Below are 106,767 nucleotides of genomic sequence, written 5' to 3'. Positions count from 1 at the left end.
AACACTGTGCAGGCGAAGGAGTTGTGGTCGCTGTCGTGGATTGTGGATGTCAATTAGATCATCCATGTCTTATAAACAATTTAGTGCCAGGAAAAAATTTCATTTGTCCTGGTAAAGAACCTTGGGATGATAGCGTTCTTGGTCACGGCACCCATGTGGCGGGTATTATTTGCGGACAATGTGGAATAGGTGTGGCGGAAAAAGCAAAAGTAATGCCCATAAAGGTGTTGGACAAATATGGTTCTGGTAGTTATGGAATAGTAGCCGATGGTATTCGGTGGGCTGTTGATAATGGTGCAGATATTATTTGTTTGTCTTTAGGCTCTCCTAACCCTATTCAGCAAGTTCGCAAAGCTATTCAATATGCACACAAAAGAAATATTCCAGTATTTGTGGCTGCTGGAAATTCTGGATTTACATCGGATGTGTTTTATCCTGCCGCTTATCCTGAAACTATTGCTATTGGATCAATTGATGAAAACCTTGACAGATCACAATTTAGTTGTACTGGTAAGAATTTAGATTTTATGGCCCCAGGCGAAAAAATTCTTTCTACGGTCCCCAAAAACTGGTACGCTATGCTTTCTGGCACTTCGATGGCCACTCCGTGGGTAGCCGGTATTGCAGCACTATTGTTATCGGCTCATAAGCAAAAAAAATTAAACTTTCCGCTAACAACAGTAAGAGATTATTATAAGGCTTTTAAGAATCATACCACCCCCATCAAAGATCAATTAAAAGATAAAAGTTTTTACCAAGGGTTTGGAATAATTGATCCTCAGCAACTTTTGGAACATTTGCACTAAATTGGACTACAAGTAACTTGTAAATTTAAACCATCATTATATTTTGCCGCTGTCCCCGCTAATAGATGTCTTTTGATCCATACAGGAAATCCTTCACCTGGGCCTAATGTCCCTATGTCCAAAATAGTGCCCGTGCCCACAAAAGTAATGCCAGCAGGTGTTATGGTTTCATGGGATATTGTTGAAGCAATATTATTAATTGGCCCACCGTTTGTAACCTTAGATACAGTCGTTGTTATGCCAGCAGGCGTTAAATTATTAGTTGCCACTAACAACGGATGTTGTTTGTGATCGCCATATCCTTGGAAAAGAAGTATAAATCGTGTCAATCCAGGGCTCGCAGAATAGGAAACCACAACCCCAGATAAAACTGGCAAATTGTTTAATGCACTTTGTATGCTGGCGGCCCAAGTGTTGGTAAAAGGACTCCAAGGAATTGCCGATGTGGTGTAAGCATCATAAGAAAGCGTGAATGAGCCTCCGGTAACGTTTCCCGAGATTACTATTTGCTGCTGCTCCGTGGTTATCGGGGTGCCAAAATATTCTACGGCACCACCGCTAACTGCGACAATTCCGGCTGTTACTCCATACATGGAATCGAGAGCATGATTATTAAACACATAAATACATCGATAGTCTATGTAGCCGCTATTTGTCTGGGCTAAGGTGTAGTTAGGAAACAAATTATTCATGCCAGATGTTATTGGATAGGCAGACGGATGCCCCCCCAAAGATTGAGTTGGGTTGGTGTTCATGGTGCCGCCCGACAAAGCAAAAGAAATGTCGTTTCCACTAATCATGTAAATTCTTTCTTAGAATATATTTAACGTTTTGTGTGCTATACTTAGTAGCTCGGGCAATTTGATCCAGGGGCATGCCCTGATCGGCCAGGGAGATTACGTTGTGGTGATTGGTGCGTAAACGGTTTGGTACACCAAAGTTATGCACAATTGCGTAAAACTCTCTTTTGGAAAGCCCGGTTAGGTCTAGTATCTCTTGCACAGATGTCTTGGGATTGCCAAAATATATGTTGGCAATCTCAACATTTGATAAAACAGGACGACCCAGGAATTCTCTAAAAGTACCCATCAAGATATTTACGCCGCCAATTCGGAATTCCGTGTTGACAGATGTGCCTATTTTGTTTATTATTCAGATGTTGTTATCCTACAATTTTGGAGCCAAACTGTGAGAAATTACAAAAAAAGGATAGTGTGGTATCAAAAAAAAGCCTCTTTGAATCAGGCTATTTGGTCGGGACTAGAGTTCTCTTTTGTTTCCGAAAATTACTGCCAAATATGCCCTTTTGTGCTGTGTAAAGACTATTTGCAGGATGCTATCTACAATCAGCTTTACAGAACAAAGAAAAAAATCTACGGCTTTCAGTTTATTTCCCAAAAGGGACAAGAAATCTGCTTGTCCAAAACTAAAATTATCATAGCAAATTCTCAAGACAAAATTCTTAGAAAAAAAATTCCTGCCTGCCTAGATTTTTTGCATCAAATAGAGTCACAACTCAAAATTGTAAAAACAAAAGTCCGAGAATGTGCCTCGCCACCCATAAAATATGCGGCTGGTGGGGTTTGGTTATTAGAGGGCAGCAAACGTTGGATGAGAAGCCCGCCTATGATTTCGCTCTACACCATGCTCATTCGAGTTGGTTTTTCGCATACGCTGGGCAAAGATTTCTGGGATACGATTAATGGCATCTGCAATTGTTCAGTCACCCCTTATCAAGCGGAGGATCGTGACCGACTCACCAATAGTCTTAAAGGAATCAAGCGTATTTTGGCAGAAGGTGACCGAAAAATATTTCCCGAAGATATCAAAAAAAATTATCCTAAAGGATTGAGAATACAAGACATGCACGATAATTTGGGTATTTGTTCTTTCTCAAGTGGTGATACAAGATCGCTTGTGCCAATTTGGCATAAATGACAAACAAAAATGGAGAGGAAAATATGAATTTTTCTTTTGGAAGTGACCCTGAGTTTATGCTTTGCAAAGATGGCAAATTTTTTAGTGCCATTGGTATTGTTCCTGGGGATAAGTACAAACGACATGAAATTGGGAAACATCAATATTTTTATGACAACGTAATGGCTGAATGTGCTGTTTCTCCAGCCAGTGATAAAAATGATGTTATCAAAAACTTTAGAGATTGCTTTAAAAAATATGCCAAATTGGTATCGCCATATAAATTGATGGTAAAAGCTTCTCAAAATTATCCAGTATCTGAACTACAACATCCTGAGGCGAAGAAAATAGGTTGTGATCCCGAAGTTTGTGTTTATCGACTTGAAGTAGTAAAGCCACCCAAAAATGAGTTTCTTTCCAATTGTTTAAGAACAGCGGGTGGACATGTGCATTTGGGTAATAAGTTTTTGCAAGATGATATGTCCTGCTACTTTGTGGTGCGTATGTTAGATTTATTTTTGGGATTGCCTTCAGTTTTCCTTGATACGGACAAATCTTCTGTTGCTCGACGTAAATTATATGGCAAAGCTGGTCGGTTTAGAAAGCCAGACCACGGAGTAGAATATCGATCCTTGGGCAATTTCTGGGTGGCGAGTCCCAAGTTGGTGGGCTTGATATATGACATTTGTGAGTTTACAATAGATTTCGTCAAAAATGGCAATCATCTAAAATATTGGACAGTAGACGAAAAACGACTAAATGATGAAAAGGCATGGGCTGAAGAGGATTTTACTCCAGCAAGTTGTTATCATTGTCATGGATATGATGTAGAACAGTTGCAGGAAGCAATTAATACCTCCAACAAAACTAAATCAAAAAAGTTTCTCAAGTTGCTTCAACAAGAAATGCCCCGCCAATTATTTAATCGCCTTCAGACAGAAGATACGCAATTTGACTTCTACCGAGAATGGAATTTGTAAATGACAAGATATCACTATTATGCCAGTCAATGGCTGGGACGAGGGCAGCCATTTGACAGCATGCCTAATGACATGGGATTCCACAATCTGTGGCGTCCGCAAAGCCGTGCTGAATTTTATCCACCCACCTTGGAAAAACGCTGGATTAAATACAATAAGTGGAATCATGACTCTTGTGTGCTTTGTTTGCCTGGGCGTGGCAATCATGGGCAGGAATTAGCTTCTGCGTACAAACGACAAGGAGTAAAATCTTTTATCGTTGGAATAACACCCACAATTCGTTCTTGGTATCCTATGCCCAATGGCATCAACGACCAAGAAGAGGCAGTCAAAGGCGTAATGCCAGCAATGGCTGTGATAGAAGAAGTGTTGAAACTCATTGAAAACAAACGTGGTATTCCACGGAATAGAATTGTGCTGGTAGGGCACTCAGCAGGGGCAGTTATGGCTATTATGACTGCTGTAATGAGCCCAACTCCCTTTGCTGGTGTGATTTCTCACAACGGGGCTATTTTGGACCCAGAAGCTGTGCCGCAATGTAATTGTCCTGACACCCCATTCTTTCTGGCACACAGTAGGGATGATCTTATTTTTGAGTGGCAAGAACGTTTCATCCCTATGTTTACTGCCCTGAAAAACAAAGGGTACAAAATCTACACAGATATTGAAAAAGATGCTGGGCATTGCGTGACTAGGCGACAATTTCAAATTGGCAAATATTTAATAGAGGCTTGTTTAAAACAACCGACTAGTCCCTAAATATCTTTATGGAATTTAGACTGTGGTTGTTGGAAGATATTCAAAAATATTTTCCTTTTATGTTGCCGAAGTACGTAAGCCCAGAAGATGCAGAGAAATTGCAGTTCTTTGGGCCAGTCTATCATGGCACTACAGATGAAAAAAGACAACTGATTCAACATCAGGGTTTTCAATTCTTCAAATCCCCTCCCCGCTCTGGGGACGTTAGACACGGATTCAATCCTGGGGATTTTGGTGCTAGAGATACATTGCCTCCGATTCATTTTCTTGGCTGGGGCACTTACTTCACTAAATCGCTTGGTATAGCCAAGAACTTCAATGTAGGCACTGGCAAAGGCTTAAAGGCTTATTACATCGGTGGTGCCGATCATACCCCGCCTCGTATTGAAGAAATAAACTTTGGTTCTAATAATACCATGATGAAATGGTGGAGGCAATATGGATATGACATGCCGCCCAAAGGAGACTTTAAGAATCAAGAAGAATTAGAAAAAAGATGGATGCAAGAAACAGAGGACTTGACCAATGCTTTAAAATCACAATTTGATGCTGTGCATTTTAAGGGCAAAAGCATGCGTGGCTCATTGTTGGATGGCAATCAAATCTGTGTCTATCGTCCAGAACAATGTGTTTATACCCTGGATTCAAGCATGTCCCCTGGCTACACCACGGAAAATGGCATTATCTTACGTCCAGGGGATCGTGTCCAAATTCAGGGCACAAAAGCCACTGCTTATATGGTGAAAGTCAGTAAGCCGAGAAAAGATGATCCTTGGCAATGGGCTTATCCATCTAAATTTGAAGTAATGGTAGGCAGTCTCAAAGGCATGGAAGAAGTGATAAAAGTGCATGGCCCAGCCCTCAGGAAAGCAATTGAACAGGCAGAAAAAAGCAACAAATCAATAATGGTCACACGCAGGCAGAATATGACATCTGAGGAAAGTGTTCAGAGATGGTATGAATACAATATAATGAAATCCACCTTTGAATACAAAGTTCCCTCTGCGTTGGTAGCCAAGGTATTGAAATCTGGGGAGCGGGTAAAATGAATTTCAAGGAATGGATGATTAATGAAGCAAAAGTGGTGGAAATTCCAAACTACGTCTTGCTGTCTGTCCAACACCTAGTGGGTGGTGACTGGGCTTGGAAAATGGGATCGTCCGGTCGTAGCGAAGTCCCTGCATTGCGTTATCAATGGCGGCTCGTTTGCGAAATGACCGGGCGTAATGTTCGTATGGAGGGGGATAAGTATTACCTCAAATTCTTCGTTCAATGCTTTAAAAAGACAGAATGGGCAGGAAAACCACCAGAGGCACCTGAAGGATATTTTGGTGGTCCGAAATATTGGGGTCCATCAAATAGTTGGGAAAGACATCAAAAAGAGCTAGAATATGAGCGTAGTATATCATTTGAAAAAGTAACTGAATTTGACCCCAAAAAAGGACATCCTTTAGTTCGCTTTATGGGATTCCTCGAAGGTTGGCGTCCTGGTATGATGCCTGCACCTGAAATGGATTATAAAACATCTGCTGAGATCAAAGGCTTTCCCATTGCGGTAAGTAGCCCCGGTGATCCTCGTCATGACATGGAGCGTATAGGCGAATTCACAGACGGTCCAGATGAGCAAGGACAAGGTTGGTCGGATACTCGTCTCAACACGCCCTATGAAATAGCTAAATTCGTAAAAGAATCAATAGATCGTTTTTATCAACCAAGGGGCGATGATGACGACGAGCCAGAACCAGAACCAATGCCATCAAGCCCACAGATGGTCAAAGCAGAAGCACTGGATAGAGAAAAAAGCCGAAGGCTAAGAAAAAGATCAATGTCGCCATTAGTGCGACAAACGGCTGTTTATACTTAGTTTGGTTCCAGCAAACCACGTTCTGAGAATTTTGGCATATGTCCGAAAAATTGGCTTAAATTACTGGTTTCTTTTTCTGTCTCTTCCTTGGCTTTGAACCAACATTCAACATCAGTGGCACCAATCTTTTCCCAAATATAGTAAGCCTTTTCTTCCAGTCTTCCCCGAGGGCCTGGAAGCCATTCGTCTAATTCTGGATTGTAATATCTTAGAATTTGGCCATTTGAATCAATTAATCGCATTGGCCAAATCATTCTTGCCATATTTGCGTTTCTTTCGAACGTTTTGATGGCAATTGCTAACTCATCGTCATCAAATTCTTGATGTCCAGCCCGACTGGAACTTATTGTATTCCAGTCCCTTTCTGATATATTTTCGCCGTGGAAATTATGATTGGTTTGAATTCGGTATGTCATGCTCTTGATCTTATTGCTTCTCTTAAATCTGCTTTTGTCAGGTATTGAACTTTTTTCTTGTGTTTGTGAGCCCAGTCAATAATTTTACTTATTAGAGGCAAATATTCTTTAATGTTTTTCATAATATTTGTTTCAGTAATATAATATTAAATTATATCACATAACAAAAAAAAAGCAAAGCCCATTTGAGCTTTGCTTTTTAATTTAATTTATACAATTAATTTAGCCGCCGAACCAACCACCAACTCGTTGAACTGGTGCCGATCCTACGCTGCCAGGGGCAGGTTCACCATCTACTAAACCGGCATTTTGATCTGCTGGGGCCAGTAAAGCATCTTCTTCAATTGTTGAAAAACCGTCCCAGAATTTTGCGTTGGGATCAGAGTTAAGTTGGTTGATTACAGAACCATACCACTCCTTGTTTTCTTTGGCCATTTTCTTGTCGGATTTGCAATTACAACCTTTGCATTTCTTTTTTGACATTAGAAATGCTGGCTTGTCGTCTTTGTCGCCATCGGGTTCTTTATCGACTTTTTCCTCGCCCTTGTCTTCGCCTTTTTCCTCACCCTTGTCTTCGTCGTCATCCTTGTCATCATCCTTTTTGCCTTTAACGACTATTTTTACTTCTTTGTCTTCGTCGTCATCTTTCTCGGGCTCTTCGTCTCCGAACATTTTCTTTTTGCCCTTTTTGGCTTCTTCTAATTGAGCTTCATCTCCAAATTGAGCACCGACCACACCCACGACTGCACTGGGCTGACCGAGGCCAATGGGAATCGCCCCGCCAAAATTTTCATTTAATGTTTTCCACTCTTTGAATGTAAGCACGGTGCTCTCCTTTTTTATATGGTGCCCCTAATATGCGGGGATATGATATATACACCTAAAAAACTATTTTTTAACAAAATTCATTTACCCTGAGCTTTTAAAATGGCCAAACGTCGCTTTCTTTCCACTTCCCTTCTTTGAAGAGAATAATTTGGCGGTGTTTGTGCTTCCTGCATTGCCTTCATTTGAGCCTGTCGAACCATAGTGGGCGGCATGGTGCGAGGCGTAACAATACGCCCTTGTCTTGGAGTATGGTTAGGATTTGTTCCAACTCCCCTTAATCCAGTGACTCTCATTCCAGTAGCACTAGTTTTTCTACCACATCCACAACCCATAATAACCCTCCATTTATATAAATATTTTTTTTTGTTTTCGAGCTTCCATTAAAGCCTGTCGTCTTCTAATAGAGGCTTCTTCTTCCTTGGTTATTTTTCGTAATGCTGGCTTGTTTTTACCGCATCCACAACCCATAAATTATCCCCTGTTATATTGAGACTAGCATTACTCATATTATTTATATACTAAAATGAATTCCATAAAATTACCAGATATAGACGAATTGATAGAAAAGTCTTTAGACAAAGCACTTTTTTTAATGCAAAACAATTATTTGCACGATGCAGATATTTTACTTCAACAATTATTAAAGGTAGACAAACTCAATGCTCGTGGAATGCAGTTATTGGGATTGATTAAACACAAACAAAAAGAATATGGAGATGCCATTGCTTTGTTTGTCAAAATTCTGCAAATTGATCCTAGTAATGCAGAAAATCACAACAATATATCACTTGCTTATGCTTGCATGGGATTTATAGACAAGGCCATCGATCATGCCAATAAAGCGACAGAACTAAATCCTAACAACAGTTATTATTACAGCAATTTGGGATTACATTATCGTCAAAAGAACAACATCCCCAAAGCGATAGAATGTTTTGAGAAGTCCATAGCTATAGAGCCAAATTATTATGCCTGGACTAATATTGGTTCAATTTATGGATTTTTAAAGGATTTATCAAAAGCCGAAAGTTGTTTTAAAGAAGCTATTGCTCTAAATCCTGAGCACCACCCATCTTATGTGGATTTGGCACACGTTTATTTTTTACAAGGCAAATATAATGACGCATGGCCATTGTATGAACATCGATTAGAGTTTTTTCCGCCAGCCTTAGCCTTTAGAAAAGTCTATCCAGATGCCAAAAGATGGGATTTCGTTTGCAAATTTGATGACAATTTGTATAAAAAACAAAACCTAAAGAATAAGAAGCTGGCATTGTATTGTGAGCAAGGCATTGGAGATTTTATTCAATTTTTTAGATTCGCCTCTCTCTTGAAAGATGTTTCCCTTTGTATTCATACGCCCGCTGGTTTGCAATCCTTGATTCGACAGAACACAACAGCAGAAATAAAGGATGTGTTTAAACCAGAAGAATATGATTATCATTGCTCAATGATAAGCTTGCCGCATCTCTTTGGTGGCGGCAGCCTTGATTACCTTTTTGGCAACAGCACACCTCCTTATCTTCGTTGTGAAAAGAAAGCAAACCTAAGCAATTATTCAGAATTAAAAATAGGCATCGCCTGGGCAGGCAACCCGCAACACCCTGGTGATCGAGCACGTTCCTGTAATTTGGAACATTTTAAAAAAATTCAAGCAATTCCAAATGTCAAGTTATTTGGACTGCAAAAAGAAACGGGGCCAAGAAAATATGCCGGGGACAATCAAGCAACTGACCTCACAATAAATTGCGAAGGCATGGGAATTATAGATTTATCCCAGCATATTGAAAGTTTCGAGGACACAGCGGCCTTCATTGATGCAATGGATTTAATCATATCGGTAGATACAGCAATTCTTCATTTAGCTGGGGCTATGGGCAAAAAAACATGGGCTGTTTTGCCCTATAGTCCAGATTGGCGATGGGGAACAGATGGAGATACAACACGTTGGTATCCCAGCATGAGGCTTTATAGACAAACAAATCCATCAAACTGGGGTGAGGTATTTGATCGAATGGCTCAAGATTTATGTTAATCATCTACCGCATTTCTAATACCAATAGTCGAGGCAAGCCCAAGGTGCCTGGAGCCACAAAAGCATTTTGTTTACAAAATGCTTGGTCTATGTTTCCAAATGCTGATTGGCTATTTATAGCAGACAATTGTGATGAAGAAACAATTCAGCTTTGCGAAAAAAAAGATTTTACATTTGTGACTAATCTTGGCAATTGTGGAGCATTTCGCTTGGCCCTAAATCTCGCTTGTAATTCTTTAGATGATGATGATTTAATTTATTTAATGGAAGATGACTATTTGCACAATGAAAACTCAGAAGCAATGCTGCAACAAGGGTTGCAAAAGGCGGATTATGTTACTCTGTACAATCATCCTGATAAATTCGAAAAGCGATATGATTTTGGGGAAATTGCTAAAGTTATACGCATTGGGCAAACATATTGGAAGCATACCATTAGCACAACTATGACTTTTGCTGCCCGAGCAAAGACGCTTAAAGAAGACCGAGATACTTGGATAAAATTTACCCAAGGTGCTGTCCCTCACGATCACAAAGCATTTTGTTCCTTAGACAGAGCATTAATTTGCCCTATCCCTGGCTTATCTTGTCATATGGACTTAAGTGATTCGAATGAGGAATATTTGCCCAATTGGGTTGTGGAAAAATTGAGCATCCCTTTTAAAGAATTATTGGGGGAACAATTCCCAGAATTCTCCTATGCAGAAACACCACTTAGACAGCTAAAAATAATGCAAGCATTAGTAGATATTGGGCGTAAATAATTCGGGTGAAAAGGGTCCATAATCGTGCTGGTTAGTCGTAATAACGCTTGGAGATAGAATTCTTTTATCCGCAGGTCGATAACGAGTGGCATAAAATTTTCTAATGGCGGTTTCGTATTTCTCATAAAAAGTACAGATCGAAAAGCTTGTGATATTATTCTTTAAATTAAAACAAGCCAAGATATTGACGACAGTTTTGAGCACATCATTTACTTTGAGTTTCTTGTTTCCTCTGCCGACTCTTGAAAAATCAACAAACCATAAAAAACTGCTTGGGTCATAATAAAAAACAGGGTTTAGCAATCCAGTTTGAATATGTGCGGTTACATATTCTTTAATTTCTGCAAGGTACATCTTCTTTGTTACAACGATTGGATTTACATAGCGTTCTTGGTAATAATGATTAAAAACATTACGAAACGTCAGCAACAACACATTTTTATTATTTCGTGTGTTAAAGCCATGTCGTAAGCAAAATCCACAATAATAATTTTCACCAGATAGTTTATCGCAGAGATTGCCAGAAAAAGTAGGAACAGCCATACGTTTGCCGCAAAAAGCACACTCATAATAAATTTCTTTGCCCAATTCCCCTGCTAAATTTTCTTGGATGGGGATAATTTCTACTTCTTTTGCTAGAATTGTCATTATTACTTCCTATATACATTATAGGCTTTGGCTTAAAAAAACCCAAATTTTTTATTTGTAGAAGCTTATATATTGTACCGCTGAATCAAGAGGGAAAAACATGAAAACATTTATTAAATGGTGCGAAGAGTCCAAGCGTGACTTGCCTGCAATTGATGAAAATAGAGTTAGAACTGGTGTAACACAAAATTATCCCGACGCTTATGTGCGATCTCAGTATCCTCATAAGTGGTTCAATCCAGCTAAGGCAACGACTGATTTGGATATGCAAAATAAGCCAGCTAAATATGCTGGTCCAAAAGCTGCCAACTAGCTAGTCGCACAAAAAAAACAACAAGCACAGAAACCCCAGCTTCTGTGCTTGTTTGTTTTGCTGAACTAAGCAGCATCCTCACAACGTTTATCCTGATCTGCTTCTGCTATGGACTTTATGTTTCCCGGCAATAATTCTGGGCATCGCTCCCAATAAGCCCATTGATCTTCTTGCTTAGGATTGGGAAATACCATTCCTTTTTTGTAATATTTTTGCAGAATTTGCTCTACTCTCTCTTTTGTTAAATTGGCCTCTTTAGACAAGTGTGTAACACTTCTAAATTTCCATTTAGGGTTACGAGCCAAGGCAATAAATAGTTTTTGTTCTTCATTCCCAGCTTTTGAGCCTTGTGGATAAACATCAGTCCACTTGGGCGGATCGACAGCTTTACTCGATGAAGTTGTGCTTGTTGATGAGCTTGAGCAGCCAGCCCCACCTTTGCCACACCCACAACTCTGCATGGCGGGAATGCCTGCAACGCCAAGGGCACCCAGGGGGCCAACCGGACCCTTGCATGGTCCTTGTGGATGTGAATCAATTTGAAATCCCTGCCAAAACATATTGTGAGCCTTCTCGAAGGAGGCTCGATTTTCTCCAGACATAATTATCTCCATTATTTTTTAAATATTGTTTCTCTGTTATATTTAGGCAGGTAATTCAGTTCTGCCGTATAATACTATAGTGGATTCGCTATAAAAAGTCAACGAAAGGTTGTTATGAATTATAGACCGAAAAAAAGGAAAACGACGGCAATTGAAAGACAAGAGGAAAGAAGACAACATATAGCCCGTACTCTTGAGGGTAAAGGACTATATATATTTGAGAATATTACCAAAGGTGATCTCTGGCTGCCCAAAAAGAGTGCAGATGGATCAAAGGGTCCAATTCCCCCCGGAGGGCAATGGAAAGGCGATGATTATTTCGTAGGATTGGTCAAAAACAGAGATGCCAAAATGGTTAAAGTTTTAGTTTCACCACAGGAGCAAATTATGCCACAAAAGTTATTGGTAGATCAACCAGATCGTGTAACTGTTGAGGGAGTAGTTGAACAAATAGTTGCGGGAGATATGCAACCCCTAAATGAAGGGGAGCCAGTTATTGACTCCCCCAAAAGCACTGTTCTTATTACTGAAGACCCCTTACAAGGTGTAGAAATTTTGATGGACTGAGTTTACAACAGCACTTTCTGAAGTATAATGCTGACGGAGGTGCTATGAAAGGTCCAATCTACCTAGTTACCCTGACCAAGGAAACTCGCAAAAAGCCTAATCCCCAAAGGATCAAGGCAGAGGTTGATGAGCTTATAGGATTGGGATTAGGCACCAAAACCCGCAAAAGGGATTGGTCCACCCAAATCCATGATTCTACTTGTGTTAAAGAACTGGGCACCTATACCATTGTTCGCAAGGTGGCATTCCAACGAGTGCGAGGACAAAGAAGAAGCGAAGCATCCCAATGGACTATCGTCTATAATAAATTGGCGAAAGCTTGTCATACTTCTGGTCGCAGGTGGTCTATTACGTCGCCACACGCTCCAAAAGAAGCCCCGCCAGCAGTTCATATTCATGTCAAAGATGATGTGAAGGATTACGCTCCCATTAATTTGGATATGGGAAAGCACTTTAGCCACATTTTTGATCGAGAGCGGCAAATCCGTCGAATCATGGCAGCATTGCGACTGGCTCAGCAAACCAACATGCAAAAACGATTGCATTGTGTGTTATTTGGCGAACCAGGATGCGGCAAAAGCGAAATTATTGCTGCTCTTGGCAAAATGTTGGGAGAAGAAAGAAAGCATTATATTCAGTTTGATGCAACCTCTACTACGCAGGCGGGGGCAATCAATATCTTTTTAAGTTCACCCAATATTCCCCCGGTTTTGTTGGTGGAGGAAATCGAGAAAACCCACCAAAACGATCAACGTTGGATGTTGGGACTGCTTGACCAAAGAGCCGAAATTCGCCAAGTCAATTTTAGAGTTGGCAATCGTGCTAAAAATGTGAAGGTTTTGTGCATCGCCACCTGCAATGATTTGCAATTGTTTAAATCCGTTATGAGCGGTGCTTTAGCATCCAGGTTTACGCACAAGATTATGTGTCCACGTCCCACACGAGAGATATTGCAAAAAATTCTTACAAGGGAAGTGTCTCACATTCCGGGGGGCAAAACAGCGTGGATTACTCCCGCCTTGGATTTTGCTGATGAGTTGCACATTACCGATCCTCGTGAAGTCATCTCTATTTGTCTCTCTGGACAGGATGATTTACTAACTAAACAATACCAATCAGACTATCGAGCTACTACCGAACAATGAAAACACTTGAATTGAGCGATGAAGAATTCTTCGAATTGGCCGACTTGTTACAGCTTATGATTGTGTTGAATGTTAAGCTTTACATTCAAGGACAACAACCCAATCGCCAGCTTCTATCTGGCATTTGGGACAAGATTTGCAAAAAAACTATTGAAGATATCAAAAAGACTTGACGCCCATGTTTTTTTGCAATAAGATGATAGATAGGTATTCGGAAACTTTTTTAAGGAGAATTTGTATGAAGTATTTACTAGCGTTGATTTTGTGTTTGTGTTGCACAGCGGCATTTGGGCAGTATTATGTGCCAGCCGCCCCGGTATATTACACTGCACCGCCTATGTATTATGCCCCAGCACCCGCACCTGTGTATTATGATTTGCCGACCTATTACTACAGAGTGCCAGTGTATGCTCCACCTGTTTACAGGTATTATCCCTATGTTTACAGGACACCAGTATACGCTCCACCTGTTGTATATGGTCCTCGGGTATGGGTGAGTCCCAAAGTTTATGTGGAAGGACAGCCTGTACGGAATTTTATCCGTGCCTTCACGCCTTGAAAACAAGAAATCAAAAAACACCCCACTCAGACTTCTGGGTGGGGTGTTTTTTTTTATAAAAAAACTTTATTTGAATTAGGAACACCCATGATATGTTCTGTTATCACGCCCGCAGTATCGCCTGATTCTACGCAAACAGAATAATAATTAATGCTTTCAAAGAAATTGTGTGTTGATTGAATTCTATCAAGGTTTATTGCTTCGCAAATTATCTTAGGTCTAAATTCATTAATTGTTTTCTTTCCCGCCTCTAAAACTTGCAAGTCCGCTCCTTGACAATCTGTTTTGATAAAATCTAATCGTGAAAATTTTCTTTTTTTCACAAACACATCCAATGTTGTTAGGTTAACTTGTCCTTGTGGAGCACGATTTAAATTTGGAGCATAATATCCTTCGCCAGCCACACACGCACACAAATCACCAATTCCGTTATATATTAATTTGCCAACACCCACTTTATTGCTCATTGCCATTTGAAAAGTTTCTATGTTTGTTGAGTGAGTAGTTTGCACAACTTGCTGAAGGTAATTAAAAGTTTCAGGAACGGGTTCAAAAGCATATACTAGACCGCTCCGACCCACTGCTTTTGACATCATAAGTGTATAAAATCCAATGTTTGCTCCAACATCTATGCAGACATCTCCTGGTCGTAGGATTGCAATAGTGATTGAATTTTGATTTCTCTTAAAATTCCCACCAATCCATAGTCCAGCCCCTCCTGCATTTGGTACTTTATATCCCTTTAAAAAATCTTGGTATTCTATCAAATTATCCATTGTTAATATATAGAACTTATGATATTATAAAGCTCATGCTTACAAAATCACAAAAATTAGACATGATTGCTGAAAAGATCAAGAAGTGCCAGAAGTGTCCAGACCTTCTGTGCAGAACCAACACCGTGCCTGGGTGCGGTGATCCTGATGCTAAAATCGTTTGCTTGGGTGAGGCACCCGGCAAAGATGAAGACCAGCAAGGAATTCCCTTTGTTGGCAAAGCTGGCAAATTACTCAACAATATGTTGAGTGCTTGTGGCATAATCCGAGAAAGTGTTTTTGTTTTAAATATTTTGAAATGTCGCCCACCCGCAAATCGTACCCCCACGCCAGAGGAATCTAAAAATTGCAAAAATTTCCTTGATTTGCAATTAAAAGTCATTGCTCCCCAATACATTCTTTGTTTGGGAGCCTGTGCTGCTCAAAATCTTTTGGGGGAAGACACTCCAATAAGCCAAATGAGGGGCAAGTGGTATAACTACAATGGTATAAAGGTCTTGTGTACCTTCCATCCTGCCTATCTTCTCAGGCAGCCTGACCGAAAAAAGGATGCCTGGGCGGATTTGCAAATGTTGATACAGGATGTGTAGTTTACAACTGTCCTTTCTGAAGTATAATACTGTTGGACAATCCAGTATTCTCAATCCTTTAGGAGACGTAAGATGCCTCGTCGCATTCATTTGGTCATCATCGATCCGCAGAATTCCTTCTGTAAGGTCGTTGATGCCGCCCAACAGCAGTTGATCCATGATGGTGAGTTGTGTGTTCCTGGTGCTTGGGATGATATGGTTCGTGTGGGAAAAATGGTTCACCGCCTCGGTCGGAAAATCGACCAAATCTCTGGCACAATGGATTCCCACCAATGGAATCACGTAGCCCACCCCAATTGGTTCAAAGATCAATATGGGAATCCCCCGTCTCCCTTTACCATCATGCGTCCCGAAAATGGAATGATTATCGGCACCATGTTTGGCACCAGCGGTCCTAGTGTTGTGGGTCATTATACTACGACCAAGCCGGGTTATTTCGACAGGACTTACAAGTATTTGGAAGCTCTGGAAACCGGCAAGCGTTATCCCCATTGCATTTGGCCTCCTCACTGTCTCATCGGCACCCCTGGGCACAATATTGTCGCCCCTCTGATGGAAAATCTTTTGGATTGGTGTCGTGACGGATTTAGAACCATTGATTTTGTTACCAAGGGCTCCAATCCGTTCGTGGAACATTTTTCTGCCGTTCGTGCTGAAGTTCCCGATCCCGATGATCCTTTCACCCAAATGAATTCCCAATTCATCCAAGGTGTCATGGAGGCAGACGAAATCTTGGCATGCGGTGAAGCAAGCACACATTGTTTGCCCAACACTTTCCGAGACATGGCAAATTCTTTTGGCGATGATTCGTTTATCGCCAAATGCGTTTTGCTCACTGATGGCACTTCGCCTGTTCCTGGCTTTGAGCAATATCAGGCCGATTTCATTTCCGAAATGACAAAACGGGGAATGAAAACGACAACTACCGTGGATTACTTGGCATAAAGAAACAACTATCACTAATCCTTGGGTTGACCTCTCATGCGTCCCCTTGGATTGGCGATGAACACTGGTAACAAATTTGGACTGCCGGTGGGTAGGATGTTACTATTGAACCGGATTTTTTACAAAGGAGAATTCAATGGGAGAGAGTAAACAATTAGTTCCTGTTTCGCATAAGGCGGGACACTTCGGCTTTTCTGCCGTAGGTCTAAATGATCTGGGTGCCAGTGAATACACCCTGGTCACTGTGGTAGCTGACCGTAGTGGCAGCACCGCAGATTTTCAAGTAGCAATGGAACAGGTATTGAAAGAAGTTTTCAAGGGCTGCCACAAAAGCGACCGTTGCGATAATTTGATGATTCGCTTGGTGGCTTTTGAGGATTTTGCCGAAGAAGTTCACGGCTTCAAAATGCTGTCACAAATCAATGAGGGTGATTATGATGGCGTGCTTCATCCTGGTGGTATGACGGCGTTATATGATGCTGTGGTGGATGCCATTGAGGCCACTACCAATTATGCCCAATATTTGGGCGAGCAGGATTATAACACCAATGCGTTTGTGGTTGTTGTCACGGATGGGATGGACAATCGATCCAAGACAACTCCTCTATCCTGCAAAACTGCTTTCGGTAATGCGGTCAAATCCGAGTATTTGGAATCAATGATGTCAGCTTTGGTGGCGGTCAATGTCGCAGACCCCACGGCTCTCAAGATGCTGCAAGAATTCCACAAGGAAGCAGGATTCAGCGAAGAAATGAAGGAAATGAAAGACTTCAACGAAAAAACTTTTGCAAAACTGGCTAATTGGATTTCCAAGTCCGTATCCAGCACAAGTCAGGCTCTTGGTACTGGCGGGCCTAGCCAGAGTGTGGCGTTTTAACCCTTGGATTGGGGTGGTGTTGACGAACCTATCGGAGATGCACGCATAAAATCGATGATGATAGCCTGATTGACTTGCAAGGCCCTTTGCTAAGGCTAATCCCACCAATACGATGACGGTAAAGGGTGGTAACAATAATATGGGATAGCAACCCACAGGAAAAAATCAGGACCACCCCTATTTTTTTGGAGAAAACCATGTACGCAACAATTTTGCTTAGCTTGACATTGATGGGAGGAACCCCCAATCATGTCAATACACCGAGCAGATATCATTCAGCCGTACAATACGGCTACAACTGGGGCTATTATCGCCCATATTATTACTATTATTACAACCCCTTCCTGTACAATTACTACAGAGCAAATTTGCCATATTTTTATCACTCAGCCGTACAAAATGGCTATAGTTACGGATATGGCAATCGTTCTCGACGCACACAATCATTTACCAACAGTTTTCACGAAGATACACAAAGGGGTTATGCCCAAGGATATAAGGGATCGGCACCAGCACCTGTGCCTAAAAAGCCCAAAACTCGCCAATCTCCGAAAAAGCAAGCAGCTTCGGATTTTCATTCAAGCATACAATATGGATATAGTCACGGATACCAATTCTGTCATGTGTGAGCCAAAAAATAGTCATGGTGTCCATGACACAAAAAAGGAATGATAATGAATTTGCCATCTATCTTAGACACCGATCTCTATAAACTGACAATGCAGCAGGCGATACTGGAATTGTATCCTTCTGCACGGGCTGAATATAGATTTTTCAATCGTCGTCCCAGCGATACTTTTGATGAAGCATTTGCTGAAACATTACGACGATCCATTCAATATATGCCCGCACTGTCTTTGTCTGGTCAGGAAGCCACTTGGTTGCAACAGTCCTGTCCTTTTGTCAAGCCAGCCTACATTGAATATTTGCGAAATTATCGCTACAACCCCCAAGAAGTAGAAATTTGGCAAGAATCAGGACAACTCCACATTCATATTAAAGGTTCTTGGCACCGTACTGTGATGTGGGAAGTGCCTTTGATGGCACTGATAAGTGAATTGTATTTCCATAATAAAAATTGGGATTACAATGGACAACGAGAAAGAGCCCAAAATAAATTGGCTATTTTGGAATCTGAGCGGTGTCATTTTGCTGATTTTGGCACCCGTCGAAGACGAAGTGCTGATGCCCAGGGTTTGGTGGTTGAAGAATTTTGCAAAAACACCAAAGGCTTTTTTGTCGGCACCAGTAATCCCTATTTTGCGATGAAATACAAAACAAAGCCAATAGGCACTCAGGCTCATGAGTGGGTTCAAGCCCACAGTGTTTTGGGCAGCTTGCGTCATGCTAATCTGGCAGCGATGGATGCTTGGGTGAAAGTATACAATGCTCAGCTTGGGATTGTGCTTACCGACACCTATGGGCTGAAGTCTTTTTTGGAAGATTTCGGACCATTTCATGCACGCCTGTGGGATGGAGCACGGCATGATAGTGGTTGTCCATTCAAGTTTACCGATCAATTGGTTGCACATTACCAAGGTCTGAAAATCGATCCAGCCACCAAGACGCTGATTTTTTCAGATAATTTAAATGCTGATAAAGCAGTAGAAATCAAGCATTATTGTGATGAATTGGGCATCCGATGCAGCTTTGGCATTGGCACTCATTTCACCAATGATTTTGATGGCGATTTAAAACCATTGAATATGGTTATCAAAATGTGGGCTCTAAACGGCATTCCCGTAGTGAAACTGAGCGAAGACGGCGGAAAAGCTGTTGGTGACAAAGACGCTTTGCGAGTGGCCCGATGGACACATTATGGAACACCTTTGGATGCTTAGATTATGGCACATAAACTTGTTGGCAGAACCATCGTTGCAGTTCGCAAAATGAACAAAAAAGAATTGCAACAAGAAGGATGGGAAAGGTGCGGTGATCCGCCCAAAGTCTTGGTTTTAGATGATGGTAGTCGAATTTATCCATCCCAAGATGAAGAGGGCAATGGCCCAGGGATATTGTTCGGGATGACAAATTGTGTTAACGATGATTGTTTCTTTGTATAAGGAAAGTAATTGTGCCACAAACAGAACAAGCTGCCCCGGATGTAAAGTCATATGCAGAAATGTGGGATGGCATTTGTATGATCCCAACCCCGGTATTGGAAACAATATTGGAAATTATCAACACCAATGCGTCTTGCTCAATTACAAAAGATTCGGAAGTTGTGCAAAAACTTCGGGACGCATTGATTCAACAAGAACTTTTAGAAAGGACGGACCAGCCATATGTTGGCTGTGTTCAAATCATACCATGAGCATTGATTACAGAACTGGCAATTTGTTTGAATTGTTTCCCAGCACACTTAGCCCAGTGGTTATCCCTCACATTGTAAATTCAATAGGGGCTTGGGGATCGGGTTTTGTAGTTCCTCTAGAGCAAAAATGGCCCAGCACTGCTCAGTTGTATCGAAGGTGGTATCGGGAAGGATGGGATTACGAACGTGGCATCCCATTTGAATTGGGAGAGGCCCAAATAGTTTGTGTGGAACCAGCCCTGCCAGATATACACGGGCCAATCTTTGTGGTCAACATGATTGGACAAGAGGGGCTGATTGGCAGAGAAAACCCACGCCCAATCAAATATGGTCCTTTGGGTCGGGCCATGCACACAGTAGAGCAATTGTGTCTAAAGCTATGGGATGAAAATAATCCAGTTGAGATTCACGCCCCAGCTTTTGGTTCTATGAGAGCAGGTGGCGACTGGAAAGTTATTGAAAATCTAATTCAAGAACTTTGGAAGCGGGGAGAGTATATCAAGACCTTCATTTATACTCTCAACGAACAAGAGCAAAAAGCACTTCTTGATTCACTTGCATAAATGACTAAACAGCAAATTTTACTAAATGCAAAACAAAAATTTCCCGGTAAAAATGTACGAGTTTGCACTATTGGCGGGATAACTGAATTGCTTGTTGGTGAGCCAAGGAAGCCAAAAGAATCTTTTGCGATACCGAAGGCAAGAGAGCATTATTCGATTCAATGCAATCAAGACGATTGCATTTTCACGAAAAAGGAATAACGATGCCCACTGACAGCTTTTTCTCACAGGGATCAGCCCATAGAATTTGTCAAGATTACGCCACACATGGGGCAAATTACGCCATTGTGTCAGATGGGTGTTCCTCGGCATTGGACAGCGATTTTGGAGCGAGACTACTAACAAGATCGGCAATTCAAACACTTGCGGCAGATTATGAGCTTGGCAGCGAAGCATTTTACAATTGTGTTTTGAGACAAGCTGCCAATTATGCCCAAGCAATGGGGCTGCATGAAGATTGCTTGTTTGCCACTCTCACAATTGCACAACAAATAGGAAAAGAATTTGTGGTGGCAATGAAGGGCGATGGTGTGATTGTTGCTCAATATCCGAATTATTTTTATGTTTGCTCTCTGGAATTTGAGAATTGTGCCCCATTTTTTCTGAGATATCATTTGAATGAAGAGTCGCTTAAAAATTATGAAACTCATGTGGGCACGAAATACAACAGACATGAATACATTGTTACGCCCACTCTTGTGACCAAAGCAGAAACGGAGTGTCAAGTAAATTTATCAAATGCCAGTGTAGAACTTCACAGATTTAACACTGATGAGGTTCAATCAGTGGCAATTATGTCGGATGGGGTATCGGCTTTCTTTCGCACAGATCAATCAGACACACATAAACAATCTGTAAAGGTTGACTTCATTGAGGTTATTAGGGAATTGATAGCGTTTAAAAATTTCAATGAAGGATTTGTAGAACGTCGTTGTCAAATGGCATTTAGGAAGTTTGATAAACTGGGATGGAAACCATTTGATGATTTTTCGATTGGAGTAGTGACAAATGGCTAAAGCCCCATGCATTCATGATTACGGTGGAGACCGCACACACAAGACGCCCATTCATTCGGATTTTACAAGAAGCTTTCGCTGTGATTCTTGTGATACACTTCGATATGTGACAGCCAGAGAGTTGCGTAGGGCTGCCAAGCCTCGTTGTCTGAAATGTGGCGGAATGTTGATGGAAACAAAAACAGAGGAAAAAAAGCACAAAGCAGAGAGACAACGAATAGTGCCGGATGCAGCATATCGTTGTGCCAATTGTGGACAAGCCTTGCATTTTACGGCTCGGGCTTTAACTCAACATCTTTTGCTCAAATTAGATTGCTTTCAATATTATCGATTGAACAAACCAACCACGCCTGCGGGGGCTCTTTTTGGCACTCTTTGGATAGAAAAGCAAACCTTTCCACGTAATGCTTGGGTTGTTTACGGCTTGTTAGTTACGGGAAAATGTGAAGAAATTCAAAGCTTTAACAAACAATATTTAGCACAAGATTTCGTTCACAACGAAAACGAGAACAGGGAATGAACAAGGATTTGAGTGTATAATGAAAATTTTTGTCAAAGGAGTTGGTGCAGAAGAGCTTGTCCAACGGCAATTCGTTGCTGCCGGTGGAGAAAAGCAAATCTACGCAAAAGCCAATACTGCCTACAATATTTTCATAGACCCAGCCAATTGCATCCCTGAGGCAAAAATCAAAGAGTTGTCGGTCCTTCAACTGCCCAACATTATTCGACCACAACATCTCATTCTCGATGCCAAAAACAGACTTATTGGCTACACCAGTCGGTGGGTTGCTAATGCTGAAGCTCTGTGTAAGTTTTTTACCAAAACTTACAAGATGGCCAATAAAATAACTCAAGATCATACTACCCTCTTGCTTCAGCGTTTGCAGGAAATTATTAAACATGTTCATAGCAAGAATATAGTTATTGTTGATCTCAATGAGTTAAACTTCCTGGTCAACAAGCTTCTAGAAGTATTTGCCATTGATACCAACAGCTATCAGACTCCATCCTTCCCCGCTACTGTCATTATGCCAAACATCAGGGATTGGCATACGCACGGATTTAATGCTGGTTCTGATTGGTTTTCATTTGCTATTCAAGCATTTAATTTAAAGATAGGCATTCATCCCTACAAGGGAAGTCATCCTGATTTTGTGCATCTTCCAGTAGCAGAAAGAATGACGGCAAGGATGAAGGATAATGTTTCGGCATTTCATCCTAAGGCCACATTGCCGGGGGTATGCGAACCATTGGATTCTATTCCTGTAGGGCTCAAACGATGGCTCTATGCCACATTAGAAAAAGGCGAAAGATTTCCGCCACCTGATGATTACGAAACTGTTGCAGTTGTAGTACAAGTAAAACAAATTGCTGGCAGCAATCTTTTCGAAATCAAAATGCTGGAAACCTACAGCGATTATATTTCTGGTTGCTATACTGCTGGACCTGTTCGAGTGACAGTGACCGAAAAAGGCTTTTATCTCAATAAAGAATTTAAGCCTTATGACAAAAAATTGTGTGTGGGCTTTACACCAAAAATGGATTGGCCTGTTGGGCTTTATTTGGAGAAAAACACCCTTCATATTGTTGATTTGCGAGACCCAAGTCGAGATACGGAAGTAGGACACGCATCCTCAATATTCCGCTGTGAAAACCGTTTGTATGCTGTGGTGGGGAATGATGTAATAGAAATCACTTTTGCAGAATTGTCTACAAAAAATACATCATTGCCTGGAAATCATTTCCTTCCTGCCCTTAAGATTGTAGGCAGGGTGTTGGATATGCCTGATGCTACAAAGGTCTATGATGGGGTTGTGGTTCAACAAGTGTTGGATAGGTATGTGGTGTCTTTATTTCCAGCAAGTGGCAAAAGCTATCAAGTTAATTTGCCTGAATTGGATGGCTACCGTGTGTTGGATGGCAAATATGAAAATAATGTGTTAATGCTCATTGCAGAAAAGAAGGGTAAGTACAATCGTTTTGTGATGCGATTCGCCCCAGATTTTTCCAGTCATGACATGCGGGTGGTGGAAGACGTAGATTATACGGACCTGAACTTTACGGTGACAGATGCCGGAATCTGCACAATGATAAACGAAGAGGAAAAACTAGAGGCTTTTTCCAACAAAAAAGATGCCGGAACGATCAAAATTATGGAAGACCCGGCTATTGACGGAACCATGCGTTTGTGGCATGATGGTGCGAGAGTAATGTTCTCAAAAGAGGACAAGCTATACTCTATTAAAATGAAATGAGAAAGTTTGGATTTTTTTGCGGATTTTTACTTTGGTTGATGCTTTCAGCAACTTTAGCATGTATTCCGGCTGTACCTTTTTGGATTATAGGATATAGTTTAACGGGATGTTTTGTGTGGTTGTTGGTTGGAATGCCGGTTGGCATGATAATTTCATTTCTGGTGTTGGCGGCGATTTTTGGTAAAAATGATGACCGGGGAGATGATGACAAGAAACCTATCCCTGATCCTGATCCTTCCTCTGGAAAGAAAAAAGAACAACCCAATCCTTCTATTCCTGTGAATAGAATCAAGGACTGGATGCCCTCTAAAAACTAGGGTGCGATCATGGCTTACGCAATTACGGGTGCCCGAATCATCAGTGAAGGCAACAGAAATTATTACACTTATGTTCGTGTCTGTGAAGCTTGTGGAAAACAACAGCCAGGAACAAATACCGGACAAGGCAATTCCGGCACCGTGAATGGTTCTTTTCGATGCTGTTATTGCAGCAACAATCAACAAATAAGAATTCAATTAGGCTAGTTTCTATCCCCCAGTCTTTAAACAAGGAGTGTTGCTATGGCTAATCCCGGTGCAGAAAACCGAGAACTGCCCTTGGCCCCTGGTTCCTTTGCTTATATGCAAGATACCACCAAGGGTTCCGTCAAGACCTATGTTGGTCCGACTGTCATTAACCAAACAGGCCAAGAGAGACCTGTGACGTATAATGGCAATGCATTTGTTCCTTGCTCTTTGGAGCAAGCGGTAAAACCAATCATCGTCGCTGGCGAGGGTGATTATGTGGTGTTGGATAATCCGTCCAAAAAAGCCAATGAACAATTCCCGCCCCGTGGTGGCGTAGCCCAGGATATGGAATTGCAATATGGCACTTGCGTCAACCTTCCAGGCCCGACTTCCTTTGCTCTTTGGCCTGGACAAACCGCTCGTGTTATTCCTGGGCATAATCTCCGTAGTAACCAATATGTACAGGTGCGAGTTTATAACGAAGCTCAAGCCAAAGCCAATTGGTCCAAGGCAGTTATTAAAACTGCCGAGACTCCCGCCGATGAAGAAGTGGCCACAAAAGCTGCCGATCAACTCGGCTTGACAATGGGCAAACTGCTCATCATCAAGGGCACGGAAGTTAGTTTCTATATTCCGCCAACCGGGGTTGAAGTTGTTCCCGATTCCAACCGTAAAATGGTGCAGGAAGCGGTAACACTGGAGCGGCTGGAATATTCTATCTTGATCGATGAAAACGGCAACAAACGATACGCCCGTGGTCCTGATGTGGTGTTTCCGAAGCCCACCGAAACCTTCTTCACCGAAAACAGCAAACGCAAATTCCGTGCAGTCGATCTGAACGAAATTCAGGGTTTGCACATCAAGGTGATTGCCCCTTACGAAGAGGGTGGCAAAAAATACAAGGAAGGTGATGAAATTTTCATCACTGGCAAAGAATGTGCGATTTATTATCCCCGGCCTGAACACAGCATTGTGAAGTATGGGGATCGTGAGAAGCATTTCGCCACGGCAATCCCGCCCGGTGAAGGTCGATATCTCATGAATCGCAAAACTGGTGAAATTGATTTGGTTCGTGGTCCCACGATGAGCCTGCCAAATCCTGTGTTCCAGGTTTTCGTTCGCCGTATTTTGACAGAGAGCGAATGTGCTTTGCTTTATCCATCCAACGAAGAGGCAAAAGCGTACAACGAAAGTTTGCGTTTTACTAATGCCACTCAAGGCTATGTGGAAGAAGAAGTTTCCTGCCTGATGGCAGATACTTATGAACACACTGCCCGTGGTTTGGAAGGCATGGATTCGATCCGCCGTGGCACCAAATATACCCAACCACGCATGCTGACCCTTGACACCAAATATGAAGGTGTGCCAACCATCCAAGTATGGACTGGTTATGCCGTCATGGTAGTGGACAAGAGCAGCAAACGACGGGTAGAAATTGGCCCCACAACCATTCTGTTGAATTACGACGAATCACTGGAAGTTTTGCAGCTTTCCACTGGCAAGCCGAAGAATACGGATAAGGTTGAGCGAACCGTTTACCTTCGCACGAAAAACAATAAAGTTTCCGACATTATCGCTGTGGAAACAAAAGATCATGTGCCGATTGAAATCAAATTGTCCTTCCGTGTCAATTTCCTCGAAGAGCACAAAGACAAATGGTTTGAATGCGAAAACTACGTCAAGCTGTTGTGCGATCATGTTCGATCCATGCTGAAGGGCATGATTCGCAAGCTGGATGTGGAAACCTTCTACAGTGATGGAACCGCCATTATTCGTGATGGTATCCTTGGTCCATCGGTGGATGGCGTCAGAAAAGGACAGTCTTTTGAAGAAAACGGCATGATCGTCAATGATGTCGAAGTTTTGGCTATCGACATTAAAGACACTCAGGTAGCCCAAATGCTGCATGAGACACAACGTAAAATGGTGTCGTCCAATATTGCTGCCAACGAAGCAGAAAAAGATTTGGCAATTACCAAACGCACACAAGCGGTTGTTCGTGCCAAAGCCGAAGAGCAATGGAATACTGCCGATTTGCAGCTATCTCTGGCAATTGCCAAAACCAACAAGGATGCAGAAGTAGCGTTGACAAACATTACTTCTCAAATCAAGCAACGAGACCTGGAAAAAGCCAGGGTAGCTGTTGAACAAGCAACCAGAGATTTGCAAGCCAAGGCTGAGTTGGCTCGTGAAAAAGCCAAAGCTGACCAAGATATTCAAATTGAGGAAGCACATCAAACTCAATTCTTGGAGAAATTGGAAGCCGAAACCAAGGCTTGCGTGGATCGATTCGCCGCTGCTCAAACTGGCTTCTCGGAAGCATTGTTGGCATTGTCCAGCAATGAAACGATGGTCAAGATTGCGGAGGCTGGTTCGATTCAACGTTTTGTTGGTGGTGACAGCATTGTGGATGCTGTTGCGAAAATTTTCGCTGGCACTCCGCTGGCTGATTCGGTTGCCAAGCATACACGACGCATGGGAGTTTCAATTCCCAGCCCTCGTGAGTAAGTAGCCTCCTTTCGACCGCACCCGCTCAGAAGCAATTTTGGGCGGGTGCGGATTTTTATTATGTGGAAACCTAGTCCAAGTGATATTACCTGGGGTCGAAGAATAGTCTCTCTTTTGAAAGAGGGCGGCATCTGGAAGATTCCAGACACAGGTCAACGTTTTCAGTTTTTCCATACTAAAAAGGAAATCCTTTTTCTTGGCGGGGAAATGAAAGATCGATGGCTCTTTGATCGTACTGTTCTTTGCTTTAATGCCATCGGTTATAGAGTGGTAGAAAACAATCTCAGTGGTGATCGACAGGAAATTATCGTTGAAAGAGGTAGAGGGAAGACACGATGAGCTACCCCGATCTTAAACCTTGTCCATTTTGCGGTGGTGAAGCAGTTTTATGGGAAGCAAAATGGACAAGCATGCCTCGTGTGGGATGCAAAAATAAAAATTGCATAATTCACCCACAATCTCCTGTAGAGCCTCCACCGGAGGACGAAAAAACAAAATTTAGTGTGTTGGAAGAAAGAATTATAGAAGCCTGGAACACTAGAATTTAGGCAAAGTGTCTTTTCACAAATGCAATATATCTTTGCATTTGTTTTTTGAATTGGGGATGTAATTGCAAGTGTTTAAGTTCTTCAAATTTTACCCATTCCCAAGCGTCGTGTTCCTCGCTAATTTCACAACGAAAAGTCTTTGGCACTTGGTAAAAAAAACAAGTCCAAGCACCGCTGGTTAGCACACCGAATTTCTTGCCGGTCATTTTGCCGCATTCTTCTCGTGCTTCTCTTTGAGCGGCCATAAGTGGCGTTTCTTCGCCCTCTGAGTGACCGCCTGGAAGTCCCCATGTATTAGGATTGCTTCCTGGTGGTCGTCGCTTGAGCATTAGCACCGCTCTGCCGTCTGTGAAAAATATACCAGCGGCAGGTTTGGTTTTCTTTCTTTTCTTTACTGACTCATATATTGTCGATTCCATTTGTGGTCGCACTAGAACAAATTCAATGCCTGTGTCCATCAATTGAGCCCTCATCCGGGGATCGTCATCATAATGTTTAATTGCGTGTTGTTGTTTGAGTATAGAAACCTTTTGTCCACCATTTGTAAAGAAAAAAGCAGAGACGGGTAGATTATGCTTTCTAACAAACTGTCTGGCGGCATCGTCCATTATTCCATCTTGGTTTCGAGCGGTAACAACAATGATTTTGGCTTTTCTGGCATCGTCTCTGAGTTGTCGATGCATTGGTAAATTAGGGGTAAGATCAGCGGTATCAAAATCTACGGGGTGAATGGTTCCAGGGTAAACGTCCGTGTGTAAAACACCATCGAAGTCATAGGAAATGACTGGTTGTGCGGCTATCGGTTGTTGTTGGCGTTGTTCTGCCCATTCTAAAAATTTCATTTGCTTGATATATGCTTGAGATAAGCCTGTCCCTGGTGATTGATTTTAGCAAGAGCTTGTTGAATTCCCACCACATTGCTTTCATCCCAGTCCAAAGTGTCCAATAAATCTTGTAATTCTTTTACCAAAGAGGCATATAAATCACCTTGTGCCTTTTCTGCTTGGGGATCATATTCAGGCTCTGTATTACCAACTACTTTTAATTGTTTTTTTGGAGGCACAGATTTTAAGCCCAAGGTCTTTAATAAAGTTTCCTGATCTTTAAAATCACCAACTTGTTCCGCAAATTCCTTATATGTTTTCATTTCTTTGGTCCTCTTTTTAAAGGAATGGGCTTCAAGCTGGGCAAATGTCGATCTTTGCGTTCTTTTAATTCAAACATAACCGTTCTCATCTCGGCGGCTAGTTCAGCGGGGGAATCACCTTTGGCATCCTTCCAAGTTTGTAATGATACGCTTTTTTGTCCTCTGTTATAAAATCCATTAGCAATCACATATTTTCCGCCATCTTTAGAATAAAATATCAGGAAGCCAACCCATTCGCCTTCTTCAAAATTGCGAGTTGAAACAACAATGCGAATAGGTGTTTCGTCAAACAATTGTTTAACATGATATCCATTTTGTTTGAGAGCAGCACTAACATAGCCCAAGGTAATTTTGCCCGCCGCTTCTAAAACCTCTTGTTTTCTGGTGCGGTAATTTACCTCGACACTATACCTGGATGTCGTAGACTCAGTAATAAATTCTTTAAAATTCATGCTAAAGTATGTAGTTTTTGTAAAAGGATTTTAAGAAGCAATCCGCATAGTTTCGGGTCGTACTATTTTCATCAACAAATCAACTTTGTTTTCTAGTTGTTCAACCCGATCTTCTATGTCGTGAAAAGCTGGGGGTCCACCCGTAAATCCAAGTTCTGGAAGCCCTTTAATTGTTCCCTCTTGCCATTCTTTAAACGTAATCATAATGCTCCTTTGAGTCTTAGCCAAAACTCAAAATCCTGCTTATTGTATCTATTGTGCTTGATGTCATTTTCCTTTCCATTCATTGGGCGAAGGTTTTCAAGGCAATTGATGAGTTTTAAATCATTGATTTTATAGCGGATAAATGCCTGAATAGGGAAAATATGATCGAGATGCCAAACTTGATCTTTTACATTATGCCAGTCTGGGTGATTAGTAACTCTTGTTTGCAAGTCCTTTGGTCCATATCCCAAGAGATCGGCGGTGTGTCCTGCCTTAGTCTTGCCGATAGCTTGTAGACAAGTTCGCAAAGCTTTATGCATTTTTGCTTTGAATTTACGTTCGAATGAGCGATTGGGATTGCGTCTTTTCATACCCATAATTTTATGAGCACATTTATCACAATGTTTGCCATTATGTAAAAAATGATATAATGATTTTTCTCTATTTGCTCCACATTTACACTTGTATTTTAGTGGGTTTTTATAACCAGGATATTCATTTGATATAAGAACAAATCCATAATCTGTAAATATTTTATTTACATCTTCAAATGTATATCTTCTCCTATACTTGGAGCCACACCCACATCGTTTGCCCTTAGTAAAATTATTCCAAGTAATTGATGAAATGTTGCCACAAGAACATCGATATTTCATTTTATTCATACAACCAATATATTCATCAAGTAATTCGCATCTATTATCTGAAAAGTATTGTGCAACCTCTTTTGTCGTTCTTTGTAACATAAAAAATCTCCTTACATTATATAGTAAAGAAATTTTGATTTTCAATCAAGAGTTGGTCCCACTAATCGAGCGATGGACCCATAGGCTCACCGAATTTGTATATCAAATCTTCAAAAAGTTGCTTTCTATCTTCTCTTGCTTCTTGCAGAAGTGCTTGTCCATCTAATTGAATCCCGCCACCTGGGCCTGGGGCTGTTTGGAATTTGCTTCTAATTCTTCCCAACATTTCCTTGGCATAGGTAAGTGCGAGTTCTTGCATGGATTGTGTAACTTCGCCCCAGTCTTTCATTTTTTGTAAATACTGGACAATTACTTTTTGGGCCGCATAGGGGGTTGGATATAATTTGACGGCTCTCATATCATTAATAAATTCCCAACCACCAATATTAGAACTAATTCTAGAATAGGTTTGTTCGTATTGTTTATACAATGTCCACTCTCCCATTCTCCCCCAAATGGGTTGAATGGGGTCAATTAAACCTCCCTGAATGCTGGCATAGCTTCCGCCTGGGTAGAAATATTCTATAGGAATGGCTCCATCTAAGTCTGATGCTTGGAAGGCAAAAGTTCCATGTTTTTTATAATATACATTTCTAATAATGCCAACTTCGGGCGGCATTTCATAAACACTTTTACCTGGGGTGGCTATGAATGTGTAGTAATTGAAGTATTCCCTTGGGGCATAATCTTCAATAATTTTTAATGATTGATCTACGCAGAAGTCTAAATTTTGTTGATCCAATTCTATTTTATTTACAGGGGCTCCTAGCATTAGCAGAACGTAGTCTTTGATTTGCTCTCGGACTTGCTCTCTTTTTTTGCGTGGTCCCAATTGATTTTTGTATAGTGGGTCTGTTGGGCCGAGGTCGCTACAAGACGCATTACATGTAACGGATGCCATTGAAGTTTTGCTTGGCGTGGAAATGGCTAATGTGTTGTTCATACGGATATATAGAGCACGGAGGTGCAAATATGAAATTTTCTGAATGGATAAAAATGAGAGAAGCAGGTGCTGGTGTGCCTTATGTGGGGCAAGACCCTGGGGGAGCGTCTGGCGGTTGGCAGGGGGCTCCATCCGGTGGAAAACTCCGGTCAGTAGGAGATGTTAAGTTGAAGAAAAAAGAGAAAAAACAAAATGGCAAATGAAAATTGGGTCAATGCTCTTAGTCATCCACAACTTGTGATGATAAGAAAATATGTAAGTCAGATTTTGAAAGACAGATATGGGCAACACGATGAGCTAATGCAACGTATCTGTGGCGTGTTAGTTACGCAAAAGGATTTGGAGGATTTCGGTAGATTTGTAGTAGACATCTATGAGGTGGCTTATTTGAAATGTGTAGAAGACCATCATCAAGCATTAGAGTCGGCTGGTCATAAAGCAATTATTAAATCTGGGGAACTTACAAATCCAAAGCCTATATTTCAGGAAAAATCTGGTTGCAGTTCAGAGGGTGTGGATGTTACTAAATAACCTCCTGACTTTTCTTCCATTTCTACCACTTTCCACCAACGATAGTCGCCAAACTTTATTTCTCCCTTGACAAATACAGATGGGTAAATAATTGATTGTGTTGGTAAAATTTTGCGTGTCCATATTTTTATATACAAATCAGTTCGTTCCACCATAATAGCTTCAAAAGAGAATTTTTCCCCATATTTTACAACTTCTCTTTCTTCATCATATAGCTCATCTTTTTCCGTTTCAATTTTTGCTGGCAGACAATATACACTTACAATATTTTTAAGCACTCGTTCTGGAATTTCGCTTTTATCAAGTTCGGGCAAGGGCTGAACAGGCTCTGGTTTGGATAAGGGTTCCATTTCCTTTGCAGCAATTTTAGGTAACTCAAATTTCTTGGGGGGAAGTTTTACAGTTGTGTCGGGGACTGTTTCGCCTTCCCAATAACAATTGTAAAAAACCATATCCCGCCAAACCTGCCCATCGGTCAATGGATTTGGCTTATTAAGCTGATAAATACTGCCATCTTTGTTTTTAATTGCCATTACTCTATTAATGGAGTAAAGAAATCATTTTTGGTGCTTAAATATTTAAAAAGAGCGAGGTTAAATTATGGCTATAGTATGTCCTGATGTTGGTGAAGTTCTTTTACTTCAATATATTTTGAATATGTCCCCAGCCCCAGCGGACGACAAAGTAATGGTTCTCTATAAAAGTGATACTACTCCTGCTCATGGAGATACTTTGGGCACATTCACACCTGCAACTGATAATAATGGTCCCATTACACTAGATTCTGCACAGTGGACCGTTCAATCAGTTGGCGGTACAACTACTGGATTATATTCTCAGCAAACTTTTACTTTTACAACAGGGGCAACAGTGTACGGCTATTATGTAACTGATATTACTGGGCTTGAGTTATTATGGGCCGAGCGTTTTGCTGGTGCTCCATTTAATTTACCTGCTGGTGGTGGAACAATTGCTGTGAGTCCGAGAATTGAATTAGCAGGCGGTGGCTAAAAATATAACTTGTGGGGATAAATACCCATATGACTATCAGAAGAAGTGATGGGTTGCCCTATAACGTAGTTGGCTCTGCTCAACAATTTGATCCTAACAATCCTGAAATTAATACCTTTAATCTCTGGGATCAAGAACTTATCCAACGTACCGGGGCTCCTATTATCTATTATGAAGTTTATATTCAGACCAGCAATACAGTTGATGAGTTGTATTGGGAAGATAGGGGAAAATTATTTTCAAACGTTCCTATACAATTGTGGGCTCTGTATGAGCCAGTAACTCAACAAAATTATCAATCCTCATATGGAATTGATTCTAATGATGAGATGACCTTTGAATTAAATTATAGAGCGGTTCTTGATACTGTTGGACATCCTCCCAAGGTCGGGTCTAGAATTTACACTCCTCATAAGGGTGAAAACTGGGAAATTGTGCAAAGAAAATTAAGTGAATACAAAATGTGGGCAGAGATTCGCTTGCAATTAGTTTGTGTCAGATTCCAAGAAAGCACCACCACGGGCGAGGGAACAGTTACTCAAAAAAAACCAGACTTTAAAATAAACTGAGGTATTATGAAAACAACACCAATCGATCATGGGTTTCTTCAAATAAGCCAACAAGACGCTCTGGCACTTGCGAAAGGCAAACTACCAAGACATGGATACGAAACTTTGGTCAACCATGAAGGAGAAGAATATTGGCTTGCGAGAACCCCTTTAAGTGGCAAGCTTGTTTGGTCAATTCGACCATCCAAAAGAAACTTGCCACCAACCGCCCTGACCAGAGGATCAGCAACTCCTTACAGTCCTGATGTTACGCAACTAAGGGCAATGGCTGCTGCTTCGGGTGATCGTTCAGAACTTCCATACAGACACGAAGGAAACATTATGAAATTTGGCAAATGGGTAGAGTTAAGAGAGTGTGATGGTCGTCCTACTGCACCTCATGGCATGAAGAAATGTGCTTGTGATGAAAAGAAATCCAAAGGCACTCGTGATTTAACAAAAGATTTAAGTGCTGATTATAAAGGACATGTGGCTCAAAACGGAACAGTTGAACCATTTAAGGTTTTAGGAAACAAAGGTAAGTCCGTTGCCCCGGTCGGCAAGTGATGTGATTTTTGGAGTGTTTCTAAACCATCGTAAAGGTAATTGTGGTTTGGATAAATACTTCTGAGAAACAACCACTGAATAAGTTGGAATACGTTTTGTGGATTTTTGAATATTGAAGTATTTCATTTAGGAGTTTTTGTGGCAAATGTAAACCCTGGTAATCCCGATCAGCAATCCTTGAATCCTTGCAATGATATTGGTTTGCAAGGAGACATGAATAACGATATCACACCAAAATACTGTGAAGATGATCGAGATAGTTTAAATAGAGTAAAAACAGGGATAGATTATGGCTGGCTTGATGCTAATTGTGAAAATTCTCCACTTGGCAAGCATCGCAATTGCGATCCAATGCAAACAGGCCAAATTATCAATGATTTAGAGCACCCTACCAGAGAATATGTTTATCGATACACAAAAGCTAAAAGAGGGTGTGATGAAGCGGTAAGAGATTTGTTTACAGGACTTGTGACTATTGATACTCATGGAAAAGCACATCCGGTGCCTATTATTTGGGGAAGTCAAGAAAGGGCTGTGGCTGTTATTCTCCAGCATAATGTTCGCAAAGATAATTCTTTGGTAACAGATCGTCCTAAATTGCCAATGCTGGCTATCCGTGATACTAGTTTTGAATTATTTAGAGATCGATATATTTATCACAAGGCTGTAAATTACCTGAAGTATCGTCCCGATAATAAGCCTACTTTTACTGTAAAAGAACGCAAAGAAAGAGATACAGTTTTTGGCGTGGCATGGGGACTTCCCGTAAAAATTGGCTATACTTTATATGCTTGGACGCTTTATGTGGAAGATATGAACCAAATAGTGGAACAAATCCAATTAAAATTTAGCCCCATTGCATACATAGCTGTTAGGGGTGTGCAATGGGAATCAATTGTCACCTTGGACAGTGTGGCCAATAATTTAGATGTAGAACCGGGAGAAAAAAAAAGAGTAATAAAATACGAATTTAATTTAACAGCAGAAACATATATACCACAGCCAATCATTCGTAGAAAAGCTGTGTTGGATATGAAAACAGATGTTTACAATTCGGTGAAAGAAGAAGACATCACTGAAGTATTCAACAGAATAGAAGTTGCTGTAAATGATTTGGACAAATAGTGGAAAAAGACAATGATTGAAATTACCAACAAACAAAGAAGCCCCATACAACTGGTTATCAAGAATAGGAAACAGCCACACTCAATGACTTGTTTAAACATACCTGGATTGGGTAGTGGTCACAACGTTTATTATTTAGCCGATGAACTTACTACCGAATATGTTCAAAGGGCTGAAAAACAACTTAAACTTATAACCACGAAGTATATACCAAATAAAGAACTTAATAAGGGAGAATAACTATGCCGATTTTAAGGGGATTTCCGCCAAGCAATACAATTTCGCCAAGCGTGCGAATTACAGAGCAAGACCTTAGTTTTATCGCTACCGAGCAGACGTTTCATAGGGCTGCTTTGATAGGATTTGCTAGCAAAGGTCCAATCAACCAACCCACATTGGTAACAGACTACAATACGCTTCATAGAACTTTTGGTTACCCACATCCTGATGTGGGCGATCCTTACTTGATCTATGCTGCCGAACAATATTTAACCGTTGCTAACGAGCTTTATATTGTGCGTGTAGGAGATCAAGACCAAGTGAGTGATGAATATGCAGCAACCGCCGAAATAGGAGTTGATGCAGCAGGTACTCAGATTGTTATACAATCTAACACCGCTGGTGACTATGTTTTTGCTGGTCCGAATGACTATTTTTTCAAATGGTCGCTCAATGGTGTTGATGCATCCAAAACATTGTTTGTGTTGCACGGCACTTATACATGCACTGAATTGGTTGCATTGCTCAACGAACAATTAGATGCCACATATGATGGCATTGAATTCTTTGTCGGCACTGGCGACAAAATTGGACTAAGAACTATTTGGGCTTATGGTCCAGACTCTAGTTTAGAATTGTTATCTGTTCTGAATGATGCGTATACTGTGATGGGTATCGGCACAGATATGGTCGAAGCAACGCTAACAGGTTTGTTGGCCAAATATCCAGATGATGGATACACTGCTGCTGGCACATGGAATCTTACTGGCGTAACTAATCTTAATTTGCAAGTTGTCATCGATGGCACAGATAGTGTGCTAATTGATAATGTGGTGCAAACAATAGATTTATCGGCCTTAGAACTATTGTCACAGCCTATTACTACTGCTGACGTTGTAACTGAAATCAACGATCAAATTACAGCCGGTACAATTCCTGGCGGATTTGAAGCGTCTGCAAGCGGAAGCAATTTAACTTTAACTACTTTGCACAAAGGCATTGATGCCCGCTTGTTGGTCAAATCCGACAGCACTGCATCCATGTTTGGACTAGACAACAGCACCCATCGTGGTTGCTATGCAGTTGGCAATTGCGAACCAGAGGGTGTGAGTGGTGATGCCGCTGTTTATACCTATGGCAAGGTTGTTGGTGGAACAGCAACACCTGGAACTTATACTTTCACATTACAAGCCGATTCGCCGGGTATCGAAGGCAACGAAACCACAGTTGAAATTGTAAACGATATTCGAGAAGGCGTGTTCTCCATGATGGTTTACAACAATGGCGTCGAAGTAGAGGCATGGGGTAATCTTACCAAAGATCAAACCAGTCGTTTTTATGTAGAAAGCTATTTGTCACTGGTTTCAGATTTCGTTAGGGTTACAGATGACGCAACAAATCATGCATCGCCTTTAGATGGTGTGTATACCTTGTCTGGTGGCTCGGATGGTATTCCTGCCGATCCAGTAGATCAAGACACACTGTTGATTGGTAGTGCTTTGGGATACACGGGAATGTTCGCCGTATCCGAACCAGAACAAATTGACATTGATATGGTCGCTGTTCCTGGTCGTAGTTCCACAGATATCGTTGAAGCAATGATTGATTTGTGCCAAAACTATCGAATGGACTGCATGGGAATTGTAGACCCGCCATTTGGTCTCACTGTCAATGAAATCATTGCTTGGCAAAATGGTACACATCCATTGAACGGCACTCGTTTCAATTCAGACTTCTTGGCACTTTACTGGCCGTGGTTGAAACTGCGTGATACTTACAATCACGTAGACGTATGGATACCGCCATCTGGAAGCATCATGGCAGTTTATGCCAGGAACGATTTCTTGACAGAGCCGTGGTTTGCTCCCGCTGGTGCGACTCGTGGTATCGTTCCCAATATCACTGACGTATTCAGTCGTCCGACATTGGCGGAAAGAGATGCAATGTATGGAAACAGAAACTGCATCAATCCTGTCGTTCAATTCAACGACTTGCAGAACTTTGTGGTATGGGGACAAAAAACGATGCAACGTTCCCCAACAGCATTGGATCGGGTTAATGTTCGCCGCCTGATGTTTGTTATTGAAAAACAAATCAGATCACAGTCCAAACTTATGTTGTTCGATCCCCATGATGATGAATTCCACAAGAAATTCATCACCTTAGCTTCGGGTATCTTGGAACAAATTAAAATTGGCAGAGGTCTATATGATTATATCATAGAATGCGGCTGGGACATCAACACCCCAGATGTAGTTGACCGCAATGAATTCCGTGCGAAGATCGGTGTACAGCCGGTTAAGGCAGTCGAATTTATGTTTATTGAATTCAGCATCCATCGTACTGGTAGCTGGACCGAAAATACCGAACAACCCTATACATAATAGGGCCACACAAAATAAGCCGGTGGCGGTCTAAAAGACCGCCACAGGCTCTTGTTTAATAAATAAAAGGAGAAGATACTATGGGTATACCAATGGGTTTAGGTCCAATTGGCCTTGATACTAGAGTGTTTAAAAGGAAGTTTCGATGGACTTTTAAGCTAAAAACAGAGTGCGGCGATATCGACTATCACTTTGTTAAGACAGCAGCTAGACCTAATTTAGACATTGAAGAAACAGAAGTGAACTTCCTCAATGCTAAAACATGGATTCCTGGCAAGGGCACTTGGCAACCATTAGAAGTAACGTATTATGATTGCAACAGTACGGAAATTGGAACTTTGTTCCGATGGCTTACTGCAACTTACGACTTTACGAAACCAGTTGAGTTGCAACAAAACTCCAAGCTCCAAAAATACAAGGGTGTTGCTACACTAGTCTTGTATGATGGTTGCGGAAACGACATGGAAACATGGACACTGGATGCCGTTTGGCCCAAAGCTATCGATTTCGGGGATTTGGCAATGGATAGTAATGACATTTGCGAAGTGAAACTTACGCTTCGATATACAAACGTCAAATACGAAAGCCGTTGCCCAGTTCAACAGGGTAGCTGCGGTTGCTTGGATTGCCAAGAATAAAATCGCATGGTTATTGACTATTATACAATGGTACGTGAAAAATATGTTCACGTACCATTGTTTTTTGGAGAACAATAAATATGGGTTTAATGGGTCTTCAGTTTGGTCTTGAAAAGCCAACAACTTGTTATAAACAAAAATTCAGATGGCTTCTGAAAATTGAAAACATATCTGCTTCCGGCACTAATTGTTTGCCGCCATCTAAGGCATCACGTCCTGGTCTTAGTTTTAAGACAATGGAAATACAACATCTGAATGAGATAATTTATCGACCCACCAAACCAGACTGGAAGCCGATTACTCTAACATTATTTGATCTCAAAAAAAACAAACATCCAGTTTTCGAATGGCTTAAAAAACAATATGATCCACAAAATGATGCAACTTGGAAAGACCCATCAACTGCATTTGTAATTCCCAGAGTTACTTTAGAAATGTTAGATGGGTGCGGAAGCGTTGTAGAAGAATGGATACTAGAGAATGTATGGCCAGAATCTATAGAATTCGGAGATTTAGATATGGGTACATCAGAATATTGTACCTGCGATCTGTCGCTTCGATATGACAGGGCCTATATCAATAACTAATCAAATTCGTTGTGCAGTATTTGTTTACAGGCTGCAAGGGCATCTTCAAGTTGTTTGCTTTTCCAGTCCAAAACTCGGCAAGCACCTGATTTGTTCAATCTGCCCTTTTTAGTATAGACCTCTGCATCTTCTAAGAGAACTTTTATTAAGTCCCCATAACCCCAACTTTTTAACTTTTCTATTAACTCGGCTGTTTCTAATTGTTCTAATGGATTATACTTCATAACATTATTATATTACTTTTGCAACACCTTTTCTACTAAATTATGTAAAAAATGGTATTTCTTTTCCGTTTTTTATGATTGTTCGTTGTTCGCAGGTCTGTTTGAAGGTAAAAAACTTCTTTTTTAGCTCATTGTAATTCTTTGATGTCCTGTGTAGCTGTCGAAAATGGTTGGCACAGCAGGTGGTCATATAGTTGAAAGCTTTGCCCTTAATAGGATTAAATCTATCTATTTTCTCAAAGCAAATCATTACACCTTCTTGGATTGCGTCATCTGGTTCTATTAAGTGAAACTTAAAGTAACGAGTTAGATTTTCAGCCAAGAGAAAAAAATCAGAGGCCAGCTTTATTTCAGCATCTTTATAGTCATTTTCAGCAGATTGATAGGTCAACTGATATGATTTTAATACTTTTCGCTCGGAGGCACATATGACCTTCCTGATGCCTTTCCTTTTAATGGTATCTCTTAAATCTTCAATAACCAACAAACACCTTGCTTTCTTTTTCTTTGCATTCTGATACTGTGCTATATTTCGTTCAAATTGTTGATTGTTGATATATTCGCTGGCCATGAAACTCCTTTAATATAAAGTATTAAATATGTCTGCTTAATAAAATTAAATGTCAAATCCAATTAATCTCATTTTATCTATAATAGAGCAACCAACTGCTAAAAAACCATATGAGGATTTTGCAAAATACCTAAAATCTATAAATCGCACAGAAGAAGCAGATGCTATGTTGTTATTAGCGGAGAGGCGGGCAAAACATGAACCTGACAGTTCATCTTCTGGTTAGAAACAATGAACAGGATATTGAGCAATCGTTGCAATCACTTGTTGTTTTAGATTGCCCAATTCTAATAGGCGATCAGGGCTCAACAGATAATTCTCTCGCAATCTGTCGCAAGTTTAAAGCAAAAATTATCCCAGTTACAAACAACTGTTCGGTTGCCCGCAATGTTTTGATAGAAAACACCAAAACTCCCTGGGCTTTTTACATTCAGCCTTGGGAAGTGTTAGCACAAGGGCACAGACATTTAGAAAACCTACAAAGCAATTCTTGGTTATGTCAAATATTTCAAGAAAATATTGTTTCTAAGGAAATAAGATTGTGGAGCATGTCTAGTGGATTTAGATTTGTAAATCCAATATTTGAAACTTTATATGATCCAAACGCAAAACTACTTAAAGAAGTGATAATTTATAGTAAAAAACAACCACCCCTTCAAGGACAACTGGATGTTATAAGAAGTTGGAAAAAAGAACAACCTACGTCACCTAATCCGTATTATTACGAAGCTTGTATTTTGCTGCAACAAGCTAAGTATCGAGAATTTGTGGCTATATCAAATCATTACCTTTTTCTGGAAAAAGAAGGCATATCAGCCGTAATGCTCAAATATTATCTTGCTATGGTTTACTGCTATCAATTTAAAGATTTACACTCTGCTTTTAAACACATATTGCCTTGTCTGGCCGTTCGCCCCATCATGTCCGAATTTTGGTGCTTATTGGGAGATATTTACTACCAACAAGACAATTTCCAAAAGGCCATGATATTCTATGAAAATGCTTTGATTTTGGGGGGCCGTAGGGATTTGTCTGATGAGTGGCCAATAGAAATCAGTAAGTATAAATCATATCCTCAGAAAATGATAAACAGTTGTTCCAATATCAAAAAATCAAAACATTATTGTCATGAAAGCAAATCTATTTAATCCATGCTATTTGATATTCTTTGAAAAAAGGAATTATGCCAAGTTTGTTCATAAACTGTTCGACCATAATATGTTTGCCCATTGTCTCTGAGTGTCGATCATCTACAACAATAAGACATCCCTTTGGTAAGCTTGTCCAAACACATGCCAATTCGCACAGATGATGCAAGCTGGATTCGAGGGCTGCTTTTTCACTCCAATCCATGCTGTCTAAATACAAAAGTATTGTATCCTTTGTTATTGAACCACTCATTGTGTTCAGTGCATTCACAGAATCATCACAGACATATTCAACATGCTTGGTTTGCGATTTTGCGATATTGATACAGGACTGATCTTTGTCTATTGATATGATTTTAATGTCTGGCAATAGCGTCTTGACCCAATCCCAAATCAACGTGCTTTGTCCCTCGCTATACCAACCGCCTACCCCTCTTGTTGTTCCTGTTTCTATAATATACCCATGAGGATTGTTTTCAAGATGTTCTACAATTTTGTAGAATCCTTGAGCACGATGCCCAAGGAATGGATATATGTTCGTTTGCAAAAACAATTCTTTTACCATCAATAAATATAATCAATTTCGTTGACTACTACAGTGATTTGATCTTCCCAGCGAGCCATAGCAATTTGTTTTCTGCCCTTGGGCAAAGCTCGTAATTTACCTTCCAAATCATTGATGTGACAAGAAAACACAGACCAATGATTGGCGGCCAGTGTCTCTATTTCTTTTTCTTCATCAAAAAACTCTCTGCCCGGATAATAATCGCTGAGTTGCTTTTTGCAAGTTTTTAGAACGTTCCTGAAAAAATTTACATTAGAGGCACAACTGGGGCAATGTAGATATTTGGCGACATCATCCCTGATTTCTAAGGGCAACGCATCTCTAAAGCGTCCGTCTGCCAGGGCTTGTTTCACTTCCATCAGCCCCACGTTGTTTTTTAAGCTGTTCTCTCTCAAGTTGTTTCACCTTTTCTTTCTCGTCATTTTCCAATCGTTTCTGTATGCGTCTTTGCATATCCATGTTTTGTTCTACATTTTCTTGTGGGTTTTCTATTTTGCGAGGAATTATAACAAACCCACAATTTGGACATTTATACTTCTTGTTGCGTTTAAGCGGTTTGGGGATTATCATATCTCCGTTTACTGGGTCTATATGAGGAATGCCCTTGGGAACGTCAGTGGTTTTTACCTCGGTTAAATCCTTGGCTTCTAGATTTTCACTAATTCTTTTCCAGCAACAGTTATTACAAAATAATTGATATATTTCGCCCATTATTTAACCAAGGAGTTTGCTTCTAAATAAGTCAGTAAGATAGCCACTAGATTAGAAATAATACTGGCGGCAAAGCCCGCTGGTATTATTACTGCCAGATTTGTAAACAAGTTGTATATTATGGAGACATCAACATTCCAACTGGTCAAAATAAAACCAGCCATAATCCAGCCAGACCATACGCCACTACATTGGTAACAACCCAGTATATATGAAGTTTTGCCACACAACCACTTAAAGGATAGTGGCTTTGGACAAGGGTCGCCTTCTTTGGGAGACCTATCTTTAAACCATGTTCTCAAAGGATCACATATGGTGCTTTCCACCAAGATGTGAGAAAGCCCAACAGAAGCTAAGAGAAATAAAATTAAATTTGCCATAATTATCTCCAAGAAGATACATATAAATGATTATTTTTTCTGAACAATACTATATTAGAGAAAGCATCTTGCAAAACCTCGGTAGTATCAACGCTGTACTCTGAATTTTTAACTATATGATAATCAATCCTATCGATTTGTATTTTGTCCCCAAAGTATTTAGTCAAAACCTCGATATTATCCTCTGTTAAGTGATTGAGAAAATCGGCTATAGATCGTTTGCCAAGGCTTCGAAAAGATGGATTTTTTACAGCAAATTTCCAAGAATTAAATAAATGTATGAATTCAGGAAGTAACGCCTGAACCTTTTCGTTGTAAAAAACTAAATTTTCAACATTGTTAAAATTTATTATCAGCATTTATTTACTATCATAGTTAGAAAGCAATAATTAAACAGGAGCAAATATGCCAGAAGAAGCTTTTAGACCACAACGTAAACCAATAAGTCCAGATGAGATCAAATCAGATCAAAATGCACTGAATGAAATTTCCCAGGTGCGTAGAGCAGTTGAAGAAGAGTTGGAAACATCGCCAGCCAGTCCAGCACAATTGCCGATTACGGGGAAAATCCCTCCCTTTGCCCAGAAAATTCTGGACCAGCAACTAAAGGGTCCGCAAAGAAGGCCAGAAGCCATGTCTGAAGAGCCTCTTGATGGTGGTGACGCCTTTCAACAAATGCGGGCCAGAATCAAGCAATCCAAAGCAACCTTTGAAGAAATCGAACTTCCTTCAAAAGGCAAATTCTACGATGGTACAGATGGCCCAAGAAATGGAAAACTACACATTAGACCCATGACAGGACAAGAAGAAGAAATTCTGGCCACAAGCCGATTTGTCAAAAAGGGCAAAGCCATGAACATGATCTTCAATCACTGTATACAAGAGGATTATGATGCCGAGAAATTTTTGACTGAAGACCGCACCTATTTGCTCATTTACCTGCGTGGTATCTCTTATACGCCGCAATATGACGTAGAAGTAAAATGCCCCGGTTGTGATCGACGTTTTGGACATGTTATCGATCTAAATGGTTTGTACGTAGATGCCTGTCCAGCCGATTTTGATGCAAATTCACTCAAGGATCAAACGCCGCAAACAAGCATTCCTTTCACATATCGTTTGTCTAGAGGAGAAGATGAACAAAGAGTGCAGGACTACAGGGAACGCAAAGGAAAAAATACCACGGGCACAGACGATACATTGCTTTATCGTAGCTCTTTGTTGGTAGAGAATTTGGGCGGCTGCACAGAGAAAAGAGAAATCTTGCAGTTGTTAAAGGAAATGCATATCAATGATGTGGCTCATATCCGCAATACTATTGCCGAGCCGCCATTTGGTGTGGATACCAGTGTAGATATTTACTGTCCTGGGTGTTTGGAAGAATTCACCATTGATTTGCCACTTGAAGCAGATTTTTTCTTCCCACGCAAACGGAAGAAGGGGAACAAGATGGAGAACGAGGAGGAGTAAAACCCCCACCGTCCCTGCAATTGTGGGAAATGCTAATGGAGGAGAAGTTCTTTTTCATGTATCATTTACGTCAAAAACCAGAAGTGGCAATGTCATTTCCGATCTTTGAAAGAAAATGGTTTATTGAACGATTTATTCAACAAAAAGAAAAAGAAAATGAAGCAATAGAAGCTGCAAAACAAAAATCAAAAAGACACTAAATAAATCAGAGGAAAACAACTAATGGCTAAAGAAAGATATCAAAATCCAGTTATAGGCGATACTCTTGATTTAAGGTTCTTTACATATAATTCTAATAACAGAATGGATGTACATGAAGTACAAAAAGTAGAAATATGGTTTTTAGACCCTAGTGAAAAAACGACTGATAATCCCGATGGCAGACGATTGGTAGAAACAATCACCAATGTCACAAATACAGAAACAGGACAATATGTTGCGTCAACCACTGTGGCTGGAAATTTGTATGTTATTGGCGAATATCTAGATTTGTGGTATGTAGTTTTTCGAGAAGATGATGAGCCCATTGTCGAAGAAAAACAATTCCAAATATACCCCGATTTGTGGTATACTGGCACTACCCCGATTGTATATGATTTCAATTTTAGGTTTCAACCGAATCGTATTCGACAAGGTGGCAAACAATATTTAATAATTCAGGTCAAACCTAATGTAAGACAAATGTCCGAACTAGAGGAATATTATACAAACCTTGCAATAGCCGCTCCTCTTAGGATATACATCGAGCAGGAATGTGTTGAGTGTATGCCAGAAGAGCAAGACCTGCGTATGGTTGTAGAGGGTGAAGACATACAATATAGGGAAAAATGCCTCGGATATTATCTCTTAGATACATCAGAAAATGGATTGGATTTGGCAGTCGGAATCTATAATGTGTGGATCGAAATGGATTTTGGCGATTGTACTTATGTTTCTGAGAAAATGCAACTTCAAATATTTTAAGCTAAGTTCTTGGGGGGTTAATGGTATGATTTCTTGGCGGAAATCCCCGGCAACCCCTTTTTTTATACCCCCCTTTTGCAGCATGCAATGCAAGTGCAATACAAGTGCAATGCAAGTGCAGTGAGGATGCCTAAGGGCATCTGATCTTTTTCCAAAAATTTTCAAGTTGTAAGTCGTTACAAAACAAAGACTTGCAGCAAAGGTCTTCCTTTTTTTGAGCAAAAGCACTTTACAAGCTTAAAGCCTGGAGTATAATGCTTCACAGGTGTCCAAGATATTCCATCACACGGAGAACAAATGATGTCAGACGACGCAGCCATTCCGACACTTGGAAGCACTGTAGTGGAGCATTTTTATGACCGTCTCGCTCAAATAGGGGTGCTTGCTAAAACACCTCTTGTTGTTCCTGCTACACCGCTAAAGGTTCCTTTTCCCGTAAGAAACACAGGTCGGACACTGCCAGAGGAACTTCTGGCTCGTAATCGACATATGGATCGGGAAACTTTGCAGGAAGCTTTCGACAACCAGCGATACTACTTGGAGCAAGCCAAATTAACTGGCAAGCCGTGGTGTCACTGCCCCAAAAAGCCGCACCAATACTCAGAATATGTGCTGTTGAATCGTGCAATGTGTGAAGTGTTGGAAACCTTCAACCATGCAAATCGACCCCGTGACGGAGCATGGATTGAGTCCCTTTCAAGAGACATGCGTAACGGTAGTTATTTGCAAACAGAGGAAAGCCTTGGAATCGATATCAATGGCGACTTGTACCAAGGACAACATCGCATTGCGGCTGTTCGTGTGGCGGATATAGATGTGCCGTTGTACGTCACCTTCCAAGTGCCAGTAATTGCTCGATTTGTTGTCGATTCTGGCATGAAGCGTCCCACAGGGCAAAAACTAGCACTGCTTCTCGGCAAAGATGTTGTCAAAGACAAAGCAACATCCATTTGCAAATCCATGATGCTGGGCGTCAATCGGGGCAAAAAGATTACAGACTCTGAAATTGCTGACTTTTTGCTCAAGTACAACGAAGTCATCAAATGGGTAGGACACTATCTCAAAAAAGAGCGATCCGATGTACAGGCAGCAATCGCCAAAGCTGCTCTATGGTACGGAATGGACAAAATAGCTCCCTTCTGTGAGCGTTTCCAGAAAGTTGAAGGCTTTCAAGCCGAAGACCCTGTTCGAGCTACCTATAAATGGGTCAACAGCATCAAAGGCAGACGCACAGCCCCGCCAGTCAAAATCTATCGAAGAGTTCTACACGGCGTGATTTGTTTTGTTTACAACAGACCGTGCATCAATCTCATCGAGCGTAAAAAGGACGTGTTTGAATGGGGGCCGAACTATACGGTTCCCACCAAGCCCACTTTTGCTGACGAAGAGTAATCCAGGGGAGGATTATTATGTCTAAGAAACCGCCCCCTCTGGTTGTGAGGGTTATTCACACTATCTTGCGAAAGGATCGGCTCGTTGAAGATAGTGTCAAAATTGTAGAGCAAGTTCTTACGGCTTTACAATACCACGGCACATGGGATTTGGCTTTTTTCAAACAAAGCGGAAAGCGTTCTGATTTCCGCTTTATGTTTGCAAGAGAAGCCTCCAATGGGCCACAATCACTTTTGATTCGTACAATGCCGGGAGGACCAGAAACTTGTTGGGATTCTGTTCTTACTTGCCCGAAAATGTATGATAGAAAAAATGTAATTTCTGCTTTCAGGCGAGTGCATCCAAAGAAACTAACTGTTGAGCCCCTTACCAAACAGATGGTGGAGAAAGCAACACAATCGCCTCTGCTAACTTCGCCATTTCCGCCGAAACCACGGTTGCCAACGTCAGCAGATATCAAAAATGCCCTCTTGAGTCCTGATCCTGCCAAATCGGTTGGTATCGTCCAAAAAGCGGAGCAAATTGCCAAAAAGGAAGCAGAAATCAATGCCTTGGCAGAAGTGGACCAAGAAGTTCAACAACGATTGGCACAGCCCGATCCCAAGCTAGTCAATGAAGCCATTAGATGGATTGAAGTCAAGCTGGCGATGTATACCGAGAAGGGATTGAGCATATCAGAATTCATTGGTCATCAATGGCCATTTGAAGAAAAAGTTATGCTTGCGGCAAGAGATCAAATGGGTATCGAAGTGCTTGATTTCCATTCAAAAATCTTTTGGAAATTGCCCAGTAATTATTTTAACTGCGGCAAGCGAGCACGGTTTTGTTTAAGCCATCGTGATATATCGGCAAATGCTCCGGTACATCACAGTCCAGTTGCCTGTTTAAACACCCTGGCTGCGTTTGTGGCAGTATCGGGAAGGAATGGGTATCTAAGTCTGGAATTGACGCTCAATGCATTAAAATTTGAATTAGGCATCGATCAATTCCTTCGGCAACAAGACTATTACACGGATGGCACCAAAATCATATCTTTCCTTCTGAAAGCTTTGTGCGAGGAAAGATGGCTGCGTCGTGAGTATCGGTCTGTAAAAGACCAGAGAACAAAGGGATTTTGGTTAACTTGTGATGGGATGGAAGAGTTCAAAAAACATCCCAAATTGGTGCAACAACTCACTGCCGAAGAATCAAATAAAGCCCTGGCCAAACCTCTGTCGGCAATTGCTCTGGCACCTGATACATCGCTCCCCGAGCCAATTCATTCGTCAGAACCCATTCTTGCTGTTCCGCTTTCAAAGGTAGCAAGTGAAATGTCAAATCTAGAACCTTTGGCCAAACAAATTGACACAGTTCAAGAATCTGTCAATACTTATGGTGAAATTATAGAACAGGCACAAAAAGACCTGCAAACCACTCATGATGCTATGTCGGGCTTGCAAATGCGATTGGATGCATTAAAAAAGGACTTGAATGAAGCGGAAAACAGAATGCAAGACTATGTGGTGCAAGAAACAAGGTTGTTGAGCGACGTTCAAGAGGCTCAAAATAGCCAACAAGAGGAACTGGGCCGTATTGAAAAAATTAAAGATCAAATGAGAAGTATTTTGGGAGCAGCATAAATGAATGAATTCATCGAGCGAGTTTGCAATCAAATGCTGAAAGGCATTGGCAATAGAGGCAAGGCAGAAGTTCAGCTTCCTGCTGAAAAACGTGCGGAATTCTATGATCGTTTCGAGGCATTGGCAGCAGAAATCACCAAGTGCTTGCCTGGGAGCCCGGACGGTACTTATAGTGCTGCATTGGGGGCAGTAGCTTGCAAATGTGCTATCAAATACGGGGCAGATAAGGCAAAAGAATTTCTGTCTGTCATGAAGGAATGTAAATTTCAGGGACAGGATGATCCAGCCCATCTTTTGTGGAAATTTCTCAACCATCCTGGTCCGTCTTTCCCAACTTTCTACAACAAAGCCGTTTGTGCTGCTCGGGCTCATTGTGAAGGACGACGAACTCTCAGCGAATTGAGAAATGTAAAACAAGATGTGTTTGACTGGAATGATGATTATACTGGACCAGCCGTGAGCATGAGGGCTCAAAGAAAGGCTGCCAAAGAGGCTGGTTTGCCTCAACCTTGGGCAGCCAAAAAAAATAAAGAAGTGCAAAAAGTAGCAACACTGGCGGCAAAAATAGACACGCACTTCAAACCCAATGATGAAATAGAAAATCTAAAAAAGAATGATGCTCAGATTATGGCAGATTTTCTCACATCTGATCTACAAGATGATGAATGGTGTTTAATGGCAGTGGCTGCCGCTCATCACTGGAAAGCCTTACACAAGAAGCCTCATGTTGAAAACCAAAACGTATCTGGGGTTGAAGTCAACAATTCCGTAAATGGCAATGCCGACCAACCGCCAACGCCTGTGTAAAACATATCCGCTGTTGCTTGAAATTCTTCCGGCCAATTGGGGCCAGCCCATGTCATAGGCTCTCGTATAAATGCAATGGCTGGCTTGCGATCCTTCTTCCAAATCAACAAGGGTTTACGATTCACTCTCAAGGAATCATCTAACACCTGTTGCAAAAAGGTATCCAAGCCTGGACATTTGCCACTAAAGCAAGTGCATAAATCGATCTCATTGTAGCCTTTTTTGCTCTCAATCACGAACAAAAAATGCTCGGGGCAACAAATATCAGAAGCATAAACATTCTTTGCCTGCTCTGATAACATCACTCCCTGTCCCCAACGATTGCCAGAACCCACGCTTCTGGAAAACGTTCCCCAAGATGGGTGTGCTAACAGAATGTTGGCAAAACGTTTATTAAGAATGTGACAGATATCTCTTTCTGCCGCCTTGCCTTTGGCCCCAGATTTTATTTTTTTGGGCTTTTCTTTTAATACATCTTCAACATCTAAATCATCATTAAATTCACTCATTCACTAATATAGTAAATGAATTATCGTTTACCATCTTCTAACAATCGCAAAGTCCCTTGCAACTCCATATCGACATTAGATAAAGACGTAAATAATTCTAAAAAATCATCCCCATCTATCGTATTTTCCCACACAAGGTTTTCCGTGGCAGTTGAAACATCATTAAGTAATAGCTCAATTGCTTTAATTTGTTCGCTAAGCTTTTCTAGGTTTTTCTTATTGTCAGATGTGTCGGTAAAGAGCCCCTCTTCATCTTGATAAGCATGAGAGAATGGTGCAACTACCACAGGCTTTTGTTTCTCGGGCAATTCGTCTTTTTCATTTAATCCAGTTATGATTTCAACCTTCGAGTCTGGGCCTTTGAGCCTAATTTCAAGTTTTTCTTTTTTTGTTTGCCAAGGAGTGTTATCTTTAACACAAATTTTAAACTTCTGTAAATTTATTTGACCTTTGGCGTCTGAATTAAAACACCATATCATCTCTGTTGTCAAATTAAATAATTTTATTTTTCCTAAGTAATTCCAAACATTTTTGCAAGCGGCTGTTGCTTCATCCCAAATGTCGGGATCGGAGAAGAAAAATATTTGTCCCAATGTACTTCGCATATCTGTCAGCCAAAGTGGCCGATGAGTGTTGCGGAAAAGCCACAATCTACGGCTTTGTGCTATTCGTTCGCCAATAGCAATGGCCATATGACTACGATGCATATAGGACCATATATCTTGAATGCCATGTGCCATTCCTGATCCATGTTCAAATACCCGCAAAAACATCTCTGAATCGCAATCAGATTCTACAGCATATTGTTTCTTTAATTGTCCATATTCCACATCTGGTATTCTTCCATTGTGAATGAGTGCCGTTGTGCAATCTTTGCTAACGAATGGATGGTTGTTTTTGTTGACTTTGGGGCTGCCAACACCTGAAGAAGCGGCCCTGGCATGCATCAATAGCAAATCAGGGTTTAGTTTTCTGACCCTTTTCCACATATCACCAGTAACAAATTCTTTTACTTTTACCGGCTCTTTATGGTAAATAATTTTACCATTCCCAGGTTCAGTTCCCCAAATACCAGTGGCATCCTCGCCACGACTCTCTGTTTTAAGAAACAATTGAGTTGCTAAATCGTAGGACGCTGTTGGGTCTTTGCTCTTGCCTATAAATCCCACTATGCCACAAATGATAAAATCTCCTTATATTTCCATCATCTTAGCAAAAACAAACAATAAAGTAAATAGATTATTGAGGTTGCCCAGGCATTTGGGGTGACGGCTGTTGAGGCTGCGGTGGTCCTGCTGGTGGCGGTCCTGGCTGTTGAGTTTGCTGAGGCTGAGGCTGTGGCGTTTCTTCTTGTTCTTTGGCTTCTTTGCCGCCTTCTGGCTTGCCTAGTTCCCCAATTGGCTGCCCTAAATCACCCACTAATTCCTCAAGCTCTCCCTTAACCGATGTAATCGTGTTTAAGAGATCATCTTTTTCTTCGATAGCTCTGGCTAAAGCTACTGCTGCCTTTTGCAACTTTTTGAGGGACTCTTCTTCCTGCTTATCCCAATGGGTGTGTAACACTCTGCGAATTTGATTTACAATGCCCTCAGCATTACTGACAAGTTGACGAGAGCCCATACTTTTGGCATTTTGCTCTAAATCCTGAGTTGCATTGAGAATGTCCCCCAAACGTATGCCCAGATAAGCCCTGCCTTCATTTAAAATAAAATATTTAAATTCCATAAATTGTCCTATTCAAATCCGTATTTATATTGCCATTCCCAAGGGTCTTCTGCAACCCTCTTTCTAAGAGTATCTAATTTGACTTTTTTCCAATTATTCCCCATTCTTAGATATACAGCTTCGATGAAATTGGCTGGGATACGACCTTTGTATCCGACAACTCCTTGATGTTTACTAGCTTTCATTGGACTAACCGAAGAATATGTATTCGGTTTGCCGCCAACAAAATCTGGATAGGTGGGTGTGGATGTTGATTTATCAGCATCATAATCAGGCAACAATCGGGCTCTATCGGGTATTTTGACTTGAATTACAACCGGATAGTTTTTAGTGCGACCACCTGTATGCGTAGCATGTGATTCTGCTTCTGAGAACTTGAATGCCAAAAATATCTTATCCTCATGCATAATGTCCCCATAATTAGACTCAGCTTGTCCAGGCATTAGCCCCCATTTCAGAATATCAGGCAAATATTTGGTAGAAGTGCCATGAAATGCAGTTTCTGGAATTTGTCCTAAGATATCTTTGCGACGATAAATTTCAGTGCGATCCCAATAGCTTGTGTTGTCCTGTCTTTGATAAGATGGCACATCTTGTTCTTTTGAGAACGATTGATTGGTTTCAAATTGTACAGATTTGGCTTTCAGTGCAGCTACAACCTTTTTGACTAATGGAGAAGTCACTGGACTGATCGAATCTTCGCCAGTCCAAATAATTTTTGTTTTAGCATCCCAACTTCCCACAAAAGCATCTTGGATATTTTCTCTTACCCAATCCTGAATATCAAATGAATACTTGCCGAATTTCCTGTGCTTTTCTTTTAATTCTTTGTGTTGAGGATGTTCTTTGAGAATAATGCGGTTAATGGCTTTGGCTTCTTTTTGTGTTGGCTCATCATCAAATAGCCATAGATGCCCTCGAAAAGCAATAAAATTTCTATATGGCTCTCCCCCAAGGCGATGAACCATCATTTCGCTCAGTAAAAAGCCCTTAAAATCCATACCCTATTTAGGGTGCTTACCATTTTTTATAGCCAATTTTACTGCTTTTAAGGAAATGGCTACTTCGGCTTTTGTGAACCCAAACCGCATCATTTCCTCAGCGGTATGCAGTTCTTGATCCTCATAATCATAATGTTTCCACATCACACCTTCGTCAAAACGACAGGTGCAAGGAGCAGAAAAACATATGTGGCAAATGTTTTCATAACATCGACCATCCACAAAAGGGTGCCGCTGAAACCCAGAACAGATTACTTCCATATATTGCCCACAGATGGGGCAATGATCTGGCGATTTGTTTTTCTTCATTTAGCTACACTTGCTATGCCCACACTTAACACAGGTTGCACAACCTTCAATTCTAATAAATTCATTACACCCACAGGATGGACAAGTCATGCCAGTAATCTTAGTGTTGTCAGGAACATACTTCTTCAAAATGCGATAAATGGCTTTTGAAAAAGCAAACAAATCACCTTGAGACTTTTCGAGTTGCTGCACTATGAAATGAATATCCGCACCATGTCTCAAACTCGTGCTCACCATGCGTGTCAAAACATCTTCTGATTCTGTGGCGTCTTTGGCAATGTTCTCTATAACTATTTTGCCTTCTATTTCCAAAGCATAAACACCCCTTGCCTTTTTGATAAGTACGCCACGCTTGTATTTCTTATCGAGGATGCCATTTTCAGCCACAAAGATTTCGTAAGGATCATTGGGCGGCATAATGCCTACCAAAACAATATAATCAAATGTGCGAATTTTATCAAGCTTTTTTGTAACCTTGGTGTGGTGAATATCACAAGGCAATCTCTGGGGGCGGATTGGAGCTTTAGTTTTTTGAATCTGATATTCATTGGGCGACAAATAAGTAGTGCCATACAATTCTTCCAACTCTTCTTTGCAGAAGTTTTGTTCATGAATAACGACGCCTTCTGAGATCAATTTCTTCGCCAAATCCTTAAATGGAATTATGGAAATAATTCCATACATTTTCTTGTCTGGAAAAGCGGCAATTGATTTGACTTCTTTTTCATGTGCTAACAAAATGAAGTCATATACAGTCTTCCAGTCGCTACCTTCTGGCAATAGGTAGGTTACAGAAATAGAAGAATCTACCCATGTCATGACTTGTGCCATTAAGTCTAATTTTTCATTGGGATGAATTTCTGTAGCACAGCGGAATTTAATGCCAATTTCATTTTTGTGAGCTTCGATGAATTCAGCAATTGGCTTGCCAATCTTCCCATCCCAAGTATCCTTGATCGTATCTTTGTCCATTGGCAACGGACAGCCTTTTTGGGCGAAGAATTCTCGCACAACAGATGGCACACAGAAATAGAATTCATATTGGCCATTCATGCGGGTGCGTTTCCACCAATACAAATAAGTTGATGGCTCAATGCCATAAGACATGGCATTGTCCCTAAATTGCGTGGTGAGTGTGCCAGTAGGGGCAATACTGGTGAGTGTGCTATTTCTCATCGTTTTAAACTTCAGTCCCAGTTTCATCAACCGTTTGATAAATGGCGATTGACAATATTTTTCTTCGTCAAATAGTTCAAAACTACCTTTCTCTTTGCCTAGTGCAATAGAAGATTCGTAGAGATAGAAATTATACCATTTCATAAAATTGGCAACTGCTTTATTGCCATCTTCTGTGCCGTATTCTAGGTTTTGTTTAAAGAGCCAAGCACACATATTGGTAAAGCCAGCCCCTGTGCGTCGTAGCTTCTCAATTGCCAATTTTTGATGAGGAGTGGCATAAGTGCCGTTTCTCAATTCTGCCTCGTTCACATTATCTAAGAATCGATTCATAGAATAAGCAATCTTTGCCAACTCTTTTTTACAATTGTCATCATGAATAGAAAATTTACCCGCATTTAGTGATGCCAAAACACACAAACTTTCACGGGAAAGATATTGTTCTGAGCAGGCATTTGTGCTAACAATCCTCGAATCATACTCATCCTCGGGATTATACACATAGTCAGAATTAGAATATTTGCGAGCTACATCTATGTTTTGAATACCCGGCTCTGCATGAGTGTGCATATTCTGTGCAATGAGTTCCAGCAACTTACGGGCTTTGACGGTTCTTTCGATTGTCTCGCCTTTGCGATCTCGCAATGCCGTTGTATACCACTTCTTCTTTTCTTTGTCGAAGTGAGCATCCATACATTTGCTCTGAGAATCCAAATAAATACGATCTCCTTTCTTCACCTCAGGAATATTAAAAGAAAGACGCCAATCAGCGTCTTTTCTTACCGCAGCGTAAAATGCGTCTGAGCATTGCACGGAAATATTGGCATTTTGAATTTTGGTATGGTCAGACTTTACCTTGATAAAATCTTCAATATCGGGATGGTCACATGCAAGGCTGAACAACATAGCTGGAATACGGCCCTGCTGTCCAACGTAGTAGCCAATAGAATCAAGAAACTTCATCCAATGAATTGCACCCGAGGATTCATTGGCAGAATTCATGACTTTTGTGCCCACAGGACGCAGACGAGAAAACTCTAGTCCCAAGCCTTGTCGATAGGCAGCCGTTTTCGCAATAGTGAACCCTGCATTACGAATAATACTCTCTAGATTATCCCATTCCTCTTCGGGAAGTCCTGCACCCAAACTCAATGTGGTGCAATTCGCCAAACTAATTTTTCTGCCCGATGCGGCACCTTGCATAATACTTCCAGCGGGATGCCACCAATCATTATAAATTTCATCAAACCATCGCTCGGACCAATATTCTCTCAACTCTTTCGTAGCTTCAACCGAAGCAATATAATCACACACACGTTTCACAGCTTGTACGTATGTTTCGCCTTTTTGTATTGTGTATTTTTTATTGAATGCATCGATACTAAATTCATTTCCATTAAAATATTCCTCTGTTGTCTGCCCCTTCACGTCTTCAAACTTTACCATATTTTCACTCTTTCTCATTAGATTAACTTTCATACCTATGGTTATGAACTAGAAAAATAATAGACTAATTTTTATTAATTACAGTTGTGAATCCGTCCTTTTTCCTAAGATACAATGTCTCACAACCTTGCAGCAATTCTTGCAATCCTTGATCGTGTGTTGTAACAAAAACTTGCTTATCTTTTGCCAATTCTATAATCATATTGTATACACCAACAACGCCCATTGGGTCAATATTAGTTGTAACTTCATCCAGAAAAACAACTGAAGGAGATGCTTTAGAACTATGCGACATAATATAAGCAAACGCCTGTGAAACTGCTAAATTTAGCCGTCTTTTTTCTCCTCCTGACATCTGATAATACACAAAAGGATCACCATCAGATGGATTGCGTTCAATAGATTCTTCTAACTCATTATTAAACAACAATTTAATCTTACCATTGATTAAAAACTCTAGCCAATGTGCAATTTGAGTGTTTAACGGAGAAATGATGTGGTTAATAGCAAACTTCGGAATGCCTTTTGGTCCAAAGCCATCGGCCCACCATTCGTAATAAGGCAAAAGCGACTCTACCTTTTGTAATTCTGCCTTCTTTACTTCGCTTTCTGTCTCTTTTTTCTTGGCATCTTCCTCCGCAGATGTATGCAGACTTACATAAGGCGAGGGTCCATTTATTTGCTGCGTTTTGTCAACAATCTGTTTATCGATTTCTGTAATCTCGGTTAATAAAACTTGCTCTTGATCGTTGGCTGTCGGTTTTTGAATTGCTGTAAGCTTTTGAATTTCTTTTCGGGAATTATCTATCGAAGAGGATAATTGTCTTTCTTGAGCTTGCTTAGTAGCAATAAGATTGGTGCCCTTGGTGATCTTTTCTTTGATTTCAGCCAATTCTTTATTCAATTGCTCTAATACAACATTGTTTTCTGCAATTAATTTTTCATTTTCATCAACACTTTTTTGAGCATTGTCCACAAAAGTTAAATAATTAGCTTCATCCACAACGCTAAAACATTCGCTGCAAACTTGCCCTTTGCGATCTTTGACCTTGAGAATTTTTTCTTTGCTTTTAATTTCATTATTGGCAGTAATGATTTTGTTTCGCAATACAAGAATTTGTTGATCTAATTGACCTCGCTCCTGTTTCCTTGAGTTTACCTTTTCTTCCACTTGGGGCAGTTGTGTGCGAATTTCGGCAATTTTTGCATCTAAATCAACGATTTTATCATTTGTCTCTTGGATTGTTTTTTGAGCATTTTCGTATTTGGCTAATGCTGCTCCGATATCGGAAGACTCCAACAGTGATTGCTTCGATGAACGCACATTTTGAAGAGCAATTAATTCTTTGTTTCTGCCATCCCGCCAGGATTTTTCCTCTTGGTTAATTTCATCAATACGTTCCCGAGCAGACTTTAACTCATATATGCTGTGCTCGTATTCTGATGCTAGTAGCTTTATTTTATTCTTTAAGTTGTTTTTCTCTTCTTTAGCGACATCTGAATAAATGCGAAAAACTTGCAAAGCCATTAAATCCTCAACAACCGTTCGTTTTTGAGGATTGGTGCATTCCAAGAAAGTGCAATGCCCTTGGTCGGCAAATACCATAAGATTTAGGAATGTCTCATAATTTAATCCCAAATGTTGCTCAATCAAATTCTGTGTATCTGGCATGCCGCCCAAAGTTAGTTCCGTATCTTTGTTCCAATCTTCATTGCTGCTTTGCCAAAAACGCAGCTTATTTGGGCTTCGTTGTCTAACTACTCTGTAGTCATCCCAACGAACTTCTATTCGCATATCTTTACGAATGCGATTATTGATTACATCCTCATGCTTGATCTTAGAGGGATGTTTGAGAGGTTTGCCGAAGAGGCCATAGACAAGAATATCGGGGATGGTGCTTTTGCCTATGCCATTAGAAGCAACTCGCTCGTCACCTTCCTTCTCTTCTTCATCTATAACATCCAGATTTTCTCCACGAACAAGGATAACATTCCCCTTTTTCGTGAGATCAATTTCAATACCTTCTGGACCGAAGCAAACGAAATTTTTAGCTGAGAAATATTTAAATTTTAGGTTTTTCATTGATTGATTTGATTAGTTGCCGTTTCAATAATTTTATTGCCTATTGATAATAATTCGACTTTATCAAGTCCATTTAATTCATCAAATTCATCCTTGTATTCCACGTATTTTTCTATTACCAAGTCATTTTGCAATACTGCTGCCAAGGCCACATCTACAGCTTCTCCATCTTCCTCTTTCTTGGGTTTTTGTCGGATGTCTAAACTGCCAACATTCTTGGATAGTACATCGTTGCGAAATTCTATTAACTCAGCGGACGAAATATCATCCACAATAATTCTTACAAAATTATTTGTCAAATCGAATTTGCCGATATCCTCTTGAGAGATAATAAAATGTTTGGGACTAAAATCATTTATCACATATTCCTTCTCATGCGTGTCCAGATCATATATGATTAGATGCTTGTCCTGTTTGGTCTCTCCAAAGCTCAATTGAAGTGGCGATCCAACATATTCAACATTTGCCCTTACTTTTTGTTCGCCATGATAATGTCCTAAAAACACTTGTTTCCAATCTTTGAAAACATCAGCATCCACCACAGTCATGTCGCCATCATGTTCAACCACAACTTCTGAATGTGTTTGATGCAGCGAATTTAAAATAGCCCCGTCTAAAGCAATGTGCCCTAGTAACAAATCCTTGGGAGCATCTTTCAAAATTCCCAAGGATTCAAGAGGATTTTCCGTATAAGGTAAAAAAGCAACGGAATGTTCGTCAATTTGAAGCACAACGGGTTTGTCTACAACAACAACACCATCAATAACATTTAATGGCTTAATGCTGCAAACGTCTGTTGTGAATTTATGCACCATATCATGGTTGCCAACCAACAAATAAACATTCGGCCAACTCTTTTTATTTTGCATCCATTTGCTGAAAACTTCAAAAGTCCATTGATAGACACTGACACCGATTTTTTGGCGACTATGAAATAAATCTCCCAAAAAACAGATATTATCTATGTTGTGGGCATGTGCGGTTTCAAATACCCAGTCTAGAGCCTTGATGCAGTCTTTCAACCGCTCGTCGGAATTTTTGTGTGGATGGATATGGGCGTCGGCAACCAATAATATTTTACTCACAAATACCTCATATAAAAAAGAAAGACAGGGACATATGATGAATATGAATGGAAATGAATGTTCGTCCCTGTCTCCTAATTTATACACAATTACCGAAAAACAGTCAAGCCTAGTACCAAGGAAATGTTAATGAATTGCAAGCTCTCAAAAGCAAATACATTAAAAAGATAGTTATTATAATGGTTAAACAGCCGTTGACGGGATATTTTTCTATTGGTTTATCCATTACATTCCTGGCACGCCTTTTAAGAAACTCAATTGAGGTCTTGGGTTTTGCTGTTGTTGCTGTTGTTGAACCACGGGTTGATTTGGAGTTTTCTGCAAAAGTGATTCCATCGCTTCCCAGACTGTTTTTGGCTTAGCAGTCAATGCAGCGGGCTGACTTGGTGGAGGCTGCTGTTGTGGACCACCCATACCGCCGCCCATTGGGTCCATTCCAGGTGGACCACCCATACCGCCGCCCATTGGTGGTGGACCACCCATACCGCCGCCCATTCCTGGGTCCATTCCCGGTGGACCACCCATGCCGCCACCTGGAGGCATTCCCGGCATTCCACCAGGGGCACCACCCATGCCGCCCATCGGGTCTTGCTCAAGCAATATTACATAATCTTTAAACGTTTTCATCATTAATATATAGATGTCTGATATTTATTTTGATCCATCTAAATAAGATACAGGGGCAAATTATGAATAAACTAATTGGTATTCTTGTGGTCGTTGTGGCTGTATTATTGCTGTGCGGTGTTGGTGTATATTTTTATTTGCAACCAGCCAATATTCATGTAGAGCCAGTGCCGCCGAAGCCAGAACCAATAGTAGAAATAACGCCAAAATGGGTAGAATATCCCCCAGTCAGGCAAGTCACCAATCGTGAGGGTAAATTGAATGATCTTGAGAGCCACTTGCCTAAAGGACACCCCTACGGCGATTCTGATCGTGTCACCAATGCCCATGAAGATACCCACGGAATTAATTCATATGTTAGAATGAAGTACTCCAGCCAGGGCAAAATAAATGCATTTTATTGTTTTGACAACAAAGCTGTAGTTCTGCCTGAGCCGAGTACCACCTTGTCCGAAATAGCCAAAGTAGTGCCAAAATCACTACGTGGATTGATGTACAAGAACTACGTTATCAACATGCAGTCCAAAAAAGTTGCAATGATGAAGCCAGACCCCAAGCTTGGCGTCTGCAAAACCTTGTGTAGCAAAATGTTGCGTGGTGGCGGCTGGAATAATGAACCACTTTACTTAATAGATGAATTTGTAGCATACACTAATGGATCAGAAACAGGAATAGATTTAGCGGCTACTGGTAAGTGGAATTGGGGACGGAGAGCAGACACTGTGCAGTTTATGATGGAATTTAACAATTTGGCACTCTGTCTCATTTACAAGGTGGACTCCAAGGATGTTGATTTTAAAGCATTTATGCAGTGGCAAATTGCAAGAGCCGTCAAGTTGTGCGAAGAGTCCAAGAAATACCCTGATTTCACGAGTGGCAGTAATGATGAGCCACTGAAAACCTTGCAAACAGCAAATGATGCTGCCGAGCTTAGGTTGTATATAAAAAAATATTTTGGCGACAAGTGGACACTTTCGACATTGGGATTTTAAGTTTTCTCTAATACAGCCAAATATGAAGAGGGAGCTTCTTCAACTACTTTGTAGCCTTGTGCCAATATTTCTTGATATAATTCCCACAAACCAGTTATATGCCCTCTTGGCACCACATCATGAAGGCAAAGATATCCACCTTTTTTCATAAGTGGTCGCACAATCTCCCATCCCACGGTCATAGAAGCAATTAAATCCATATCAAGCAAGGCATAGTGCAAATACGGAACATTCGCTAAACTCTGCGAATTGATAAGCCCTTTTATCAGGATTACATTCGATAAATTTTGCTCATCTAAAGTTTTTCTTTGATAGTCATATTCTAGGGCCTCTATCCCGTAATTTTGATACCATCCGTCCATACACGTTGCTTCAAAATTGTCTGGTGAGCTTGATAATTGTTTCGGATGTCCAGAAAAAGTATCTAAACCATAAATGGTGCCGCCGCAATCTTTCCACATCTTCCCAATTGCTTCTACTCCACCTCCATAGGCGATTCCTAGCTCAGCACCAATTAAAGGAATATCCTTTATTTTTTCTGTCAAAAATTGAGCATATTTCAACAAAAGAGCATCAGCACCGTTTACTACATTTAAATTTATCATAATTCATTTCTTTTAAATTGACTATATAATATTTATGAGTTCCACTTCAAATATAATTGTCTTAGATTATAACAAAAATTTTAAAGAAGAAGATGTTAAAAAATTTGTTGATTCTGGGGTTGATACGATTTTAGCCTTTGATTGGTGGTGGAAAACAGAACCTTCTCCTGGCGTTTACGATTTTGATGATTGGTTGCATTATGAAGATATGTTAAAAAGGAATGGGGTAAAACTACTTATTCAAACACCAATGGGAACTCCATTTTGGGCTAATGATCCTGCTTGGTATTTATCAAATTATTATAACCAAAAAAATGATTTTGCTCAATGGACAAAATTATACAATATTAAAGACCCTATGCCCTTTTGCCATTTTTTTATATTGTGCGGAAGGATATTCAGTTACTGGAATCCTGAAGCTGAAGATTATGTTAGGAAATATATTAGGAAAATAAGAGAAACATTAAAATATTCCACTTGTATTCCTTCTATAGGAGAGTGTGGAGAATTTTTATTTCCTCCAATTGCTGGCATGATGGGGGCATGCGTATATCCAACGCCTTGGTGGTTTGATTCTTTTGCTCAACAAAAATGCCAAGAATCTGGCAAAGTAGCAGAAGAATGGATTGTGGGAGAACTTTCGAGAATTTCAAAAGAAAGAATAAATTTATACCAAGAAAAATGGTTGCAATATGTGCCCTATTATAACAATGGTAGTTTCGGACCAGCTATGAATTGGGGCAATGTTGGGTGCGAAAATGTAATATTAGAAAACAAAGAAGATTTGACCACAATTTTATTTTCGGCCTTCTACGATATGCCTAATTGGCTAAGCATGGCTACTGCTCAGGCAAGAATTTGTCCCACATATGCAGGGGCGGAAGGGGCAGAAAATGTTGTAGAAAACGCACACAAGGCAAAAAATCTGGGCTTTCGTGGTTTAATTTGTGGCACTATGAATATTATGCATTGTGGTTTGGTCAATTCCGTTCACTTGGAAAATTGGGTATTTGATAATGTAAAAAAGGCAAACAAGATATGGTTACTATCATAGAATATGAAAACTACAAGGTTTAATCCCACCGCAAATGGTCGCCTTCATTTAGGCCATCTTTATTTAATACTAGTAAATTATCATACTGCCAAATCTACTGGTGGTAAATTTATTGTAAGGTTTGACGACGATCAATCCTATTGGATCAAAAACATTGGAATAGAAAAAATAGAAGAATATTGTCAACTTATCAAAGAAGATTTGGAATGGATGGGCATTGTTCCAGATTTATATTCCTATGAAAGCAAAGAAAAAAAAGAAAATGAGTCATATTTGCGGGGTATGCGAGGTATAGACCCAGATATTGGTGATGGGAATCCAGATTCGGCTCATTTTGCTCACTATGAACATCTTCATATCAAAAGCATAGATCGACCTTATCCATATGTTCCTTATCTCACAGCAATCAAAGTAGTTCAAGATTGCAGGGAAGGATGTAATACAATCATTCGTGGCGAGGATTTATTGTCTGAATATAGTTTGTATTGTCATTTTTGCACATTGTTAGACATTCCTATTCCCGCATTGTATTTTCTTCCTAAATTGATGCAACAAAAAAACAATGTCATAACAGATTTGTCAGATGTAAGTAAAACAGCAGGCAACTTCAAAATTGCTGATTGCAGAAATGATGGTTACACCCCCCAGGACATTGTGGAAATGCTTGCAAAATCATGTTTAATCAATATGGAAGATGGTTGGAAATATGATAACATTAAACAACGCCCCACCATAGGTTAAGCATCATGGATATTATGCTTTTGGATTATAATCGAAACTTCCAAGAAGAAGATATAAAGAAATTTGCTGATGCTGGAACAAAAACAATTGTGGCGTTTGATTGGTGGTGGCAAACTGAACCTTCCCCTGGTGTTTATGATTTTGGTGATTGGTTGGCTTATGAAGATATGTTAAACAGACATGGGGTAAAACTATTGATTCAAACGCCCATTGGAGTGCCATTTTGGGCTGACGATCCATCTTGGTATTTGTCGAATTGTTGTGGAGAAAAAAATAATTTTTCCAGTTATGCAAAATTGTATAATGCTAAAGATTCCATTTCATTCAGTCACATTCTTGTGCTGGCTGGGAGGATATTTAGCTATTGGAACCAAGTCGCAGAAAATTATGTTCAAACATATATCAAGAAACTACGAGAAGTTTTAAAGCATGCTGTTTGCATTTCATCAATAGGACAGTGTGGTGAATATTTATTTCCAGCAACTTGTTTTATGTCGTCGGATGGCCGGGAAAAGGTAAACATACATGATTCGCCTTGGTGGTTTGATTCTTTTGCTCAGCAAAAATGCCAAGAATCTGGCAAACCATCGGAAGAATGGATTGTGGGAGAACTTTCGAGAATTTCAAAAGAAAGAATAAATTTATACCAAGAAAAATGGTTGCAATATGTGCCCTATTATAATGATCCCAACAATAATGTATTTGGTAATGTTGGGTGTGAAAATGTAATATTAGAAAATAAAGATGGTTTAAAAACAATTCTTTTTTCTGCTTTTGGCAATGATTGGTGGACAAACATAGCTGCTGCTCAAGCAAAAATTTGCCCCACGTATACTGGAGCCGAGGGTCCAAAACATGTCATAGAAAATGCACATAAAGCAAAACAATTGGGGTTGGAAGGCTTGATTTGTGCCCCTGTTTCCGTATATGCCGATGTGGATGGCGTATGTTTTACTAATTTTCCCAAAATGGAAGATTGGATATTTAACAACATAAGGGAAGCGAACAGAATATTGTCTTAGTCATAATGCCCCATTAGTGGGGCTTCTTAGCTCCAAAAAAATTTTTTTGGAATCCACTTTACAAATCAATGTTCTGACACTATAATATGGGTAGCGGTTAGATGGTGGTGCCGCTGTCAAGACCACCATAGAAGAAAGCAGAGGTGTTTTATGTCGTATCAGGATCGTGTTGATGCTGCTGTTGTGCTTATTGAGAAGCACAATGAGGTTGTGGGAACTGGCAACCCTGGAACGGTTGACATTGGTAAGTTTGCCACATTTCTTAAGGCTCTTGGTGGAACAACCGAGGCAGCCCTTGGTTCCCTGAAGTGGGAACAAATTTCCATGTGTCTCGGCAATGCTCTCATTGTCGATTGCCCAGTGAAACCGGAACAATTGGCAAAAGATATTGCCGATATTTTCCGCAACAAATCGGATGAAGCTGACACATCCGACAAGCCCAGTTATGTGGGTCCGAAAAAAGTTCGTCAGATGACTGTTCGCCAATTGGTAGAACATTTCGACCCCGAAGAGCCCGAAAGCGAAGTGGGCAAACGACTTCAGGGAATTGTGGGGAGAAGTCCCTGCATTGTATTCGACAAGCCCGGCAGTCGAGTAGTAGATGTGGATGCCACATATTCTTTGGTGGATGAACTCAAGCGGAAATATCCGCCACGTCCACAAGCCAAGGGAGAAGTATGGGCCATTGTGGATGTGCGTGGAACCACGAAACCCGCTTATCCAATCGGCTATCTGCCGGAAAATTTTGCGGAAGAAAATCCGCTCTATCCGGGTCGTCCCCTCCGTCCTGATGGAACCTGCGACCAAACCAATCGTAGTTGGGCTGGTGTGCTTCTGGCAGTCCGTCAATTTCTCCGTGTCGGTTTGCAGGCGGGTGAAATTAAAATCACTCGCATCGAAGATGCTCATTCTTTCTTGGATATGGCTTTGTTGCCTGATGCCTGGGATAGATTGTGCAAACGCTACGGCACAACCAAGGTGAAGTTTGACGAATTGAAGAGCCACAACAAATTGCCCGATTTGCAGATTGCACTTGGACAACCGGCTCCACAGGGGAAAACTCCAAACCCTTTTGATGGAGGGGCACAGGTAGCTTGGCAACAGCCTGTGCCGTATGCCAATTATTATTCTCCAACTCCGCAAGGTACAGGCGTTTGGGGACATGCGGTGCGAGCCCGTCATTGGAACGGCTAAATCCGTAATCACAGGCCCCCGGTGTATTGCCGGGGTGCCTGCTTTTTTACAATTCACCAACAAGGAAAAATATAATGAAGACTACTCATGTCGTTTTTGTAATCGACCGCTCAGGGTCGATGTCGTCCACAGCCGAAGAAGCTGTAAATAATTACAACGATCAAGTTCGTTTGTTCAAGAAAATGGCAGAAGAAACAGCAGGCACCGCAGAAGTCAAAGTATCCCTGATTACTTTTGCCACAGAAGTTTTTGAACACCTGTGGGAAGTGCCAGCTTCCGATCTCCAAGAATGCAAACAAGGAGATTTTAATGCCGATGGTTGGACGGCTATGCTCGATGGCATCGGATACTCCATCGAAAAACTCCGTGAAACCACTAATTACAACGATCCTGACAATAACTATATTTTTGTGATTGTCACCGATGGCCAAGAAAATAAATCATCGCACTACAAATGGGTGCAGGAACATCTGACCGAGGCACAAATCAAGGCTGGACAAAAGCCTGATCCTCGACTTCCGTTGGATGAACTCATGAAGCCATTGGAAGCCAGTGGTCGCTGGACATTTAGTTTTATGGGTTGCGACCGACATTACCTCACTGAGGCTGCTGCCGCTTTGAATGTTCCAATGGCAAACGTGGCTCTTTGGGACAATAAAACTGTCAAGGGTGCAAGAACAGGTCACAGAAATAGCAGTAAACGAGTATATGCTGCTGCGTTGAATATGGTACGTGGCATCGGTGGCTCATCTTGCAAAAACATGTATTCTGATTCGGATGAATGCCTTGCAGATTATGCAAGTGCTGATTCCGCAGATTTGGATAAATCCATTGATGTCGATACCCCCGCTGTATCGTGTTCTACTGGTGGTGCTGCTGTTTTCAGCACAGGAGCTAAAGCTGCCTGGAAGTCGTAAACTCTTGGGATATAAGGGGAATTGTGCGTAAAGCCCAATTCCCCTTATTTTTTGGAGTTTACATCCTTCATTTCTGAAGTATAATGAGGCTAATGCTTTACGAAATTGTCTGCACATATCCAGCGAAAAGTGGCCCAACAACCCTTCTGTTGAAGGATTATTTGGAGTATTTTCTTCCCCGTGGCGAACGAAGGGATGTGATTGGGCTAGATAGAGCAAGATTAGAAATGACTCTTCAACGACTTAAAATGATTTCGCCAGAAGATTATGTGTTTGAAATAAAGGAAGTTGTACAATGCCCGTAAAAACCGTAGTCTGTTCGGTCTGTGGTGAAACGGTTACTCATCGCCAAACATTGCATTTGGGTGATGGCAAACGGGCATGCCGCAAACATTCTGAAACACAAGCTGCTGCTGAGGATATGCGGGCTGGTGAGAAATTTGCCAAAGAAAAAGAAAAAGAAAAGTGGAAGAAAGCTACTTGGCGTAGAGAAGATTGGTATCCAGCAGAGCCAACACCTGTAGAACCTCTCAAGCCCCGTTGTTGGATTTGTCACCGGCAAGGAATGAAACAAGATGACTTTTTCTCTCGGCTTTTGATCGAACAAAAAAAATTCGAGATTGTTCATGGTCGTTCACACAACATGTTTGATCCCGAAGAAATAAAAGAATCTGCCGGGTCATTGATGGGTGAAACCGTTCTCTGGTATGCTAGATGGGATAAAGAAAACACAAAAATTACCGTTCCCAAGCGAGTGTATGAGCTAATTCAGATGGCGGGACAAATGCTTGGCGACAAAATATTTTTGGTGTGCGATCATTGCCGTCGAGAAAAAGGTTTCAAGACATTGACGGACGAACGACAGGAGACTTTTGACTGGAAGACCCTTTCCAGCTTTGTCGCTGTTTATGATATTTGTGTTGAGCCTGCCATCAGGGAACAAGCCCAAAAAGAATTGGAGGCAGTCAACTAAATGGCCAAGCATAATTTTGACGAACAACGTCGAGAAAAAATACGAGAAAAAGCCGCCTCGTTGAAAGGTGAAATGATTTTCCCCCTTCAAAATCACGATATTTTTCAATTTAAATGCTTGGATTCAAGAGACGCATTTGTTGTGTGGGTTGCAAAAAACAAAACAATAGATCACACAGAAATTGGAAAACAATTAAGAGTCGCAGTTAAATATAAAAAGGTAGACTGATGCCATCGATTACCATTGAAAATCCGATGTTGTATATTGGTGTTGGCAACATTATTGCTGCACTGTTGTCTTGGAAACGTAATAAAGATATTATTTGGGCTATCATTGCGTTCCTGCTGGGCTGGCTTTATTGTATCTATTGGATTTTTTCGGAGGAATAATAAATGTCAGAAGTGGTTTTGGTTTGTGGTTGTCCAGCATCAGGCAAAAGCACGGTTTCCAAAGGCTTTGCCGACAAGGGATATACTTATTTGAATCGGGACAAAGCCGGTGGCAAGGTCATAGACCTGTTGCCTGCCTTCGAGGCAGCCTTGCAAGCCAAACAAAATATCGTTATTGACAATTTATTTGCCACAGAATTGGGCAGGGCACCTTTTATTGTCGCTGCTAAAAAACATGGGGCAGATATTCATTGTCAATGGATGAGCACCAGTATTGAAGATGCAATTATCAATGCGTTGCATCGCATGTGGGAGCGTTATGGAAAATTATTTTTAACGCCTGAGTCTTTGAAGGATGTTAAAGACCCTAATATGTTTCCCATTGCTGTGTTTTTCCGATACCGCAAAGAATTGCAAAAACCGACCACTGGTGAGGGATTTACCAGTGTCAAAAAAATTCCTTTTGTTCGTCGCTCATCAGCCTACGCTGGTAAGGCGATTATTTGTGATTTGGATGATACGGTGCGATCCACTCCCTCTGGAAGTCCCGAGCCATACCCTACCTCTCCAGAGGAGGTTGTGATTCTTCCAAAGCGAAAAGAGGTATTGCAAAAATACAAAAAAGATGGTTATATGGTGCTGGCTGCCAGTAACCAATCGGGAATCGCAAAAGGAACGGTCACGGCAGCGAACGCATTGGCAGCAATTGAACGCACCAATAAATTGTTGGATGGGGTGATTGCTGAAACGGTTATTTGCCCACATTATGTGCCGCCGACTTGCTATTGCAGAAAGCCAGCGAGTGGGATGGGGGTGCAACTAATCGAGAGTTGGAAACTCAACCCACAAAAATGCATTTTTGTCGGAGATTCTACCAGCGACAGAACTTTTGCCACCCGATTGGGTATGGAATTTGCAAAACCAGAAGAATTTTTCAAATAATTAAAATTTCCATTGCCGAAATACTATATAATGATAGGTATTCGGCAATGGAGAAAAAATGATTTGCAACAGATGTAAAGTAGACAAAAGCCCAGATGATTTCATTCACGGAAAATTGAAATGCAGAGAGTGCTACAAGAAGTGTCAAGAATATTATAAAACACACAGAGAGCAAGAAATCGCAAGAGCGAAAAAAAACATCAACAAAGATAGGGTAAAGACAAATGCAAAAAAAAGGGAATCTATCAGAAAAAATCCCATAGCATATATGTTATGGAATGTAAAAAGCAGGGCAAAAAAAAGAGGTATTCCTTTTAATTTAACTCACAAAGACATAGTGATCCCAGAGAAATGTCCTATCTTAGGAATTCCTCTTATAATAGGCACAGGTCATCCATCGCCAAATTCACCATCGTTAGATAGAATCAATCCACAATATGGTTATGTGAAGGGAAATGTTCAGGTAATATCCCATCGTGCGAACACCATCAAGAGTGATGCAACAACAATAGAACTACGACGAGTGTTAGAACATATGGAGAAACAACAATTGCCCGATCTTGCAAAAGAGGCAAAAAATTTCCATAAAATCAGTAGGTATGTTGATAAAAACAAAAAGACCTGCGAGGAACAATCATGAAAATGTTAAAATATTACGGTAGCTGGGAACAAATGCAAAAAAATCTGGTGGATGCGGTGCGTGATGCCAGAACCAAAAAAAATATTTCTCCAGAAACTCTGGATAGAAGATGCGGATTTTTTGATGTGAAAACAGTGGACTTCGAGAAAGATTCACATCTTATGACAAGTAGAATTTTCTCGGCAGCTTCATTTGTATTGGATTTGACCGTAGATGGGGTGATTTCACCTAAATTAAGTGAAGACGACAAAAAAGAAATTATTTCATATATGCAGGAAAGTGGTGGAGGAGTTGTCTCTGCCGATGTAGCTTATGAAGACCAATTTCAATGTTTTGGTTTGATGCAAGCACTTCAAGAAATGGACGAAGAAGCTGCTTTGTTTTCAAAAGGCACGATTAAATGAGCCGCACACCGCAAGAATGGCGGGAACTACTTACATCGGCGGGAGAATCTGTTCACAATATCTCGGATATGCTTGATGATTGGGAGTCGCAACATCCGTCAGAAAAAGAGGAAAGTGCGATTTTTGATGTGGGTGGAGAAGAGTGTTGCGATGAAGTAGTGGCATTAAAGGAGCTTCTGGACACAGATCAGTTTTTGGTGTTTGGCAACAAAGAAGGATTAGTTAATATACACATAAATTGCAGTGATGTATTTGCCTGGGCTTGTGCAGATTCCGAACCATTGATGTTTGATGATCTTGCCGCCATTTACAAAATAAAAAATGAAAAATGGGGAATTGTGAAGTGGTGTTGTAAAAAGAGAAATCAAAAGCCACAAAAACCAGTGGAAAGAGATATGAAAATTGATGGTGCTTGGGATGCCGAAATGGAAGCACTACCAGAGAATACAATGGATGCGGAAGTACATCAAGCATTTGCATATGCTTCAGTAGCAGCCGCCAAAGAAAAGGAAAGAAAAAATGAAGCTAAGAATTCACATGAAAACCCCTGATGCTCTCGCTCATGTGGAATTGCCAGAAGATCAGGAAGAAAAAATAATGGAGCTTCTTAAAAGATGGTTTCAATGGGGTGAATGTTGCACCCTCGAAGTCGATACTGAGTTGGAAACCTGTGTGGTTCTTGAAGTCTAATATGAAAGGGTAAGAAAATGGAAGCTGTGTGGACTTTATTGATAGTCACTAATCCAATCTTTTGGATTTTGACTGCCGTCGTGTTTGGTTTTATTGTGTGGGCAGTCGATTGGGAAAAAGGCTTTGTAGCCACCATTCTGTTGGCCGGTTTCTGTGCCTTGGTTTATTTTTTCGGAAACGGCAAGGATGTGGTGTCTTGGTCCATAGAGCATCCCTACAACGTGCTCTGGCATGTGCTTGAATTTGTTGCTTGCGGTGTAGTATGGGCAACGATTCACTGGATCATCCGTTGTTTTAGTCGCAAACATGCATATCAAGATTTGTTGGCCAATTGGCTAGAAATGAATCATCTTGACACGAATTTGAAGGTTCCACCACCTGAAAAAATGAGGGACTGGTTGGAATACTTATGCAATCGCTCCGATATGCGTGGTAAATATCGATGGTGTGATTGTGATGGCACCTATGGTGATCGATCCGACCGCACATATACTCCACGCATTAAATTGCGAGCACGGGATTTCAAAGTCGATATTACCCGTGATATGTTCTGGTGGATTCCCAGCATGTTCTGGTGGCTTTGCAGTGGCTTCATTATGGGCTTCTATGCAAGGTTGCAACGTTGGACTGCTGGTTTCTACAACTGGATTTCCGATTGGATTTTCCACGGCATTGAAATAAATCTGCAAGTGCCGCCAAAGCCGGAAAAAAAGACTAAACCGCAGTCTCAGATAGTGGCAGAAGACCCGCCATACGTTCGCTAAAAATTGATTCAGGAAGCATATATTATGTTACAACACGCATTCACACATCAAAACGAAACGTTGGCCGAAGCCTTCAAAGAGGGAAAAGGTCTCACACTTTATTGTGGCTGTGGAGCGGGATTGAAACAAATTCCTCTCGATAAGATAGCTTGTGTGTTGCGTCGTAGGTGCCCCGAATGTAAACAAAGGTGGAAATTGACAGTTTTTAAGGAAATTGGGCTAAGAGATTATGCCGCAAGATTCCAAAAAGTCGGTCAAAAATCTGAAAAGCGGGGTAGACAAAAGAAGAAGAGTATGTTAGAATAGATTTTCTGTTTGAGAAACCCTTTAACCAAGGAGGTGTGTGATGAAGCGTTTTATCGCTTTAGTTTGTGTTGTGGCTTTGGTTGCTATGTGCTCGGTTGCACAGGCATCAAGAGTCAGGACTGGCGGGGCTTGTGAGCCTGTCAAGGCATGTGCCCCAGCAGCTTGTACGCCAGTCGCTCCGGTGGTGGTTACCCCTAAGGCTTGTGAAGCCGTCAAGGCGTGTGCCCCAGCGGTTTGTCAGAGAGTGGTAGTGAAGGAAGTTGTTCGGGTGAAAAAAGTACGTACCCCGAAGACTTGTACACCAAAGGCGTGTGCTCCAGCAGCGTGTGCCCCAGTAGCAGCGTGTGCTCCTGTTGCCACCCAAAAAGTCCGAGTCGTTCGAGTAAGAGTGGAGCGACCGCTTTTGGGAAGACGTTGTTGCGAAAATACTCCAGCAGCTTGTGCCCCTGTCAAGGCTTGTGCCCCGGCAGCTTGTGCAGCCGTTGCTGGTCCGGTGAAAGCCGTTGTTGCGGCTCAACCAGTGCGTAAATCTGTAAAAGTCGCAGGCAAGGCCGTAAAGGCTGTTTTGCCTCCATACCGTAAAGCCAATTGCGATGGCGGGTGCGGTTGCGGTAAATAATACCGATCTGATTTCATCTGCCCCCTATAAATGGGGGCGGGTGAAATTTTTCTGTTTTCCCTCTTTACAATTCAAAAAAACTGAAGTATAATAGGGATGTTGAACAGAATTGTTGCGAGAAGCGTATATAAGGTTGAGAACAAATGAAAAAGTCCTATTCCAGTCTGAGCAGTCTCTTGTCACTCTCGTATTTATTTACGAGCGTATGGACCGCCCTGGGCTGATCTAGGATCATTTCAAAAAGCCCGCTGGCGGTCAACCGTCAGCGGGCTTTTTTTATTGCCTGAAATATGATATAATGTGTGCATGAGGTGAAATATGAAAATAAGAACTACATTTGTGTCCAATAGCTCAAGCTCAAGCTTCGCTATCCTAAAAAAATATTTGTCCGAAGATCAAATAGGCAAGATTGCAGACCACGCAATTATTGGAAAAGAAATGGGTATGTCTTGGGCTGAGGAAGATGCCTGGACGATTCGCAGTAATGATGAAATGATTGGCGGCGAAACATGGATGGATAACTTTGATATGGAAGCCTTTTTGGAAAAAATCGGCGTTCCAATGGATAAAGTCGAATGGGATGAAAGCCCTGGTGGCTTGATGATGGATGAAATTGTGCTGCCAATGATGTTGGAAGGAATGAAAAAAGATTATCTTGAAAGGTTGGAAAAAGATGTGGAGGAATTTAGGCAAACTGATGAGGGTAAACAAACAGAACTTGTGAGCAAAGGCACCATGCAATGGGTCTTTGAACAGTTTGTAAACTGGGCAAAAATAAAAAATGGATAATGTTTGGCCGCAGGAATATTATGAACGGTCTCGTGTTGGAATGGTAGACAATGGAGACTTAAAATCTCCTGGGTGTAATGCCCGTGCGGGTTCGACTCCCGCCGAGACCACTGTGAGAGTTCTTTGACAATTGAAAAACGCCTTCGGAAGTGAGGCAAATATTGGTTTGTTGCGGCGGTTTGCTAAACCGTTCTGGTGTCAAAGCCAGTGCTAGTTCGATTCTAGTCACTTCCGCTTTTGGAGAAATTATGATGTTGACATTTGATGAATTATGGGAAATACTAAACAAGCCCAAGGCTGTTTGTCAAGAAACATTTGCCAGCATGTGGTGGTGGATGCGTCCTAAAACAGTGCAGGATGGAAAAATAGCACAGATTTGTGTTGATGGCGGTGCCTTACCAAGCATCAGTGAAGTTAGACGCAAAGTTAAAGAAGGTTCTTTGTCTTGGAATGGCGAAAAAGTAACCGATCCTGAATCGCTGGTTAAATTCATTTGGCCAGGATGGGGAATAATTCGAATCGGCAAAAAACAACATTTCATGGTTATCAAGCAAATACAGGAATAGAAAATGCCCCGTTGGAACCCACAAGTGTATGTTGATAAACAATGCCCGCCACTTTATTATGCTTATGCGGTTCATACTAATGGTAAAATAGAGGCGGCTGGTTGTAGAGAGGATTTGGATGATGCTACACTTTTGGCAGATGAACTAGCAAATATGCTTACGAAACACCATCGTTATGCTGGCCAATACAAGGGAACGGATGCGTTGATTGGAACAAGGGTTTCACAAAATAAAATTGAAGCAATCATAAAAGATTGGGCAGAGAGAACAAACAAATACATGCAAGCCCACAAGAAAATTTTTGGTAAAAAGAAATGAATTTCAAGGAAAAATATCCTGAGTTTTTCCCAGCAACAGGCTATGTGGAAATTGCCATAGCGGAAGGTTGGAATGATCTTGTAGATCGATTGTTTACGGCGATTCGTGCCAATAAGGTGGATTTAAAAGTTCTGCAAATAAAAGAAAAATTTGGAGGACTTAGGTTCTACTACTCAATTGACACTGGTGGCGGGGATGTTCATTCTGTTCTAAATTTAATTGAACAGGCAGAAAGAGATTCATATCATATTTGCGAAGTTTGTGGTGAACAAGGATGTAGGCACACGAACAAAAATGGTTGGGTTAAAACCCTATGTGACAAACACGCACAGGAAAAAGGTTACTTGAAAGAAAAATAAATGTGTCGATTGGGCATTGGCAGGCCCACCTCGCTGTAAACGAGACTCCTTCGGGACTTGTCGGTTCAATTCCGGCTCGGCACACTTGGTTCTCAGGATGTGGGATTAGGAGTGTCCAGCATTTAAAGAGTGGTAGCGTTAGCTGCGTGGCGAAAAGCAATCACCTGGAAAGAACAATACTGGGTGTCGCAAAGAGTGTGTATTGTCGCTCTTGCCTTTGGTGTAATAACACACTGAGAACCAAAATGGGAGGTGTTCCCCAAGGCAGACTGTAAATCTGTTAGTCGTTAAAGAATTTGGGGTGGTATGACTTTGAGCGGTTCGATTCCGTCACTTCCCACTGAGGAAAAAGTAGCCTAAAAAAGTTGGATTTTTTGATACTACTTTACTACATAATAGCATAGGAGAAAAACTATGCCATTATGTAAATTATGTAAAAAAAAGTTCCCATCAAAACTTAAAATAGATGGAAAAATAAGAAACCTGCACAATCGCAAATATTGCCTTGAATGTTCGCCTTTTGGTTGTGGCAACACAAAAAAACTAGAAATTCAACATATCCCGCTAACAACTGAAGAAAAAAGAAAGCGTGATAATGAAAAATATAAAAAATGGCAAAGAAAAGCCAGAAAGAACAGAAAGATTGAATTAGTCAAAATGTGTGGCGGTGCTTGTTCAGAATGTGGGTATAATCGTTGTATGAAGGCTCTTGAGTTTCATCACAAAAACATGGATGAAAAACAAGAAAAAAGTTTTGGATTTTCCAGCAAAGGAATGTTAGCACGTTGGGACAAACTTATCGAAGAAGTAAAAAAATGTGTGCTTGTTTGTAGTAATTGTCATAGAGAAATACATGATGGAATGAGGTAGGGTAACTTAGCTGGTCTGAGTGCCACGCTGAAAACGTGGAAGTGTCGGTTCGACTCCGACCCCTACCACTTATGGAGCAGTAACTGAGGTAGATTAGTGACAGTCTGAAAAGCTGTAGACGTGGGTGCGATACCCACCTGCTCCACTTATGCCCAGGTGGCGAAATGGCAACCGCACCAGACTCAAAATCTGGCGAGAGAAATCTCTTGAGGGTTCAAGTCCCTCCTTGGGCACTTATGGCTGTGTACGCAAATCGGAAAAGCGGCAAAGTCCAGAACTTTGTGATGTTTTGCGGCTTCGAGACCCGCCACAGCCACTTTATGGCGAGGTAGCCCAATTGGCAGCGGCAATAGTTTCAGGAACTATCCAGTAGGGGTTCGAATCCCCTCCTCGCTACTTTACACACCCGAGAAATAATAATGAATGATATAGATAATGCAGCAGTATGCAGAATATGTAATTGTAATCCGTGTGCCTGTGGATCGTATCAATACTATACAAACGCAGAGTATGCTGAGTATCGGCAAAAAGAGGATGAATATTGGCGAGAAAAAGATCAAGATCATTATATGTGATGTACGCCACGGTAGACCAATTGGTAGGAGTCGCTAGTCCGAGATACTAGACAGTGCGAGTTCGAATCTCGCTCGTGGCACTTGGAGAAAAAAATGTATTACGTAGAGAGAAACAGTGGCGATCTTGGATGGCGTAAAGTATCTTTTATAGAGCATAAAACAAGAGCTTATTGCGATGGTTATGTAGACGCATTTGACTCTTTGTATCCAAGTGATCCACTTCGTATTGTAAAAGTTGAAAAAGATGGTATAACAAAAATCGTAAGAACCACCAAAGGTCGTGGTACAGTACATTTGAATTAAACAAAGGAAAAAATATGGCTGATTTACCTCTGATTCCTAATCCAAGCCCACTAATAGTTCCTGCCACTGTTGAGGCTGTGTATAACGAGCTTTATATTGTGGCATTTAACGTGCAAACGATAAACGTTGATGCTACAAAACAACCATTGACAATTGTTTTTAGACCCTACAATTACACCACAAAACAACTATATCCGGGTGCAGATCAGGACAAAGTTGAATTTTTTGATAATATTTGGGAATTGGTTTATACTCACCCTTTAGCTGCTCAAGTTGTTGGGGGCATGGCATTACTGTTTTCATTAGAATATCAATTGCGACAACTTGTTGCCGCAATAAATGCGATAAATCCTGGCATACAAACAAATACTGAAAGACTGGCAGTTGTAAGTGCGAGCGTTGATGCAAGTGGAGCATCTATTGACCTGATAAATGCTGACATACTAACAAAGACTGAAAGACTGGTGGTTGTAAATGCGGGCATTGATGCAAGTGGAGAAACACCAGCGGAAGAACTGTTGATAGAAAAAGCAGATTTGGAAGCATCTCTTGAATCTTTAAATGCACAATTAGCAGTCTTGACAGAACAGCATGCTGTAATACTGGCAGAGAAGTCGGATTTGGAAGCATCACTTGCATCCCTCAATACACAACTGACAACCATGACTGAGCAACATGCGACAATCCTGACACAACTAGGGGTTGTTTGATATTTTGGCATCGTAGACCAACTGGCAGAGTCGCTACACTCAAAATGTAGAGGTTGTGGGTTCGAATCCCACCGATGCTACTTATGGCACCATAGCCCAATTGGCAGCGGCAACAGTTTCAAACACTGTTCAGTGAAGGTTCGAATCCTTCTGGTGCTACTTTCGGAAACGCAAATCGATTGGTGACGAAACCTGTTCTGAAAACAGATGAGTGTAAAAAGCCTTGGGGGTTCGACTCCCTCCGTTTCCGCTTGGAGAAAAAATGAAAGTCATTGGTCGCAAGGATGAACATGGGAATGATTTGGAAGTTCCAGATAATCTCAGTTATGCGGAATTTCTCAAATCGATTGGTGGCGGGCTAGCAACTTGTGGCGAACACTTGGGGGTGATGGTATCTCCCAAGAAAAATGTAGGCAATTGCCCGCCAGGGTGGGCTTTTGTTGAGATTGAGGAATCACCTGAAATAATCCGAGAAGCATTAGAGCATGTTTCAGAAGGCAGAAAGCATTGGCCAGTGAACGATGACAAGGTAAAAAAATGAACGCATTTATTACGGGCAGTAGAGCTTACGGCAAGCCAAACGCAAACTCAGATGTAGACCTTGTTATCCGAGTCAACACAGGAACAGCACAATCGTTACGAAGGTTGTCTGACAATCCTCATTCGACTGTAGTTCGGTTTGGTAAACTGAATTTAATACTCTGTGAAACCGATGAAGAATATGCTGTGTGGAAATTAGGCACAACAGAATTGATAAAGAAGCTTGATGCTGCAACAACTGGAAAAGAAGCTGCACACGAAATTTTCAAAGAACTTAGGAAAAGAGTTGATGTTCAGGATATAGAACAATCATAAATGGCGAGGTAGCCCAATTGGCAGCGGCACTGGTCTTAGGAACCAGACAGTAGGGGTTCGAATCCCCTCCTCGCTACTCATGGCACCATAGACCAATTGGCAGAAGTCACCAGTTTTAAACACTGGGTAGTGGTGGGTTCGAATCCCCCTGGTGCTACTCTGCAAGATGATACAAACACAAGGAAGTTTATTGTGGATATTGATGCTTATTTAAATGATTTAAAACATGTCAAAATACTAAGTCATCAAGAGTGTTTGGAATTGCTTCCAAAAGCAAAGGCAGGCAACCAAGAAGCAAGACACAAGCTCATCGAATCTTGTTTGCGTCTAGCGTTTAGCAAAGTAAGAGACGCCTGTAAGGGCAAAGAAATAGATGATGAGTTTTTAACAGAAGCCAGCATAGCCATATGTCGTGCTGTAGATCATTGGGATGGAATCACAGCAAAGCTGTCAACTTATGTCAGCACAGCGGTTGAACATGCTATAAATGATGCCCGTGCTCAGAAAAAAATTATTTATATCCCGCAATGGGCAAACAAAAGAGCATTTCGGCTATCTCAAGATAAAGAAGAAATATCTTCAAAAGACGAAGCCCTTCTTCAACAAATAAATAAAGTAAAAACTGTTGGGTCTTTTAGTTGTTGTATTGAAGAAGACAAAACCTTAGAGCCAATTGATAATATTAACAGAGGACAACAAAGCGAAGTTGCAAAACAGGTTGACGAAGTGTTGTCTTTAGTGCGTCGTAAACAAATACCTAAAAAATACAGAGATGTCCTTTTTCGATATTACGGTTTGAAGGGTCGCAGAATGACCCTTAAAGAGATAGGCGATGAATTAGGACTAACCAAAGAAGCAATTCGCATACGTTTGAAAAAAGTGTTGCGGTGGCTAGAGCAACGCAGGATATGTATTTGTGGAAACGTGTTTGATGTACCAACCTCTAGAAAGATATATTGTAGTGTAAAATGCAAAAGCTTGGTGAGGCGAAAGTTCCCAGAACTGCTGAATCCACGTCCCTGCAAGAATTGTGGGAATATATTTAAGCCAAAATCCTATATTTCATTATTTTGCTCAAAAAAATGTTGTAATGCTTGGTGGGCAGAAAAACACAGAAAACGTGGAAAAAACAAAAGAATTTGCATTTGTTGCAAAAAAGAATTTGGCGTAAATTATGCCACACAAATGTATTGCAGTAAAAAGTGTTGGAACACTGATTATTATAAAATCCAACAGTTAAAGAAAGAGAATGTAGAGGCATCGGCAAAAGGACTTTTGACAAAAAAGAAATGCAAAATTTGTGGCAATATATTTAAGATTCTTTCCAAACAATCAAATGGTGCCAAGTATTGCAGTGAAGAATGTCGAAAACAATCGTGGCCAATTTACTGTTGTGAATTTTGTCGTCAAAAGTTTCATGCAAGAACAAAAGCCCAATCAAGATTTTGCAGCCAAGAATGTTTCAAAGCTTCAGTGGCAAAAAAAACGGCTCGTTGTTTGGTGTGTAAAAAAGTGTACACCAAACGCAAAGCAACTCACGAAACCTGCTCTGTAAGTTGTTCGAATAGATTAAAGAAAGCTCGCAGGGATGCTAAATTACAAAAGGAGGCATGCTAATCATGGGACTTGGTTTTGGTGGCAGTTCTTCTTCATACGATAAGCCAACGGTTGTATATTGCAATTGTAACCAGCAGCAATCACCAGAGACTTGTCAGGTGCAAACACAGGGGAGGAGGAAGGCAAAAAAGAAATTTCCGAATCCTAATCCAAAGAATTTTGAGATTTTATATTCGGAACAAATTGGAGAATTTTTGATTGTCAGGATTAAATATCCTGATTGCACAAACTTTGAGGGTGTAAAAATCTTGGTCTATGCTGAGGGAACAGTGGCGGATTTATTGGCACAAGGTAGTATTGATCCACATTTTTCCAACAATCCTGATTTTTATTCACCAATTGCGAGATTTGTTCCCACAACTGGCGGGATGGTGATGGCAAAAGCATTTGTCAAAGCCATGACAGAAGGAAATTTTTAATGGTTATATTAGAAAATGCAAAATACGAAATGGAATTAGGTTGTGGGATGGATGTTTGGAGGCTATCTGGGCAAGTCTATGGGCATCCTAATTTTGAAGATGGAAAATCGGTGTTTGTTTCTACACCTAAAGTTTTTGATGAGGAAACAAACGAATTGACTACATCAAGTGGCAGACAATACGTGATCCAATCTTATGTGAACAGAACTAAGGTAATAGAACAAATTAAACAGGATATTGAGAAGAAGGGATTTGAGGCTCATTAGGAAGCGAGGCGAATGGTTAGCGGGCGGTCTTGAAAACCGTTGCCCCTAAGACGGGTTGCAGGTTCGAATCCTGTCGCTTCCGCTGGAGATTGTAATGAAGGCAAAAGATGTTAAAATCCTCTGTATAGGCTGTTGCAAGCAATTGCAACCCTACCCCGAAACGTCGGATGGCACGCCGCAAAGCAGTTGCTGGGATGATGCTAACGTGGATGGTTTCATGGCTGGCTATGGGTCGAGACATGATTTAGAACGATTTATTTTCGGCATCTGTGATGATTGTGTGGACAAATTTCTGGCTACTGGGCAGTTGATTCGTGATATGGCCCAGGAAGAAGAGGATTGGCGGTTGCGTCACGAAGAAACAAAACGCATTGTAGCAGAAAATCCAGAGTTGTTTAAAAGGAAGGTCTAGCCGATTGGCGACGGCACCCGCTTGGAAAGCGGACGAGTGTAAAAAGCCTTGTGGGTTCGACTCCCACACCTTCCGCTTATGCTACTTTCGTATAGTCAGCAGTATATCGCACTCGTAATGCGAAGGCATTGGTGTAATTCCAATAAGTAGCTCTTGCCAAATTTGTTTCTCGAAAAATGAATGTAGGATTACTATATAATCTTATAATTATTTTCAAGAAACAGAGGTAGCAATGAATAAAAGCGAATGTGGAAGATTAGGCGGATTAAAAAACAGACATTATCAGCGAGAAAAGCACAAAAGATGCCTTGATCGGTACTTGCTGAAGCCTAAATTATGTAAAAATTGTGGACTCACAATAGCGTATGAGAAAAGAAGGAATGACTTCTGTAGTAGTGGCTGTTCGGCAAGCTTCAACAACAAAGGAGTGGCGAGGAACACCCAAAGCCCGGTACTTTGCAAGTGTTTAAATTGTGGCTCTTTAACCACGAACAAAAAATACTGTTCCTACGCCTGCAATAATGAATCGAAATGGAAGAAAAAGAAGGAATTGATCGAGAGTAGTAATGCTTTGTTGCCAACCAATTGTGGTTACGGATATAATCCGAGCATGGCGAAAAAGTATTTAGCTGAAACTAGAGGAAGGCAATGTGAAATCTGCAATAATAGCGAATGGATGGGAAAACCTATCCCGCTTATTTTGGATCACATCAACGGCGATCCCGAAGACCATAGATTAGAAAATGTAAGGTTGGTTTGTGGTAACTGCGATATGCAATTGCCTACCTTCGCTGGAAGAAATCGTGGCAAAGGAAGAAAAAGCAGGGGTTGGATAGATAAGCAACATTTGTAAGCCCAGGTGGCGAAATGGCAGCCGCACCAGCTTGAGGGGCTGGCGGGAGCAATCCCGTGCAGGTTCGACTCCTGTCCTGGGCACTATGAATAAAAAGCTAGAAAAAAAGAAAAAGAAAGCTGCTGAGCGGAATAAAAAGCAGCAATTATTTCGAGATCGTCCACATAGTTGTGGTGATTGTTATGCCTGTTGTTTTCTTTTTGAACAAGGGGACAAACCTGCAAAAGCAATGTGTGCATACATAAGAGAGGGTGGGGGTTGTGATTGTTATGAAACCCGTCCCCAGTTGTGCAGAGATTATAAATGCACATGGCTACGAAACAAGAAATTAGCAGCCAACCTCCGTCCTGATCGTTGTGGTTTTATCATAACCCCTCGTGGTTATTATAAGGAATACGAATTACTAACAATAGAAGAAATGACAGATAAGGGAATGGATGCATTGCTTTATAAGCATGTGGTAGATTGGCTCATTAGAATCAAAGCAATAATTGTTGTGGTGCGACATGGTGGAGAGAAAGTGGTACATTACAAGCATTGTGGATTGGTAGACAGCAAAGCAATATTGGATCATCTTTTTCATGGTTTCGACCAAGACAGAGAAAGCCAAAATGAAGACCTTGCTGGTTTCTCATTTGTGAAAAAATAAGCATGTATTCCAATCCATACATTGAAGACGAAGAATGCTATAATAAGTGGTTGGAAGAACAATATGGACAGAATCGTAATTGGGACTATTACAGTGAAATTCCATTGGAACCAAAGGTTCGATCCAAAGTGCAAAATCCCTGTGCTGAAATTCCCTTGGGCAAACCAACGCTCTGTAGATTACCACCAATGATGTATAAAAGTGGTGATATATTTCATAATGAACATGGCTATTGGATACTGGCACAGGTGGCCAGTGAGACTTTTGTTCTAATAGCTCTGTTTGATGGAAATAGATGGAACGATCCTTTAAAAGCAGAAGAAGGAGAGATGTTTATACAAAATTGTGAGGTTTGTATAACACAGGCGTTTTTCAATAAACTTTCCAAAGGCAGTGTTCATTGGAAAAGAATTGGTTCTTGGAACGAATTGACAAAAAATGGAGATTAGGCGAATATTGGCTTTGTCGCACTTGTTTCGAAAACAAGCCCGGCTTAAACCCCGGTGAAGGTTCGATTCCTTTAGTCTCCGCTATGGATGAATTAGACCTACATAGTGTTAGGCATCATCAAGTAGACAGATTGGTTGAGAATTTTGTTTTTCTCAAAAATCTGCCTGCTCGGATAATAACGGGCAACAGCCCAATAATGCAGCAATTAGTCAAAGATGTGCTAGATCGACATAATTTTTCTTATGCGGTGGAAAATGATTGGAATTTAGGAGCTATTATTGTAACTTTAAAATCCAAAACTCACCCCAAAGAACGACAATAATACTAATCCCAGAATCAATAGTGCAATCCCAGGGAAAAAGTAGATTAGTAAAAGAGTTCCGCCCAAAATAACGACAATACCCTTTTCTTGATTATTCTTCTTGGCAAATGCTTTGCCTAAAAGAAAAGCCCCCACAATAACACAAAGTAATGCTAACATTGTTTTGTCCTCCTATTTCTATATACCTTGCACAATCATAAACTTTATGGTATAAGAGGCTCTATGAAATGGGTTTACTGGTATTTTAGATGTGACCATAATTGGATTCCCAGAGGGCCTTTCGACACAAAGGAATCTGCTCAGGAAGATGGTGAGCAACACAATTATCAGTTTAGAGAACCAGTAGAAGTACCCGACAATTGGGTGCCTTGGCACGAATTATCTGACCATTAGGAGAAAACCATGAAAGTTCGTTTGGGATTTGTGTCTAACAGCAGTAGCAGTTCTTTTTCTATTTTTGGGGTGCAAACTACTTGGGATGAGTTAACCAAAGTTTTGTTTCCCGATTTCAAACCAGAACCCGACACACAGGTGCCCAATTGCAAACATGAATTTAATCGGGGCAATATGAAATTCTGTCCTGAGTGTGGCGTAAAGTCGTATCGCACAGTACGTGGACACAAAGCCCCCGACTATGAAGAAAGAGAAGAAAAACTCAATGAGCTTGGTTGGGTGTTGTATTCTGAAACGGATTTGGGTGATGGTGTCTATATAGGTAATAATCTAAAAGGACGAGGCGGCAAAAGGGCTGCTGTGAATCGATTAGATGAGCTTAAAGAAGTGAATGAAAAAATGATGGCTCTCTTTGGAAGGGAGGCAGATTTTTTCACAGGAGAATATGCATGTTAAAAATAAGGAAAATTATGAATAAAAAAACATCAGTGAAAAAAACACCAAAGAAAAAAACAGCAATCAAAACACCTTGTAAAAAAGGTCCAAAACCATATAAGAAATGCATTGATTTAGTGGTTCAAATGGCGGAAGAGTTTGCTGATTTTGGAGACTGTCCTGACCAAATGTTGGATGACATTGCTGATTTGAAAAGACAACTTGATAGCCGACAACAAGCTGTAATAGGCTATTTGGTCTCGGGCATATGTAATTATAGGGTTATAGAGATCGATGAAGCGAGTCCAGGCAGCGAGCTATCCTTTAAAGTGTAATTGACAGTTGACCTTCAAGTTGCTATACTTAGTTTAGTTACTTTCTTCAACAAAGGAGTGTATCATGCTGGTACTTAGCCGCAAGAAAAACGAATCGATTGTAATCAACGACGATATTACAATCACTGTAGTGGAGATTAGAGGTGACAAGGTACGATTGGGTGTCGAGGCCCCCAAGGAGGTGCCCGTCCATCGCCGTGAAGTGTTCGACGCTATCCATAGAGAGCCCGCTCCGCAGGAATAATATGCCTGAAGATCGTTCTGCAAATCGTCCAGTCATTTGTGATTGCGACTATTATGAAGATGTTCTTCGTGAGAGGATTCCATTCCCAAAAGGAATGAAACCAGTTCCTCCACCAAATCTCACAAGACTTGAAGGGTTTCTTTACACAGGGCCTTTTCGTTGTGCAAAATGCGGAAGGGAGCGAACGGGATGAGCCGTAGTATATCATTTATAGGTCGTCAAAGTGGCGATTCAGAATGTTTCTGTTGGGATGATGTTCCCGTGGACCAACGAAAGGCTATCGTTGGTAAAAAATCACATGCTATGGATGTAGATTTTTTACGTGCAGTGCAAACTTGCGAGAATGAAGAGGTAGAAGACGGGCTAGAGGAATATCACAAAACCTCCATTAGAATGGCCAAGGCAACTCTTGCCCGTCTTTACCCCGATGACATCATGAAGAAATTAAAAGTGGGACGTAATAAATCTTATCGCATCACCATTACCGTTGAGTCCTTATGAGTCTTCCAAATTATTGGGTGGTAGCAGCCCTATATGTATTTATAGTTGTGCTAATATTCGGCACAGGCTTAATTTTCAAACGGGCTGATGGTTCTTCCTGGGACAAGTATTGGAAAAAATCACTACGCAATCTGGGTTTTGCAACTCTGGGGTTTGCTATTCCCCAAATTATTGTCTTGATAGTTCATTTTTGTTTATAAACCTTCCTGGCAATACGACTGAGCCATTTAAGTGATGGACTGTTGTTTCTTCAAAAGTCCCATTTAAATCTTTAAGTCTTTTAAGCTCGCCCGGTGGCGGCAGTGTTGTCGAGCATTTCGTTGCTTCAAGTTTGTCGCCAAGTTTTTTCCTAAGGCAAAACTGACGCCCATATTGTCTAAATGACAAGACTACATTCATATTAAGAACATCGTTGCTGGCGTAATCGAAATCCATTGCTTGTTCTTTCACGTCGTCAATATCAAATGTATATTGATCTAAAGCATTGCCACATCCGTCATATGTGGTGAGACAAAGTTTTTCTCTAATCGTTTTGTCAATTATTTTTCCTAGCCATTCATCGACCATTACATCCTTGTTTTCGCAATAAACCATCATTATATCAAGTTTTAAAAACTTATTAATAAAATCTACATGAACGGTTTGTGTTATAATCTCTAAAGGAATTTCTTTACTTGAAAGTATCCAACGAAACTTTCTGGCGAATGTTACGTCGCCGCCGCCAAGAGCACCAATGCCCATACTCTGAGACATAGAACCTCCGATTTATAAAAAGGTGTGATAAGTGGTGAAATTGAATATTTCACCGGAATGTAAATTTAATGTAGTATGAACTATTGAATTTCATCTAATTCTTTTTTAAATTCTCTTCTCCAATGCTCACTATTTCTATCTTCATTGGAAAATTCCCAGCCCATATGCATATTTGACACATCTTTTCCTCGTAACCGAACAAGAAGTGCAGAATTGTCTCTTGATGCTAGTACCGCATAAGTTTCGTATGAATTAGCTCCCTTACTATTCCAATCATCCATTACTTCGCCAGCAAAGCCTAATGTTTGTGGGTTGCAATAAGCAGTGAATATTCCTCTGAAAAATCTTCCATCAAAAGCGTCAAAAGTATATTTTTTAACATTGCCGCCATTTTCCATTGCTTTTTCATATATTTCCTTCAAGCAATAATTAATGTTTTTGCGACTGCCGCCAACTGAGTTATTAGATGATCTTTCGTCTGTTTGCCAAGGTGGCAAATCATTATTTCTTCTTTGTTGATAAGCAGCCCAACGTGCTCCCGGCCCATTGCTTCCATCCCATCTAGGAGGTTCAGGTGGATTCCACTCTGGTCCTCTACCGCCAGCCGTCTGAAAATCACGACTCTTTAACAGGTCAAATGCAGCATTAAGTCGTTTTTGTATAGTATCAGAGCCGCCTACATCAGAATGGTGTCGCATAGACATTGCTCTAAATGCTTTTGCAATTTCTTCTTTAGATGCCCCTGGTTTTAGCCCCAAAGTGCTTAAAGCTTCGGGTACAGAGCCTATAATTCCTACTGATTCTAGCCATTGTTTGAAATTCATATTATTATTTAGGGACAAACATTAAATTTCCTTTAACATCTGCCCATTCTACTATCATTCCATACAAATTTGTTGGTATTTTTTCGCCACGCAAAGTACCAGAAAAACTCCATGCGGACAAGAAATCTTTATTCGATATGCTGTAAATTTCGCCAAAACCAGGGTCAGAAATAAAGATTTTATCTTGATTATAGCCAATAACTACTACATAATGCCAAAATTTATCCCCAGTACGCACAAGCACCATAATTGGCTTATTGAGGGAGACATAATGCTGCAATTTATTTAGATTACCTTTTTCTAACGTGATAGATAAACCCACTTTTTGCAAAATAACAGGAACATAATCTGGAGATGTCATGCCTATTTCTTTTCCTTTATATGTTCCCCAGATAGTTTTCCCGAGTTTTTTTGCTTCTACAACCGTTAGTTTTTTGCCATAATATTCAGCAACCATTACACAACTTGTGGGTCCACAAGAAATATCATCTGGTTGTGTAATGGTGGGGAAGTTTTGTATCATAAAACTTTCCGGCACAGGATATCTTTTGCAATGAACAAGAGTTGCCATTAATATCTGATTCAGTATAATTATAATAAAGATAAGTCGATTCATCAAAGATATATAGAGTTATGGAAAAATCAAAAAAAGCCTGTGAAGCTGTAGGTGTAATAGCTGTTTTGGCTATTGGGCTTGATATATTGCCAGCATTGTTTTCTGCCATGCTATTGGATAGTCCATATGCGGACTGGACAGCGTATTTAGCTGTTGATTGCATTTTATTATGGATACCAGCTTGGATCATAGCGTGGATATTGAGCCTTATTGGTGCATATAGAGGCAGTTTACGTTGGCTGTGGGGGTTGATACTCCCAGCGGCTTGTTTGGCTGGATTTATTTTAGCTTTTAGTTGTGGAAAATGATTAAAACATTTCAAGAATACCGAGAAGAACAATATTTGGAAATGGCTATGCAGGGCCTTTCTAATGTGGCACTATTTAATGATGCCCGTTTAGTGGGACTCTACAACGCCGATGCTATGAAAATTGCTTTAGAAAAAGGCGATTGGCAAGAAATGATGAAGACTATTGTGGGAGCGGCTTCTTTCCGCAAAAATAGTATCCATAATGCCAATGAAAGCACAGGAATAGCTAGTCAGCATGGTTATGGACCATTGCTTTATTTGTTGCTAATGCATCGATCCCCCAATGGTTTAATTCCCAATCGAGTTGCCAGAGAAATAAACGCAGATGCCAAAAGAGTTTGGCAACAATTTATAGAAGGGGCTGGCAAAGATTTAGTAACAACCGAACCTTTAGTTGCAACTGGTGATTCACCTTGGAAGGGAGAAATAGCCAAACATCACAAAGAGCCTTATTTGAATTTAAGATTTCGTCTTAAAGCTCCTTTGCCCGGTATAAAGGAGGCTGAGTTAAGAAATAAAAACGTCATAGGATGGGATCAGTATGGTAAAAAGAGAGAAAAAATAGCTTATGTATTTACAAAATATTTAGATTTTGAATTAGGACAAGTATATCCAGAAGTTTCAGAAATTATGGAGATATAAATGGGAATTACTGCTGGTGTATTAGAGTTTTTTAATCGCAACTTGGTGTTGTATCCAGGTTTAAAAATGATTGAACTTGGAGATCAAGAAATTTATGTAGGACATGAATTATCCTATCATTGGATAAAGAGCTTTTTTGAACTAGCTGGTATAGATCATACTTCTATTGATATCAATGGAAAGGGAGGTGCATTACCGTTAGATATGTCTCAGCCAATTCCAGACTCGCACTCGTATTTAAAATTAAATTTTGACGTATTGACTGATATTGGGTTTGGAGAGCATGTGTCTAATCAATATCATCTTTTTAAAAATGCACATGATTTAGTGAAGCCAGGAGGGTTATTTCTGCATGAACTTCCTGGCCAGCCGTATTTCGATGGACACAAAGAGTGTTATTATTACAGACCTGCTTTCTTTGCAGAATTATCTAGATTGAATGGATATGAATTATTAGTTAATACTTTAAGACTTGAAATTCATTACTTAGGAAGTTTTCTTTGTAGTGTTGTAATGAAAAAAGGACCAACAGTAACAGATTTTATAAATGAAGAGACTTTTAGAACATTGCCCATATACACAAACGTTCCAATGAGCAATGAAGAAGCAATTTACTTGCGTAAATTTTAAATTTATGATAAAATCCCTACATGGTTGATCCTAATGATATTACAAAATACAATTTATCCAACAAACAATTAGAGGAACATCTTGTTTTTTGGATATGTGTAGCGGGCAAAAAAGCCTCTACAATTTCTGTTGCTCTCGAAAAATTCTGGACGGGCACTCTTGGCAATCCTTTCGAGGTATTGCGAAAACTTGGGCAAAAAAGAATTGCCAACAAGTTAAAAAAATGTGGCATTGGTTGTTTTAATCAAAAAGCCAAGACTTTGTATTTATTGGCTCGTAGCAATCTCAATCTCCGTACTTGTACCGTAGATGATTTAGAGAGTGTTTGGGGATTGGGAAGAAAAACTTCTCGATGCTTTATTATGCACAGCAGGAAAGATGCTGATTGTGCTGGTTTGGATGTGCATATCTTAAAATTTTTACAGGATTTGGGAATGAATGTGCCCAATGCTACACCAGGAAGTAAAAAAAAGTACAAGGAAATAGAGGCAAGTTTCCTCAGATTGTGCAAACTGGTTGACAAACCCCCGGCAAAACTCGATTTGTTAATCTGGAGAGTTTATTCGCAGCACACGCATTTGAAGAAAAAATTGGTCTTTTATTTAAAAAGTAAATGTGGTAAACTATCGGCATGAAAGGTAGAAAATAATGAGTGAAAAATATTTGGCGTGTCAAATCATCAAAGAAACCAGCAGCATGCGAGTTGTAATGGGCAAACTAATGGATGGCACATCCTTTAGCATAAATGTGCCCTATTGGGACGTTGTGGCTGTGAAGGATAGCCCTATCCAGGCAGGATGGTTGTTAGTAACAGTGTTGGGAGAAGATTTAGAAAACAACAAATCAACGGTTAGGCTTTCTGCTCCCGATTTGAAACTAGGGCACAACGTATGCGTATCCAATGCGGATTTGAGACAAGTAATGGATATTAACCCCACTTATTGACAATGTGGTTTCTTTGGCTCTTGTATTATTTGGTGTGTATGGTGGCAATGGGATTTTTTACCTATTGTCTTTTCGTCGTTTCTTGCTTATCTTTTATGGCAAGCGATAAAGGATATATTACCGCAAAAGAATGGGCAGTCATCATCCTTCTTTGGTTTTTGACATTCTCATCTGCGGCTGGGACGATTTGTTGTTTTGTTTTGGCAATTAGATCAGTTCTGTAGGAAGCATGATGCAGATTAAAGACACGGTTAAGATGAAAATGGTGCGTTCTTCAGGGTATAACTATACCTTCCATAAAGAAAATGGATTGTTTGTAAGATGGGGCACTAACTTAGATGATGATCCTGCTTTTTCGCCCTATGGTCCAGAAATTTTAGATTTGGAGATTTCTTCTGGCAAGTGCAAAAGCGGCTGCAAATTCTGTTATAAGCGAAACGGCCCCAATGAAGAAGAAGTCAATATGACTTTCGAGCAGTTCAAAATTATTTTGGACAAAATGCCGAAAGTCCTCACGCAAATTGCTTTTGGGTTATGCGATATGCATAGCAATCCTGACTTCTTTAAAATGGCAATGTATGCTAGAAGCAAAGGAATAATTCCCAATTTTACCACATCAGGACAAGATGTAACGCCTGTGGTTGCTGAGCTTGCCGGTAGACTTTGTGGAGCCTTAGCTGTTAGCATTGTGAATAAAGAAAAAAGCTATGATGCTATAAAATTATTCACTGATGAAATTGGCAAACCTGGAAACACACTTAATGCAGTAAACATTCACTTCATGTTGTCAGAAGAAACATGGGAAAAAGCATTTAATATTATTGATGATGTTGCTTCTGATCCTCGGCTTAAAAAAGTCAATGCCATAGTTTATCTGCAATATAAGCCCAAGGGTCATAATACTGACGCATTTCATCCTATTTCAACAGTCAAAAAATACAAAAAGTTAATTGCTTACTCCAAAGACAAGGGTGTTGGTGCGGGGTTCGATTCCTGTTCCGCCCCTTTGTTTTTCAAAACTGTAGAAGGACAAGCTGATGAAGAACAAATGCTTATCCTGGCTGAGCCGTGTGAATCGGGGCTCTTTTCCTCATATATCAATTGTGAAGGGAAATATTTTGCTTGCTCTTTCTGCGAAGGCGAAAAAGGATGGGAAGAAGGTCTTGATGTATTAAATTGTCAAGACTTTCTCAAAGATGTGTGGTTTGCCAAAAAGGCCATTCAATGGCGAGCAACAATTACAACATCCTCTTGTGGTTGTAATTGTAAATTTGTTAAACAATGCAGATCATGTCCGGTATTTAATGTAACAGCATGTAAGGATAGTCAAAATGTGGAGATTTAGTCTTTTGGCTCTTGTGCTATTAGTTGGTTGCAAATCGGGTAGCGTTTCGCCATCAATAACCGAAGACTCGATGTGCGAAGGCAAATTAGAAAAAATACAGTGTGTGCCTGAGGATAACTCAGTCACAGCAGTGTTTTTTTATTTTGATGATGGCCGCATTACCAAACTACGTTGTTATTACAATATTCCCATTAATTTAAAATTAGGGGTTGTAAACAAAATTTACTATCATCCAAAATATTTAACCATCACCCATACTTCGATAGGAGATGGGGTGGAAACAAAAATGAAAGTGGAGAAACAAAAATGAAATTACGAATGGGGTTTGTATCCAATAGCTCTACGAGCAGTTTTTGCATTTATGGTGCCAGGGTAGACAAAAAAGATTTGCCCGAGGATGATGATGTCTACGCAGCAGCGGAAGAAGCTGGGCTTGAATGTTATCGACCATATGATAATTATTATGTCGGATTATGTTGGGCAGATATTGGTGGCGATGAAACAGGAAATCAATTTAAAGCCCGTGTCGAAGCCCTTATAGAAAACTTATGCGGTAAAAAAGTTGCATGTGCAACTCATATAGACGCTTGGTATAATGGTTAAACAAGGATAATTAAAATGAAATTACGAATGGGATTTGTGTCTAACAGTTCAACCAGCAGTTTTTGTATTTATGGTGCAGCCATAGATTGCGATGTTTTGGAGGCTATGTTTCTGAACAAGGATCAGGAAGAAAATTACGACGAAGATGATTATGGTGATGAGCTTTATGAAATTTTGGAAAAGAAAACTCAAGAATTAGGACTAGAATATCACCATCCTGATAGTGACTGGCCTTGTTATATTGGAAAGTCTTGGAGCGACGTGGACGATAATGAAACAGGTAGACAATTCAAAGATCGTGTAGAAGCCCTTGTGGAAAAAATGTGCGGCAAGAAAGTTGAATGTGAAACTCATCAAGAAGCCTATCACGATTAGGAGAATATCATGAAATTTAGAACAGGATTTGTGTCCAACAGCAGTACGACAAGTTTTTTGGTTATTACTACCCCAACTAGCCACGCAGCGGCACTTGAAAAACTTGGCGAATTAAAAGCCAAGGCAATGTCAGGCTATAGTGGCTTGAAAAAAAGAAAAGTATTGGGACAAGATGCCATTGTACTCAATTACATTTCTGGCGAGGGTGGCGATGAGTGGATAGCTGATATGTTTAAAGCAAAAGCTTTACAGGCAGCATTTGATGCATCTGAAAAGCTTGAATTCGCTGAAGATATCACATATTTTGCTGGCGAGCTAATCGGGGAGTATATCAGTAAAGTTCGCAAACAAAAGGATACATACTATCAGGAAGAAGATTATTAATGAAAATTAGAACAGGCTTTGTGTCTAATTCAAGCTCAGCAAGTTTTACGATCATCTGGCAGATATTATCCGATAAGGAATATCTGCCAGATGAGGCTGTAAAATCGCTGTTTGAGTGGGATGGCAGAGACGAAATGGTGAAAGAAATTCAAAAGAACACCAAGTTATTGGATGCTAAAAACACTTTTGAAACTGAATTTTACACCATTATGTTCAATGATTTTCGTGATTTTGGCGAAGACGCCGCCGCTTTGTTGTTCAGTTTGTATGGTCGAAATTTAACAGATCGCTGTAGCCCAGAAACAGTGATTTTGAAATCACAAATAAGGTCGGAAGGAGGCTGGTAATGAGTATTTATGACGTTTTAGTTCTTTTGTTTATTGCCTTTCTAGTTGGTTGGGCAGTTTGGGATTATAAGCGAAGAAGGGCTCAAAAACAATTTATATCCCTGTTGGTGTTGGCACCAATTCTAATCTCCCTGGCCAGTTTGCTTTTTGGGATGTGGGGTTGCCATAAAATCAGGAACACTATTGATAAGTTTTTTGGAAAAACAGTGACAAAAACTGAGGTTGTTGTCACTGTAGATAGTGGTAATGTTATCAAGTTAAAAGCTGGAATACGTGATCGTTCACGGCGAACCAAAAATTGTACGCTTTGGGGAATATCCATACCGGCAGAGGTGGAAAAAGAAGCAAAAGTTAATTTGGAACAATTAATTTCTGCTGATGATGAAATTCGTGTGGAAATTAAAGAAGGTGCTGAAGGGTGGGTAGAGGATAAATTTGGAGATATTTCAGGATTGCCATATTCTAAGAGTGGCGAGAATTGTTGTTTGGAACAATTGAAAGCTGGATTGGCCAAAGTCTCTGTGGAGAAAGATAATAACGCACTCTTAGCAGCCCAAAAAGAAGCCCAAAAAGCACACAGAGGTATTTGGGCAAAAAAGAAAACTAAGGAAACAGAAGAAGGGGGTGCTAAATGACGATGCTCCAAGGCGTAGGAATCGTATCATTGGTTATTTGTTTGGTTACTACCTATCTTTGGTGGTATTTTAAACAAAAACAAAAGCAGGACAAGGATTTTATTGTAACCCTAACAGTATTATCGGGTTGTGCTGTCCTTCTGTTGCCTGTTATAGCTGTTGCAACTGGTGTTTGTACGCTGATTGCTTTTTATTGGCAAGCGAAAGGGGGCTGAGCCGCATATATAGTGTATAACCTGACATGGTATGCAATCCCGAACTAATAAAGAGCCCAGATTTGCTATTTAGCAATGGGCAAGGGCCAGGAGGGAAAAGCACTGTGTCGAACAAGGGAATTAAACACTGGCCCTTATTTTTTGAAAATACAAAGCCATTCCTTGGGATGGCTTTTTTTTTATGAGGTGAATTATGGGTTGGGTATCTATTGTCAATCTAGTTCTTACAATCGCTGGCTGGTGCTGGTCATTTGTAAAATTCGTTTATCCTTATGCCAGAAAATCCTTTCCATACATTTTCTGCTTCATCTTGGGGTGGGCCGCTTGTTCTAATCGCATTTTTAGCAGACACAAAGAAGAAACACTTATTGGCACAGAAGCAGTTGTGAGTGTAGAGGGAGGCAATCATCTAACTGTGAGGGCTGGATTGTTTGGCCGTAGAGAAAGTGATTTGTATCTCTATGGTCTCGAAATACCTCCTACAGTTGGCAAACAGGCTCAAGAAAATCTTTCTAAAATTGTTTCTCCCAATGATGATGTGCGAGTCGAAGTCCTTGAAAGCTGGGGAAGGTATGCTGGTATTGTCTATGCTGAAAACGGTAACAATTGCTGCATAGAACAATTGCGAGCAGGATTGGCAAAAACCACGGTAAATCGAAAAGATTTTGCCGCTGCTCAAAAAGAAGCTCAGAAAAACCACAGGGGGGTTTGGAAGTAAGTCCTTTTGTGTCAATATGTTGCGGAAGTGTTTTCCGAGCAACTATTGACAATTGGGCGGAATGTATTACATTGAATATTGGGTGAAATAGGTTCCGCTGCTCTACCCCAGAGTTGCGGATATTTTTTTGGAGAAAACCATGAAACGTTTTTGCTTGATTGTGCTTTGTGTATTTGCGGTGGGTTGCGACCAGGATTGGAGACTTCCTTGCCAGAAAATGCAGACGACGCATGATCCGCCCCCTGCAACCAAATGTGTTGCTCCGGTGGAAAAATCTTCCAATCAAAAGTTGGAGGATGTGGTCCAATTGATTAAAAAATTGGAAATTGATCGAGAAACACTCATACGTACTTTTGAAGCCAAAGGTTTTAAATCCATTGAAGACCTTGGCAAAGACGAAGTAGCCAGATACTTGGCCAGCGAGTTACATCAAGTAGATGTTTGTATTAAGAAGGCCAAGAAAGAGGCAGAATATTTGCGACATGTGGTAAATCAAGATGTTTTTGAAGCACATCGCAAGGCGAGAGAGGATGAGGTAAAGAAGTTTATCGACGCACCTACTTTGCCCGAAGAAGGCATTGCCAGATCGTTGAGCCAGCAAGAGGCTGCCGAGATTGCTGTCAAGGATATTGAAAAATGGCACAAAAAAATTGATGGCGAAATAAAACAGCGAGCCAAGGAAACTCCCCGTGTGGAGTTGCCAAAACTTCAGCCTATCAAGCCAAAGCCTATAAAGGCGGTGGTTCAGCAAAGAGACGTTTGGGCAGAGTGGTGGAAAAACTACGTTCAGAAACATCGATCTCATTCTTGTGATTGCACAGTATATTGCTGCCAATCTCACAATGAGTTCTGGTCATATTGTTATGCTGCCGTTCACGAAATGTTTCCAAATGAAAAAGTATACACTCGTAATGGTGGCGGTTATCAGGTAGTATTCACACATCCAATTGCTATTTACTCATCATCCTCTGGGTGGGGGTTTATTCCCAATGCCTATCATGGGGCTTGGTGTCAGTATCATTCCCGATATACGCCACAAAACCCCCAAATAACAATAATCTATAACCATGATATAGCAAAGGAGAGTTTCCGATCCAGTAAATTGCGATAATTTACTATATAAAATATGGATTTTAAACAATGGATGGGAATGAAAACACCGTCATTTCGCACAGTAGGGGGCAAAAGTCGATTACGCAATTGGTTGCTTGCCCATTTCCCTAAAGAAGGAAGAATTTATGTAGAGCCTTTTGCTGGGCGGGGTAATGTGTTTTTCAAAGCCAAGCAGGAATTAGATTTCCAAGAATGGCATATCAATGACTTGCGGGGAAACTTTTTCAACTCTCTTTTAGCCGCTGACTTGGAAAAACTCCCTAAATCTATTACGTCTAAAAAAAGTTTTCAGCATTGGCAAAAACAAGCAGAGAAAGAAAACCCTCTTGGTGTTGTTTTGGAGCCTGAAATTACATGGGGTGGAAAAGGTTGGTCGGCTGGTGCTAATTTGGGGTATGAAGCTCCAGAAGGCAAAATGGGGTCACATCCACCTTTTACTAGAGACAAATATATTCCCCGTGCTGCAATGGCAAAGGAATTGCTGTCTGCTCAGGGCGTGAAAATTACCTCTCTTCATTGGCAAAATCTTCCCTGGACTACCTATGGTCCCAAAGATTTTGTTTATCTTGATCCGCCCTATCACGAAACATCGGATGAGTATTATGGACAAATCGATCATTCTGTGTTATTATTGATGTTAAAGAGTGTGTCTTTCAGATGGGCTCTTAGTGGTTATGAAACGGACCTTTATGCCAAAGAGCTAAAAGGCTACAAAAAATTGTCAATTGGCAGGGGTGCGGAACTAAAGGGTGCTGCTACTCGTAAAAAAACAGTAGTAACTGAAAATCTTTGGATGAATTATTGACCATGCGTGGTAAAATAATTGCTTTTTTTGTTTTATGTATTGGCGTCATATTAGGTATAGCATTTTTAATAGATCACAATAGCAGCCCTGCTATTGTGAGACCGCCGCTACCACAAAAACAATGTGTTTTTGCTTCAGGCAGAATCGAAGGAAAAACGGAGAACACATATTTGTGTGTCCTAATCTCCGGGCAGATAAAAAGCATTCCTGTTCGGGAAAATCAATTAGTAAAAAAAGGAGATGTTTTACTAGAAATAGATGCCAGACAATATTTTTTCGAGAAAGAGTTGGCTATAGTTCAGGAATTAGCAAACAAAGGATTGTTACAGGCTAAAGAGGCACAACTAAAGTTGGCAAAGTTGAATTTGGAAAGAGGGATTATATTAAACAAGAAGAAAGTATTGTCTGAAGAGGGTATGGACATATTAAAATGTTCCTACGATTCTTTGAGGGCAGAGATTGATGTTGCCAAGTCACAAATAGAAATATCAAAATCCCAAATACAATTGGCACAAATAAAATTAGACCACACAAAAATAGAAGCACCAATAGATGGCAAAATTCTAAAAATAGATGCCAGAATTGGAGAAATTGCCACCTCTCAAATGCCATTAATTATAATGGCAGATATTTCAGAATTACGAGTCAGGGCTTATGTTGATGAACTTGATGCCTCTTTAATAAAAGTAGGACAATCTGCTAAAATTACATTTGATAATTTCCAACCAATAAAAGCAATTGTAACTCAGGCAGCACCTTTTTTAGGAAGAAAGGTATTATTTTCTGATATGCCCTCTGAAAAAACAGATACAAAGACCAGAGAATTTTGGCTCTCTTTAAAAAATTGTAATTTACTTCCCGGCCAACGAGTAGATGTAATGGTAGATTTATGAATAAATATGCTCATTTTGCAGAAATAGCCAAACAAAATAATCGTCGTCTTCGGGCTTGTGGCCGCAAAAAAAGATACACCACTGAAGAAGCGGCTATTTGCAAAAATCAGACAGTTTACAAGTGTAAATACTGCGGAGGGTATCACCGCTCTGCCTCTTTAAATACGCTTATCAACGTATGTAGGAAGCTCAATGAACACAAGCAAAGCAAACGACAACAGATTTAAAAAAATATGGAAAGCATCTGGTGCGATTGGTCCAAAGACCAATAAAATAGAATTGCCCGGTGCAGAAAATTTTTCTAAATACTTGGAACAAAAGTATGGCTTCACTATTTCTGTGGAGGGAATCGATCCCAAAGATGGGGCGAAAATATATTTGGTAAAGCGATATAACAAAATCATTGGAATATACAGCGTATATGAACCAAGACCAGGAGAAACTGATTTTGTGCGTGACTTTGAAGGCAGGCTTCCTGGTTATGTAAACGACGTACTTGCCAGAAGAAATAAAAAACTGCCCAAGTATCTTTTGCCATTTGCCGACAAGGCCAGAAAAAAACCGCCAGTTGATAGCGTATCATTAACGTGGGCTAATGAAAAATGGCGAGTCTGTGGAGGTTTTGAAGAAGCTTTGGGGCAATACTGGTATAGGCATGATCGGCATGAAGTCATTCCGTTTCCATAGGATCACACCCCCCTTTCATACGGCAATTTTTCCGCTATGGGTAGTTTACAACCCCGTTTTCTGAAGTATAATGGGGGTGGTTAAAGAAGCCTTTTACGGAGAAAAATCATGCTTGAGCTTGAAGCTGCTGCCTATTCGGCAGATGTGGGTGAAACAATAGACCCATCCAGTCTGTCTTTCAAAACGGCTAAGAAAACCAAATCGTTGCAGGCAAAGCCCATGAGGGCATTGCTCACTGATCCCAGGGTAATCACCAAGTTTCTCTTGGATACTCTGGAAGGCACTCAGATGCTCAAGGCTAATTCTATGGTCTGCCTTGGACCCTGTAATGATGTGTGGCAGCAAGATAATGCCACTCTCCACAAGTCTTATGTTCCGACCCATGTTGACGAAGAGGGGTGGACGACCTTTGAGCCCAAGCCTGAGGCTATTCGAGACGCCTGTTATATTGAGTTGAATGAGACGGGCGAATTCTACATCAAGGCATTGTGGGGCGACCGCCAAGCTGATGGCTCATTCCGTCAAACAGGGCACAGTGGCGATTACATTGTGCGTAACCGAGATAACCCCGATGACGTTTGGATCGTCAAAGGCTCAGTATGGAACCGAACCTACGAGTTTACCAATGAAGAGTAGAAAAGCATTTACGTTAGTTGAATTGTTGGTAGTAATTACTATTGCTGGCATTTTGCTTGCGTTGTTGGTGCCGGTCATTTTTGCTGTCATCAATGGAAAATCAAAAGAGCCATCCATTACACATATGCCTGTTGCTCCTGTGTCTCGATCTGTTATAGATAGTCCGAAGAGTGGGGAAGCAATTCCCATAACTATTCACGGAATGAAGTATACAATCATTTACAATGGACCCGATGACGTAGAAATCTACCGCCAAAAGGAGTGCGAAGATGCGACAAATAGCTCAACGAATAGAAAGGCTGTTGAGAAATGATTTCCTCTCACATGTAGAGGCTTTGACGGATGAGGGGCAAGAAAGTTTTGAAGATCGACAATTAATTCTTCAAAGGACACAAGTTCTTGTGACAGAAGGACATGTTTATTCGACCGCAAGACAAATCGCTGTTGAAGAATGGCTGGTAAACTTTTTGAACGACAACTGTGTGAAGATGTAACTCTTTTTTGAAAGGGCATATATGCCAAAGAAGAACGAGCCTACTAAGGCTGAGGCGATTCGGGCTGTTCTTACAAAACACCCGGATTTTAACGCCAAGCAAGCAGTGGCTGCATTGGCGAAAAGTGGTGTTGAAATCAATGCCGCTAATTTCTATGACACTAAAAGCCGCATGACGGAACAGGGTCTAGTTCCTGGTGTCAAGAAATCCAAAAGGAAGGTCAAGCGTTCATGTCGCAAGATTTCCAAGCCCGAATCGACCATTTCTGAATCTGTGGAGTTGGAATTGGCACGACGGGAAATTCAAAAATTACGTGCAGTAATCGCAACCCTACTCTAAGGAGACTCCTGTGGAGAAAAAGAAAGCCAGACGCAAGAATCGTCTCGACAAGCTCCAAATTTGGAAGGTTTGTCAACTAGGTCGATTCGGGGGATTTGCACACCGATTCATTGCTTCGCTTGTATTCGACAAGCCTTTGAAAAGGGTTACACCAAATGACACAAGGTGTATTTCCTCATGTTTGCAACGAAACGGCATCAAAGTAATGGATTGGCGTTCCGGTTTGACAGCACAGGCTGAAAACTATGCTCAATCCCACATTACTCCCAAGAAACGGCAACTGAAACTCTTGGCAGCTTAGTATTTGGCTCACCAACCCTCCACGTTGCCATGCTTCGTGGAGGGTGTTTTTTTATCATAAAACAATGTATAATCAATGTTCGTTAGAAAAGAAAATAGATGAAACTTCCTCCCGGCATCAAATTGCTTGGATTCCCTCAAAATTTGCTATCAAAGGCATGATTCTGAAAATCAGGGATGGGGCCGGGGATTGGGAGGATGGTTGGCTTGTAACCGGAGTGGGAACTTCTTGCGAAGATAGTGATTTAGTAGAACACCATCGGGTACACAGGGATCATCGCAAAGCTTCTGATGTGCCTAAAGGAACTTTCAAAACATGAAATTGAAAAATCTATATTTGGCAAAATTATGTAACATCCCAATTAAAACCAGCATTTTTTGGTGGTGCTTTTTCGGGCCAATGCTGCTTATTCCTCTTTTTTGCGGGAGTTTTCTTGAATCATTTGCCGTCTTGTGTATGTTGCTCCTTGTGTTCATTTGTATTACCGCTCACGAACTCGGACACTCCCTAGTGGCACAGCATTTTGGCTTCCGCACCACCAAAATTGTGTGGTATCCATTTGGTGCCGCCGCTTATATCGACGGCGATTGGGGCAAAAACCCAAATCAAGAATTGTTAATTGCCATTACTGGGCCTTTTATTTCGTTGGTGCTGGGTCTAATTTTACTATATTTTGATGATTCTGATTTTGGTTTAGGAAAGCTCAATTTGATGTGGGCCGCTTTTAATCTTTTCGTTCCTGTGTTTCCGCTTGATGGTGGTAGAGTCATAAGATCGAGCTTAGCTCGTTGGCTACCGCTGGAAAAAGCCACGAAAATTTCTTTTATTGGCAGTTGTGTGACTTCTGCTCTCTTTAGTTTATTTGCTGTTTATGTTGGTTGGTATATGATGGCTGTAATTGTGCCTTTCATCGCTATAGCTGGCGGTGGTGCTGAATATTCTCAATTGAAAATCAATGAGCTAGAGAAAGAATTAGAAAGAGAAAAGGCATTGGCACAGCGTGGTAAAGATTTGATAGAAAAGTGGCGGCGAGAAGATTTGGCAGATGAAATGAACAAGTTATTGTTCAGATTGGCAGAGTTGCATGTAAACCTGGAAAGGGCTTGCGATGAAAATACTTGTCACTAGTGGTGGAACCAAGGTTCCCATTGATGCTGTACGGGATATTACCAATATGTCCAAAGGGACTTTTGGGGCAAAAATTTGTCGGGCATTTCTCGATAGAACCGATCACGATATCGAAGTGTGGTATTTAGGCTCCCAGGATGGTTGTCGTCCATTCAAAATAGATGTGGATTTTACCTCGGATGCAGAACAGTTTCATATGCATCCTGACGATCAAAGATCAATCAATAGGTTTTGGGACTTTTATTTTTGGTGTCAAAAAGTTCGTCATCGCTGCCATCAAGTGTATTATCGCAACTATGATGAATATTCCCTGAAATTGGAAATGATTATCAGGGACCAAAAGCCCGACATTGTGGTTCTGGCAGCGGCTGTTAGTGATTACTTGGTATCCAATCCCACAGAAGGCAAAGTACGGTCAAGCGATGCTTTATCCATTCAGCTTGCTCCTGCCGAGAAACTGATTAGTAAAATCAAGCGATGGCATCCAGGCTGTAAACTGGTAGGATTCAAACTGTTGGTCAACAGCACCAGTAATGAGTTGTTTCAAGCCGCTTGTAGAAGCATTGAAACCAATGGTTGTGATTTGGTGGTGGCCAATGATTTGCGTGACATCAAAAACAACGATCACACGTTGCGACTTGTCCGCTGGAATAAAAGTGACAAGAGTTTCATTACCTCTGAATATCATTCTGGGTCTTTGCATTATTTGCCCAGTGTAGTTGTTGCCGAGTCATTGGCGTTACTCAAGGCGGAAAAATGTGGTTATTAATTAGTATGATGTGGTGCCATTATTTGTTTGATTTCCTAGCACAATCCAATTGGATGGCGACGAACAAACACCATTTATACATCCCTTTGGGAGTTCATTGTTTCATTTATAGTGTGGGCATGACATTTTGGGCCAGTTTCTTTTGGTCCGCATCGATTGCATTCTATTTTTGCATAACTTTTCTATTGCATTTTTTACTGGATTTTTCTTCAAGTCGTCTGACATCCTGGGCATGGAGAAAGCATGGTCCTTGTAGGCTTTTTTTCAATATCATTGGCTTCGATCAATTCGCCCATTTTTGTTGTTTACTAGCAACATTTGAAATTGTGGGGATACAAAAATGACATTTCTTGCTATTTTGTTTGCAATATTGTTCGTTGCTGCCGTGATCGGCAATTTTCTGCAAACTATTTTTTGGTCACGGTTGTGCAAAGAATACAAAAAAATCTGTGATGACGATGTTGAAACCATCAAGCTTCTAACTGCGGAACTAAAAAAATGGAGTAAGCTACCAATGCCAACTCCCATAGAAGATTATCCAGAAATTCCTTTTGATTTAGGTGGTGGATATGGCCTTCCAGGCAGAGGAGATGAATAATGAATAAACCAAACATTCTCTTAGGGATCACTGGTTCGGTTGCTACAGTTTTGGTAAAGAAAATGTGCCAACAACTTTCGGAAATTGGCAATGTCGAAATTGTTTCCACTGAATCGGCAATGCATTTTATCGACAAAGAAGATATTACTGGGTTCGATCTGTTAAATTGCAGATTGTGGAGAGACATCGATGAATGGCAATGGAGCCGACCTGCTCCACAGCCGCCACCGTCGCAGGCTGCGGCAATATCCGATGTATGGAAGAAAGATGACCCAGTTGTTCACATCAATCTACGTGACTGGGCTGATGTTTTTGTAATCGCCCCCTTGTCGGCTAATACTTTGGCCAAAATGGCGAATGGTCTTTGCGACAATCTTTTGACCAGCGTTTTTCGAGCTTGGGATTGGGCGAAACCAGTGATTGTTGCTCCCGCTATGAATACTCGTATGTGGGAGAGTCCATTTACCGAAGATCATTTATTCAAACTTGTCAAATTATTTGGGGATCAATTCCAAGTTATTCCTCCTCAGAAAAAGATGTTGGCATGTGGGGATGAGGGCAAAGGGGCAATGGCTGATATTTCACTCATTGTGGAAAAACTAAAATGGCTTATGAAGTGGCAATTCCCCATTGAACATTGTCCTGGTATTCCCATCAATTACCATCCTGGGGCTTTTGCATTCCCTCGCCGCCAATCCAATCATACTGGAGTCGATTTGTATACACCCCGATTTTATGTATCAGAGGTTCATCATCATATTCGGTCAAGAGAAAATTGCACTATTGCCCATGCGGTAGAATCTGGCAGAGTGGTAGCCACTGAGCATTTTACTGGCGAGCAGGATGAATCTCCCTGGTGGAATAACACTGATTGCCTTTTGGTTGAAGGCCGATCAGGAGTGGTTTGTTATGGTGAAATTAAGCCATATACGTTTTCGGTTGGGGACATCATTGTAAGAGGACAACCCCTTGGCGAAGTGATTCCGGTGCTAAAAGAAGGCAAAGAACGACCTGACATCCCAGGTCATAGTAGAGCAATGCTGCATATTGAGCTTTACAAACACGGCACAAAATCTGCCTCTAAGTCTTGGAAGCTAGGACAACCGAAGCATGATTATATTGCCGACCCCACGCCCTTTTTGTGCGAATCTATCAATGCTCCCAAAGAACGATTAGTTTGGGACAATCCAGAGAAAAAGCTATGATTGATCTATTGTCTATTAGTCCACAAATGGCACAGATTGCTGAAATAATACTTTTGCAATCAGGTCCACTTACCGAATTTGGTGAGTTGGAACAAGGCGACCAGATTGTTGTTGAATCATTTAAACTTGATATTGATAAGATTGAAATAATTGTCAGTTATGGCGATGAAATAAAGCAATTTACACTCAAAGTTTGGAGAGCATCATGACGGCACTCATCATTGACGAAAGTATAGAAGCCAAAATCAAAACTCTGATAGAGTTTGCGGAAGCACATCCCATGCCTTTAGAGGCATTAGTGAAAATACTGGAAGGCACAATGGATGCCCCCGGAAATGTTGGTTTCGACATTGAAATTCCAATGGGCTTTCGAGTTGTTTTCACTATTGAGCAGCAGCCATTTGGTTGGTGCAAACACATGTCGATTTCTGTCGAGAGTTCTAATCCAGAACATATGCCAAATTTTGCCGCCGTACAGATGCTTTTGGATAATTTCGGGATGATCTCTTTAAAAACCGCTTTGGAGAATGGCTTCGTTTATTTAGAAGAAACCATTTCTCCAAAAGCGGTAAATATTATAAGTCCTTATCCAGAATTTCAAACAAGTTGAGTCTGGCTATTCCTTAGTTGGCGTTGTCACTGGTGCTGGTGCAGGTTTTGCTGGCACTGGTGCTGGCACTGGTGCAGGCTTTGGTGCAGGCTTTGGTGCTGGCACTGGTGCAGGCTTTGGTGCTGGTTTTGGTGCTGGCGTTGGCACTGGCATCGGCTTTGGTGCTGGTTTCATTTTTCTTTTGCTGACCATGATTTTCCTTTATTGGTTGGACAACTTATCTATTTTTCTCAACCAAAAATTTTTCACTTGACACAAACTACTTTATTATTTATAAATATTGTTTTTACAAGGAAACACACAAGACAAAAATGGATAATGAATCGAATTTATTCGGTAACATGGAAGTTGCCGAAGAGCCTCCTGGTAAATGGAATGATTGGAAGTGGCAGCTTAGGAACAGGATACAATCAGTAGGAGATGCTGCAAAAAAAGGATTGCCAATTTCTCAAGAGGCCAGTCAAACATTTCCTTTCTCTATTACGCCTTATTATCTCTCTCTCATCGAGCAATACAACTCATCTGATCCTATCTATAGGATGTGTGTTCCTGATATAGCTGAGTTATCGGGAGATTGCTGCGTAGATGATCCTCTCCAAGAAGACCAACAAATGCCGGTGCCTCATCTTGTGCATCGTTATAGAGATAGGGCACTCATTATTTGCACAGCCCAATGCAGTGTTTACTGTCGTTATTGCACCAGAAAAAGAACAGTTGGTAGTCCTTTCTATTGCAATCTAACCGATGGTGAAGTGGCTGATATTAAAGAGTATCTTAAAAATCACCCTGAGATAACTGATGTGATTCTTTCTGGTGGCGATCCATTGCTATTAGACAGATATGACATACGATTTATTCTCAGTCAAGTCAGGGCTGTTGAATCGGTTCAAATCATCAGGATCGGCACCAAAGTTCCAGTAGTTTTACCAATGAGAATTGATGACGAATTGGTGGAAACGCTCAAGGATTTCCAACCAGTTTTTGTGAACACTCATTTCAATCATCCTCGGGAAATCACGGCCCAGTCCCAAGCAGCTTGTGCAAAACTCATCGACAATGGTATCCCTGTCAATAATCAATCCGTTTTATTGAAAGGCGTGAATGACGATAAGTTTATTCAGGAAGAATTGTGCCGCAAACTTGTCAGAATGCGGGTAAGACCTTATTACTTATTTCAATGTGATATAGTGAATGGTGCCAATCACTTTCGAACAAAGGTCGCCAAGGGCATTGAGATTATGGAGCATCTAAGAGGCAGATTATCTGGTTTGGCCATCCCTCAATATGTGATAGACACTCCTGGTGGTAAAATTCCAATATTGCCAACTTATTTGATCTCTCAAACCCCAGAGAAGGTTATTTTAAGAAATTTCGAAGGAAAGATTATGGAATATCCAGAAATATAACTCCTTTATTAAAAAGGAGATTATATGAACGGTTTATTTGTTATTTATCTGGATATCGGAACCTTGGCACCCACTCAAGCTGAAGCTTTTGTTGATAAAACAAAAAAAGATCATGGCGATTTGTTTAAAAAATTGCAAGATGATGGTTATGAGGTGATGGTATTGCCTACTCGACCTAATTCAGAAACAAGAGTGGAGATGATTTCGTTAAAAGACCCTCCCACATATGGCTTGGGTCAAATTTCACTTGATTCTGAGTGATCGAGCCATCCCCGGTTGGCCTGTGAAGTTTACGCATTTAACCTATCTCTTTTTATTTCTCTTATCAACACTGCTAATCGAAGCATTTCTTCATATGTAAAATGGTCGCTTCTGGTTCTGTTGCAATGACAACAGCAAGGCACCACATTGTCTAATATATAGCCTTTGCTGTTGTCCTTGCGGTCGAGACCAGTTCCTGTTTCATTTAACGACTCATAACAATAGTGGCACTTCATCTTGCGTAATTCTGTGTATTCTTCTTCGCTTATGTTCCATTCTAATTTTCTTCGTTTAGCAATATGTTTACAGGCAGCAAATTGTCCTTTTGTTGTTCGCATTCTGGCGTGGCTCAATTTTGCTCTGCAAATTTTACAAATATATTCATGCTTTCTGCTATATTCTGTGCTGCCGAAACAATCTAAAGGTTTCGTTTCTTTACATTGATTGCATTGACGACTAAGACCGTCTCTTATTTTTCTGGTTCCAATCCATTTACATTTTTTTGAACAATATTTTGTTTGTTCTAACAAACATGGCAAAACCTCAATTTCTTTGTCGCAAATTTCACATCTAACAATTGTTTTTTCTTTTTTAGTAGAATCATGGGCACATTGCTTTGAGCAAAAAATTCGGATAGACATTTCACTTGGTCTGCGGACCTTGTATGTCTTTCCACACTGGGGACAAATCTTTGTAATTTTTTGATTATGTATTTCTGTTGAGTTCATACATATATTTATGCTTGTGTTATCAAAAATCTATAGAATCTTTTATAATTACTTCGTGCCCTTGTTTTTTTAGAATTTTAATTCTTTTTTTAGAATGATCTTCAAGATATTCATTTATGTGAAAATAGAAGTCATGGTAATATAATACATCCTTATCGTCAGCAGGACGCAATCCTCTTCCTATTCTCTGAATAATTTGATGATCTGCTTGTCCTCCTTGGGCATTCAAAAAATTGTGACAAAAAACATTGATACCGGCTGAAAATATACCACTTGTGGCAATCGCCACACATTCCTTTGCAAACATCAATTCACGAATTACGTGTTTACGAGTTTCTAGATTGTCTTTGCCTTGCACCCACAAAGAGCCTGGAATTATGTTGTTTAATATATCTCCATGAGCCAATCTTTCTACCAGGATCAACGTCCTGCCTTTGAGAGTTTTTACCAATCTCTCAATAATATGATGAAAATCATAATTTTCAGCAATGCCTCTGGTGACGGCATCGAGGTAAATATCATAAGGCAACATCGGCTCTCGAATGGGCCAAAAAACCGCTTTGCATGATACAAGCATACCCTTTTGTTGAGCTTCTTTGACCGTAAGTTTTCCGTCTTTGGCAGAAGCTATTTGAATGGGAGGCCCAAAGTATCCTTTGGTAAGCCATTTCTGTTTGGAGTCTTTACCATCGTATTTAAAAGGCGTTCCAGATATACCAACCCGGACACTACATCCTGTTAATTTATTGTAGATTTTACGGGTGCCTGCCGTCATCATTTCGTGAATTTCATCAACAAGCAAAACTTTAATTTGGGGTAACAACTTGCCTAATTTGCCCGCTGATTGCCAAGTAGCACAGGTAATAAAATTAGGGTCTTTATATTTGTCATATAGTCTACCAATATCAGGCACACCCCAGTTCTTTAAGTCCGAATAGTGTTGGTCAGATAAGCCCCGTCGATTTGACAAAATTAAAGTTGGACAATGTTTGGGTAGACATTTAACTAATGAGATCAAGATGGCTGTTTTGCCGGTGCCAGTAGGAGCAACCACTAATCCCCTAAAATGCTTCAACACTCCATTTACTACATCTGGTTGAAAGTCCCGCAAAGTATAATCTTTTTGTTGTTCCTCTGTGGTGACACTGGCGTTGTATTCGGTGAGCCAATAGTTAAGAAACTGGTCATTGATTGTGGGCACTCGCCATTGAATCATCTTACGATTATCAATGATTTCATATTTGACTTTCAATTTATTCATAACCAACAGTATCTCTGGCAGAATGCCTGTCAGGAATTTGCCGGTCTCTTTAGAATAAAAATTATGAAAACCATCCCACTTCTTTTGTTTATACAAACGACTATGAAAATAGTCACGATCCCTAAATCTTAGTTTTGACCAAAGAAGTAGATTTAGGTGGTCGTCTTGTGTTATTAAACGGGAATAATGATTTTCTAAAACTAATTGATTCATCAATTTTATTGTAGCTTATTATGACAAGCAATGCAATATATATTTACATGGCAGACCCTAAAATGAATTGGTTTGACTGGCACACTTGGTTATACTTGGCCTGCGGTCTTGTTGGGCTTATATTTGCGTTTATTATTATAATCCCTATTTGGATTGCGGCACAAATCATGCGGCTTATTGATAAAATTAAACAGTAGCAGCTTGACCACTTGCCAACCAATCAACAAATTGCTGAACAGTGATCCCTTTTTTAGATTGTAAGAATTGGTGTGGATTACGTTCGCCAAGATACTCTTTGACATTTCCATTATCCAACATGCTATCAATCAGGTCTTGGTCTAAAGTATCCATAGTTAGTACCAAATTATCTTCCTGCTGATGGCTATCGAGGGTGGGAAATAAAGAAACCAATATGGTTTTTTTGAGATTTTCTATACTACGTGTTTCAAGCCAAATGGAAAATTTCATCTTTTTTTATATGCTCCCCAATATTTTCTTAGTGATAGCTCTACAGCATCTCGATGTTCTGGCGGGATACGTTCCCCAGTTTTATCTATTTTGTCCAGAGGTGGGTTTTTTATGCGTGATTTCAAAGCCGCTGCAAAGCGTGCAGGATTGACACCAGCAGGAATTAAACCCCTGTCATTTAGATCAGAAATTAAATCATCAAATCTGCTCATATCTAGATCAGGTGCAGTATACTTTAAATTAAGTAAAGCTTTTTCTATATCGTCGTTAAACTGCGATTCTAACCAAATAGAGAATTTCATACTTTATTATATAGAGGTAAATTATGATTAAATTAGTAGAAAAAGTATGGGGAAACGAAGTGTGGTTGGTAAACAGAGAATATTGTGGTAAATTTCTCAATCTTAAAAAGGGGTTTAAATGTTCTCTACATTGTCATCATATCAAGGATGAAACTTTTATAATTATGGATGGCAAAGTCCTAATGGAGGTAGATGGACAGATAAGAACGATGGGGCCTATGGACATACAGACAATCGAGCCGCACCAAAAACATCGTTTTACAGGCTTGGAAGATTCTAAAATATTAGAAATATCCACACATCACGAAGATTCTGATAGTTATCGGGAAGAAGAAAGTGGTCCTGCATAGCTATATATTCTTATGACATTTCGTGAATGGCTTACTTACCCAGAACCGGGTAATTGGGTGTTTGTGCTTCAAAATATACCTGCGGGTGCCAGGGGAGCTATTTCCTTGCCCAAAGGAACATATCTTGTAATGCCTTCAGAAGATAGAGATTCTTACAATTTGAAAAACAAACGCACAGATAGAATTTATCAAGTTTATGTTGATGATTTTGACAATATGGTAAAAGAGAAAGTTGTGAGAGCCGCCGAATGAAAAATACCTTTAAATGCTGGATTGAATCAAAAGATATTTTTGGGTTTGAAAGAGAACTCTATGCTGATCCTAAGCCAGAAAAACTTGAAAAACCAGTCA

At 40.6% G+C, this 106,767-nt stretch carries 151 protein-coding genes and 17 tRNA genes (2 of these 168 only partly in view); 129 read left to right on the top strand and 39 right to left on the bottom strand.

Annotated features, from left to right (window positions below):
• On the top strand, window positions 1-806 hold the 3' portion of the coding sequence (locus M0R80_03220; protein MCK9458626.1) for a S8 family peptidase. 160 nt of this gene lie to the left of the window's left edge; the window shows 806 of its 966 coding nt (coding positions 161-966); the start codon falls outside the window, past its left edge; its stop codon occupies window positions 804-806.
• Here M0R80_03220 and M0R80_03215 read toward each other — a convergent pair.
• Together M0R80_03215 and M0R80_03210 are read right to left on the bottom strand one after the other, a co-directional pair.
• The gene (locus tag M0R80_03215; protein MCK9458625.1) at window positions 803-1,606 is read right to left on the bottom strand and encodes a hypothetical protein; all 804 of its coding nucleotides are present in this window, start codon (window positions 1,604-1,606) and stop codon (window positions 803-805) included. The two genes, M0R80_03220 and M0R80_03215, sit on opposite strands and share 4 nt — an antisense overlap.
• Window positions 1,599-1,895 (bottom strand): hypothetical protein, encoded by a 297-nt coding sequence (locus tag M0R80_03210; protein ID MCK9458624.1) that lies wholly within the window; start codon window positions 1,893-1,895, stop codon window positions 1,599-1,601. The genes M0R80_03215 and M0R80_03210 overlap by 8 nt, the downstream gene beginning before the upstream one ends.
• Window positions 1,896-1,994: 99 nt before the next feature.
• Between M0R80_03210 and M0R80_03205 the strand changes: the two genes are divergently transcribed.
• Genes M0R80_03205 through M0R80_03185 form a run of 5 tightly spaced genes read left to right on the top strand, consistent with a single transcriptional unit; the run spans window position 1,995 to window position 6,326 of the window.
• The gene (locus M0R80_03205) at window positions 1,995-2,744 is read left to right on the top strand and encodes a hypothetical protein (protein MCK9458623.1); all 750 of its coding nucleotides are present in this window, start codon (window positions 1,995-1,997) and stop codon (window positions 2,742-2,744) included.
• Window positions 2,741-3,703 (top strand): hypothetical protein, encoded by a 963-nt coding sequence (locus M0R80_03200; GenBank protein ID MCK9458622.1) that lies wholly within the window; start codon window positions 2,741-2,743, stop codon window positions 3,701-3,703. Before M0R80_03205 ends, M0R80_03200 begins: the two co-directional genes overlap by 4 nt.
• Window positions 3,704-4,462: an alpha/beta hydrolase gene (locus tag M0R80_03195; GenBank protein MCK9458621.1), complete on the top strand. Its 759-nt coding sequence runs from the start codon at window positions 3,704-3,706 to the stop codon at window positions 4,460-4,462.
• Between the two features lie 8 nt (window positions 4,463-4,470).
• Window positions 4,471-5,511, top strand: coding sequence for a hypothetical protein (locus M0R80_03190; GenBank protein MCK9458620.1), 1,041 nt, complete (start codon window positions 4,471-4,473; stop codon window positions 5,509-5,511).
• Complete coding sequence (locus M0R80_03185; protein ID MCK9458619.1) at window positions 5,508-6,326, top strand: hypothetical protein; 819 nt, start codon at window positions 5,508-5,510, stop codon at window positions 6,324-6,326. The genes M0R80_03190 and M0R80_03185 overlap by 4 nt, the downstream gene beginning before the upstream one ends.
• Here the strand turns inward: M0R80_03185 and M0R80_03180 are convergent.
• Together M0R80_03180 and M0R80_03175 are read right to left on the bottom strand one after the other, a co-directional pair.
• On the bottom strand, window positions 6,323-6,742 hold the full coding sequence (locus M0R80_03180) for a hypothetical protein (protein MCK9458618.1): 420 nt from the start codon (window positions 6,740-6,742) through the stop codon (window positions 6,323-6,325). The genes M0R80_03185 and M0R80_03180 overlap by 4 nt on opposite strands.
• A gap of 222 nt (window positions 6,743-6,964) precedes the next feature.
• A complete protein-coding gene (locus tag M0R80_03175) occupies window positions 6,965-7,567 on the bottom strand; it encodes a hypothetical protein (protein MCK9458617.1) in 603 nt (200 codons plus the stop codon).
• Between the two features lie 526 nt (window positions 7,568-8,093).
• On the opposite strand from M0R80_03175, the gene M0R80_03170 reads away from it, so the two are divergent.
• Together M0R80_03170 and M0R80_03165 are read left to right on the top strand one after the other, a co-directional pair.
• Window positions 8,094-9,605 carry a tetratricopeptide repeat protein gene (locus M0R80_03170; GenBank protein MCK9458616.1) on the top strand — a complete coding sequence of 504 codons (1,512 nt, stop codon included), beginning with the start codon at window positions 8,094-8,096 and terminating at the stop codon, window positions 9,603-9,605.
• Window positions 9,599-10,369, top strand: coding sequence for a hypothetical protein (locus M0R80_03165; GenBank protein MCK9458615.1), 771 nt, complete (start codon window positions 9,599-9,601; stop codon window positions 10,367-10,369). Before M0R80_03170 ends, M0R80_03165 begins: the two co-directional genes overlap by 7 nt.
• Here M0R80_03165 and M0R80_03160 read toward each other — a convergent pair.
• Window positions 10,346-11,017, bottom strand: a complete 672-nt coding sequence (locus M0R80_03160; protein MCK9458614.1) for a hypothetical protein — start codon at window positions 11,015-11,017, stop codon at window positions 10,346-10,348. The two genes, M0R80_03165 and M0R80_03160, sit on opposite strands and share 24 nt — an antisense overlap.
• 100 nt (window positions 11,018-11,117) lie before the next feature.
• Between M0R80_03160 and M0R80_03155 the strand changes: the two genes are divergently transcribed.
• Entirely contained in the window at window positions 11,118-11,330 is a 213-nt protein-coding gene (locus M0R80_03155; GenBank protein ID MCK9458613.1) for a hypothetical protein, read from the top strand.
• Between the two features lie 65 nt (window positions 11,331-11,395).
• Here M0R80_03155 and M0R80_03150 read toward each other — a convergent pair whose 3' ends face one another.
• Window positions 11,396-11,932 carry a hypothetical protein gene (locus M0R80_03150; protein MCK9458612.1) on the bottom strand — a complete coding sequence of 179 codons (537 nt, stop codon included), beginning with the start codon at window positions 11,930-11,932 and terminating at the stop codon, window positions 11,396-11,398.
• Between the two features lie 114 nt (window positions 11,933-12,046).
• Between M0R80_03150 and M0R80_03145 the strand changes: the two genes are divergently transcribed.
• Genes M0R80_03145 through M0R80_03135 form a run of 3 tightly spaced genes read left to right on the top strand, consistent with a single transcriptional unit; the run spans window position 12,047 to window position 13,817 of the window.
• Window positions 12,047-12,499, top strand: a complete 453-nt coding sequence (locus M0R80_03145) for a hypothetical protein (GenBank protein ID MCK9458611.1) — start codon at window positions 12,047-12,049, stop codon at window positions 12,497-12,499.
• A 44-nt stretch (window positions 12,500-12,543) separates the two neighbouring features.
• Window positions 12,544-13,644, top strand: a complete 1,101-nt coding sequence (locus M0R80_03140; protein MCK9458610.1) for an ATP-binding protein — start codon at window positions 12,544-12,546, stop codon at window positions 13,642-13,644.
• On the top strand, window positions 13,641-13,817 hold the full coding sequence (locus M0R80_03135) for a hypothetical protein (protein ID MCK9458609.1): 177 nt from the start codon (window positions 13,641-13,643) through the stop codon (window positions 13,815-13,817). The genes M0R80_03140 and M0R80_03135 overlap by 4 nt, the downstream gene beginning before the upstream one ends.
• Before the next feature lie 439 nt (window positions 13,818-14,256).
• Here the strand turns inward: M0R80_03135 and M0R80_03130 are convergent, their stop codons facing one another.
• The gene (locus M0R80_03130; GenBank protein ID MCK9458608.1) at window positions 14,257-14,979 is read right to left on the bottom strand and encodes an FkbM family methyltransferase; all 723 of its coding nucleotides are present in this window, start codon (window positions 14,977-14,979) and stop codon (window positions 14,257-14,259) included.
• A 35-nt stretch (window positions 14,980-15,014) separates the two neighbouring features.
• Between M0R80_03130 and M0R80_03125 the strand changes: the two genes are divergently transcribed.
• From M0R80_03125 to M0R80_03055, 15 genes are all read left to right on the top strand, one after another.
• Complete coding sequence (locus M0R80_03125; GenBank protein ID MCK9458607.1) at window positions 15,015-15,569, top strand: uracil-DNA glycosylase; 555 nt, start codon at window positions 15,015-15,017, stop codon at window positions 15,567-15,569.
• Window positions 15,570-15,641: 72 nt separating this feature from the next.
• Window positions 15,642-16,514 carry a hypothetical protein gene (locus tag M0R80_03120; protein ID MCK9458606.1) on the top strand — a complete coding sequence of 291 codons (873 nt, stop codon included), beginning with the start codon at window positions 15,642-15,644 and terminating at the stop codon, window positions 16,512-16,514.
• Between the two features lie 136 nt (window positions 16,515-16,650).
• On the top strand, window positions 16,651-17,391 hold the full coding sequence (locus M0R80_03115) for a hypothetical protein (protein MCK9458605.1): 741 nt from the start codon (window positions 16,651-16,653) through the stop codon (window positions 17,389-17,391).
• A gap of 197 nt (window positions 17,392-17,588) precedes the next feature.
• Window positions 17,589-18,020: a hypothetical protein gene (locus tag M0R80_03110; protein ID MCK9458604.1), complete on the top strand. Its 432-nt coding sequence runs from the start codon at window positions 17,589-17,591 to the stop codon at window positions 18,018-18,020.
• A gap of 90 nt (window positions 18,021-18,110) precedes the next feature.
• Window positions 18,111-19,232 carry a nicotinate phosphoribosyltransferase gene (gene pncB, locus M0R80_03105; GenBank protein MCK9458603.1) on the top strand — a complete coding sequence of 374 codons (1,122 nt, stop codon included), beginning with the start codon at window positions 18,111-18,113 and terminating at the stop codon, window positions 19,230-19,232.
• Between the two features lie 3 nt (window positions 19,233-19,235).
• Window positions 19,236-19,454 carry a hypothetical protein gene (locus M0R80_03100; protein ID MCK9458602.1) on the top strand — a complete coding sequence of 73 codons (219 nt, stop codon included), beginning with the start codon at window positions 19,236-19,238 and terminating at the stop codon, window positions 19,452-19,454.
• Between the two features lie 11 nt (window positions 19,455-19,465).
• Window positions 19,466-19,705, top strand: a complete 240-nt coding sequence (locus M0R80_03095; GenBank protein ID MCK9458601.1) for a hypothetical protein — start codon at window positions 19,466-19,468, stop codon at window positions 19,703-19,705.
• Window positions 19,702-20,268 (top strand): hypothetical protein, encoded by a 567-nt coding sequence (locus tag M0R80_03090; protein ID MCK9458600.1) that lies wholly within the window; start codon window positions 19,702-19,704, stop codon window positions 20,266-20,268. Before M0R80_03095 ends, M0R80_03090 begins: the two co-directional genes overlap by 4 nt.
• A gap of 203 nt (window positions 20,269-20,471) precedes the next feature.
• Window positions 20,472-21,284 (top strand): protein phosphatase 2C domain-containing protein, encoded by an 813-nt coding sequence (locus tag M0R80_03085; protein MCK9458599.1) that lies wholly within the window; start codon window positions 20,472-20,474, stop codon window positions 21,282-21,284.
• 169 nt (window positions 21,285-21,453) lie between these two features.
• Entirely contained in the window at window positions 21,454-21,804 is a 351-nt protein-coding gene (locus M0R80_03080) for a hypothetical protein (GenBank protein ID MCK9458598.1), read from the top strand.
• A 19-nt stretch (window positions 21,805-21,823) separates the two neighbouring features.
• The gene (locus tag M0R80_03075; protein MCK9458597.1) at window positions 21,824-23,539 is read left to right on the top strand and encodes a hypothetical protein; all 1,716 of its coding nucleotides are present in this window, start codon (window positions 21,824-21,826) and stop codon (window positions 23,537-23,539) included.
• A complete protein-coding gene (locus tag M0R80_03070) occupies window positions 23,536-23,856 on the top strand; it encodes a hypothetical protein (GenBank protein ID MCK9458596.1) in 321 nt (106 codons plus the stop codon). The genes M0R80_03075 and M0R80_03070 overlap by 4 nt, the downstream gene beginning before the upstream one ends.
• Before the next feature lie 243 nt (window positions 23,857-24,099).
• Window positions 24,100-26,553 (top strand): hypothetical protein, encoded by a 2,454-nt coding sequence (locus tag M0R80_03065; protein ID MCK9458595.1) that lies wholly within the window; start codon window positions 24,100-24,102, stop codon window positions 26,551-26,553.
• A gap of 60 nt (window positions 26,554-26,613) precedes the next feature.
• The gene (locus tag M0R80_03060; protein ID MCK9458594.1) at window positions 26,614-26,892 is read left to right on the top strand and encodes a hypothetical protein; all 279 of its coding nucleotides are present in this window, start codon (window positions 26,614-26,616) and stop codon (window positions 26,890-26,892) included.
• Entirely contained in the window at window positions 26,889-27,101 is a 213-nt protein-coding gene (locus M0R80_03055) for a Lar family restriction alleviation protein (protein ID MCK9458593.1), read from the top strand. Before M0R80_03060 ends, M0R80_03055 begins: the two co-directional genes overlap by 4 nt.
• Here M0R80_03055 and M0R80_03050 read toward each other — a convergent pair.
• The 6 genes from M0R80_03050 to M0R80_03025 all read right to left on the bottom strand — a co-directional run bounded on the left by M0R80_03050 (window position 27,098) and on the right by M0R80_03025 (window position 30,593).
• The gene (locus M0R80_03050) at window positions 27,098-27,943 is read right to left on the bottom strand and encodes an NUDIX hydrolase (GenBank protein ID MCK9458592.1); all 846 of its coding nucleotides are present in this window, start codon (window positions 27,941-27,943) and stop codon (window positions 27,098-27,100) included. The two genes, M0R80_03055 and M0R80_03050, sit on opposite strands and share 4 nt — an antisense overlap.
• On the bottom strand, window positions 27,940-28,248 hold the full coding sequence (locus M0R80_03045) for a hypothetical protein (protein ID MCK9458591.1): 309 nt from the start codon (window positions 28,246-28,248) through the stop codon (window positions 27,940-27,942). Before M0R80_03045 ends, M0R80_03050 begins: the two co-directional genes overlap by 4 nt.
• Window positions 28,245-28,700, bottom strand: coding sequence for a hypothetical protein (locus M0R80_03040; protein ID MCK9458590.1), 456 nt, complete (start codon window positions 28,698-28,700; stop codon window positions 28,245-28,247). The genes M0R80_03045 and M0R80_03040 overlap by 4 nt, the downstream gene beginning before the upstream one ends.
• A gap of 30 nt (window positions 28,701-28,730) precedes the next feature.
• The gene (locus tag M0R80_03035; protein ID MCK9458589.1) at window positions 28,731-28,904 is read right to left on the bottom strand and encodes a hypothetical protein; all 174 of its coding nucleotides are present in this window, start codon (window positions 28,902-28,904) and stop codon (window positions 28,731-28,733) included.
• Window positions 28,901-29,650: a hypothetical protein gene (locus tag M0R80_03030; GenBank protein MCK9458588.1), complete on the bottom strand. Its 750-nt coding sequence runs from the start codon at window positions 29,648-29,650 to the stop codon at window positions 28,901-28,903. Before M0R80_03030 ends, M0R80_03035 begins: the two co-directional genes overlap by 4 nt.
• A gap of 61 nt (window positions 29,651-29,711) precedes the next feature.
• The gene (locus tag M0R80_03025) at window positions 29,712-30,593 is read right to left on the bottom strand and encodes a hypothetical protein (protein ID MCK9458587.1); all 882 of its coding nucleotides are present in this window, start codon (window positions 30,591-30,593) and stop codon (window positions 29,712-29,714) included.
• Between the two features lie 29 nt (window positions 30,594-30,622).
• On the opposite strand from M0R80_03025, the gene M0R80_03020 reads away from it, so the two are divergent.
• On the top strand, window positions 30,623-30,796 hold the full coding sequence (locus M0R80_03020; protein ID MCK9458586.1) for a hypothetical protein: 174 nt from the start codon (window positions 30,623-30,625) through the stop codon (window positions 30,794-30,796).
• Window positions 30,786-31,124, top strand: coding sequence for a hypothetical protein (locus M0R80_03015; GenBank protein MCK9458585.1), 339 nt, complete (start codon window positions 30,786-30,788; stop codon window positions 31,122-31,124). Before M0R80_03020 ends, M0R80_03015 begins: the two co-directional genes overlap by 11 nt.
• On the opposite strand, the gene M0R80_03010 is transcribed toward M0R80_03015, so the two are convergent.
• Window positions 31,076-31,657: a hypothetical protein gene (locus M0R80_03010; protein ID MCK9458584.1), complete on the bottom strand. Its 582-nt coding sequence runs from the start codon at window positions 31,655-31,657 to the stop codon at window positions 31,076-31,078. The genes M0R80_03015 and M0R80_03010 overlap by 49 nt on opposite strands.
• A gap of 67 nt (window positions 31,658-31,724) precedes the next feature.
• Between M0R80_03010 and M0R80_03005 the strand changes: the two genes are divergently transcribed.
• The 7 genes from M0R80_03005 (at window position 31,725) to M0R80_02975 (ending at window position 38,203) form a co-directional block, all read left to right on the top strand.
• Window positions 31,725-32,135: a hypothetical protein gene (locus M0R80_03005; protein MCK9458583.1), complete on the top strand. Its 411-nt coding sequence runs from the start codon at window positions 31,725-31,727 to the stop codon at window positions 32,133-32,135.
• Window positions 32,136-32,164: 29 nt separating this feature from the next.
• Window positions 32,165-32,704 (top strand): hypothetical protein, encoded by a 540-nt coding sequence (locus M0R80_03000; GenBank protein ID MCK9458582.1) that lies wholly within the window; start codon window positions 32,165-32,167, stop codon window positions 32,702-32,704.
• A 6-nt stretch (window positions 32,705-32,710) separates the two neighbouring features.
• Window positions 32,711-33,250, top strand: coding sequence for a hypothetical protein (locus M0R80_02995; protein MCK9458581.1), 540 nt, complete (start codon window positions 32,711-32,713; stop codon window positions 33,248-33,250).
• A gap of 138 nt (window positions 33,251-33,388) precedes the next feature.
• Window positions 33,389-34,375, top strand: a complete 987-nt coding sequence (locus M0R80_02990; GenBank protein MCK9458580.1) for a hypothetical protein — start codon at window positions 33,389-33,391, stop codon at window positions 34,373-34,375.
• 242 nt (window positions 34,376-34,617) lie between these two features.
• Window positions 34,618-36,978, top strand: coding sequence for a phage tail sheath subtilisin-like domain-containing protein (locus M0R80_02985; GenBank protein ID MCK9458579.1), 2,361 nt, complete (start codon window positions 34,618-34,620; stop codon window positions 36,976-36,978).
• A gap of 80 nt (window positions 36,979-37,058) precedes the next feature.
• Entirely contained in the window at window positions 37,059-37,616 is a 558-nt protein-coding gene (locus M0R80_02980; GenBank protein ID MCK9458578.1) for a hypothetical protein, read from the top strand.
• A gap of 80 nt (window positions 37,617-37,696) precedes the next feature.
• On the top strand, window positions 37,697-38,203 hold the full coding sequence (locus M0R80_02975) for a phage tail protein (protein ID MCK9458577.1): 507 nt from the start codon (window positions 37,697-37,699) through the stop codon (window positions 38,201-38,203).
• Here M0R80_02975 and M0R80_02970 read toward each other — a convergent pair.
• Window positions 38,200-38,427 (bottom strand): hypothetical protein, encoded by a 228-nt coding sequence (locus tag M0R80_02970; GenBank protein ID MCK9458576.1) that lies wholly within the window; start codon window positions 38,425-38,427, stop codon window positions 38,200-38,202. The two genes, M0R80_02975 and M0R80_02970, sit on opposite strands and share 4 nt — an antisense overlap.
• 40 nt (window positions 38,428-38,467) lie before the next feature.
• The gene (locus tag M0R80_02965; GenBank protein MCK9458575.1) at window positions 38,468-38,998 is read right to left on the bottom strand and encodes a hypothetical protein; all 531 of its coding nucleotides are present in this window, start codon (window positions 38,996-38,998) and stop codon (window positions 38,468-38,470) included.
• A gap of 49 nt (window positions 38,999-39,047) precedes the next feature.
• Here M0R80_02965 and M0R80_02960 point away from each other — a divergent pair, with 49 nt between their 5' ends.
• Both M0R80_02960 and M0R80_02955 read left to right on the top strand, forming a co-directional pair.
• The gene (locus tag M0R80_02960) at window positions 39,048-39,224 is read left to right on the top strand and encodes a hypothetical protein (protein ID MCK9458574.1); all 177 of its coding nucleotides are present in this window, start codon (window positions 39,048-39,050) and stop codon (window positions 39,222-39,224) included.
• Window positions 39,196-40,146, top strand: a complete 951-nt coding sequence (locus M0R80_02955) for a hypothetical protein (GenBank protein MCK9458573.1) — start codon at window positions 39,196-39,198, stop codon at window positions 40,144-40,146. Before M0R80_02960 ends, M0R80_02955 begins: the two co-directional genes overlap by 29 nt.
• Here the strand turns inward: M0R80_02955 and M0R80_02950 are convergent.
• The 5 genes from M0R80_02950 to M0R80_02930 are packed head-to-tail and all read right to left on the bottom strand — an operon-like array spanning window position 40,139 to window position 42,161.
• Window positions 40,139-40,711 carry a hypothetical protein gene (locus tag M0R80_02950; GenBank protein ID MCK9458572.1) on the bottom strand — a complete coding sequence of 191 codons (573 nt, stop codon included), beginning with the start codon at window positions 40,709-40,711 and terminating at the stop codon, window positions 40,139-40,141. The genes M0R80_02955 and M0R80_02950 overlap by 8 nt on opposite strands.
• Window positions 40,711-41,070 carry a hypothetical protein gene (locus M0R80_02945; protein ID MCK9458571.1) on the bottom strand — a complete coding sequence of 120 codons (360 nt, stop codon included), beginning with the start codon at window positions 41,068-41,070 and terminating at the stop codon, window positions 40,711-40,713. The genes M0R80_02950 and M0R80_02945 overlap by 1 nt, the downstream gene beginning before the upstream one ends.
• Window positions 41,033-41,422 carry a hypothetical protein gene (locus M0R80_02940; protein ID MCK9458570.1) on the bottom strand — a complete coding sequence of 130 codons (390 nt, stop codon included), beginning with the start codon at window positions 41,420-41,422 and terminating at the stop codon, window positions 41,033-41,035. Before M0R80_02940 ends, M0R80_02945 begins: the two co-directional genes overlap by 38 nt.
• Window positions 41,422-41,802 (bottom strand): DUF1360 domain-containing protein, encoded by a 381-nt coding sequence (locus M0R80_02935; GenBank protein ID MCK9458569.1) that lies wholly within the window; start codon window positions 41,800-41,802, stop codon window positions 41,422-41,424. Before M0R80_02935 ends, M0R80_02940 begins: the two co-directional genes overlap by 1 nt.
• Before the next feature lie 2 nt (window positions 41,803-41,804).
• Window positions 41,805-42,161 carry a hypothetical protein gene (locus M0R80_02930; GenBank protein ID MCK9458568.1) on the bottom strand — a complete coding sequence of 119 codons (357 nt, stop codon included), beginning with the start codon at window positions 42,159-42,161 and terminating at the stop codon, window positions 41,805-41,807.
• Between the two features lie 46 nt (window positions 42,162-42,207).
• Between M0R80_02930 and M0R80_02925 the strand changes: the two genes are divergently transcribed.
• From M0R80_02925 to M0R80_02900, 6 genes are all read left to right on the top strand, one after another.
• The gene (locus tag M0R80_02925; GenBank protein ID MCK9458567.1) at window positions 42,208-43,272 is read left to right on the top strand and encodes a hypothetical protein; all 1,065 of its coding nucleotides are present in this window, start codon (window positions 42,208-42,210) and stop codon (window positions 43,270-43,272) included.
• Window positions 43,273-43,307: 35 nt separating this feature from the next.
• Complete coding sequence (locus M0R80_02920) at window positions 43,308-43,472, top strand: hypothetical protein (protein MCK9458566.1); 165 nt, start codon at window positions 43,308-43,310, stop codon at window positions 43,470-43,472.
• A gap of 22 nt (window positions 43,473-43,494) precedes the next feature.
• The gene (locus M0R80_02915) at window positions 43,495-44,235 is read left to right on the top strand and encodes a hypothetical protein (protein MCK9458565.1); all 741 of its coding nucleotides are present in this window, start codon (window positions 43,495-43,497) and stop codon (window positions 44,233-44,235) included.
• Window positions 44,236-44,532: 297 nt separating this feature from the next.
• Window positions 44,533-45,627: a hypothetical protein gene (locus M0R80_02910; GenBank protein MCK9458564.1), complete on the top strand. Its 1,095-nt coding sequence runs from the start codon at window positions 44,533-44,535 to the stop codon at window positions 45,625-45,627.
• Between the two features lie 17 nt (window positions 45,628-45,644).
• Entirely contained in the window at window positions 45,645-47,246 is a 1,602-nt protein-coding gene (locus M0R80_02905; GenBank protein ID MCK9458563.1) for a hypothetical protein, read from the top strand.
• Window positions 47,247-48,053: a hypothetical protein gene (locus tag M0R80_02900; GenBank protein MCK9458562.1), complete on the top strand. Its 807-nt coding sequence runs from the start codon at window positions 47,247-47,249 to the stop codon at window positions 48,051-48,053.
• On the opposite strand, the gene M0R80_02895 is transcribed toward M0R80_02900, so the two are convergent.
• The 9 genes from M0R80_02895 to M0R80_02855 form a co-directional block, all read right to left on the bottom strand.
• Entirely contained in the window at window positions 47,969-48,562 is a 594-nt protein-coding gene (locus M0R80_02895) for a hypothetical protein (protein ID MCK9458561.1), read from the bottom strand. The two genes, M0R80_02900 and M0R80_02895, sit on opposite strands and share 85 nt — an antisense overlap.
• Window positions 48,563-48,582: 20 nt before the next feature.
• On the bottom strand, window positions 48,583-49,731 hold the full coding sequence (locus M0R80_02890) for a hypothetical protein (GenBank protein ID MCK9458560.1): 1,149 nt from the start codon (window positions 49,729-49,731) through the stop codon (window positions 48,583-48,585).
• Between the two features lie 70 nt (window positions 49,732-49,801).
• Entirely contained in the window at window positions 49,802-50,287 is a 486-nt protein-coding gene (locus tag M0R80_02885; GenBank protein MCK9458559.1) for a hypothetical protein, read from the bottom strand.
• A gap of 8 nt (window positions 50,288-50,295) precedes the next feature.
• Complete coding sequence (locus tag M0R80_02880) at window positions 50,296-51,288, bottom strand: hypothetical protein (GenBank protein MCK9458558.1); 993 nt, start codon at window positions 51,286-51,288, stop codon at window positions 50,296-50,298.
• 3 nt (window positions 51,289-51,291) lie between these two features.
• Window positions 51,292-51,597: a hypothetical protein gene (locus M0R80_02875; protein MCK9458557.1), complete on the bottom strand. Its 306-nt coding sequence runs from the start codon at window positions 51,595-51,597 to the stop codon at window positions 51,292-51,294.
• Window positions 51,598-54,237 carry a hypothetical protein gene (locus M0R80_02870; GenBank protein MCK9458556.1) on the bottom strand — a complete coding sequence of 880 codons (2,640 nt, stop codon included), beginning with the start codon at window positions 54,235-54,237 and terminating at the stop codon, window positions 51,598-51,600. It lies immediately after the preceding gene.
• A gap of 46 nt (window positions 54,238-54,283) precedes the next feature.
• The gene (locus tag M0R80_02865) at window positions 54,284-56,302 is read right to left on the bottom strand and encodes an AAA family ATPase (GenBank protein MCK9458555.1); all 2,019 of its coding nucleotides are present in this window, start codon (window positions 56,300-56,302) and stop codon (window positions 54,284-54,286) included.
• On the bottom strand, window positions 56,299-57,387 hold the full coding sequence (locus M0R80_02860) for a metallophosphoesterase (protein ID MCK9458554.1): 1,089 nt from the start codon (window positions 57,385-57,387) through the stop codon (window positions 56,299-56,301). The genes M0R80_02865 and M0R80_02860 overlap by 4 nt, the downstream gene beginning before the upstream one ends.
• Before the next feature lie 225 nt (window positions 57,388-57,612).
• A complete protein-coding gene (locus M0R80_02855) occupies window positions 57,613-58,017 on the bottom strand; it encodes a hypothetical protein (GenBank protein MCK9458553.1) in 405 nt (134 codons plus the stop codon).
• 59 nt (window positions 58,018-58,076) lie between these two features.
• On the opposite strand from M0R80_02855, the gene M0R80_02850 reads away from it, so the two are divergent.
• On the top strand, window positions 58,077-59,006 hold the full coding sequence (locus tag M0R80_02850; GenBank protein MCK9458552.1) for a hypothetical protein: 930 nt from the start codon (window positions 58,077-58,079) through the stop codon (window positions 59,004-59,006).
• On the opposite strand, the gene M0R80_02845 is transcribed toward M0R80_02850, so the two are convergent.
• Entirely contained in the window at window positions 59,003-59,611 is a 609-nt protein-coding gene (locus tag M0R80_02845) for a hypothetical protein (GenBank protein MCK9458551.1), read from the bottom strand. The two genes, M0R80_02850 and M0R80_02845, sit on opposite strands and share 4 nt — an antisense overlap.
• Before the next feature lie 34 nt (window positions 59,612-59,645).
• Between M0R80_02845 and M0R80_02840 the strand changes: the two genes are divergently transcribed.
• The 45 genes from M0R80_02840 to M0R80_02620 all read left to right on the top strand — a co-directional run bounded on the left by M0R80_02840 (window position 59,646) and on the right by M0R80_02620 (window position 80,357).
• Window positions 59,646-60,665: a beta-galactosidase gene (locus tag M0R80_02840; GenBank protein MCK9458550.1), complete on the top strand. Its 1,020-nt coding sequence runs from the start codon at window positions 59,646-59,648 to the stop codon at window positions 60,663-60,665.
• Between the two features lie 3 nt (window positions 60,666-60,668).
• A complete protein-coding gene (locus tag M0R80_02835; GenBank protein MCK9458549.1) occupies window positions 60,669-61,406 on the top strand; it encodes a glutamate--tRNA ligase family protein in 738 nt (245 codons plus the stop codon).
• A gap of 5 nt (window positions 61,407-61,411) precedes the next feature.
• Window positions 61,412-62,428 carry a beta-galactosidase gene (locus M0R80_02830; GenBank protein MCK9458548.1) on the top strand — a complete coding sequence of 339 codons (1,017 nt, stop codon included), beginning with the start codon at window positions 61,412-61,414 and terminating at the stop codon, window positions 62,426-62,428.
• A gap of 150 nt (window positions 62,429-62,578) precedes the next feature.
• Entirely contained in the window at window positions 62,579-63,622 is a 1,044-nt protein-coding gene (locus tag M0R80_02825; protein ID MCK9458547.1) for a hypothetical protein, read from the top strand.
• A gap of 74 nt (window positions 63,623-63,696) precedes the next feature.
• Window positions 63,697-64,539, top strand: a complete 843-nt coding sequence (locus M0R80_02820; protein MCK9458546.1) for a VWA domain-containing protein — start codon at window positions 63,697-63,699, stop codon at window positions 64,537-64,539.
• Window positions 64,540-64,834: 295 nt separating this feature from the next.
• Entirely contained in the window at window positions 64,835-65,512 is a 678-nt protein-coding gene (locus tag M0R80_02815) for a hypothetical protein (protein ID MCK9458545.1), read from the top strand.
• On the top strand, window positions 65,513-65,740 hold the full coding sequence (locus M0R80_02810) for a hypothetical protein (GenBank protein ID MCK9458544.1): 228 nt from the start codon (window positions 65,513-65,515) through the stop codon (window positions 65,738-65,740). It begins immediately after the preceding gene.
• Between the two features lie 164 nt (window positions 65,741-65,904).
• Entirely contained in the window at window positions 65,905-66,843 is a 939-nt protein-coding gene (locus M0R80_02805; GenBank protein ID MCK9458543.1) for an HAD-IIIA family hydrolase, read from the top strand.
• 58 nt (window positions 66,844-66,901) lie between these two features.
• Entirely contained in the window at window positions 66,902-67,483 is a 582-nt protein-coding gene (locus M0R80_02800) for a hypothetical protein (protein ID MCK9458542.1), read from the top strand.
• Window positions 67,480-67,887, top strand: a complete 408-nt coding sequence (locus M0R80_02795; GenBank protein MCK9458541.1) for a hypothetical protein — start codon at window positions 67,480-67,482, stop codon at window positions 67,885-67,887. The genes M0R80_02800 and M0R80_02795 overlap by 4 nt, the downstream gene beginning before the upstream one ends.
• Window positions 67,884-68,438: a hypothetical protein gene (locus M0R80_02790; GenBank protein ID MCK9458540.1), complete on the top strand. Its 555-nt coding sequence runs from the start codon at window positions 67,884-67,886 to the stop codon at window positions 68,436-68,438. The genes M0R80_02795 and M0R80_02790 overlap by 4 nt, the downstream gene beginning before the upstream one ends.
• Before the next feature lie 156 nt (window positions 68,439-68,594).
• Window positions 68,595-69,341, top strand: coding sequence for a hypothetical protein (locus tag M0R80_02785; protein MCK9458539.1), 747 nt, complete (start codon window positions 68,595-68,597; stop codon window positions 69,339-69,341).
• Window positions 69,342-70,584: 1,243 nt separating this feature from the next.
• A complete protein-coding gene (locus M0R80_02780) occupies window positions 70,585-71,055 on the top strand; it encodes a hypothetical protein (protein ID MCK9458538.1) in 471 nt (156 codons plus the stop codon).
• Window positions 71,056-71,081: 26 nt separating this feature from the next.
• Window positions 71,082-71,165, top strand: a tRNA-Leu gene (locus M0R80_02775).
• 35 nt (window positions 71,166-71,200) lie between these two features.
• Window positions 71,201-71,289: transfer RNA gene (locus tag M0R80_02770), tRNA-Ser, on the top strand.
• Window positions 71,290-71,303: 14 nt separating this feature from the next.
• Entirely contained in the window at window positions 71,304-71,621 is a 318-nt protein-coding gene (locus tag M0R80_02765; GenBank protein MCK9458537.1) for a hypothetical protein, read from the top strand.
• Window positions 71,622-71,624: 3 nt separating this feature from the next.
• The gene (locus M0R80_02760) at window positions 71,625-71,939 is read left to right on the top strand and encodes a hypothetical protein (protein ID MCK9458536.1); all 315 of its coding nucleotides are present in this window, start codon (window positions 71,625-71,627) and stop codon (window positions 71,937-71,939) included.
• A complete protein-coding gene (locus M0R80_02755; GenBank protein MCK9458535.1) occupies window positions 71,936-72,298 on the top strand; it encodes a hypothetical protein in 363 nt (120 codons plus the stop codon). The genes M0R80_02760 and M0R80_02755 overlap by 4 nt, the downstream gene beginning before the upstream one ends.
• Window positions 72,299-72,300: 2 nt before the next feature.
• Window positions 72,301-72,382, top strand: a tRNA-Tyr gene (locus tag M0R80_02750).
• A gap of 330 nt (window positions 72,383-72,712) precedes the next feature.
• The gene (locus M0R80_02745; GenBank protein MCK9458534.1) at window positions 72,713-73,168 is read left to right on the top strand and encodes an HNH endonuclease; all 456 of its coding nucleotides are present in this window, start codon (window positions 72,713-72,715) and stop codon (window positions 73,166-73,168) included.
• A tRNA-Phe gene (locus M0R80_02740) sits at window positions 73,164-73,236 on the top strand. Before M0R80_02745 ends, M0R80_02740 begins: the two co-directional genes overlap by 5 nt.
• 5 nt (window positions 73,237-73,241) lie before the next feature.
• Window positions 73,242-73,313: transfer RNA gene (locus tag M0R80_02735), tRNA-Phe, on the top strand.
• A gap of 5 nt (window positions 73,314-73,318) precedes the next feature.
• A tRNA-Leu gene (locus M0R80_02730) sits at window positions 73,319-73,401 on the top strand.
• An 89-nt stretch (window positions 73,402-73,490) separates the two neighbouring features.
• Window positions 73,491-73,564: transfer RNA gene (locus tag M0R80_02725), tRNA-Leu, on the top strand.
• 184 nt (window positions 73,565-73,748) lie between these two features.
• Window positions 73,749-73,823, top strand: a tRNA-Leu gene (locus tag M0R80_02720).
• A gap of 13 nt (window positions 73,824-73,836) precedes the next feature.
• The gene (locus M0R80_02715; protein MCK9458533.1) at window positions 73,837-74,046 is read left to right on the top strand and encodes a hypothetical protein; all 210 of its coding nucleotides are present in this window, start codon (window positions 73,837-73,839) and stop codon (window positions 74,044-74,046) included.
• A 14-nt stretch (window positions 74,047-74,060) separates the two neighbouring features.
• Window positions 74,061-74,756: a hypothetical protein gene (locus M0R80_02710; protein MCK9458532.1), complete on the top strand. Its 696-nt coding sequence runs from the start codon at window positions 74,061-74,063 to the stop codon at window positions 74,754-74,756.
• Window positions 74,757-74,762: 6 nt separating this feature from the next.
• Window positions 74,763-74,836: transfer RNA gene (locus tag M0R80_02705), tRNA-Leu, on the top strand.
• A 5-nt stretch (window positions 74,837-74,841) separates the two neighbouring features.
• A tRNA-Leu gene (locus M0R80_02700) sits at window positions 74,842-74,915 on the top strand.
• 5 nt (window positions 74,916-74,920) lie between these two features.
• A tRNA-OTHER gene (locus M0R80_02695) sits at window positions 74,921-75,006 on the top strand.
• Window positions 75,007-75,018: 12 nt separating this feature from the next.
• Complete coding sequence (locus tag M0R80_02690) at window positions 75,019-75,297, top strand: hypothetical protein (GenBank protein MCK9458531.1); 279 nt, start codon at window positions 75,019-75,021, stop codon at window positions 75,295-75,297.
• On the top strand, window positions 75,294-75,611 hold the full coding sequence (locus M0R80_02685) for a nucleotidyltransferase domain-containing protein (protein ID MCK9458530.1): 318 nt from the start codon (window positions 75,294-75,296) through the stop codon (window positions 75,609-75,611). The genes M0R80_02690 and M0R80_02685 overlap by 4 nt, the downstream gene beginning before the upstream one ends.
• A 2-nt stretch (window positions 75,612-75,613) precedes the next feature.
• A tRNA-Leu gene (locus M0R80_02680) sits at window positions 75,614-75,687 on the top strand.
• Window positions 75,688-75,692: 5 nt separating this feature from the next.
• Window positions 75,693-75,768 (top strand) — tRNA-Leu (locus M0R80_02675).
• Window positions 75,769-75,803: 35 nt separating this feature from the next.
• A complete protein-coding gene (locus tag M0R80_02670) occupies window positions 75,804-77,228 on the top strand; it encodes a sigma-70 family RNA polymerase sigma factor (GenBank protein MCK9458529.1) in 1,425 nt (474 codons plus the stop codon).
• 2 nt (window positions 77,229-77,230) lie between these two features.
• A complete protein-coding gene (locus M0R80_02665; protein ID MCK9458528.1) occupies window positions 77,231-77,647 on the top strand; it encodes a hypothetical protein in 417 nt (138 codons plus the stop codon).
• Window positions 77,647-77,913, top strand: coding sequence for a hypothetical protein (locus M0R80_02660; GenBank protein MCK9458527.1), 267 nt, complete (start codon window positions 77,647-77,649; stop codon window positions 77,911-77,913). Before M0R80_02665 ends, M0R80_02660 begins: the two co-directional genes overlap by 1 nt.
• A tRNA-Ser gene (locus tag M0R80_02655) sits at window positions 77,913-77,995 on the top strand. The genes M0R80_02660 and M0R80_02655 overlap by 1 nt, the downstream gene beginning before the upstream one ends.
• Window positions 77,996-78,007: 12 nt before the next feature.
• The gene (locus M0R80_02650; protein ID MCK9458526.1) at window positions 78,008-78,325 is read left to right on the top strand and encodes a hypothetical protein; all 318 of its coding nucleotides are present in this window, start codon (window positions 78,008-78,010) and stop codon (window positions 78,323-78,325) included.
• A tRNA-Ser gene (locus M0R80_02645) sits at window positions 78,315-78,400 on the top strand. Before M0R80_02650 ends, M0R80_02645 begins: the two co-directional genes overlap by 11 nt.
• A 535-nt stretch (window positions 78,401-78,935) precedes the next feature.
• Window positions 78,936-79,178, top strand: a complete 243-nt coding sequence (locus M0R80_02640; GenBank protein MCK9458525.1) for an endonuclease — start codon at window positions 78,936-78,938, stop codon at window positions 79,176-79,178.
• Window positions 79,179-79,261: transfer RNA gene (locus M0R80_02635), tRNA-Leu, on the top strand.
• A 2-nt stretch (window positions 79,262-79,263) separates the two neighbouring features.
• A complete protein-coding gene (locus M0R80_02630; GenBank protein ID MCK9458524.1) occupies window positions 79,264-79,827 on the top strand; it encodes a hypothetical protein in 564 nt (187 codons plus the stop codon).
• A gap of 50 nt (window positions 79,828-79,877) precedes the next feature.
• Window positions 79,878-80,276: a hypothetical protein gene (locus M0R80_02625; GenBank protein ID MCK9458523.1), complete on the top strand. Its 399-nt coding sequence runs from the start codon at window positions 79,878-79,880 to the stop codon at window positions 80,274-80,276.
• Window positions 80,268-80,357: transfer RNA gene (locus M0R80_02620), tRNA-Ser, on the top strand. Before M0R80_02625 ends, M0R80_02620 begins: the two co-directional genes overlap by 9 nt.
• Before the next feature lie 206 nt (window positions 80,358-80,563).
• Here M0R80_02620 and M0R80_02615 read toward each other — a convergent pair.
• Entirely contained in the window at window positions 80,564-80,758 is a 195-nt protein-coding gene (locus tag M0R80_02615; protein ID MCK9458522.1) for a hypothetical protein, read from the bottom strand.
• Window positions 80,759-81,001: 243 nt separating this feature from the next.
• Here M0R80_02615 and M0R80_02610 point away from each other — a divergent pair, with 243 nt between their 5' ends.
• The 4 genes from M0R80_02610 to M0R80_02595 all read left to right on the top strand — a co-directional run bounded on the left by M0R80_02610 (window position 81,002) and on the right by M0R80_02595 (window position 82,507).
• Complete coding sequence (locus M0R80_02610; GenBank protein ID MCK9458521.1) at window positions 81,002-81,448, top strand: hypothetical protein; 447 nt, start codon at window positions 81,002-81,004, stop codon at window positions 81,446-81,448.
• A complete protein-coding gene (locus M0R80_02605; GenBank protein MCK9458520.1) occupies window positions 81,442-81,762 on the top strand; it encodes a hypothetical protein in 321 nt (106 codons plus the stop codon). The genes M0R80_02610 and M0R80_02605 overlap by 7 nt, the downstream gene beginning before the upstream one ends.
• A 64-nt stretch (window positions 81,763-81,826) precedes the next feature.
• Window positions 81,827-82,006, top strand: coding sequence for a carbon storage regulator CsrA (gene csrA / locus M0R80_02600; protein ID MCK9458519.1), 180 nt, complete (start codon window positions 81,827-81,829; stop codon window positions 82,004-82,006).
• A 189-nt stretch (window positions 82,007-82,195) separates the two neighbouring features.
• A complete protein-coding gene (locus M0R80_02595; protein MCK9458518.1) occupies window positions 82,196-82,507 on the top strand; it encodes a hypothetical protein in 312 nt (103 codons plus the stop codon).
• 168 nt (window positions 82,508-82,675) lie between these two features.
• On the opposite strand, the gene M0R80_02590 is transcribed toward M0R80_02595, so the two are convergent.
• The 3 genes from M0R80_02590 to M0R80_02580 all read right to left on the bottom strand — a co-directional run bounded on the left by M0R80_02590 (window position 82,676) and on the right by M0R80_02580 (window position 84,655).
• The gene (locus M0R80_02590) at window positions 82,676-83,260 is read right to left on the bottom strand and encodes a hypothetical protein (protein MCK9458517.1); all 585 of its coding nucleotides are present in this window, start codon (window positions 83,258-83,260) and stop codon (window positions 82,676-82,678) included.
• A gap of 80 nt (window positions 83,261-83,340) precedes the next feature.
• Window positions 83,341-84,084, bottom strand: a complete 744-nt coding sequence (locus M0R80_02585; GenBank protein MCK9458516.1) for a J domain-containing protein — start codon at window positions 84,082-84,084, stop codon at window positions 83,341-83,343.
• Between the two features lie 4 nt (window positions 84,085-84,088).
• The gene (locus M0R80_02580) at window positions 84,089-84,655 is read right to left on the bottom strand and encodes a cysteine peptidase family C39 domain-containing protein (protein MCK9458515.1); all 567 of its coding nucleotides are present in this window, start codon (window positions 84,653-84,655) and stop codon (window positions 84,089-84,091) included.
• Window positions 84,656-84,717: 62 nt separating this feature from the next.
• On the opposite strand from M0R80_02580, the gene M0R80_02575 reads away from it, so the two are divergent.
• The 32 genes from M0R80_02575 to M0R80_02420 all read left to right on the top strand — a co-directional run bounded on the left by M0R80_02575 (window position 84,718) and on the right by M0R80_02420 (window position 103,094).
• Complete coding sequence (locus tag M0R80_02575; GenBank protein MCK9458514.1) at window positions 84,718-85,008, top strand: hypothetical protein; 291 nt, start codon at window positions 84,718-84,720, stop codon at window positions 85,006-85,008.
• On the top strand, window positions 85,005-85,652 hold the full coding sequence (locus M0R80_02570) for a hypothetical protein (protein MCK9458513.1): 648 nt from the start codon (window positions 85,005-85,007) through the stop codon (window positions 85,650-85,652). Before M0R80_02575 ends, M0R80_02570 begins: the two co-directional genes overlap by 4 nt.
• On the top strand, window positions 85,653-86,282 hold the full coding sequence (locus M0R80_02565; protein ID MCK9458512.1) for a class I SAM-dependent methyltransferase: 630 nt from the start codon (window positions 85,653-85,655) through the stop codon (window positions 86,280-86,282).
• 20 nt (window positions 86,283-86,302) lie between these two features.
• Window positions 86,303-86,917: a hypothetical protein gene (locus M0R80_02560; protein MCK9458511.1), complete on the top strand. Its 615-nt coding sequence runs from the start codon at window positions 86,303-86,305 to the stop codon at window positions 86,915-86,917.
• Between the two features lie 13 nt (window positions 86,918-86,930).
• Entirely contained in the window at window positions 86,931-87,227 is a 297-nt protein-coding gene (locus M0R80_02555; GenBank protein MCK9458510.1) for a hypothetical protein, read from the top strand.
• A 229-nt stretch (window positions 87,228-87,456) separates the two neighbouring features.
• Window positions 87,457-88,572, top strand: coding sequence for a radical SAM protein (locus M0R80_02550; protein MCK9458509.1), 1,116 nt, complete (start codon window positions 87,457-87,459; stop codon window positions 88,570-88,572).
• Window positions 88,559-88,882 (top strand): hypothetical protein, encoded by a 324-nt coding sequence (locus tag M0R80_02545; GenBank protein MCK9458508.1) that lies wholly within the window; start codon window positions 88,559-88,561, stop codon window positions 88,880-88,882. The genes M0R80_02550 and M0R80_02545 overlap by 14 nt, the downstream gene beginning before the upstream one ends.
• Window positions 88,879-89,175, top strand: coding sequence for a hypothetical protein (locus M0R80_02540; GenBank protein MCK9458507.1), 297 nt, complete (start codon window positions 88,879-88,881; stop codon window positions 89,173-89,175). The genes M0R80_02545 and M0R80_02540 overlap by 4 nt, the downstream gene beginning before the upstream one ends.
• Window positions 89,176-89,190: 15 nt before the next feature.
• A complete protein-coding gene (locus M0R80_02535; protein MCK9458506.1) occupies window positions 89,191-89,550 on the top strand; it encodes a hypothetical protein in 360 nt (119 codons plus the stop codon).
• Between the two features lie 9 nt (window positions 89,551-89,559).
• Window positions 89,560-89,934, top strand: a complete 375-nt coding sequence (locus tag M0R80_02530; protein MCK9458505.1) for a hypothetical protein — start codon at window positions 89,560-89,562, stop codon at window positions 89,932-89,934.
• A complete protein-coding gene (locus M0R80_02525; GenBank protein ID MCK9458504.1) occupies window positions 89,934-90,281 on the top strand; it encodes a hypothetical protein in 348 nt (115 codons plus the stop codon). The genes M0R80_02530 and M0R80_02525 overlap by 1 nt, the downstream gene beginning before the upstream one ends.
• Window positions 90,281-90,916, top strand: a complete 636-nt coding sequence (locus M0R80_02520) for a thermonuclease family protein (protein ID MCK9458503.1) — start codon at window positions 90,281-90,283, stop codon at window positions 90,914-90,916. The genes M0R80_02525 and M0R80_02520 overlap by 1 nt, the downstream gene beginning before the upstream one ends.
• Window positions 90,913-91,131, top strand: coding sequence for a hypothetical protein (locus tag M0R80_02515; protein ID MCK9458502.1), 219 nt, complete (start codon window positions 90,913-90,915; stop codon window positions 91,129-91,131). Before M0R80_02520 ends, M0R80_02515 begins: the two co-directional genes overlap by 4 nt.
• A 193-nt stretch (window positions 91,132-91,324) precedes the next feature.
• On the top strand, window positions 91,325-91,849 hold the full coding sequence (locus M0R80_02510) for a thermonuclease family protein (GenBank protein ID MCK9458501.1): 525 nt from the start codon (window positions 91,325-91,327) through the stop codon (window positions 91,847-91,849).
• A gap of 139 nt (window positions 91,850-91,988) precedes the next feature.
• Window positions 91,989-92,960: a hypothetical protein gene (locus M0R80_02505; GenBank protein MCK9458500.1), complete on the top strand. Its 972-nt coding sequence runs from the start codon at window positions 91,989-91,991 to the stop codon at window positions 92,958-92,960.
• Window positions 92,961-92,975: 15 nt separating this feature from the next.
• Complete coding sequence (locus M0R80_02500) at window positions 92,976-93,767, top strand: DNA adenine methylase (protein MCK9458499.1); 792 nt, start codon at window positions 92,976-92,978, stop codon at window positions 93,765-93,767.
• Window positions 93,752-94,660: an efflux RND transporter periplasmic adaptor subunit gene (locus tag M0R80_02495; GenBank protein MCK9458498.1), complete on the top strand. Its 909-nt coding sequence runs from the start codon at window positions 93,752-93,754 to the stop codon at window positions 94,658-94,660. The genes M0R80_02500 and M0R80_02495 overlap by 16 nt, the downstream gene beginning before the upstream one ends.
• 192 nt (window positions 94,661-94,852) lie before the next feature.
• On the top strand, window positions 94,853-95,347 hold the full coding sequence (locus M0R80_02490) for a hypothetical protein (GenBank protein ID MCK9458497.1): 495 nt from the start codon (window positions 94,853-94,855) through the stop codon (window positions 95,345-95,347).
• 108 nt (window positions 95,348-95,455) lie between these two features.
• Entirely contained in the window at window positions 95,456-95,983 is a 528-nt protein-coding gene (locus M0R80_02485; GenBank protein MCK9458496.1) for a hypothetical protein, read from the top strand.
• On the top strand, window positions 95,973-96,296 hold the full coding sequence (locus M0R80_02480; protein MCK9458495.1) for a type II secretion system GspH family protein: 324 nt from the start codon (window positions 95,973-95,975) through the stop codon (window positions 96,294-96,296). The genes M0R80_02485 and M0R80_02480 overlap by 11 nt, the downstream gene beginning before the upstream one ends.
• A gap of 202 nt (window positions 96,297-96,498) precedes the next feature.
• Window positions 96,499-96,816 (top strand): hypothetical protein, encoded by a 318-nt coding sequence (locus M0R80_02475; protein ID MCK9458494.1) that lies wholly within the window; start codon window positions 96,499-96,501, stop codon window positions 96,814-96,816.
• A gap of 10 nt (window positions 96,817-96,826) precedes the next feature.
• Window positions 96,827-97,117, top strand: coding sequence for a hypothetical protein (locus M0R80_02470; GenBank protein ID MCK9458493.1), 291 nt, complete (start codon window positions 96,827-96,829; stop codon window positions 97,115-97,117).
• Window positions 97,118-97,181: 64 nt separating this feature from the next.
• A complete protein-coding gene (locus M0R80_02465) occupies window positions 97,182-97,436 on the top strand; it encodes a hypothetical protein (protein ID MCK9458492.1) in 255 nt (84 codons plus the stop codon).
• Window positions 97,433-98,245, top strand: a complete 813-nt coding sequence (locus tag M0R80_02460; protein ID MCK9458491.1) for a site-2 protease family protein — start codon at window positions 97,433-97,435, stop codon at window positions 98,243-98,245. Before M0R80_02465 ends, M0R80_02460 begins: the two co-directional genes overlap by 4 nt.
• On the top strand, window positions 98,226-99,014 hold the full coding sequence (locus M0R80_02455) for a hypothetical protein (GenBank protein ID MCK9458490.1): 789 nt from the start codon (window positions 98,226-98,228) through the stop codon (window positions 99,012-99,014). Before M0R80_02460 ends, M0R80_02455 begins: the two co-directional genes overlap by 20 nt.
• 340 nt (window positions 99,015-99,354) lie before the next feature.
• Window positions 99,355-99,612: a hypothetical protein gene (locus M0R80_02450; protein MCK9458489.1), complete on the top strand. Its 258-nt coding sequence runs from the start codon at window positions 99,355-99,357 to the stop codon at window positions 99,610-99,612.
• Window positions 99,612-100,817: a hypothetical protein gene (locus M0R80_02445; protein MCK9458488.1), complete on the top strand. Its 1,206-nt coding sequence runs from the start codon at window positions 99,612-99,614 to the stop codon at window positions 100,815-100,817. Before M0R80_02450 ends, M0R80_02445 begins: the two co-directional genes overlap by 1 nt.
• A 26-nt stretch (window positions 100,818-100,843) precedes the next feature.
• Window positions 100,844-101,026 carry a hypothetical protein gene (locus M0R80_02440; protein MCK9458487.1) on the top strand — a complete coding sequence of 61 codons (183 nt, stop codon included), beginning with the start codon at window positions 100,844-100,846 and terminating at the stop codon, window positions 101,024-101,026.
• Complete coding sequence (locus tag M0R80_02435) at window positions 101,023-101,427, top strand: hypothetical protein (GenBank protein MCK9458486.1); 405 nt, start codon at window positions 101,023-101,025, stop codon at window positions 101,425-101,427. The genes M0R80_02440 and M0R80_02435 overlap by 4 nt, the downstream gene beginning before the upstream one ends.
• A gap of 17 nt (window positions 101,428-101,444) precedes the next feature.
• Window positions 101,445-101,615 (top strand): hypothetical protein, encoded by a 171-nt coding sequence (locus M0R80_02430; protein ID MCK9458485.1) that lies wholly within the window; start codon window positions 101,445-101,447, stop codon window positions 101,613-101,615.
• A gap of 123 nt (window positions 101,616-101,738) precedes the next feature.
• Entirely contained in the window at window positions 101,739-102,833 is a 1,095-nt protein-coding gene (locus tag M0R80_02425; protein ID MCK9458484.1) for a KamA family radical SAM protein, read from the top strand.
• Window positions 102,834-102,857: 24 nt separating this feature from the next.
• Window positions 102,858-103,094 carry a hypothetical protein gene (locus M0R80_02420; protein ID MCK9458483.1) on the top strand — a complete coding sequence of 79 codons (237 nt, stop codon included), beginning with the start codon at window positions 102,858-102,860 and terminating at the stop codon, window positions 103,092-103,094.
• 29 nt (window positions 103,095-103,123) lie between these two features.
• Here M0R80_02420 and M0R80_02415 read toward each other — a convergent pair whose 3' ends face one another.
• From M0R80_02415 to M0R80_02400, 4 genes are all read right to left on the bottom strand, one after another.
• Window positions 103,124-103,822, bottom strand: coding sequence for a hypothetical protein (locus tag M0R80_02415; protein ID MCK9458482.1), 699 nt, complete (start codon window positions 103,820-103,822; stop codon window positions 103,124-103,126).
• A gap of 22 nt (window positions 103,823-103,844) precedes the next feature.
• On the bottom strand, window positions 103,845-105,296 hold the full coding sequence (locus M0R80_02410; protein MCK9458481.1) for a DEAD/DEAH box helicase family protein: 1,452 nt from the start codon (window positions 105,294-105,296) through the stop codon (window positions 103,845-103,847).
• A gap of 186 nt (window positions 105,297-105,482) precedes the next feature.
• Window positions 105,483-105,764, bottom strand: a complete 282-nt coding sequence (locus tag M0R80_02405) for a hypothetical protein (GenBank protein ID MCK9458480.1) — start codon at window positions 105,762-105,764, stop codon at window positions 105,483-105,485.
• Window positions 105,761-106,066, bottom strand: coding sequence for a hypothetical protein (locus M0R80_02400; protein ID MCK9458479.1), 306 nt, complete (start codon window positions 106,064-106,066; stop codon window positions 105,761-105,763). Before M0R80_02400 ends, M0R80_02405 begins: the two co-directional genes overlap by 4 nt.
• Window positions 106,067-106,089: 23 nt before the next feature.
• Between M0R80_02400 and M0R80_02395 the strand changes: the two genes are divergently transcribed.
• The 3 genes in view from M0R80_02395 to M0R80_02385 are tightly spaced (at most 12 nt apart) and all read left to right on the top strand, a layout consistent with a single transcriptional unit that may run on beyond the window.
• A complete protein-coding gene (locus M0R80_02395; protein ID MCK9458478.1) occupies window positions 106,090-106,416 on the top strand; it encodes a cupin domain-containing protein in 327 nt (108 codons plus the stop codon).
• A gap of 12 nt (window positions 106,417-106,428) precedes the next feature.
• Window positions 106,429-106,668, top strand: a complete 240-nt coding sequence (locus M0R80_02390; protein ID MCK9458477.1) for a hypothetical protein — start codon at window positions 106,429-106,431, stop codon at window positions 106,666-106,668.
• Window positions 106,665-106,767, top strand: the beginning of a protein-coding gene (locus M0R80_02385; GenBank protein MCK9458476.1) for a hypothetical protein. It continues 674 nt past the right edge of the window; 103 of the gene's 777 nt are visible here — the first part of the coding sequence; it begins with the start codon at window positions 106,665-106,667; the stop codon falls past the right edge of the window. Before M0R80_02390 ends, M0R80_02385 begins: the two co-directional genes overlap by 4 nt.

Source organism: Pseudomonadota bacterium (assembly GCA_023229365.1).
Lineage (GTDB): Bacteria > Myxococcota_A > Polyangia > JAAYKL01 > JAAYKL01 > JALNZK01.
The sequence above is the reverse complement of the archived record's forward strand: the minus strand, read 5'-3'. Positions and strand labels throughout refer to the sequence as shown.

What these genes read in the sequence shown, in the direction of transcription:
- M0R80_02630 (MCK9458524.1), top strand. Translation starts at nt 79,264, where the DNA reads ATGAATAAAAAGCTAGAAAAAAAGAAAAAGAAAGCTGCTGAGCGGAAT.
- M0R80_02910 (MCK9458564.1), top strand. Translation starts at nt 44,533, where the DNA reads ATGATGTCAGACGACGCAGCCATTCCGACACTTGGAAGCACTGTAGTG.
- M0R80_02955 (MCK9458573.1), top strand. Translation starts at nt 39,196, where the DNA reads ATGAACCTGACAGTTCATCTTCTGGTTAGAAACAATGAACAGGATATT.
- M0R80_02765 (MCK9458537.1), top strand. Translation starts at nt 71,304, where the DNA reads ATGATGTTGACATTTGATGAATTATGGGAAATACTAAACAAGCCCAAG.
- M0R80_02830 (MCK9458548.1), top strand. Translation starts at nt 61,412, where the DNA reads ATGGATATTATGCTTTTGGATTATAATCGAAACTTCCAAGAAGAAGAT.
- M0R80_03130 (MCK9458608.1), bottom strand. Translation starts at nt 14,979, where the DNA reads ATGGATAATTTGATAGAATACCAAGATTTTTTAAAGGGATATAAAGTA.
- M0R80_02395 (MCK9458478.1), top strand. Translation starts at nt 106,090, where the DNA reads ATGATTAAATTAGTAGAAAAAGTATGGGGAAACGAAGTGTGGTTGGTA.
- M0R80_03155 (MCK9458613.1), top strand. Translation starts at nt 11,118, where the DNA reads ATGAAAACATTTATTAAATGGTGCGAAGAGTCCAAGCGTGACTTGCCT.
- M0R80_02400 (MCK9458479.1), bottom strand. Translation starts at nt 106,066, where the DNA reads ATGAAATTCTCTATTTGGTTAGAATCGCAGTTTAACGACGATATAGAA.
- M0R80_02525 (MCK9458504.1), top strand. Translation starts at nt 89,934, where the DNA reads ATGAAAATTAGAACAGGCTTTGTGTCTAATTCAAGCTCAGCAAGTTTT.
- pncB (MCK9458603.1), top strand. Translation starts at nt 18,111, where the DNA reads ATGCAGCAGGCGATACTGGAATTGTATCCTTCTGCACGGGCTGAATAT.
- M0R80_03075 (MCK9458597.1), top strand. Translation starts at nt 21,824, where the DNA reads ATGAAAATTTTTGTCAAAGGAGTTGGTGCAGAAGAGCTTGTCCAACGG.
- M0R80_02805 (MCK9458543.1), top strand. Translation starts at nt 65,905, where the DNA reads ATGTCAGAAGTGGTTTTGGTTTGTGGTTGTCCAGCATCAGGCAAAAGC.
- M0R80_02605 (MCK9458520.1), top strand. Translation starts at nt 81,442, where the DNA reads ATGTTAAAAATAAGGAAAATTATGAATAAAAAAACATCAGTGAAAAAA.
- M0R80_02895 (MCK9458561.1), bottom strand. Translation starts at nt 48,562, where the DNA reads ATGAGTGAATTTAATGATGATTTAGATGTTGAAGATGTATTAAAAGAA.
- M0R80_02590 (MCK9458517.1), bottom strand. Translation starts at nt 83,260, where the DNA reads ATGTCTCAGAGTATGGGCATTGGTGCTCTTGGCGGCGGCGACGTAACA.
- M0R80_03020 (MCK9458586.1), top strand. Translation starts at nt 30,623, where the DNA reads ATGAAATTTTCTGAATGGATAAAAATGAGAGAAGCAGGTGCTGGTGTG.
- M0R80_02795 (MCK9458541.1), top strand. Translation starts at nt 67,480, where the DNA reads ATGAAAATGTTAAAATATTACGGTAGCTGGGAACAAATGCAAAAAAAT.
- M0R80_03215 (MCK9458625.1), bottom strand. Translation starts at nt 1,606, where the DNA reads ATGATTAGTGGAAACGACATTTCTTTTGCTTTGTCGGGCGGCACCATG.
- M0R80_02710 (MCK9458532.1), top strand. Translation starts at nt 74,061, where the DNA reads ATGGCTGATTTACCTCTGATTCCTAATCCAAGCCCACTAATAGTTCCT.
- M0R80_02555 (MCK9458510.1), top strand. Translation starts at nt 86,931, where the DNA reads ATGAGTGAAAAATATTTGGCGTGTCAAATCATCAAAGAAACCAGCAGC.
- M0R80_02490 (MCK9458497.1), top strand. Translation starts at nt 94,853, where the DNA reads ATGAACACAAGCAAAGCAAACGACAACAGATTTAAAAAAATATGGAAA.
- M0R80_03090 (MCK9458600.1), top strand. Translation starts at nt 19,702, where the DNA reads ATGAGCATTGATTACAGAACTGGCAATTTGTTTGAATTGTTTCCCAGC.
- M0R80_02665 (MCK9458528.1), top strand. Translation starts at nt 77,231, where the DNA reads ATGGGACTTGGTTTTGGTGGCAGTTCTTCTTCATACGATAAGCCAACG.
- M0R80_02785 (MCK9458539.1), top strand. Translation starts at nt 68,595, where the DNA reads ATGGAAGCTGTGTGGACTTTATTGATAGTCACTAATCCAATCTTTTGG.
- M0R80_02425 (MCK9458484.1), top strand. Translation starts at nt 101,739, where the DNA reads ATGGATAATGAATCGAATTTATTCGGTAACATGGAAGTTGCCGAAGAG.
- M0R80_03030 (MCK9458588.1), bottom strand. Translation starts at nt 29,650, where the DNA reads ATGTTACAAAGAACGACAAAAGAGGTTGCACAATACTTTTCAGATAAT.
- M0R80_02570 (MCK9458513.1), top strand. Translation starts at nt 85,005, where the DNA reads ATGATTAAAACATTTCAAGAATACCGAGAAGAACAATATTTGGAAATG.
- M0R80_02520 (MCK9458503.1), top strand. Translation starts at nt 90,281, where the DNA reads ATGAGTATTTATGACGTTTTAGTTCTTTTGTTTATTGCCTTTCTAGTT.
- M0R80_03035 (MCK9458589.1), bottom strand. Translation starts at nt 28,904, where the DNA reads ATGATTACGTTTAAAGAATGGCAAGAGGGAACAATTAAAGGGCTTCCA.
- M0R80_02445 (MCK9458488.1), top strand. Translation starts at nt 99,612, where the DNA reads ATGAATAAACCAAACATTCTCTTAGGGATCACTGGTTCGGTTGCTACA.
- M0R80_02560 (MCK9458511.1), top strand. Translation starts at nt 86,303, where the DNA reads ATGGTTGATCCTAATGATATTACAAAATACAATTTATCCAACAAACAA.
- M0R80_02405 (MCK9458480.1), bottom strand. Translation starts at nt 105,764, where the DNA reads ATGAAATTTTCCATTTGGCTTGAAACACGTAGTATAGAAAATCTCAAA.
- M0R80_02875 (MCK9458557.1), bottom strand. Translation starts at nt 51,597, where the DNA reads ATGAAGAAAAACAAATCGCCAGATCATTGCCCCATCTGTGGGCAATAT.
- M0R80_03200 (MCK9458622.1), top strand. Translation starts at nt 2,741, where the DNA reads ATGACAAACAAAAATGGAGAGGAAAATATGAATTTTTCTTTTGGAAGT.
- M0R80_03110 (MCK9458604.1), top strand. Translation starts at nt 17,589, where the DNA reads ATGTACGCAACAATTTTGCTTAGCTTGACATTGATGGGAGGAACCCCC.
- M0R80_03190 (MCK9458620.1), top strand. Translation starts at nt 4,471, where the DNA reads ATGGAATTTAGACTGTGGTTGTTGGAAGATATTCAAAAATATTTTCCT.
- M0R80_03040 (MCK9458590.1), bottom strand. Translation starts at nt 28,700, where the DNA reads ATGAATTTTAAAGAATTTATTACTGAGTCTACGACATCCAGGTATAGT.
- M0R80_02440 (MCK9458487.1), top strand. Translation starts at nt 100,844, where the DNA reads ATGGCACAGATTGCTGAAATAATACTTTTGCAATCAGGTCCACTTACC.
- M0R80_02880 (MCK9458558.1), bottom strand. Translation starts at nt 51,288, where the DNA reads ATGGATTTTAAGGGCTTTTTACTGAGCGAAATGATGGTTCATCGCCTT.
- M0R80_03005 (MCK9458583.1), top strand. Translation starts at nt 31,725, where the DNA reads ATGGCTATAGTATGTCCTGATGTTGGTGAAGTTCTTTTACTTCAATAT.
- M0R80_02580 (MCK9458515.1), bottom strand. Translation starts at nt 84,655, where the DNA reads ATGGCAACTCTTGTTCATTGCAAAAGATATCCTGTGCCGGAAAGTTTT.
- M0R80_02810 (MCK9458544.1), top strand. Translation starts at nt 65,513, where the DNA reads ATGGCCAAGCATAATTTTGACGAACAACGTCGAGAAAAAATACGAGAA.
- M0R80_02970 (MCK9458576.1), bottom strand. Translation starts at nt 38,427, where the DNA reads ATGAAGTATAATCCATTAGAACAATTAGAAACAGCCGAGTTAATAGAA.
- M0R80_02390 (MCK9458477.1), top strand. Translation starts at nt 106,429, where the DNA reads ATGACATTTCGTGAATGGCTTACTTACCCAGAACCGGGTAATTGGGTG.
- M0R80_02500 (MCK9458499.1), top strand. Translation starts at nt 92,976, where the DNA reads ATGGATTTTAAACAATGGATGGGAATGAAAACACCGTCATTTCGCACA.
- M0R80_03180 (MCK9458618.1), bottom strand. Translation starts at nt 6,742, where the DNA reads ATGACATACCGAATTCAAACCAATCATAATTTCCACGGCGAAAATATA.
- M0R80_02915 (MCK9458565.1), top strand. Translation starts at nt 43,495, where the DNA reads ATGGCTAAAGAAAGATATCAAAATCCAGTTATAGGCGATACTCTTGAT.
- M0R80_02885 (MCK9458559.1), bottom strand. Translation starts at nt 50,287, where the DNA reads ATGGAATTTAAATATTTTATTTTAAATGAAGGCAGGGCTTATCTGGGC.
- M0R80_02960 (MCK9458574.1), top strand. Translation starts at nt 39,048, where the DNA reads ATGTCAAATCCAATTAATCTCATTTTATCTATAATAGAGCAACCAACT.
- M0R80_02460 (MCK9458491.1), top strand. Translation starts at nt 97,433, where the DNA reads ATGAAATTGAAAAATCTATATTTGGCAAAATTATGTAACATCCCAATT.
- M0R80_02615 (MCK9458522.1), bottom strand. Translation starts at nt 80,758, where the DNA reads ATGTTAGCATTACTTTGTGTTATTGTGGGGGCTTTTCTTTTAGGCAAA.
- M0R80_02455 (MCK9458490.1), top strand. Translation starts at nt 98,226, where the DNA reads ATGAAAATACTTGTCACTAGTGGTGGAACCAAGGTTCCCATTGATGCT.
- M0R80_02715 (MCK9458533.1), top strand. Translation starts at nt 73,837, where the DNA reads ATGTATTACGTAGAGAGAAACAGTGGCGATCTTGGATGGCGTAAAGTA.
- M0R80_02780 (MCK9458538.1), top strand. Translation starts at nt 70,585, where the DNA reads ATGAAAATAAGAACTACATTTGTGTCCAATAGCTCAAGCTCAAGCTTC.
- M0R80_02995 (MCK9458581.1), top strand. Translation starts at nt 32,711, where the DNA reads ATGAAAACAACACCAATCGATCATGGGTTTCTTCAAATAAGCCAACAA.
- M0R80_02640 (MCK9458525.1), top strand. Translation starts at nt 78,936, where the DNA reads ATGGCGAAAAAGTATTTAGCTGAAACTAGAGGAAGGCAATGTGAAATC.
- M0R80_02565 (MCK9458512.1), top strand. Translation starts at nt 85,653, where the DNA reads ATGGGAATTACTGCTGGTGTATTAGAGTTTTTTAATCGCAACTTGGTG.
- M0R80_03010 (MCK9458584.1), bottom strand. Translation starts at nt 31,657, where the DNA reads ATGGCAATTAAAAACAAAGATGGCAGTATTTATCAGCTTAATAAGCCA.
- M0R80_02465 (MCK9458492.1), top strand. Translation starts at nt 97,182, where the DNA reads ATGTATAATCAATGTTCGTTAGAAAAGAAAATAGATGAAACTTCCTCC.
- M0R80_03165 (MCK9458615.1), top strand. Translation starts at nt 9,599, where the DNA reads ATGTTAATCATCTACCGCATTTCTAATACCAATAGTCGAGGCAAGCCC.
- M0R80_02480 (MCK9458495.1), top strand. Translation starts at nt 95,973, where the DNA reads ATGAAGAGTAGAAAAGCATTTACGTTAGTTGAATTGTTGGTAGTAATT.
- M0R80_03015 (MCK9458585.1), top strand. Translation starts at nt 30,786, where the DNA reads ATGGCAAATGAAAATTGGGTCAATGCTCTTAGTCATCCACAACTTGTG.
- M0R80_02790 (MCK9458540.1), top strand. Translation starts at nt 67,884, where the DNA reads ATGAGCCGCACACCGCAAGAATGGCGGGAACTACTTACATCGGCGGGA.
- M0R80_02595 (MCK9458518.1), top strand. Translation starts at nt 82,196, where the DNA reads ATGAGCCGTAGTATATCATTTATAGGTCGTCAAAGTGGCGATTCAGAA.
- M0R80_02935 (MCK9458569.1), bottom strand. Translation starts at nt 41,802, where the DNA reads ATGGCAAATTTAATTTTATTTCTCTTAGCTTCTGTTGGGCTTTCTCAC.
- M0R80_02410 (MCK9458481.1), bottom strand. Translation starts at nt 105,296, where the DNA reads ATGAATCAATTAGTTTTAGAAAATCATTATTCCCGTTTAATAACACAA.
- M0R80_03080 (MCK9458598.1), top strand. Translation starts at nt 21,454, where the DNA reads ATGGAAACAAAAACAGAGGAAAAAAAGCACAAAGCAGAGAGACAACGA.
- M0R80_02975 (MCK9458577.1), top strand. Translation starts at nt 37,697, where the DNA reads ATGGGTTTAATGGGTCTTCAGTTTGGTCTTGAAAAGCCAACAACTTGT.
- M0R80_02815 (MCK9458545.1), top strand. Translation starts at nt 64,835, where the DNA reads ATGCCCGTAAAAACCGTAGTCTGTTCGGTCTGTGGTGAAACGGTTACT.
- M0R80_02965 (MCK9458575.1), bottom strand. Translation starts at nt 38,998, where the DNA reads ATGGCCAGCGAATATATCAACAATCAACAATTTGAACGAAATATAGCA.
- M0R80_03185 (MCK9458619.1), top strand. Translation starts at nt 5,508, where the DNA reads ATGAATTTCAAGGAATGGATGATTAATGAAGCAAAAGTGGTGGAAATT.
- M0R80_03150 (MCK9458612.1), bottom strand. Translation starts at nt 11,932, where the DNA reads ATGTCTGGAGAAAATCGAGCCTCCTTCGAGAAGGCTCACAATATGTTT.
- M0R80_02870 (MCK9458556.1), bottom strand. Translation starts at nt 54,237, where the DNA reads ATGAGAAAGAGTGAAAATATGGTAAAGTTTGAAGACGTGAAGGGGCAG.
- M0R80_02530 (MCK9458505.1), top strand. Translation starts at nt 89,560, where the DNA reads ATGAAATTTAGAACAGGATTTGTGTCCAACAGCAGTACGACAAGTTTT.
- M0R80_02475 (MCK9458494.1), top strand. Translation starts at nt 96,499, where the DNA reads ATGCCAAAGAAGAACGAGCCTACTAAGGCTGAGGCGATTCGGGCTGTT.
- M0R80_03195 (MCK9458621.1), top strand. Translation starts at nt 3,704, where the DNA reads ATGACAAGATATCACTATTATGCCAGTCAATGGCTGGGACGAGGGCAG.
- M0R80_03060 (MCK9458594.1), top strand. Translation starts at nt 26,614, where the DNA reads ATGTGGAAACCTAGTCCAAGTGATATTACCTGGGGTCGAAGAATAGTC.
- M0R80_02840 (MCK9458550.1), top strand. Translation starts at nt 59,646, where the DNA reads ATGAGTTCCACTTCAAATATAATTGTCTTAGATTATAACAAAAATTTT.
- M0R80_03170 (MCK9458616.1), top strand. Translation starts at nt 8,094, where the DNA reads ATGAATTCCATAAAATTACCAGATATAGACGAATTGATAGAAAAGTCT.
- M0R80_03000 (MCK9458582.1), top strand. Translation starts at nt 32,165, where the DNA reads ATGACTATCAGAAGAAGTGATGGGTTGCCCTATAACGTAGTTGGCTCT.
- M0R80_02845 (MCK9458551.1), bottom strand. Translation starts at nt 59,611, where the DNA reads ATGATAAATTTAAATGTAGTAAACGGTGCTGATGCTCTTTTGTTGAAA.
- M0R80_03210 (MCK9458624.1), bottom strand. Translation starts at nt 1,895, where the DNA reads ATGGGTACTTTTAGAGAATTCCTGGGTCGTCCTGTTTTATCAAATGTT.
- M0R80_03065 (MCK9458595.1), top strand. Translation starts at nt 24,100, where the DNA reads ATGGCTAATCCCGGTGCAGAAAACCGAGAACTGCCCTTGGCCCCTGGT.
- M0R80_03120 (MCK9458606.1), top strand. Translation starts at nt 15,642, where the DNA reads ATGCCTCGTCGCATTCATTTGGTCATCATCGATCCGCAGAATTCCTTC.
- M0R80_02980 (MCK9458578.1), top strand. Translation starts at nt 37,059, where the DNA reads ATGGGTATACCAATGGGTTTAGGTCCAATTGGCCTTGATACTAGAGTG.
- M0R80_02420 (MCK9458483.1), top strand. Translation starts at nt 102,858, where the DNA reads ATGAACGGTTTATTTGTTATTTATCTGGATATCGGAACCTTGGCACCC.
- M0R80_03135 (MCK9458609.1), top strand. Translation starts at nt 13,641, where the DNA reads ATGAAAACACTTGAATTGAGCGATGAAGAATTCTTCGAATTGGCCGAC.
- M0R80_02435 (MCK9458486.1), top strand. Translation starts at nt 101,023, where the DNA reads ATGACGGCACTCATCATTGACGAAAGTATAGAAGCCAAAATCAAAACT.
- M0R80_03160 (MCK9458614.1), bottom strand. Translation starts at nt 11,017, where the DNA reads ATGACAATTCTAGCAAAAGAAGTAGAAATTATCCCCATCCAAGAAAAT.
- M0R80_03140 (MCK9458610.1), top strand. Translation starts at nt 12,544, where the DNA reads ATGAAAGGTCCAATCTACCTAGTTACCCTGACCAAGGAAACTCGCAAA.
- M0R80_02905 (MCK9458563.1), top strand. Translation starts at nt 45,645, where the DNA reads ATGTCTAAGAAACCGCCCCCTCTGGTTGTGAGGGTTATTCACACTATC.
- M0R80_03085 (MCK9458599.1), top strand. Translation starts at nt 20,472, where the DNA reads ATGCCCACTGACAGCTTTTTCTCACAGGGATCAGCCCATAGAATTTGT.
- csrA (MCK9458519.1), top strand. Translation starts at nt 81,827, where the DNA reads ATGCTGGTACTTAGCCGCAAGAAAAACGAATCGATTGTAATCAACGAC.
- M0R80_02510 (MCK9458501.1), top strand. Translation starts at nt 91,325, where the DNA reads ATGGGTTGGGTATCTATTGTCAATCTAGTTCTTACAATCGCTGGCTGG.
- M0R80_02940 (MCK9458570.1), bottom strand. Translation starts at nt 41,422, where the DNA reads ATGGGCGAAATATATCAATTATTTTGTAATAACTGTTGCTGGAAAAGA.
- M0R80_02850 (MCK9458552.1), top strand. Translation starts at nt 58,077, where the DNA reads ATGAATAAACTAATTGGTATTCTTGTGGTCGTTGTGGCTGTATTATTG.
- M0R80_03025 (MCK9458587.1), bottom strand. Translation starts at nt 30,593, where the DNA reads ATGAACAACACATTAGCCATTTCCACGCCAAGCAAAACTTCAATGGCA.
- M0R80_02835 (MCK9458549.1), top strand. Translation starts at nt 60,669, where the DNA reads ATGAAAACTACAAGGTTTAATCCCACCGCAAATGGTCGCCTTCATTTA.
- M0R80_03050 (MCK9458592.1), bottom strand. Translation starts at nt 27,943, where the DNA reads ATGAAATTTTTAGAATGGGCAGAACAACGCCAACAACAACCGATAGCC.
- M0R80_02540 (MCK9458507.1), top strand. Translation starts at nt 88,879, where the DNA reads ATGAAATTACGAATGGGGTTTGTATCCAATAGCTCTACGAGCAGTTTT.
- M0R80_03100 (MCK9458602.1), top strand. Translation starts at nt 19,236, where the DNA reads ATGGCACATAAACTTGTTGGCAGAACCATCGTTGCAGTTCGCAAAATG.
- M0R80_02755 (MCK9458535.1), top strand. Translation starts at nt 71,936, where the DNA reads ATGAATTTCAAGGAAAAATATCCTGAGTTTTTCCCAGCAACAGGCTAT.
- M0R80_02650 (MCK9458526.1), top strand. Translation starts at nt 78,008, where the DNA reads ATGAAGGCAAAAGATGTTAAAATCCTCTGTATAGGCTGTTGCAAGCAA.
- M0R80_02515 (MCK9458502.1), top strand. Translation starts at nt 90,913, where the DNA reads ATGACGATGCTCCAAGGCGTAGGAATCGTATCATTGGTTATTTGTTTG.
- M0R80_02855 (MCK9458553.1), bottom strand. Translation starts at nt 58,017, where the DNA reads ATGATGAAAACGTTTAAAGATTATGTAATATTGCTTGAGCAAGACCCG.
- M0R80_03145 (MCK9458611.1), top strand. Translation starts at nt 12,047, where the DNA reads ATGAATTATAGACCGAAAAAAAGGAAAACGACGGCAATTGAAAGACAA.
- M0R80_02920 (MCK9458566.1), top strand. Translation starts at nt 43,308, where the DNA reads ATGGAGGAGAAGTTCTTTTTCATGTATCATTTACGTCAAAAACCAGAA.
- M0R80_02550 (MCK9458509.1), top strand. Translation starts at nt 87,457, where the DNA reads ATGATGCAGATTAAAGACACGGTTAAGATGAAAATGGTGCGTTCTTCA.
- M0R80_02760 (MCK9458536.1), top strand. Translation starts at nt 71,625, where the DNA reads ATGCCCCGTTGGAACCCACAAGTGTATGTTGATAAACAATGCCCGCCA.
- M0R80_02985 (MCK9458579.1), top strand. Translation starts at nt 34,618, where the DNA reads ATGCCGATTTTAAGGGGATTTCCGCCAAGCAATACAATTTCGCCAAGC.
- M0R80_02610 (MCK9458521.1), top strand. Translation starts at nt 81,002, where the DNA reads ATGAAAGTTCGTTTGGGATTTGTGTCTAACAGCAGTAGCAGTTCTTTT.
- M0R80_02415 (MCK9458482.1), bottom strand. Translation starts at nt 103,822, where the DNA reads ATGAACTCAACAGAAATACATAATCAAAAAATTACAAAGATTTGTCCC.
- M0R80_02950 (MCK9458572.1), bottom strand. Translation starts at nt 40,711, where the DNA reads ATGGTAAAAGAATTGTTTTTGCAAACGAACATATATCCATTCCTTGGG.
- M0R80_02925 (MCK9458567.1), top strand. Translation starts at nt 42,208, where the DNA reads ATGCCAGAAGAAGCTTTTAGACCACAACGTAAACCAATAAGTCCAGAT.
- M0R80_03070 (MCK9458596.1), top strand. Translation starts at nt 23,536, where the DNA reads ATGAGAAAGTTTGGATTTTTTTGCGGATTTTTACTTTGGTTGATGCTT.
- M0R80_03055 (MCK9458593.1), top strand. Translation starts at nt 26,889, where the DNA reads ATGAGCTACCCCGATCTTAAACCTTGTCCATTTTGCGGTGGTGAAGCA.
- M0R80_02820 (MCK9458546.1), top strand. Translation starts at nt 63,697, where the DNA reads ATGAAGACTACTCATGTCGTTTTTGTAATCGACCGCTCAGGGTCGATG.
- M0R80_02930 (MCK9458568.1), bottom strand. Translation starts at nt 42,161, where the DNA reads ATGCTGATAATAAATTTTAACAATGTTGAAAATTTAGTTTTTTACAAC.
- M0R80_02575 (MCK9458514.1), top strand. Translation starts at nt 84,718, where the DNA reads ATGGAAAAATCAAAAAAAGCCTGTGAAGCTGTAGGTGTAATAGCTGTT.
- M0R80_02800 (MCK9458542.1), top strand. Translation starts at nt 66,902, where the DNA reads ATGATTTGCAACAGATGTAAAGTAGACAAAAGCCCAGATGATTTCATT.
- M0R80_02485 (MCK9458496.1), top strand. Translation starts at nt 95,456, where the DNA reads ATGCTTGAGCTTGAAGCTGCTGCCTATTCGGCAGATGTGGGTGAAACA.
- M0R80_02505 (MCK9458500.1), top strand. Translation starts at nt 91,989, where the DNA reads ATGAAACGTTTTTGCTTGATTGTGCTTTGTGTATTTGCGGTGGGTTGC.
- M0R80_02945 (MCK9458571.1), bottom strand. Translation starts at nt 41,070, where the DNA reads ATGGAAGTGAAACAAGCCCTGGCAGACGGACGCTTTAGAGATGCGTTG.
- M0R80_02745 (MCK9458534.1), top strand. Translation starts at nt 72,713, where the DNA reads ATGCCATTATGTAAATTATGTAAAAAAAAGTTCCCATCAAAACTTAAA.
- M0R80_02535 (MCK9458506.1), top strand. Translation starts at nt 89,191, where the DNA reads ATGAAATTACGAATGGGATTTGTGTCTAACAGTTCAACCAGCAGTTTT.
- M0R80_02685 (MCK9458530.1), top strand. Translation starts at nt 75,294, where the DNA reads ATGAACGCATTTATTACGGGCAGTAGAGCTTACGGCAAGCCAAACGCA.
- M0R80_03115 (MCK9458605.1), top strand. Translation starts at nt 16,651, where the DNA reads ATGGGAGAGAGTAAACAATTAGTTCCTGTTTCGCATAAGGCGGGACAC.
- M0R80_02450 (MCK9458489.1), top strand. Translation starts at nt 99,355, where the DNA reads ATGACATTTCTTGCTATTTTGTTTGCAATATTGTTCGTTGCTGCCGTG.
- M0R80_02825 (MCK9458547.1), top strand. Translation starts at nt 62,579, where the DNA reads ATGTCGTATCAGGATCGTGTTGATGCTGCTGTTGTGCTTATTGAGAAG.
- M0R80_03125 (MCK9458607.1), top strand. Translation starts at nt 15,015, where the DNA reads ATGCTTACAAAATCACAAAAATTAGACATGATTGCTGAAAAGATCAAG.
- M0R80_03045 (MCK9458591.1), bottom strand. Translation starts at nt 28,248, where the DNA reads ATGAAAACATATAAGGAATTTGCGGAACAAGTTGGTGATTTTAAAGAT.
- M0R80_02865 (MCK9458555.1), bottom strand. Translation starts at nt 56,302, where the DNA reads ATGAAAAACCTAAAATTTAAATATTTCTCAGCTAAAAATTTCGTTTGC.
- M0R80_02690 (MCK9458531.1), top strand. Translation starts at nt 75,019, where the DNA reads ATGAAAGTCATTGGTCGCAAGGATGAACATGGGAATGATTTGGAAGTT.
- M0R80_02585 (MCK9458516.1), bottom strand. Translation starts at nt 84,084, where the DNA reads ATGAATTTCAAACAATGGCTAGAATCAGTAGGAATTATAGGCTCTGTA.
- M0R80_02660 (MCK9458527.1), top strand. Translation starts at nt 77,647, where the DNA reads ATGGTTATATTAGAAAATGCAAAATACGAAATGGAATTAGGTTGTGGG.
- M0R80_02900 (MCK9458562.1), top strand. Translation starts at nt 47,247, where the DNA reads ATGAATGAATTCATCGAGCGAGTTTGCAATCAAATGCTGAAAGGCATT.
- M0R80_02545 (MCK9458508.1), top strand. Translation starts at nt 88,559, where the DNA reads ATGTGGAGATTTAGTCTTTTGGCTCTTGTGCTATTAGTTGGTTGCAAA.